Annotated in this window: 107 protein-coding genes, 1 pseudogene and 1 riboswitch (2 of these 109 cut by a window edge); of the genes and pseudogenes, 40 read left to right on the plus strand and 68 right to left on the minus strand. The window is 69.7% G+C overall.

The annotated features are described in order from the left end of the window. The 5 genes from ACGFYN_RS23355 to ACGFYN_RS23375 form a co-directional block, all read right to left on the minus strand. On the minus strand, nt 1-504 hold the 5' portion of the coding sequence (locus ACGFYN_RS23355; RefSeq protein WP_393867758.1) for an ABC transporter permease. Its footprint begins 375 nt before the window's first position; 504 of the gene's 879 nt are visible here — the first part of the coding sequence; its start codon is at nt 502-504; its stop codon lies beyond the left edge, outside the window. Beyond that, complete coding sequence (locus ACGFYN_RS23360) at nt 491-1,465, minus strand: ABC transporter ATP-binding protein (RefSeq protein WP_393867759.1); 975 nt, start codon at nt 1,463-1,465, stop codon at nt 491-493. Before ACGFYN_RS23360 ends, ACGFYN_RS23355 begins: the two co-directional genes overlap by 14 nt. Nucleotides 1,466-1,511: 46 nt before the next feature. Then, entirely contained in the window at nt 1,512-2,750 is a 1,239-nt protein-coding gene (locus ACGFYN_RS23365; RefSeq protein WP_393867760.1) for an outer membrane lipoprotein carrier protein LolA, read from the minus strand. Between the two features lie 267 nt (nt 2,751-3,017). Next, nucleotides 3,018-4,031, minus strand: coding sequence for a CHRD domain-containing protein (locus tag ACGFYN_RS23370; protein ID WP_393867761.1), 1,014 nt, complete (start codon nt 4,029-4,031; stop codon nt 3,018-3,020). 155 nt (nt 4,032-4,186) lie between these two features. After that, nucleotides 4,187-5,197, minus strand: coding sequence for a polyprenyl synthetase family protein (locus ACGFYN_RS23375; protein WP_393867762.1), 1,011 nt, complete (start codon nt 5,195-5,197; stop codon nt 4,187-4,189). Nucleotides 5,198-5,904: 707 nt separating this feature from the next. Continuing rightward, nucleotides 5,905-6,110: riboswitch (cyclic di-AMP (ydaO/yuaA leader) on the plus strand. A 4-nt stretch (nt 6,111-6,114) separates the two neighbouring features. Here ACGFYN_RS23375 and ACGFYN_RS23380 point away from each other — a divergent pair. Continuing rightward, nucleotides 6,115-6,597, plus strand: a complete 483-nt coding sequence (locus tag ACGFYN_RS23380) for a transglycosylase SLT domain-containing protein (RefSeq protein WP_393867763.1) — start codon at nt 6,115-6,117, stop codon at nt 6,595-6,597. 17 nt (nt 6,598-6,614) lie between these two features. Here ACGFYN_RS23380 and ACGFYN_RS23385 read toward each other — a convergent pair whose 3' ends face one another. From ACGFYN_RS23385 to ACGFYN_RS23395, 3 genes are all read right to left on the minus strand, one after another. Then, on the minus strand, nt 6,615-7,454 hold the full coding sequence (locus ACGFYN_RS23385; protein ID WP_393867764.1) for an HAD family hydrolase: 840 nt from the start codon (nt 7,452-7,454) through the stop codon (nt 6,615-6,617). Nucleotides 7,455-7,586: 132 nt separating this feature from the next. After that, entirely contained in the window at nt 7,587-8,789 is a 1,203-nt protein-coding gene (locus ACGFYN_RS23390; protein WP_393867765.1) for an NAD(P)-binding domain-containing protein, read from the minus strand. A gap of 71 nt (nt 8,790-8,860) precedes the next feature. Continuing rightward, nucleotides 8,861-10,108: an ATP-grasp domain-containing protein gene (locus ACGFYN_RS23395; protein ID WP_393867766.1), complete on the minus strand. Its 1,248-nt coding sequence runs from the start codon at nt 10,106-10,108 to the stop codon at nt 8,861-8,863. Nucleotides 10,109-10,346: 238 nt separating this feature from the next. On the opposite strand from ACGFYN_RS23395, the gene fahA reads away from it, so the two are divergent. The 8 genes from fahA to ACGFYN_RS23435 all read left to right on the plus strand — a co-directional run bounded on the left by fahA (nt 10,347) and on the right by ACGFYN_RS23435 (nt 20,191). Further along, entirely contained in the window at nt 10,347-11,582 is a 1,236-nt protein-coding gene (gene fahA, locus ACGFYN_RS23400; protein ID WP_393867767.1) for a fumarylacetoacetase, read from the plus strand. A gap of 590 nt (nt 11,583-12,172) precedes the next feature. After that, a complete protein-coding gene (locus ACGFYN_RS23405) occupies nt 12,173-13,114 on the plus strand; it encodes a M56 family metallopeptidase (RefSeq protein WP_393867768.1) in 942 nt (313 codons plus the stop codon). A 148-nt stretch (nt 13,115-13,262) separates the two neighbouring features. Beyond that, entirely contained in the window at nt 13,263-14,051 is a 789-nt protein-coding gene (locus ACGFYN_RS23410) for a GntR family transcriptional regulator (protein WP_393867769.1), read from the plus strand. A gap of 41 nt (nt 14,052-14,092) precedes the next feature. Continuing rightward, nucleotides 14,093-14,320, plus strand: coding sequence for a ferredoxin family protein (locus ACGFYN_RS23415; RefSeq protein WP_393867770.1), 228 nt, complete (start codon nt 14,093-14,095; stop codon nt 14,318-14,320). A 16-nt stretch (nt 14,321-14,336) separates the two neighbouring features. Continuing rightward, the gene (locus ACGFYN_RS23420) at nt 14,337-15,680 is read left to right on the plus strand and encodes an ABC transporter substrate-binding protein (protein WP_393867771.1); all 1,344 of its coding nucleotides are present in this window, start codon (nt 14,337-14,339) and stop codon (nt 15,678-15,680) included. Continuing rightward, complete coding sequence (locus ACGFYN_RS23425) at nt 15,677-16,555, plus strand: ABC transporter permease (protein WP_393867772.1); 879 nt, start codon at nt 15,677-15,679, stop codon at nt 16,553-16,555. The genes ACGFYN_RS23420 and ACGFYN_RS23425 overlap by 4 nt, the downstream gene beginning before the upstream one ends. Beyond that, on the plus strand, nt 16,539-17,306 hold the full coding sequence (locus ACGFYN_RS23430) for an ABC transporter ATP-binding protein (RefSeq protein WP_393867773.1): 768 nt from the start codon (nt 16,539-16,541) through the stop codon (nt 17,304-17,306). Before ACGFYN_RS23425 ends, ACGFYN_RS23430 begins: the two co-directional genes overlap by 17 nt. An 11-nt stretch (nt 17,307-17,317) precedes the next feature. After that, on the plus strand, nt 17,318-20,191 hold the full coding sequence (locus tag ACGFYN_RS23435; protein ID WP_393867774.1) for a fumarate reductase/succinate dehydrogenase flavoprotein subunit: 2,874 nt from the start codon (nt 17,318-17,320) through the stop codon (nt 20,189-20,191). Between the two features lie 49 nt (nt 20,192-20,240). On the opposite strand, the gene recQ is transcribed toward ACGFYN_RS23435, so the two are convergent. The 15 genes from recQ to ACGFYN_RS23510 all read right to left on the minus strand — a co-directional run bounded on the left by recQ (nt 20,241) and on the right by ACGFYN_RS23510 (nt 38,445). Then, complete coding sequence (gene recQ, locus ACGFYN_RS23440) at nt 20,241-22,250, minus strand: DNA helicase RecQ (protein WP_393867930.1); 2,010 nt, start codon at nt 22,248-22,250, stop codon at nt 20,241-20,243. Between the two features lie 201 nt (nt 22,251-22,451). After that, nucleotides 22,452-24,110 carry an NADH-quinone oxidoreductase subunit NuoN gene (gene nuoN / locus ACGFYN_RS23445; protein WP_393867775.1) on the minus strand — a complete coding sequence of 553 codons (1,659 nt, stop codon included), beginning with the start codon at nt 24,108-24,110 and terminating at the stop codon, nt 22,452-22,454. Continuing rightward, entirely contained in the window at nt 24,107-25,678 is a 1,572-nt protein-coding gene (locus ACGFYN_RS23450) for an NADH-quinone oxidoreductase subunit M (protein ID WP_393867776.1), read from the minus strand. The genes nuoN and ACGFYN_RS23450 overlap by 4 nt, the downstream gene beginning before the upstream one ends. Nucleotides 25,679-25,683: 5 nt before the next feature. Next, a complete protein-coding gene (gene nuoL / locus ACGFYN_RS23455; protein ID WP_393867777.1) occupies nt 25,684-27,630 on the minus strand; it encodes an NADH-quinone oxidoreductase subunit L in 1,947 nt (648 codons plus the stop codon). Between the two features lie 14 nt (nt 27,631-27,644). Beyond that, nucleotides 27,645-27,944, minus strand: a complete 300-nt coding sequence (nuoK, locus tag ACGFYN_RS23460; protein ID WP_242779136.1) for an NADH-quinone oxidoreductase subunit NuoK — start codon at nt 27,942-27,944, stop codon at nt 27,645-27,647. Then, a complete protein-coding gene (locus tag ACGFYN_RS23465; protein WP_393867778.1) occupies nt 27,941-28,777 on the minus strand; it encodes an NADH-quinone oxidoreductase subunit J in 837 nt (278 codons plus the stop codon). Before ACGFYN_RS23465 ends, nuoK begins: the two co-directional genes overlap by 4 nt. Then, the gene (gene nuoI / locus ACGFYN_RS23470) at nt 28,774-29,385 is read right to left on the minus strand and encodes an NADH-quinone oxidoreductase subunit NuoI (RefSeq protein ID WP_393867779.1); all 612 of its coding nucleotides are present in this window, start codon (nt 29,383-29,385) and stop codon (nt 28,774-28,776) included. Before nuoI ends, ACGFYN_RS23465 begins: the two co-directional genes overlap by 4 nt. Continuing rightward, on the minus strand, nt 29,378-30,742 hold the full coding sequence (gene nuoH / locus ACGFYN_RS23475; protein WP_393867780.1) for an NADH-quinone oxidoreductase subunit NuoH: 1,365 nt from the start codon (nt 30,740-30,742) through the stop codon (nt 29,378-29,380). Before nuoH ends, nuoI begins: the two co-directional genes overlap by 8 nt. Beyond that, nucleotides 30,739-33,243, minus strand: coding sequence for an NADH-quinone oxidoreductase subunit G (locus ACGFYN_RS23480; RefSeq protein ID WP_393867781.1), 2,505 nt, complete (start codon nt 33,241-33,243; stop codon nt 30,739-30,741). The genes nuoH and ACGFYN_RS23480 overlap by 4 nt, the downstream gene beginning before the upstream one ends. Continuing rightward, nucleotides 33,240-34,586 carry an NADH-quinone oxidoreductase subunit NuoF gene (gene nuoF, locus ACGFYN_RS23485; protein ID WP_393867782.1) on the minus strand — a complete coding sequence of 449 codons (1,347 nt, stop codon included), beginning with the start codon at nt 34,584-34,586 and terminating at the stop codon, nt 33,240-33,242. The genes ACGFYN_RS23480 and nuoF overlap by 4 nt, the downstream gene beginning before the upstream one ends. Further along, complete coding sequence (gene nuoE / locus ACGFYN_RS23490; RefSeq protein ID WP_393867783.1) at nt 34,586-35,455, minus strand: NADH-quinone oxidoreductase subunit NuoE; 870 nt, start codon at nt 35,453-35,455, stop codon at nt 34,586-34,588. The genes nuoF and nuoE overlap by 1 nt, the downstream gene beginning before the upstream one ends. Next, on the minus strand, nt 35,452-36,774 hold the full coding sequence (locus ACGFYN_RS23495) for an NADH-quinone oxidoreductase subunit D (protein ID WP_393867784.1): 1,323 nt from the start codon (nt 36,772-36,774) through the stop codon (nt 35,452-35,454). The genes nuoE and ACGFYN_RS23495 overlap by 4 nt, the downstream gene beginning before the upstream one ends. Next, nucleotides 36,771-37,520 carry an NADH-quinone oxidoreductase subunit C gene (locus tag ACGFYN_RS23500; RefSeq protein ID WP_393867785.1) on the minus strand — a complete coding sequence of 250 codons (750 nt, stop codon included), beginning with the start codon at nt 37,518-37,520 and terminating at the stop codon, nt 36,771-36,773. Before ACGFYN_RS23500 ends, ACGFYN_RS23495 begins: the two co-directional genes overlap by 4 nt. Then, on the minus strand, nt 37,517-38,071 hold the full coding sequence (locus tag ACGFYN_RS23505; protein ID WP_007383964.1) for an NADH-quinone oxidoreductase subunit B family protein: 555 nt from the start codon (nt 38,069-38,071) through the stop codon (nt 37,517-37,519). Before ACGFYN_RS23505 ends, ACGFYN_RS23500 begins: the two co-directional genes overlap by 4 nt. Nucleotides 38,072-38,085: 14 nt before the next feature. Continuing rightward, nucleotides 38,086-38,445, minus strand: a complete 360-nt coding sequence (locus tag ACGFYN_RS23510; protein ID WP_003992243.1) for an NADH-quinone oxidoreductase subunit A — start codon at nt 38,443-38,445, stop codon at nt 38,086-38,088. Nucleotides 38,446-39,210: 765 nt separating this feature from the next. Here ACGFYN_RS23510 and ACGFYN_RS23515 point away from each other — a divergent pair. After that, entirely contained in the window at nt 39,211-40,020 is an 810-nt protein-coding gene (locus ACGFYN_RS23515) for a C40 family peptidase (RefSeq protein ID WP_393867786.1), read from the plus strand. Nucleotides 40,021-40,137: 117 nt separating this feature from the next. Here the strand turns inward: ACGFYN_RS23515 and ACGFYN_RS23520 are convergent, their stop codons facing one another. Continuing rightward, a complete protein-coding gene (locus ACGFYN_RS23520) occupies nt 40,138-41,952 on the minus strand; it encodes an FAD-dependent oxidoreductase (RefSeq protein WP_393867787.1) in 1,815 nt (604 codons plus the stop codon). 88 nt (nt 41,953-42,040) lie between these two features. Here ACGFYN_RS23520 and def point away from each other — a divergent pair, with 88 nt between their 5' ends. After that, nucleotides 42,041-42,667 carry a peptide deformylase gene (def, locus tag ACGFYN_RS23525; protein ID WP_393867788.1) on the plus strand — a complete coding sequence of 209 codons (627 nt, stop codon included), beginning with the start codon at nt 42,041-42,043 and terminating at the stop codon, nt 42,665-42,667. A 1-nt stretch (nt 42,668) separates the two neighbouring features. Here the strand turns inward: def and ACGFYN_RS23530 are convergent, their stop codons facing one another. Next, nucleotides 42,669-43,961, minus strand: a complete 1,293-nt coding sequence (locus ACGFYN_RS23530; protein WP_393867789.1) for a geranylgeranyl reductase family protein — start codon at nt 43,959-43,961, stop codon at nt 42,669-42,671. A gap of 98 nt (nt 43,962-44,059) precedes the next feature. Here ACGFYN_RS23530 and ACGFYN_RS23535 point away from each other — a divergent pair, with 98 nt between their 5' ends. Together ACGFYN_RS23535 and ACGFYN_RS23540 are read left to right on the plus strand one after the other, a co-directional pair. Then, nucleotides 44,060-44,584 carry a GNAT family N-acetyltransferase gene (locus tag ACGFYN_RS23535; RefSeq protein WP_393867790.1) on the plus strand — a complete coding sequence of 175 codons (525 nt, stop codon included), beginning with the start codon at nt 44,060-44,062 and terminating at the stop codon, nt 44,582-44,584. 110 nt (nt 44,585-44,694) lie between these two features. Next, nucleotides 44,695-45,003: a PASTA domain-containing protein gene (locus tag ACGFYN_RS23540; RefSeq protein ID WP_115913339.1), complete on the plus strand. Its 309-nt coding sequence runs from the start codon at nt 44,695-44,697 to the stop codon at nt 45,001-45,003. Here ACGFYN_RS23540 and ACGFYN_RS23545 read toward each other — a convergent pair. Genes ACGFYN_RS23545 through ACGFYN_RS23560 form a run of 4 tightly spaced genes read right to left on the minus strand, consistent with a single transcriptional unit; the run spans nt 44,990 to nt 49,442 of the window. Further along, on the minus strand, nt 44,990-45,685 hold the full coding sequence (locus ACGFYN_RS23545) for a demethylmenaquinone methyltransferase (RefSeq protein WP_393867791.1): 696 nt from the start codon (nt 45,683-45,685) through the stop codon (nt 44,990-44,992). The two genes, ACGFYN_RS23540 and ACGFYN_RS23545, sit on opposite strands and share 14 nt — an antisense overlap. Nucleotides 45,686-45,708: 23 nt before the next feature. Further along, the gene (locus ACGFYN_RS23550) at nt 45,709-46,827 is read right to left on the minus strand and encodes an acyltransferase (RefSeq protein WP_393867792.1); all 1,119 of its coding nucleotides are present in this window, start codon (nt 46,825-46,827) and stop codon (nt 45,709-45,711) included. A 1-nt stretch (nt 46,828) separates the two neighbouring features. Continuing rightward, nucleotides 46,829-49,126: a bifunctional polysaccharide deacetylase/glycosyltransferase family 2 protein gene (locus tag ACGFYN_RS23555; protein WP_393867793.1), complete on the minus strand. Its 2,298-nt coding sequence runs from the start codon at nt 49,124-49,126 to the stop codon at nt 46,829-46,831. 19 nt (nt 49,127-49,145) lie between these two features. After that, a complete protein-coding gene (locus tag ACGFYN_RS23560; protein ID WP_393867794.1) occupies nt 49,146-49,442 on the minus strand; it encodes a hypothetical protein in 297 nt (98 codons plus the stop codon). 388 nt (nt 49,443-49,830) lie between these two features. Between ACGFYN_RS23560 and ACGFYN_RS23565 the strand changes: the two genes are divergently transcribed. Continuing rightward, complete coding sequence (locus ACGFYN_RS23565; protein ID WP_393867795.1) at nt 49,831-50,853, plus strand: chitinase; 1,023 nt, start codon at nt 49,831-49,833, stop codon at nt 50,851-50,853. 3 nt (nt 50,854-50,856) lie between these two features. On the opposite strand, the gene ACGFYN_RS23570 is transcribed toward ACGFYN_RS23565, so the two are convergent. The 4 genes from ACGFYN_RS23570 to ACGFYN_RS23585 form a co-directional block, all read right to left on the minus strand. Further along, a complete protein-coding gene (locus ACGFYN_RS23570; protein ID WP_393867796.1) occupies nt 50,857-51,306 on the minus strand; it encodes a hypothetical protein in 450 nt (149 codons plus the stop codon). A gap of 22 nt (nt 51,307-51,328) precedes the next feature. Next, nucleotides 51,329-52,528 carry a cyclic dehypoxanthinyl futalosine synthase gene (gene mqnC / locus ACGFYN_RS23575; protein WP_393867797.1) on the minus strand — a complete coding sequence of 400 codons (1,200 nt, stop codon included), beginning with the start codon at nt 52,526-52,528 and terminating at the stop codon, nt 51,329-51,331. A gap of 201 nt (nt 52,529-52,729) precedes the next feature. Further along, nucleotides 52,730-53,473, minus strand: a complete 744-nt coding sequence (locus ACGFYN_RS23580) for a prepilin peptidase (protein WP_393867798.1) — start codon at nt 53,471-53,473, stop codon at nt 52,730-52,732. Next, complete coding sequence (locus ACGFYN_RS23585) at nt 53,470-56,457, minus strand: BTAD domain-containing putative transcriptional regulator (protein WP_393867799.1); 2,988 nt, start codon at nt 56,455-56,457, stop codon at nt 53,470-53,472. The genes ACGFYN_RS23580 and ACGFYN_RS23585 overlap by 4 nt, the downstream gene beginning before the upstream one ends. Nucleotides 56,458-56,811: 354 nt before the next feature. Between ACGFYN_RS23585 and ACGFYN_RS23590 the strand changes: the two genes are divergently transcribed. Together ACGFYN_RS23590 and ACGFYN_RS23595 are read left to right on the plus strand one after the other, a co-directional pair. Next, a complete protein-coding gene (locus ACGFYN_RS23590; RefSeq protein WP_393867800.1) occupies nt 56,812-57,447 on the plus strand; it encodes a hypothetical protein in 636 nt (211 codons plus the stop codon). A gap of 38 nt (nt 57,448-57,485) precedes the next feature. After that, nucleotides 57,486-58,523, plus strand: coding sequence for a hypothetical protein (locus ACGFYN_RS23595; protein ID WP_393867801.1), 1,038 nt, complete (start codon nt 57,486-57,488; stop codon nt 58,521-58,523). A 123-nt stretch (nt 58,524-58,646) separates the two neighbouring features. Here the strand turns inward: ACGFYN_RS23595 and ACGFYN_RS23600 are convergent, their stop codons facing one another. Continuing rightward, nucleotides 58,647-59,054: an ATP-binding protein gene (locus ACGFYN_RS23600; protein ID WP_393867802.1), complete on the minus strand. Its 408-nt coding sequence runs from the start codon at nt 59,052-59,054 to the stop codon at nt 58,647-58,649. A 237-nt stretch (nt 59,055-59,291) separates the two neighbouring features. Between ACGFYN_RS23600 and ACGFYN_RS23605 the strand changes: the two genes are divergently transcribed. Next, nucleotides 59,292-60,143: a helix-turn-helix transcriptional regulator gene (locus ACGFYN_RS23605; RefSeq protein WP_393867803.1), complete on the plus strand. Its 852-nt coding sequence runs from the start codon at nt 59,292-59,294 to the stop codon at nt 60,141-60,143. A gap of 8 nt (nt 60,144-60,151) precedes the next feature. Beyond that, nucleotides 60,152-60,355: a DUF397 domain-containing protein gene (locus ACGFYN_RS23610; protein WP_393867804.1), complete on the plus strand. Its 204-nt coding sequence runs from the start codon at nt 60,152-60,154 to the stop codon at nt 60,353-60,355. A gap of 62 nt (nt 60,356-60,417) precedes the next feature. On the opposite strand, the gene ACGFYN_RS23615 is transcribed toward ACGFYN_RS23610, so the two are convergent. The 5 genes from ACGFYN_RS23615 to ACGFYN_RS23635 all read right to left on the minus strand — a co-directional run bounded on the left by ACGFYN_RS23615 (nt 60,418) and on the right by ACGFYN_RS23635 (nt 67,331). Beyond that, nucleotides 60,418-60,861, minus strand: a complete 444-nt coding sequence (locus ACGFYN_RS23615) for a hypothetical protein (protein WP_393867805.1) — start codon at nt 60,859-60,861, stop codon at nt 60,418-60,420. An 85-nt stretch (nt 60,862-60,946) separates the two neighbouring features. After that, nucleotides 60,947-61,453 carry a hypothetical protein gene (locus tag ACGFYN_RS23620; RefSeq protein ID WP_393867806.1) on the minus strand — a complete coding sequence of 169 codons (507 nt, stop codon included), beginning with the start codon at nt 61,451-61,453 and terminating at the stop codon, nt 60,947-60,949. Between the two features lie 41 nt (nt 61,454-61,494). Further along, nucleotides 61,495-62,004 carry a hypothetical protein gene (locus ACGFYN_RS23625; RefSeq protein WP_393867807.1) on the minus strand — a complete coding sequence of 170 codons (510 nt, stop codon included), beginning with the start codon at nt 62,002-62,004 and terminating at the stop codon, nt 61,495-61,497. A gap of 51 nt (nt 62,005-62,055) precedes the next feature. Beyond that, nucleotides 62,056-66,579 carry a DUF6531 domain-containing protein gene (locus ACGFYN_RS23630; protein ID WP_393867808.1) on the minus strand — a complete coding sequence of 1,508 codons (4,524 nt, stop codon included), beginning with the start codon at nt 66,577-66,579 and terminating at the stop codon, nt 62,056-62,058. A 104-nt stretch (nt 66,580-66,683) separates the two neighbouring features. Then, a complete protein-coding gene (locus ACGFYN_RS23635; protein ID WP_393867809.1) occupies nt 66,684-67,331 on the minus strand; it encodes a hypothetical protein in 648 nt (215 codons plus the stop codon). A 99-nt stretch (nt 67,332-67,430) separates the two neighbouring features. Here ACGFYN_RS23635 and ACGFYN_RS23640 point away from each other — a divergent pair, with 99 nt between their 5' ends. Then, on the plus strand, nt 67,431-67,757 hold the full coding sequence (locus ACGFYN_RS23640; RefSeq protein ID WP_393867810.1) for a hypothetical protein: 327 nt from the start codon (nt 67,431-67,433) through the stop codon (nt 67,755-67,757). A gap of 15 nt (nt 67,758-67,772) precedes the next feature. Here the strand turns inward: ACGFYN_RS23640 and ACGFYN_RS23645 are convergent, their stop codons facing one another. From ACGFYN_RS23645 to ACGFYN_RS23690, 10 genes are all read right to left on the minus strand, one after another. Beyond that, nucleotides 67,773-68,186, minus strand: coding sequence for an SsgA family sporulation/cell division regulator (locus ACGFYN_RS23645; protein ID WP_393867811.1), 414 nt, complete (start codon nt 68,184-68,186; stop codon nt 67,773-67,775). 271 nt (nt 68,187-68,457) lie between these two features. Next, nucleotides 68,458-68,937 (minus strand): TadE/TadG family type IV pilus assembly protein, encoded by a 480-nt coding sequence (locus ACGFYN_RS23650; protein WP_393867812.1) that lies wholly within the window; start codon nt 68,935-68,937, stop codon nt 68,458-68,460. Then, nucleotides 68,934-69,386 (minus strand): TadE/TadG family type IV pilus assembly protein, encoded by a 453-nt coding sequence (locus tag ACGFYN_RS23655; RefSeq protein ID WP_393867813.1) that lies wholly within the window; start codon nt 69,384-69,386, stop codon nt 68,934-68,936. Before ACGFYN_RS23655 ends, ACGFYN_RS23650 begins: the two co-directional genes overlap by 4 nt. Then, nucleotides 69,386-69,832, minus strand: coding sequence for a TadE family protein (locus tag ACGFYN_RS23660; protein ID WP_393867814.1), 447 nt, complete (start codon nt 69,830-69,832; stop codon nt 69,386-69,388). Before ACGFYN_RS23660 ends, ACGFYN_RS23655 begins: the two co-directional genes overlap by 1 nt. Before the next feature lie 41 nt (nt 69,833-69,873). After that, nucleotides 69,874-70,125, minus strand: coding sequence for a hypothetical protein (locus tag ACGFYN_RS23665; RefSeq protein ID WP_393867815.1), 252 nt, complete (start codon nt 70,123-70,125; stop codon nt 69,874-69,876). A gap of 98 nt (nt 70,126-70,223) precedes the next feature. Beyond that, nucleotides 70,224-71,147, minus strand: coding sequence for a type II secretion system F family protein (locus tag ACGFYN_RS23670; RefSeq protein ID WP_393867816.1), 924 nt, complete (start codon nt 71,145-71,147; stop codon nt 70,224-70,226). Continuing rightward, entirely contained in the window at nt 71,144-72,121 is a 978-nt protein-coding gene (locus ACGFYN_RS23675) for a type II secretion system F family protein (protein WP_393867817.1), read from the minus strand. The genes ACGFYN_RS23670 and ACGFYN_RS23675 overlap by 4 nt, the downstream gene beginning before the upstream one ends. Nucleotides 72,122-72,123: 2 nt before the next feature. Continuing rightward, complete coding sequence (locus tag ACGFYN_RS23680) at nt 72,124-73,431, minus strand: CpaF family protein (RefSeq protein WP_393867818.1); 1,308 nt, start codon at nt 73,429-73,431, stop codon at nt 72,124-72,126. Next, nucleotides 73,428-74,276 (minus strand): hypothetical protein, encoded by an 849-nt coding sequence (locus ACGFYN_RS23685; RefSeq protein WP_393867819.1) that lies wholly within the window; start codon nt 74,274-74,276, stop codon nt 73,428-73,430. Before ACGFYN_RS23685 ends, ACGFYN_RS23680 begins: the two co-directional genes overlap by 4 nt. Nucleotides 74,277-74,294: 18 nt before the next feature. Then, on the minus strand, nt 74,295-75,014 hold the full coding sequence (locus ACGFYN_RS23690) for a hypothetical protein (RefSeq protein WP_393867820.1): 720 nt from the start codon (nt 75,012-75,014) through the stop codon (nt 74,295-74,297). Between the two features lie 473 nt (nt 75,015-75,487). Between ACGFYN_RS23690 and ACGFYN_RS23695 the strand changes: the two genes are divergently transcribed. After that, entirely contained in the window at nt 75,488-75,661 is a 174-nt protein-coding gene (locus tag ACGFYN_RS23695; RefSeq protein ID WP_393867821.1) for a hypothetical protein, read from the plus strand. Here the strand turns inward: ACGFYN_RS23695 and ACGFYN_RS23700 are convergent. The 7 genes from ACGFYN_RS23700 to ACGFYN_RS23730 all read right to left on the minus strand — a co-directional run bounded on the left by ACGFYN_RS23700 (nt 75,642) and on the right by ACGFYN_RS23730 (nt 81,037). Further along, a complete protein-coding gene (locus tag ACGFYN_RS23700; protein WP_393867822.1) occupies nt 75,642-76,250 on the minus strand; it encodes a hypothetical protein in 609 nt (202 codons plus the stop codon). The two genes, ACGFYN_RS23695 and ACGFYN_RS23700, sit on opposite strands and share 20 nt — an antisense overlap. After that, the gene (locus ACGFYN_RS23705; protein WP_393867823.1) at nt 76,250-77,020 is read right to left on the minus strand and encodes a hypothetical protein; all 771 of its coding nucleotides are present in this window, start codon (nt 77,018-77,020) and stop codon (nt 76,250-76,252) included. Before ACGFYN_RS23705 ends, ACGFYN_RS23700 begins: the two co-directional genes overlap by 1 nt. Further along, nucleotides 77,017-77,820 (minus strand): hypothetical protein, encoded by an 804-nt coding sequence (locus ACGFYN_RS23710; RefSeq protein WP_393867824.1) that lies wholly within the window; start codon nt 77,818-77,820, stop codon nt 77,017-77,019. The genes ACGFYN_RS23705 and ACGFYN_RS23710 overlap by 4 nt, the downstream gene beginning before the upstream one ends. A 13-nt stretch (nt 77,821-77,833) precedes the next feature. Next, on the minus strand, nt 77,834-78,616 hold the full coding sequence (locus tag ACGFYN_RS23715; protein ID WP_393867825.1) for a hypothetical protein: 783 nt from the start codon (nt 78,614-78,616) through the stop codon (nt 77,834-77,836). Nucleotides 78,617-78,633: 17 nt separating this feature from the next. Further along, the gene (locus ACGFYN_RS23720; protein WP_393867826.1) at nt 78,634-80,043 is read right to left on the minus strand and encodes a hypothetical protein; all 1,410 of its coding nucleotides are present in this window, start codon (nt 80,041-80,043) and stop codon (nt 78,634-78,636) included. Beyond that, on the minus strand, nt 80,040-80,345 hold the full coding sequence (locus tag ACGFYN_RS23725; RefSeq protein WP_393867827.1) for a WXG100 family type VII secretion target: 306 nt from the start codon (nt 80,343-80,345) through the stop codon (nt 80,040-80,042). The genes ACGFYN_RS23720 and ACGFYN_RS23725 overlap by 4 nt, the downstream gene beginning before the upstream one ends. 221 nt (nt 80,346-80,566) lie before the next feature. Then, nucleotides 80,567-81,037, minus strand: a complete 471-nt coding sequence (locus ACGFYN_RS23730; protein ID WP_393867828.1) for a hypothetical protein — start codon at nt 81,035-81,037, stop codon at nt 80,567-80,569. A 133-nt stretch (nt 81,038-81,170) separates the two neighbouring features. Here ACGFYN_RS23730 and ACGFYN_RS23735 point away from each other — a divergent pair, with 133 nt between their 5' ends. From ACGFYN_RS23735 to ACGFYN_RS23795, 13 genes are all read left to right on the plus strand, one after another. Next, nucleotides 81,171-81,941, plus strand: a complete 771-nt coding sequence (locus tag ACGFYN_RS23735; protein ID WP_393867829.1) for a hypothetical protein — start codon at nt 81,171-81,173, stop codon at nt 81,939-81,941. Nucleotides 81,942-82,043: 102 nt separating this feature from the next. Next, entirely contained in the window at nt 82,044-82,697 is a 654-nt protein-coding gene (locus ACGFYN_RS23740; protein ID WP_393867830.1) for a hypothetical protein, read from the plus strand. Next, nucleotides 82,685-83,401: a hypothetical protein gene (locus ACGFYN_RS23745; RefSeq protein WP_393867831.1), complete on the plus strand. Its 717-nt coding sequence runs from the start codon at nt 82,685-82,687 to the stop codon at nt 83,399-83,401. Before ACGFYN_RS23740 ends, ACGFYN_RS23745 begins: the two co-directional genes overlap by 13 nt. Next, nucleotides 83,398-84,114 carry a hypothetical protein gene (locus ACGFYN_RS23750; protein ID WP_393867832.1) on the plus strand — a complete coding sequence of 239 codons (717 nt, stop codon included), beginning with the start codon at nt 83,398-83,400 and terminating at the stop codon, nt 84,112-84,114. Before ACGFYN_RS23745 ends, ACGFYN_RS23750 begins: the two co-directional genes overlap by 4 nt. 263 nt (nt 84,115-84,377) lie before the next feature. Continuing rightward, nucleotides 84,378-85,031 (plus strand): hypothetical protein, encoded by a 654-nt coding sequence (locus ACGFYN_RS23755; RefSeq protein ID WP_393867833.1) that lies wholly within the window; start codon nt 84,378-84,380, stop codon nt 85,029-85,031. After that, entirely contained in the window at nt 85,019-86,071 is a 1,053-nt protein-coding gene (locus ACGFYN_RS23760; protein WP_393867834.1) for a hypothetical protein, read from the plus strand. Before ACGFYN_RS23755 ends, ACGFYN_RS23760 begins: the two co-directional genes overlap by 13 nt. Nucleotides 86,072-86,227: 156 nt before the next feature. Next, nucleotides 86,228-86,791, plus strand: coding sequence for a hypothetical protein (locus tag ACGFYN_RS23765; protein WP_393867835.1), 564 nt, complete (start codon nt 86,228-86,230; stop codon nt 86,789-86,791). Nucleotides 86,792-86,810: 19 nt separating this feature from the next. Further along, nucleotides 86,811-87,392: a hypothetical protein gene (locus tag ACGFYN_RS23770; protein ID WP_393867836.1), complete on the plus strand. Its 582-nt coding sequence runs from the start codon at nt 86,811-86,813 to the stop codon at nt 87,390-87,392. 37 nt (nt 87,393-87,429) lie between these two features. Then, on the plus strand, nt 87,430-88,083 hold the full coding sequence (locus tag ACGFYN_RS23775; RefSeq protein WP_393867837.1) for a hypothetical protein: 654 nt from the start codon (nt 87,430-87,432) through the stop codon (nt 88,081-88,083). 422 nt (nt 88,084-88,505) lie between these two features. After that, on the plus strand, nt 88,506-88,808 hold the full coding sequence (locus ACGFYN_RS23780; protein WP_393867838.1) for a hypothetical protein: 303 nt from the start codon (nt 88,506-88,508) through the stop codon (nt 88,806-88,808). Nucleotide 88,809: 1 nt separating this feature from the next. Continuing rightward, complete coding sequence (locus ACGFYN_RS23785) at nt 88,810-90,015, plus strand: enoyl-CoA hydratase/isomerase family protein (protein ID WP_393867839.1); 1,206 nt, start codon at nt 88,810-88,812, stop codon at nt 90,013-90,015. Nucleotides 90,016-90,024: 9 nt separating this feature from the next. Beyond that, nucleotides 90,025-90,723, plus strand: a complete 699-nt coding sequence (locus ACGFYN_RS23790) for a hypothetical protein (protein ID WP_393867840.1) — start codon at nt 90,025-90,027, stop codon at nt 90,721-90,723. Nucleotides 90,724-90,730: 7 nt separating this feature from the next. Next, nucleotides 90,731-91,627, plus strand: a complete 897-nt coding sequence (locus ACGFYN_RS23795; protein ID WP_393867841.1) for a hypothetical protein — start codon at nt 90,731-90,733, stop codon at nt 91,625-91,627. Nucleotides 91,628-91,642: 15 nt separating this feature from the next. Here ACGFYN_RS23795 and ACGFYN_RS23800 read toward each other — a convergent pair whose 3' ends face one another. The 7 genes from ACGFYN_RS23800 to ACGFYN_RS23830 all read right to left on the minus strand — a co-directional run bounded on the left by ACGFYN_RS23800 (nt 91,643) and on the right by ACGFYN_RS23830 (nt 96,314). After that, nucleotides 91,643-92,203, minus strand: coding sequence for a hypothetical protein (locus ACGFYN_RS23800; protein WP_393867842.1), 561 nt, complete (start codon nt 92,201-92,203; stop codon nt 91,643-91,645). A gap of 69 nt (nt 92,204-92,272) precedes the next feature. Then, nucleotides 92,273-92,896, minus strand: a complete 624-nt coding sequence (locus ACGFYN_RS23805; RefSeq protein ID WP_393867843.1) for a hypothetical protein — start codon at nt 92,894-92,896, stop codon at nt 92,273-92,275. After that, nucleotides 92,887-93,498, minus strand: a complete 612-nt coding sequence (locus tag ACGFYN_RS23810) for a hypothetical protein (RefSeq protein ID WP_384264384.1) — start codon at nt 93,496-93,498, stop codon at nt 92,887-92,889. The genes ACGFYN_RS23805 and ACGFYN_RS23810 overlap by 10 nt, the downstream gene beginning before the upstream one ends. Beyond that, nucleotides 93,495-94,157 (minus strand): hypothetical protein, encoded by a 663-nt coding sequence (locus ACGFYN_RS23815; RefSeq protein ID WP_393867844.1) that lies wholly within the window; start codon nt 94,155-94,157, stop codon nt 93,495-93,497. The genes ACGFYN_RS23810 and ACGFYN_RS23815 overlap by 4 nt, the downstream gene beginning before the upstream one ends. A gap of 32 nt (nt 94,158-94,189) precedes the next feature. Next, nucleotides 94,190-95,575 (minus strand): hypothetical protein, encoded by a 1,386-nt coding sequence (locus ACGFYN_RS23820; protein ID WP_393867845.1) that lies wholly within the window; start codon nt 95,573-95,575, stop codon nt 94,190-94,192. Nucleotides 95,576-95,578: 3 nt separating this feature from the next. Further along, nucleotides 95,579-95,896, minus strand: a complete 318-nt coding sequence (locus tag ACGFYN_RS23825) for a hypothetical protein (protein WP_384264378.1) — start codon at nt 95,894-95,896, stop codon at nt 95,579-95,581. A gap of 118 nt (nt 95,897-96,014) precedes the next feature. Continuing rightward, entirely contained in the window at nt 96,015-96,314 is a 300-nt protein-coding gene (locus ACGFYN_RS23830; protein ID WP_384264376.1) for a WXG100 family type VII secretion target, read from the minus strand. A gap of 281 nt (nt 96,315-96,595) precedes the next feature. Between ACGFYN_RS23830 and ACGFYN_RS23835 the strand changes: the two genes are divergently transcribed. Beyond that, a complete protein-coding gene (locus ACGFYN_RS23835; RefSeq protein ID WP_393867846.1) occupies nt 96,596-101,197 on the plus strand; it encodes an FtsK/SpoIIIE domain-containing protein in 4,602 nt (1,533 codons plus the stop codon). 15 nt (nt 101,198-101,212) lie between these two features. Here the strand turns inward: ACGFYN_RS23835 and ACGFYN_RS23840 are convergent, their stop codons facing one another. Continuing rightward, the gene (locus ACGFYN_RS23840) at nt 101,213-102,931 is read right to left on the minus strand and encodes a serine/threonine-protein kinase (protein WP_393867847.1); all 1,719 of its coding nucleotides are present in this window, start codon (nt 102,929-102,931) and stop codon (nt 101,213-101,215) included. Nucleotides 102,932-102,987: 56 nt separating this feature from the next. Further along, nucleotides 102,988-103,836, minus strand: a complete 849-nt coding sequence (locus tag ACGFYN_RS23845) for a menaquinone biosynthetic enzyme MqnA/MqnD family protein (protein WP_393867848.1) — start codon at nt 103,834-103,836, stop codon at nt 102,988-102,990. Between the two features lie 305 nt (nt 103,837-104,141). Between ACGFYN_RS23845 and ACGFYN_RS23850 the strand changes: the two genes are divergently transcribed. Next, on the plus strand, nt 104,142-104,345 hold the full coding sequence (locus ACGFYN_RS23850; RefSeq protein ID WP_003992177.1) for a cold-shock protein: 204 nt from the start codon (nt 104,142-104,144) through the stop codon (nt 104,343-104,345). A 145-nt stretch (nt 104,346-104,490) separates the two neighbouring features. Here ACGFYN_RS23850 and ACGFYN_RS23855 read toward each other — a convergent pair whose 3' ends face one another. Then, nucleotides 104,491-105,066 (minus strand): helix-turn-helix domain-containing protein, encoded by a 576-nt coding sequence (locus tag ACGFYN_RS23855; RefSeq protein ID WP_393867849.1) that lies wholly within the window; start codon nt 105,064-105,066, stop codon nt 104,491-104,493. A 68-nt stretch (nt 105,067-105,134) separates the two neighbouring features. Between ACGFYN_RS23855 and ACGFYN_RS23860 the strand changes: the two genes are divergently transcribed. Genes ACGFYN_RS23860 through ACGFYN_RS23875 form a run of 4 tightly spaced genes read left to right on the plus strand, consistent with a single transcriptional unit; the run spans nt 105,135 to nt 107,630 of the window. Continuing rightward, nucleotides 105,135-105,833 (plus strand): AzlC family ABC transporter permease, encoded by a 699-nt coding sequence (locus ACGFYN_RS23860; RefSeq protein ID WP_393867850.1) that lies wholly within the window; start codon nt 105,135-105,137, stop codon nt 105,831-105,833. After that, entirely contained in the window at nt 105,830-106,144 is a 315-nt protein-coding gene (locus ACGFYN_RS23865) for an AzlD domain-containing protein (RefSeq protein ID WP_393867851.1), read from the plus strand. The genes ACGFYN_RS23860 and ACGFYN_RS23865 overlap by 4 nt, the downstream gene beginning before the upstream one ends. A 47-nt stretch (nt 106,145-106,191) precedes the next feature. Next, complete coding sequence (locus ACGFYN_RS23870) at nt 106,192-106,845, plus strand: class I SAM-dependent DNA methyltransferase (protein ID WP_393867852.1); 654 nt, start codon at nt 106,192-106,194, stop codon at nt 106,843-106,845. A gap of 29 nt (nt 106,846-106,874) precedes the next feature. Beyond that, nucleotides 106,875-107,630, plus strand: a complete 756-nt coding sequence (locus tag ACGFYN_RS23875; RefSeq protein ID WP_393867853.1) for a PIG-L deacetylase family protein — start codon at nt 106,875-106,877, stop codon at nt 107,628-107,630. A gap of 21 nt (nt 107,631-107,651) precedes the next feature. Here the strand turns inward: ACGFYN_RS23875 and ACGFYN_RS23880 are convergent, their stop codons facing one another. Together ACGFYN_RS23880 and ACGFYN_RS23885 are read right to left on the minus strand one after the other, a co-directional pair. Further along, a complete protein-coding gene (locus tag ACGFYN_RS23880) occupies nt 107,652-109,574 on the minus strand; it encodes an AMP-dependent synthetase/ligase (protein ID WP_393867854.1) in 1,923 nt (640 codons plus the stop codon). 201 nt (nt 109,575-109,775) lie between these two features. Further along, on the minus strand, nt 109,776-111,716 hold the full coding sequence (locus tag ACGFYN_RS23885) for an AMP-dependent synthetase/ligase (RefSeq protein WP_393867931.1): 1,941 nt from the start codon (nt 111,714-111,716) through the stop codon (nt 109,776-109,778). Between the two features lie 297 nt (nt 111,717-112,013). On the opposite strand from ACGFYN_RS23885, the pseudogene ACGFYN_RS23890 reads away from it, so the two are divergent. Further along, nucleotides 112,014-112,982 (plus strand): annotated as a pseudogene (locus ACGFYN_RS23890) (3-oxoacyl-ACP reductase); it runs 331 nt beyond the window's last position.

Genomic DNA, 112,982 nt, shown 5'->3' on the forward strand with positions numbered 1-112,982 from the left:
CGTGAGATCGCCGAGCGGGAACAGGACGGCTCCGACCGTCAGCGCGGAGACCGCGACGACGAGGGTGGCCACCAGGCAGAAGGCCATCACCGTCGCGTACTTGGTGAGCAGCAGGCGGGTGCGGCCGGCGGGGGCGACCAGCAGATAGCGCAGGGTGCCGGAGTTCGCCTCGCCCGCGATCGCGTCGCCCGCCACGACACCGATCGCCATCGGCAGGAAGAACGGCAGCGTCGCGGCCAGCGCGGTGAAGACCAGGAACAGGCCGTTGTTGGTGATCTGCGAGATGAACGCCGGGCCTCCGCCGCCGTCGCCCGGGCCGCCACCGGCCGTCGAGCCGTCGCTGGTCTCGATCTTGACCGCGATGCCGACCAGGATCGGCACGGCCGCCAGCACGGCCAGCAGCGCGAGCGTGCGCCAGCGCCGGAAGGTGATGAGCAGCTCGCTGCGCAGGAGCCCGAAGGTCCACAGCGGCCGCGGTGCGCGCAGCGCCTCAGCCTGCGACATCGAAACCCTCCCCCGTGAGTGCCACGAACGCGTCCTCCAGGGAGGCCCGCTCCACGCCGAAGCCCCGGACGCGGACGCCTGCCTTCACCAGCGCGGCGTTCACCTCCGCGAGATCGCGGTCGGGCGGTTCGGCGGTCACCCGGTCCTCGGCCGCCACGACGTCGGCGGCGCCCTGCTCCTTCAGCACCCGGGCCGCCTCCCCGGGGTCGGGTGTGGTGACGACCAGCCGGCCGCGCACCCCCGCCGACAGGTCGGCCACGGGGCCCTGGGTGATCAACCGGCCCTGCGTCATCACCGCGGCATGGGTGCAGACCTGCTCGATCTCGTCGAGCAGATGCGAGGAGAGGAAGACGGTCGTGCCGTCGGAGGCCAACTCCCTGACCAGGGAGCGGATTTCACGCATGCCCTGCGGGTCGAGGCCGTTGGTCGGCTCGTCCAGCACGAGCAGCCTGCGCGGCTGGAGCAGCGCGGCCGCGAGACCGAGGCGCTGCTTCATGCCCAGCGAGTACGCCTTCGTCTTCTTGCCGGACGCCGCCGTCAGGCCCACCCGGTCCAGCGCCGCCGCCACCCGGGCGCGCCGGGTGCGGGGATCGGCGGTCGGGTCGGCGGCGTCGTAGCGCAGGAGGTTGTCGCGGCCGGAGAGGAAGCCGTAGAGGGCCGGGCCCTCGATCAGCGCGCCGACGTGCGGGAGCACGGCACGCGAGGCGCGCGGCATGGGCCGCCCGAGTACGCGCGCCGTGCCCGACGTGGGCTCGATGAGCCCCATCAGCATGCGGATGGTGGTGGTCTTGCCCGAGCCGTTCGGACCGAGGAAGCCGAAGACGCTGCCCGCCGGGACGGTCAGGTCCAGGCCGTCGACGGCGAGCTGCCCGCCGCGGTAGCGCTTGGTGAGCCCATGGGTGGCGATGACGCCGTCACCCGGCTCCCCCTTCTCCGGCTCCGTGGCGGACGCATCGCCCATCGGCTCCCTCGATTCGTCGTACGTGTACGGCGGTTGCCCGCGCCGTCTACTTCGCCGCGTCGGCGGCCTTCACCAGGGCGGCCTTGTCGACCGCACCGACGTAGACCTTGCCGTCGTCGGTGATCAGGGCGTTGATCAGGCGGGTCTTGAAGACCGTGCCCGAGCCGAACTTGCCGGAGACCTTGTCGCCGAGCGAGTCCAGGAAGCCGCCGAACTGGCCGCCGGCCTCGGAGCCGGACGGCACGCCCTTGCCGCCGGTGTCGAAGGTGGCGATGGAGTTCCAGCCCTTGCCGAGGACCTTCATCCCGTCGGCGCCCTTGGCGAGGTCCTTACCGGACCCGGGGGCCTGGTCGGTGCCCTTGAGCTCGTGCCCGGCCCTGCCGTGCCCGGCCCTGCCGTGCCCGGCCTTGTCGTCCTCGGTGACCTTCGCGCCCTTCGGCGGGGTGAAGTCGAAGGTCGAGGAGCTCGGCCTGGCGAAGCTGACCTGGGTGAAGCCGGCGTCGATCACGGCGGAGCCGCCGCTCGACGGCGTCAGCGTGAACTTCAGCGGCATCCCGGTCTTGGCGTCGACGGCGACCGTGATCTGGCCGACGGTCGAACCGGACTGCTTCGGCTTCACGACCAGCCGGTAGGCGTCACGCCCCGCGACCTGGGCGGTGCCCTGGACGGTCACGGAGGTGGTGTCGTCGACCGACTTCAGTGCCTCCTCGGTGAAGTCCTTGGGCGTGGCCGGGACGTCCCGCTTCTGCTGCGCCTTCGCGCTGCCGGAGGCGGTGGAGTGGTAGACCTCGTTCGACTGGCTGTCGTAGCCCCAGACGTCCTTGCCGTTGTGGATGAGGCTGTACTCCGCCGCGTTCTCCAGCAGCGACACCTTCTGCCGGTCCGGGCCGTCGGACGCGACGCGCAGGGTGTGCGTGCCGGTGGCGAGCTCGGTGATCTTGGAGCTCGGGTCGGCGGACGAGCCGTCGCCCGACTTGGTGGCGCCGGACACCGGGCTGTTCTCGAGACCGCCGAGGTCCGGCAGGCCCAGGTCCGTGCTGATCTTCACCGTGCCGGACATCTGCTGCACGTCCGACTTGGCGATCTTGTCGATGAGTTGCTGCGCGCTGATCTTCGGCAGGTCGGGGTCACCGGAGTCGGCGAGGGCCGGGACGAGCCCGATGGTCGCCGCCGCCACCCCCACCACCGCGACCGGGACCACGTACCGCGCGGCCTTGCGCCGGCCCGCGCGGAGGTCGTCGGCCTCCTCGGCGATCGTGCTCTCGTCGGATTCGTTCGGTGCCATGTGTGCGCTACCTCCGTCGTCGGCGGCGGCCTGTCCAACTCACGTGCTGCTGTTGTCCACCCCGTGCCGCCATTCTCACCCGAATCGGTGAGGAGTGGTGATTTCCGTGGTTTCCATCTGACCAAATTCGCCAGGAGGAAGCGTCAGACCGGGGATTCAACTCCGTGTACGCCTGGGGTATGACGCGAGAGGGCGGCGCCTCCCCCGACCCGTAGGGGTCGTGCGGGGCAGGCGCCGCCCGGGACGGGTCTCCGTCAGCGGTTCGCGTCAGTTCCGCAGGAAGACGTAGTCCGCCTGGTAGGGGACGCCGGTGACGGTGCCGGGCGTGCAGGAGCCGGACGGGGCGGTTCCGCCGACGGTGTTGAGCCGCAGGATCTCCGCGGTGTCCGCCAGCAGACCGTGGTGCCTGCCCGACGGCGCGGCCTTGAGGTCGAGTTCGGGAATGTTGCCGTCGCCGTTCGGCGTCTTGGAGAGGACGGCCCCGGTCACCGCGCTGCCGTCCGGCGCGATCCACTGCGGCGTACCAAAGTTGGGCGCGACGAAGCTGTGCCGGATGCCGCCGCCGAGCAGGGCGTCGACGTCCCGCTGGGCGAAGGCGTAACCGCCGCCGTCGACCGGCTTGCACTCGTAGATCTGCTTGCCCTTGACCACCGACGCCTGGAAGTTGTGCAGGGCGCTGCGGAAGTCGAAGCCGGCGACCGTGACCTTGTGGAGCTGGCCGCGGACGGCTCCACCGGGGAACTCGGCGGTGTGCAGGTTGGCGTAGAAGGAGCCGGGGTCGGACGTGAGGGCCGCGAGCAGGCCGGGGTCGCCGACCTTCACGGTCCCGACGACGCTGTGCCGCCTGCCGTCCTTCAGCAGGCCGGTGAAGTCGACCTTGACGCCGCCGTTGCTGCCCTTGGCGCCCTGGTGGATGTGGAGCATGGTCGGCCTGCCGGTGCCGCGCCAGGTCACGGCGACGGACACCCTGTCCCCCTTCACCTTGATGAACTCCAGTGCGGCGCCGTCCTTGTCCCCGACGGCCGGTCCGCCCGCCACGGGAACCTCGTCGGCTCCCCGGAGGCTGGTGGCGAGAAGGGTACCCCCGGTGCCACCGGACACGGTTCCGCTCTGGCTCACGATGCTCTGCCCGCCCATGCCGCCGGCGTGCCCCGCGTGGTCGGCGCGGGTGCCTCCGGCGGCGAAGGCGGGAATCACCGCGGGGGCGACACCGCCGGCGGCGGCCACCGCGACAGCGGTGACGATCAGGCTCCTACGGCGCTTCGAGAACGTCGCATTCATGCCCATGATGATGTTTTCTCCCCGTAGACCGGCCGACACCCCCTGCGTCGGCCTTCTGTGTATGACTACGGAATGGATCTCAGATTGGACTCAGTCCAGAGTTGTGACCTGTCTCACGGTGCGGACGGACATCGCCTCGCGCTGCCAGGGCCGGCTCAGCCCGCCCGGTGCACCACCGCGTCGCACATCTCCATCAGCGCCAGCTTCGCGTCGCACTCCCTCAGCGGGGCCAGCGCCGCACGCGCGTCCTCGGCGTAGCGCACGGTGTCGCGGCGGGCCTGCTCCAGCGCGGGGTGCTCCCGCAGGCCGGCCAGCGCCTCCTCGAGCCGCGCGTCGTCGCTCAGATCGGAGTCCAGCAGCTCGCTCAGGGCGATGTCCTCGGCCAGCCCCAGCCGCGCCGCCCGCTCCCGCAGCCGCAGCACCGGAAGGGTGGGGATGCCCTCGCGGAGGTCGGTCCCCGGCGTCTTGCCGGACTCGCGCGACTCGGACGCGATGTCCAGCACGTCGTCCGCCAGCTGGAAGGCGACCCCGAGCCGCTCGCCGTACTGCGTCAGCACGTCCACGACCGTCTCGTCGGCGCCCGACATCATCGCCCCGAAGCGGCACGACACGGCCACCAGCGAGCCCGTCTTGCCGCCCAGCACGTCCAGGTAGTGGTCGACCGGGTCCCGCCCGTCCTGCGGCCCCGCGGTCTCCAGGATCTGCCCGGTGACCAACCGCTCGAACGCCTCGGCCTGCACCCGGACCGCCTCGGGCCCGAGGTCGGCCAGGATGTGCGAGGCGCGCGCGAACAGGAAGTCGCCGGTGAGGACCGCGACCGAGTTGCCCCAGCGGGCGTTGGCGCTGTCCACGCCGCGCCGCACCGCGGCCTCGTCCATCACGTCGTCGTGGTACAGCGTCGCCAGGTGGGTCAGCTCCACCACCACGGCCGAGGGCACGACACCCGGCGCGTACGGGTCGCCGAACTGCGCGGCGAGCATCACCAGCAGGGGACGGAACCGCTTGCCACCCGCCCGCACCAGATGCTGGGCGGCCTCCGTGATGAAGGGGACCTCACTCTTGGTGGCTTCGAGCAAACCCTCCTCGACAGCCGCCAATCCGGCTTGGACATCGGCTTCCAGAGCCTGGTCCCGCACGCTCAGCCCGAACGGCCCGACGACGGTCACGAGGGGTCTCCTGTCTGCTGGTGTCTACCTGCGGTTCACGCGGTTTGTCGATAGGTCGCTGACATCACTCAAGTCAGCGTATCCGGTCACCTTTCGATCACCCATGCCGCCCACCCGTCCACCACGGGCGGTATCGGATCACGACCAGTATGTTTTTGATCGCCTCATATGAGCGGATATCTATCGACTTGTCTACCGGCGCATCGGCCGGCCCGGCGGGAGGCGGCGGCCCGTGTCCCGAGGGCTCTCGTGACATCACTCCTCCAGAGGACGACCGCCCTGAGAACGATCTGCACCACATGAGAGGTTCCGTCCCGGCCGACATATGGCCGAGCGGCTTGGGATCGACGGCCATATTTCGTCCCTTTTCACATTCAATGAGGCGATCTGCGCCGAGGTCGAAGACGCCGAAACGATGGCCCGCCACCCGACTTGAGGACGCCGGGATCCCACGGGCGGCTGGTTGAACATGAGTTGGGCTCATTGCCCGATTTGCCTCCCTTATGGACGCCAGTGAGTTGGGTCACGTCGGCCCCTGATCCGACGGTCATTCAGCTACCCCCGTTCTTCCGTCGCCCACACACCAGTTGAGGATTGGCGGCAGCAAAGGATCAAGCGCCCCATAAGCCTCAGACCAAGGTCAATAGGCATGGTCTGTGAATCCGGCACTTGTTCCGGACATGTGCTCTCGCATACGTTCCCGGCCAGTCGGGCAGACGCCGAATCCTGCCGCAGCCCGGCCGACCCATCGACGAACTCACTCGCACGGCAGGAGCGGGGGACCCAGGTAAGTCGCCGGACCGGGCACCGTCCCGGACCGGCTCGGGGTGAAGCCGCGCCGCCGCAAGGCCGCGCGGCCGGGCAGCTCCCGCCCGAACCCGACAGCTCACCTCGCAGGCGCCGGAGAGGAACCCCCCATGTCTGCTGCCGCTCAGCATCGCCGTCCCAAGAACTCCCGCCTCGCCCGCAAGCTCGCCGTGGTCGGCACCGGTGCCGCCGTTCTCGCCCTGCCGGTCCTCGGCGCGACCAGCGCCTCGGCTGCCACGCCGACGACGCTCACCGCGACCTCCATGGGCTACACCGACAACCTCGACGGCTGGATCCGGGCCTCGCTGCAGGTCATGTCGCAGCAGGGCATCCCCGGCTCGTACGACGGCATCTACCGCAACATCATGCGCGAGTCCTCGGGCAACCCCGCCGCCATCAACAACTGGGACTCGAACGCGATCGCCGGCACGCCCTCCAAGGGTCTGCTCCAGGTCATCGACCCGACCTTCCTCGCCTACCACGTGCCCGGCACGCAGCTGAACCCGTACGACCCGGTCGCCAACATCACCGCCGCCTGCAAGTACGCGGCCGCGCGCTACGGGTCGATCGACAACGTCTACGGCGCCTACTAGGACCTGCCGAAAAGGCCCTAGAGCTCACCCGTCCCGCTGAGCTCCTCCACCCTGAAGAACAGTCGCTCGAGGACGACGGCGATGCCGTCGTCCTCGTTCGACAAGGTGATCTCGTCGGCCACGGCCTTGAGTTCGGGATGGGCGTTGGCCATGGCGACGCCGTGCGCCGCCCAGTCGAACATGGGGATGTCGTTGGGCATGTCGCCGAAGGCGATGGTCTCCCGCGGCCCGAGCCCCAGGTGCGCGGCGGCCAGGGCGAGGCCCGTCGCCTTGGTGATGCCGCATGGCTGGAGTTCGACGGTTCCGGGTCCCGACATGGTGACGGTGGCCAGCGAACCCACCACCGAGCGCGCCGTCGACGCCAACTCGTCGTCGGACAGGTCGGGATGGCGCAGCAGCACCTTGCTGATGGGCGCGCACCACAGGTCGTCGCGCCGGTCGACCCGTACGGCCGGCAGCGTGGGGTGCGGCATCAGATAGCCGGGCTCGATGAGCGTGAGTCCCTCCACTCCGTCCTGGTCGACGGCCGCGTACACCTGGCCCACCTCGGCCTCGATCTTGCCGAGGGCGGTCTCGGCCAGTTCCCGGTCCAAGGTGACGGACCACAGCAGACGGTCCGCGCCGGCGTCGTACACCTGCGCGCCCTGTCCGCACACCGCGAGCCCCGTGCTGCCCAGGTCGTCGAGGAGCGGCCGCACTCTGGGGGCCGGCCGGCCCGTCACGACCAGGTGCCGGGCGCCGGCCCCGGCCACCCGCGCGAGTGCGGCGAGGGACCGGTCGGACAGCGTGTCGTCGCCTCTGAGCAGCGTGCCGTCCAGGTCGGTGGCGATGAGTGAATATGCGGTGGGTGCGGCCATGATCAGAGAATACGGACCGGACGCGCCGCCGACTCATCGCGAACCGGACGACCACGGTGCCCACCGCGCCCTCCGCCCAACTCCCTTGCCTCCGCCGGTCCTTCACTCCTGCCCGGTACTCCGGGCCCCGGTCTAACCATGAGCTGCCGCCAGGTGCGCGGCCAGCCTCGGCGAGGCGAACTCCGTGCCGCACACGAAACGCATCACCGGTCCGTACGACGCCGCCGCCGGCAGGCCCGTGAAGTACAGACCCGGGACCGAGGAGACGTATCCCGCGCCCAGTCTGGGCGTGCCCCGGCTCACCGCCAGCCGGGTGCGCAGCTCGTGGCCGAGGAAGTCCATCGCCGCGATGTCCACCCGGTAGCCGGTGGCCGCGATCACGTGGTCCGCGGCCAGCTCCTGGGTGCGGCCCGCGTGCGTGCGGGCCGTCAGCCTCGGGCTGCCGTCGGACGCGTCCGCCCGCACGATCCGGTCGACCTCGCTGACCTGCACCTTCCCCTCGAAACGGTCGCGCAGCCAGCATGCGCCGAGCGGACCGAGGACGCGGCGCACCAGGTAGTGGCGGGCCCCGGCCGGGAGGTAGCGGTAGGGGTGCGGGTAGTAGCTGAGGGCCCACAGGGACCAGGCGCGGCCGAAGGGCGACTCGGGGCGCAGCTTCGGCTGCTGCCACGGCGGCGATCCGAAGGCGACCTTGCCGCGGCCGCGCGAGACCACCCGCACCTGGGCGCCAGCCTCCGCCGCCAGCGCCGCCGTCTCCAGCGCGGACTGCCCGGCGCCGACGACGATCAGGTCCTGGCCGGCGTAGCGCGAAAGGTCGTGCTCCTGGGAGCTGTGGGAGACCGGGCCCGTGGGCGCCGGTCCCTCCGGCACTGCCGCGGCGAGCTCCGGCGGCACATGCGCCAGGCCGGACAGGCCGGTCGCCACGACGACCGCGCGGGCGGTGAACAACTCCCCCGAGTCCAGCTTCAGTTCGAAGCCGCCGCCCCGGTGGCGGTCCACCGAGACCACCCGCACCTGCTCCAGTTCGGGCACGAGCCGGTCCCGGAACCACTCGCCGTAGCCGATGAAGCTCTCGATCGGGATGATGTCCTCGTCCGTGACCAGCCGCCTGATGCCGGCGGCCGCGCAGTAGTCGACGAGGTTGTGGCCCTGCTGGGGGGCGTCGATGCTGGAGGCGACCGGAGTCGACTTCAGGAGCATGCCCGCGGGCATGTGGTCGCGCCAGCTGACCATGGGGTCGCCGAAGACGCGCACCGGGATGCCGCGGGCCTTGAGATGGGCGGCGGTCGACAGGCCGAACGGCCCGGCGCCGATGACTGCAACCGGTTGCATCACGAAGTCCCTCCCCAGGACGTCACTTCGCCACTTCGTGTCCGGGCTCTCGCAGCTGGTCGGGGTCTGGTCGGCTAGCTGCTCGAACCGGTGCTGCTGCCACGGCGGTTGGTCCGCCACAGCTGAAACAGATGCTTCGCGCCCGGCCGCACGAAGCGCGCGAGCATCGTGAGGAACGGCAGCGGGTCGTCACCCGCGAGCCAGGCCAGCTCCGTCCCGCTCGCGCGCGCCGGTGCGTGCGGCGTGGTGTAGCCGCTTCGGCGGTAGGCGAGCAGGGCGGGCAGGTCGATGTTCTCCACGATGTACCGGTGGCCGGCCCGCTGTTCCCCCTCCGGAACAGGGCGTCCGGTCAGATTCAGGTGCATGGCGCGGACCACGTCCACCCCCGACTCGTTCTCGAAGAGTCGGAACTGGGCGCCCATACGCGGGTTGAAGTCGAGGAGCTTGTACTGGCCGTCGCGCCGGTCGAAGCGCAGGTCGAGGTCGATGATGCCGGTGAAGCCGATCTGCTTGATGAAACGACCGGCGAGGTCGGCGAGTTCCGGATTGTCGACGACGTACGCGTTCGCCGTCATGCCCGCGTGCGGCGGCCAGGAGCGCACCTTCACTCCGGTGAACATGGCGAGCGGGGTGGAGTCCTGGTCGAAGTAGGCGTGCACGATCCAGTCCTCGGCCTCCTCCCTCGGCAGGTACTCCTGGAGGATCACACCGGGGTGCTCACCCCAGTCGCGGGCGAGGCGCAGCAGGCCGTCGCGGGTGGCGATCCGCGTCGTGCCGTTCACCGCCGGCTGCCTGCGCCGCAGGAACGCCTCGCGGTTCTTGGCCACCACCGGGAAGCGGGCCTTCTCGGCGAAGGTCACGATGTCGTCGTACGACTGCGGGAACGCGGCCGTCGGGCTCGGGATGCCGTGCTCCGCGCACAGTTCGTGCAGGCCCTGCTTGCTCGCGAGGCGGCGGGGCAGGGCGGGGTCGACGGGCGGGAAGAGGAAGCTGCCGGCCAGCGCGTCCTGGTGCTCGGCGATCAGGACGGCCGCCTCCTCGTCGGTCGGGACGAGGACCGTGGGACGGCCGATGCGGCGGCCGATCCGGATCAGCCCCTCCACCAGGTGGTCCGGGTCCTCCGTGCCGGTGGTCGGCCAGACGAAGGCCTTCTTGAGGTAGCGGGAGGAGGCTGCGGGTGTGTAGCGGTCCTCGGTGATCGCGTACATGGGCACGCCGAGGCGGCCCAGGCTGCGGATCGCGCCGACGCCGCCGTGGTGCAGCGGGTAGTCACCGATCTTGACGATCAGACCGGGCACATCACGGTCGGCGTCAAATGGCACACTGCCGCTGCTCCTGGCCACGGGTCCCCCCACGCGTCCCCCCTACGGACCGGACCCACCCCGTCCGTGTCCCCCAAAGGACGCTAAGCCGGAATTAGGGCCTCCCACAAGGCCAATTCGGACATTGCAAACTCTTTAGACACTGCCCAAGCGGGCAACTCAGCCGTAACGTGTGGCCCGGCCACATGACGGCCCGTGACAGAACGCTCGCGACCTGGTGAGAGTGAGGCAGCACCCCATGCCCCCCTTCGATGTCCCCGAGGGCGACCCCTTCGGACCCCACAACCTTCCGTACGGCGTCTTCTCGCTCGGCGATCCGGCGCAGCGGACGGTCGGCGTCCGGCTCGGCGACCACGTCCTCGACGCGGGCGCGGCGGCGCTGGCGCTCGGCTCGCCGTACTCCTCCCTGCTCGCGCGGCCCTCGCTCGGCACGCTCCTCGCCGCGGGCCGCACCGCCTGGTCGGACGTACGGCGCGCGCTGACGGCGTGGGTGACGGTGCCGGCGCACCAGGAGGCCGTCGCCCCCTTCCTGCACCCGCTGTCCTCGGTGACGCTGCACCTTCCGTTCGAGGTCGCGGACTACGTCGACTTCTACGCGTCCGAGAACCACGCCCGCAACGTCGGCCAGATCTTCCGCCCCGACGCGGCGGACTCGCTGACCCCGAACTGGAAGCACCTGCCGATCGGCTACCACGGGCGGTCCGGCACGGTCGTGGTCTCGGGCACGGACGTCGTGCGGCCGTCCGGGCAGCGCAAGGCTCCGGCCGACGCGGTGCCCGTCTTCGGGCCGTCCGTCCGCCTGGACATCGAGGCCGAGGTCGGCTTCGTGGTGGGCGCGCCCTCGCCGCATGGGACGCCGGTGGCGCTCGGCGGCTTCCGGGAGCACGTCTTCGGGTTGTGCCTGCTCAACGACTGGTCCGCGCGCGACATCCAGGCCTGGGAGTACGTCCCCCTCGGCCCGTTCCTCGGCAAGTCCTTCGCGACCTCGGTGTCGGCCTGGATCACACCGCTGGACGCGCTGGAGGACGCCCGCGTGGCGCCACCGGAGCGCACGCACCCGCTGCTGCCCTACCTGGACGACAGCGAGGACGCAGGCGACGAGCCCGGCGGCTACGACCTGCGCATCTCCGTCGCGCTGAACGGCCATGTCGTCTCCGAGCCGCCCTTCTCCACCATGTACTGGACGGCCGCGCAGCAGCTCGCTCACATGACGGTGAACGGCGCCTCCCTGCGCACCGGCGACCTGTACGGCTCGGGCACGGTGAGCGGTACCGAGCCGGCCCAGCGCGGGTCCCTGCTGGAGCTGACCTGGAACGGCCGGGACCCGCTTGAACTCCCCGACGGCAAGCGGACGTTCCTGGAGGACGGCGACGTCGTGACGCTCTCGGCGTGGGCACCGGGGCCGGGCGGGATCCGGGTGGGACTGGGTGAGGTGAGCGGACGGATCGTGGCGGGTCCGCGTCCGCGGGAGTGAGGGGGGCCACGTCCGCGGGCGCGAGGGCGCCACGTCCGCGGGAGCGAGGGGACGGAGCGTGACCGGGGCCCCGGGAGTGAGCGAACGGAGCGTGACCGGGCCACGGTAGTGAGCGGGCGGGTCGGGGTGCGTGTGCGGTCCGGAGTGAGTGTCCGGACTGGGGTGAGCATGCGGGCGTGAGCGGGTAGTTCGCGACACGCACGCGGGCGTGAGGGTGGTGGGACGAGCGGGGGGCGCGGCGGATGCGCCGGGTCGGGCCGTGGGGCGGGGTGCGTGTGCCGGGCGGGGTGCGTGGGGCGGGCGCGTCGTGGGGCGGGGCGCATGCGCCCGGCCGGGCCTTGGGGCTCGACGTATGGTGCCTGGTCGGGGCGGCCGGTCGGGGCAAGGGCGTTGAGGTGGGCCGGAGTTGCAGGGTGTGACCGCTGCCGCACGGGACGTACGGGGTCCTCTTCGTCTCCTGACTCCCGCGCCGTTCGCCGTCATACTGGCGGCGGGCGTCACCGGCGCCGAGCCGCAACGCCCCGCCGCAGCACCCCGCCGTAGCACCCACCGCACCGCCCCTCCTCCGACCAGGATCCGGAGACCGTGGCATGACCGTCTGCCTGCTCCTGCTGAGCGTCGTCGCCCTGATGGCCGCCGTGCCGGTTCCGCGCGCGCTGGTACGGGCCGCGTGGCCCGAGCGGGAACCCGTGGTCGCGCTGTGGGTGTGGCAGTGCCTGGTCGCCACCGTCCTGCTGTGCTGTCTGACGGCGCTGGTGCTCGGCGCGGCCGCCGTCTTCCACACCTTCCGCGACCACGTCTTCGCACCGGCACCCCCGGCCGTGACCGCGGCGTACGACCTGACCGCCGCCCCGGCCTGGGCCGCCGCCCTCACCGTGCTGCTGGCCTGCGGCGCCGCCTGGACGACGGCGATGCTCGCCCGCGAGCTCGTCGAGGCCCGCCGGCACCGCGGCCAGACCCGGGCGCACCTGCGCGAACGCGCCCCCGAACTGCCCGCGGGACTGGAGGAGGCGGCGCGCGGTCCGCTGCTGGTGCTGGAGGACGAGTACCCCGACGCCTGGTGGATGCCGGGCCACCCGCCCCAGCTCGTCGTCACGACGGGCGCGCTGCACCGTCTCACCGACCACCAGCTCGACGCCGTCCTCACCCACGAGCGCGACCACGCCCGCGCCCACCACGACTGGCTGCTGCACCTGTCGAGCGCGCTGGCCACAGGCTTTCCACGAGTGCCGCTGTTCGCCCACTTCTGCGAGCAGACGCACCGGCTGGTGGAACTCGCGGCGGACGACACGGCGTCGCGGCGGTGCGGCCATCTGACCACCGCGCTGGCCCTGATCGAGCTGAACCAGCACCGCGGGGTCCTGTCCTGCGCCTCCAGCCGCCGGCTCCTCGGCGAACGGGTCGACCGTCTCCTGCAGCCCCCGCCCCGGCTCGGCCGCCGGAACCGCGCCCTGACCACGACGGTCGCCGCACTGGTGCCCCTGCTGCCGCTGCTGATCATGTTCGCGCCGGGACTGACGGCACTGGGCTGAGAGACCCGGCCGCCGTACCGTCGAGGTTGTGGCAGATCTTACATTCCCACCGCCGTTTTCCCTGGTCAGAGCCCCATCTGACACCCCGGCAGGTGGCGCAACACCGCTGCAACACTCCTTTCCCTACCGACTCGGTATGGTTCGAAACATGCCACCCAGCGACCGCATCCGAGACCACGCCGGCCAGGGCGCGACCACCGTCGCCGCCCACCGCGCGCGGCGCCGGCTGCGCGCCGACCAGGCCAGGCAGCTCGCCGATCTGCTCCGCCACCAGCTCCTGGCCGGCGGCTTCCCCGACGGCACCCTCCCCCACGAGACGGCCCTCGCCACGGACTACCGCGCGACCCGCAACACCGTCCGTCAGGCCCTGGACCTGCTGAGGACGGAAGGTCTCGTGGACCGGCTCCCCGGAGTCGGCACGGTGGTCGTCGGCCAGAAGTACCCGCACGGCCTCGACCGCCTGATGGGCCTCGCGGAAACCCTGCGCGAACACGGCCGGGTCACCAACGAGGTCCGCACCGTGGGCCCCGCCTCCGCACCGGCCCCGGTCGCCGAACGCCTCAAGGTCCGCCCCGGCACCGACGTCCTCTACATCGAGCGCCTGCGCCGCCTGAACGGCCTTCCCCTCTCCCTCGACCTCACCTACATCCCGCTCGACATCGGCACCGCCCTGCTCGGCGCCGACCTGGAGAACACCGACGTCTTCCGCCTGCTGGAGACGATCACCGACCAGCCGCTGGGCCATGCCGAGATCACCCTGGAGGCGGTCAGCGCGGACACCCACTCCGCCGCCGTACTGGAAGCCCCGCACGGCGCGGCCGTCCTGATGCTGGAACGGCTCACCCACCTCGCCGACGGCCGCCCCGTCGACCTGGAGTTCATCCGCTTCCGCGGCGACCGCATCACCATGAGCGGCCTGCTGCACCGCTCCCTCTGACTCCCCGCCTCCCATCAAGCTCGACCTTCCTGGAGACAGCCATGCCTTTGGTGCCCCAGCGGGCCGACGTGCCCGTGACCATCGACGAGTCGAAGTGCATCGACGGCTGCACCCTCTGCGTGGACATGTGCCCGCTGGACTCCCTCGCCATCGACGACAGCACCGGCAAGGCCTACATGCACGTCGACGAGTGCTGGTACTGCGGCCCGTGCGCGGCCCGCTGTCCCACCGGAGCCGTGACGGTCAACATGCCCTACCTGCTCCGGTGAGAGGTCCCGAACTCCCATGAAACGCACAGCAATCGCCGCGTCCACCGCCCTTCTCCTGCTGCCCCTGTCCGCCTGCGGCGGCAGCGCCGAGGCCGGCGACGGCGGGACGGTCACCATCACGGTCGGCTACCAGTCCAAGACCATCAACACGGTCACCGCGGGCACCCTCCTGCGCTCGCTCGGCTACCTCGAGCGGGACCTTGACGCCCTGCACGACGGCCACACCTACAAGGTCGACTGGCAGGACTACGCCACCGGCGCCCCCATCACCGCCCAGATGACCGCCGGGAAGATCGACATCGGTTCCATGGGCGACTTCCCACTGCTCATCAACGCGGCCCGGGGCAAGCAGCTCGGCAAGCCGACCCATCTGGTCTCCGTCACCGGCTACAACCCGCGCGGCGGTCTCAACACGATCGTCACCTCCCCCGGCTCCAAGCTGTCCTCCCTCACCGGCCTGAAGGGCAAGAAGGTCTCCACGAGCGTCGGCTCCGCGGCCGACGGCACCCTCGTACGGGCCCTGCAGCGCGCCGGCATCGACCCCGACAAGGGCATCGAGAAGCTCAACCAGCAGCCCGCGGTGGGCGCTTCGGCCCTGTCGGCCGGCAGCGCGGACGCGCTGTCGCAGTTCGTCGCCTGGCCGGGCCTGCTCGCCTACCAGGGCAAGGCGAAGGCGCTGTACGACGGCGCCCAGCTGAACCTCCCCACCTTCCACGGCGTCACCGCCCGCGAGGACTTCGCCAAGCAGCGGCCGGCGGTCCTGGAAGCCTTCCTCAAGGCCCAGGCAGAGGCCACCGAGTACCTCGACGCCCACCCGGTCGCCGCCGCCGAGAAGGTCGCGAAGGCCACCGGCCTGCCCGCCGAGGTCGTCTACCTCTACAACGGCGCCCACGGCATCTCCACCTTCGACCCGGCGATCAAGCCGCAGCTCGTCTCCGCCCTGAAGCAGGACGTCTCGGTCCTGAAGGCGGAGAAGCTGACCGGCGACATCGACGTGGACTCCTTCGTCGACGACCGGTACGTCAGGAAGGCCCTCGGCGCCGGGTACGCCGAGCGCCTCGCCTCGACGCCGCCGACGGCCGCGAGCGAGGTCTGGCCCAAGGGCTCGGAGCAGACGATCGGCTTCAAGTCCCCCGCCGACCTGCTGGGTTACGTCGCCGGGCACAAGAACGGCATCCGTGCCGCCTACGTCCCCGACGCCACCACCGGCACCCTCTGGTTCGCCGACCGGGCGGTCTGGGTGGCCGACGGCAAGCAGCTCCTCCCCTTCGTCGCACCGGCCACCGCGAAGGCGTACGCCGCCGCGCACGGGGGCGCCCGCGTCATCACGTACGCCGATGCTCTGGGGCGGGCGTCATGAGCCACCGGCCCCTGGCACGGTATGCGCTCCGGGCGGTGTCCCTGGCCGCCGCCCTGAGCCTGTGGCAGCTGCTGACCAGCCTGAACGTCGACCTGTGGCTGCGCTTCTCGCAGTTCCCCACGGTCGCCGACGTGGCCCGCGCCTTCGCCGACCGGCTGTCCGGGCCCGACTACTGGACGGACCTCACCGACAGCCTCACCCGCATCGTCACCGGCTTCCTCCTCGCCGCCGTCCTGGGTGTGGCGGCGGGCGTGCTCGTGGCGCGCTCCCGCCTCGCCGAGGACCTGCTCGGCCCGCTTCTCGAAGTCGTCCGCCCGATCCCGGCGATCGCCCTGGTCCCGGTCGCGATCCTGCTCTTCCCCTCCAACGAACAGGGCATCGTCTTCATCACCTTCACCGCCGCCTTCTTTCCGGTGCTGGTCTCCACCCGGCACGCGGTCCGCGCCCTGACCCCGGTGTGGGAGGAGGCGGTGCGCACCATGGGCGGCGGCCGGTGGCGGATCCTCGGCTCGGTCGTCCTGCCGGGCGCGCTGCCCGGCATCTTCGGCGGTCTGTCGGTCGGCATCGGCGTCTCGTGGATCTGTGTGATCTCCGCCGAGATGATCTCCGGCCAGTACGGCGTCGGCTACCGCACCTGGCAGGACTACACCGTCGTCAACTACGCGGGCGTCCTCGTCGGCATGGTCACGATCGGCGTGCTCGGCTGGGTCACGTCCACGGCCGTGGAACTGCTCGGCCGCCGGCTGACCCGCTGGCTGCCGCGCACCTCCTTCGTCCCCGCCGGCCGGACTCCGCGGCGGGCACGCGGCACCGAAGCCGCCGTACCGCTGAGCCCCACGACCAAGGAGGACGTGCCCCATGACCAGCTCGTCTGACCTCCGCCCGGCTTCCCGCACCGGAGCGGGGCTGGCGCTGCGCGGCGCGGTCCTCGGCCGTCCCGGCGCGCCCGTGCTCGACGGCGTGGACCTGGATGTCACCCCCGGCGAGATCCTCACCGTCGTCGGTCCCTCCGGCTGCGGCAAGTCGACCCTGCTGCGCACGCTGGCCGGACTGCTGACCCCGCTGGCCGGGTCCCTGGAACAGGACGGACGCCCGCTGACGGGCCCCGCCGCCGACCGCGCCCTGATCTTCCAGGAGGACGCCCTCCTGCCCTGGCGCACCCTGCGCGCCAACGTCGAACTCCCCCTCGCCATCAGGGGCTTGCCGCGCGCCGAGCGCCGCGTCCAGGCCGACTCCTGGCTCGGCCGGGTCGGACTCGCGGACCACGCACGGCACCTGCCGCACCGCGTGTCCGGCGGACAGCGCCAGCGCGCCCAGCTGGCCAGGGCCCTCGCGGGCGCGCCCCGCGCGGTCCTGATGGACGAGCCCTTCGGCGCCCTCGACGCCCAGACCCGCGCCGGCATGCAGGACCTGCTGGTGGAGGTGCTCCAGGGCACGGGCGCGACCGTCGTCTTCGTCACCCACGACGTGGACGAGGCACTGTTCCTCGGCGACCGCGTGGCGCTCCTCGGCAACGGCCGGCTGACCGCCGTACGCGACGTGCCGCGCCCGCGCGACCGCACGGCGCACGACGACCCCGCGCGCGTGGCGCTGCGGCGCGACGTCCTCTCCTCGCTCGGTACCTGAAAGGCCCCCCGGTGACCACCTCCGTGAACACGCCCCTGGAGATCCCCGCGCTCGGTGACGCCGAGGAGATCAGCTGCGACGTCCTCGTCATCGGCGGCGGCACCGCCGGCACCATGGCGGCGCTCACCGCCGCCGAGCACGGCGCGGACGTGCTCCTGCTGGAGAAGGCCCACGTCCGGCACTCCGGCGCACTCGCCATGGGCATGGACGGCGTCAACAACGCCGTCGTGCCGGGCCGCGCCGAGCCCGACGACTACGTCGCCGAGATCACCCGCGCCAACGACGGCATCGTCGACCAGAGCACCGTCCGCCAGACCGCCACCCGCGGCTTCGCCATGGTCCAGCGGCTGGAGTCGTACGGGGTCAAGTTCGAGAAGGACGAGCACGGCGACTACGCGGTCCGCCAGGTCCACCGCTCCGGCTCCTACGTGCTGCCGATGCCGGAGGGCAAGGACGTCAAGAAGGTTCTCTACCGGCAGCTGCGGCGACGCGAGATGCGCGAACGCATCCGCATCGAGAACCGCGTGATGCCGGTGCGCGTACTCACCGCGCAGGGGCGGGCCGTGGGCGCGGTCGGCCTCAACACCCGCACGGGCGGCTTCGTCACCGTCCGCGCGGGCTCCGTGATCCTCGCCACCGGCGCCTGCGGCCGCCTCGGCCTGCCCGCCTCCGGCTACCTCTACGGCACGTACGAGAACCCGACCAACGCGGGCGACGGCTACGCGATGGCCTACCACGCGGGCGCCGAGCTCACCGGCATCGAGTGCTTCCAGATCAACCCGCTGATCAAGGACTACAACGGCCCGGCCTGCGCCTACGTCGCGAACCCCTTCGGCGGCTACCAGGTCAACCGGCACGGCGAGCGCTTCGTCGACTCCGACTACTGGTCGGGCCAGATGATGGCCGAGTTCGCGGCGGAGGTCGCGAGCGACCGCGGACCGGTGTACCTGAAGCTCAGCCACCTGCCCGAGGAGTCGGTCTCCGCCCTGGAGTCGATCCTGCACTCGACCGAACGCCCCACCCGGGGCACCTTCCACTCGGGCCGCGGCCACGACTACCGCACCCACGACGTCGAGATGCACATCTCGGAAATCGGCCTGTGCGGCGGCCATTCGGCCTCGGGCGTACGGGTCGACGACCACGCCCGTACGACCGTCCCCCGCCTGTACGCCGCAGGTGACCTGGCCTGCGTGCCGCACAACTACATGATCGGCGCGTTCGTCTTCGGCGACCTGGCGGGGGCGGACGCGGCCCAGTACACCCCGTACGAGGGCGAGTTGCCGGCCGATCAGCTCCGGGACGCGCACGAGCTGATCTACCGCCCGCTGCGCAATCCGGACGGCCCGCCGCAGCCCCAGGTCGAGTACAAGCTGCGCCGCTTCGTGAACGACTACGTCGCCCCGCCGAAGTCCGGCGCCCGCCTCTCCCTGGCGCTGGAGTCCTTCGAGCGGATGCACGAGGACATCGCTGACATGGGCGCGCGCACCCCGCACGAGCTGATGCGCTGCGCCGAGGTCTCCTTCATCCGCGACTGCGCGGAGATGGCCGCGCGCGCCTCCCTGGCCCGCACGGAGTCCCGCTGGGGCCTCTACCACGACCGTCTCGACCATCCCGAGCGCGACGACGCCTCCTGGTTCCACCACCTCGACCTGCACAAGTCCCCCTCCGGATCAATGGAGTTCACGGCCCGCCCCGTGGCTCCCTATCTCGTCCCCGTCGACGAGTTCAGCCCCGTCGGCGGCCCGTCCCGTCACCTCGGCGAGGTCCACCCCGAGGACGTCGCCACGGCCGGTTCACGGGACGTGGCGCCCGTGGCCTCCGGCCCGCAGGCCACGGCACCGGTCACGACCGGGACCGCGGGCTCCGAGTCCCCGCTCCTGGACCCCGGCCAGGCCTCTGCCCGCCTCCTGGAGCTCGTCGCCCTCGCCGAGGAGGAACCCGAACTCGACGCCCTACGGCCCTACTTGACCGACCCCGCTCCTGCCGTCCGCCGCGAGGCCGTCGCCGTCCTCACCGAGACTGTGCCGCCGGGAACCGGTCCCGCCCTCGCCGCGGCCCTTCGTGACGCCGCCGCCCAGGTACGGGCCACGGCCGCCGCGTCCCTGCGCGAGCTCGTGGAGACGCTGCCCGCGGAACCGGCCCTCCATGACGGTCTCGCCGCCGCGCTGGCCGAGCCCGACCCCGTCGTCCGCGCCGCCTCCCTCGACGTCCTGCGCGCCCTGCGTCTGGGCGACGCCGGCCTGTTCACCGGGGCCCTGACCGACTCCGACATCCCCGTCCGGGTCGAAGCCGTCCGCGCACTCGTCTCGGTGGACGCCGCCACGGAACTGTCCCGGGCCGCCACCACCGACCCCTCCCGCGAAGTCCGCGTCACCATCGCCAAGGGCCTGGCGACCGTATGGGCGAGCCGAGTTGGGCATACGGCGAGCTTGAACGCGGAGGCGGAGGAGGATCGACGGAGCGGGGAGGCGGAAAGCCGGGTCGGGGATGGGGACGATGCGGAGGCGACCGGCGACCTCGCCGCCGTCCGCACCGCCCTGACCGACCTCACCGGCGATCCCGACGCCCTGGTCCAGGGCGCCGCCTACGCGGCGCTGGGCACCACCGGCTGCCCGGCACCGCTCGCCGTGCGCGCCGTCACCGCGCTGTCCGACGCGGCCTGGCAGGTCCGGTCGGGTGCCGCGACCGCGCTGTCCGCCGCCGAGCCGGACGTCGCGGTCCCCGCCCTCGCCAAGGCCCTCGCCGACCCGAACGCCGACGTGCGCAAGGCGGCCGTGCTCGCGCTGACCCGGCACGGCGACACCGAGGACGCCCGCGCCGCCCTTGCCACGGCCACCTCGGACTCGGACGCGGACGTCAGGGCGTACGCGGCCCGGGCGCTGTGACGGTGCCACCGCCCCTCGGGCCGGCGTCGGATCGGCGTCGGCCCGCCCCTTATATCCAGTCGTCCGGTTCCGGCTCCGCGTCCATCTCGGGCCAGTAGTCCTCGTCCCCCGCACCGCGATCCGCACCGGCATCCGCTGCGGGAGCAGCCGAGGGAGCCGCGGCCGGCGCCGAGCCGGATGCGCCGCCCAGCGAGGCCAGTACCTCCAGCACCCCCTCGCCGTACGTCGCCAGCTTCTTCTCGCCGACGCCGCCGATGCCGCCGAGCTGCCGCACCGACGTCGGCCAGACGGTGGCGATCTCGCGGAGCGTGGCGTCGTGGAAGATGACGTAGGCCGGGACGCCCTGCTCGCGGGCCTGCTCGGCGCGCCAGGCTCGCAGGGCCTCGAACGCGGGCTGCAGTTCCTCGGGCAGTTCGGCCGCGGCAGCCTTGGCCTTGCGCTCGCCCTTGCCGGAGGACGACGACCGCGAGGTCGCCGGCTTCTTCGGCTCCTTGCGCAGCGGCACCTCCCGCTCGCGCCGCAGCACCGATCCGCTGTCCTCCGTCAGCACCAGCGTGCCGTACTCGCCCTCGACCGCGAGGAGCCCCTGAGCCAGCAACTGCCGTACGACTCCCCGCCATTCGCCCTCGGTGAGCTCCTCGCCGATGCCGAACACCGACAGCTGGTCGTGGTCGAACTGGATCACCTTGGCCGTGCGCCGCCCGAGCAGGATGTCGACGATCTGCACCGCGCCGAACTTCTGCCCGCGCACCCGCTGCAACCGCACCACCGTCGACAGCGCCTTCTGGGCGGCGACCGTGCCGTCCCAGGTCTCCGGCGGCACGAGGCAGGTGTCGCAGTTGCCGCAGCCCGTCGGCTCGGGGTCCTGGCCGAAGTAGGCGAGCAGCTGCCCGCGGCGGCACCGGACCGTCTCGCACAGTGCCAGCATCGAGTCCAGGTGGGCGGCGGCCCGGCGCCGGAACGCCTCGTCGCCCTCTCCGGTCTGGATCAGCTTGCGCTGCTGTATGACGTCGTTGAGGCCGTACGCCATCCATGCTGTGGAGGGCAGTCCGTCCCGCCCCGCACGGCCCGTCTCCTGGTAGTAGCCCTCGACCGACTTCGGCAGGTCGAGGTGGGCGACGAAGCGGACGTCCGGCTTGTCGATGCCCATGCCGAAGGCGATGGTCGCGACGACGACCAGGCCCTCCTCGCGCAGGAACCGGGACTGGTGCGCCGCGCGTGTGCCCGCGTCCAGGCCGGCGTGGTACGGCACCGCCTCGATGCCGTTGCGCGAGAGGAACTCCGCCGTCGCCTCGACCGACTTGCGCGAGAGGCAGTACACGATGCCCGCGTCGCCCGCGTGCTCCTCGCGCAGGAAGGTCAGCAGCTGCTTCTTGGGGTCGGCCTTGGGCACGATCCGGTACTGGACGTTGGGCCGGTCGAAGCTCGCCTCGAAATGCCGGGCCGTCGGCATGTGCAGCCGCTGGGTGATCTCCTGGTGCGTGGCACGCGTGGCCGTGGCCGTGAGCGCGATCCGGGGGACGTCCGGCCAGCGCTCACCGAGCAGGGAGAGGGCGAGGTAGTCGGGGCGGAAGTCGTGGCCCCACTGGGACACGCAGTGCGCCTCGTCGATCGCGAAGAGCGCGATCTTGCCGCGGGAGAGCAGGTCGAGCGTGGACTCCAGGCGCAGCCGCTCCGGCGCGAGATACAGCAGGTCCAGCTCGCCGGCCAGGAACTCGGCCTCGACCACCCGGCGCTCGTCGAAGTCCTGCGTGGAGTTCATGAACCCGGCGCGCACGCCGAGCGCCCGCAGCGCGTCCACCTGGTCCTGCATCAGCGCGATGAGCGGGGAGACCACGATGCCCGTACCTGGTCTGACCAGGGCCGGGATCTGGTAGCACAGCGACTTGCCGCCGCCGGTCGGCATGAGGACCACGGCGTCGCCACCGGCCACCACATGCTCGATGACCGCTTCCTGCTCGCCGCGGAAGGTCTCGTACCCGAAGACCCGGTGGAGCGTGGCCAGCGCCTCGCTGTCGGTCACCCCTGGCATCTCGATGATCCCGCCCGTCCCGCGCATTGTCGTGTCCCCCGTACGTCGTCCCTCGACCACTGCCTCCACGATAGGTGCCCGCACCGACAGCCTCGGAGTTATCCACAGACCCGTATCGGTGACTCTGCGTGATCCACTGTCCGGCCGGTGTCCGGCCGAGGCCTGACCGTGCACGACGAAGGGCCCCGGTTCCGTCGGGAACCGGGGCCCTCGCACACGTGCCGCGGGTCAGCGCACGAACACTCCCGCCTGGTTCGCCAGGTCGAGGAAGTACTGCGGCGCCACACCGAGCACCAGCGTGACCGCGACACCGAAACCGATCGCCGCCATGGTCAGCGGCGACGGCACGGCGACCGTCGGGCCCTCGGGCCGCGGCTCGCTGAAGAACATCAGCACGATCACGCGGATGTAGAAGAAGGCCGCGACCGCGGACGAGATCACACCGATCACGACCAGCGGGGCCGCCCCGCCCTCCGCCGCCGCCTTGAACACGGCGAACTTCCCGGCGAACCCGGAGGTCAGCGGGATACCGGCGAAGGCCAGCAGGAACACCGCGAACACGGCCGCCACCAGGGGTGAACGGCGGCCGAGTCCGGCCCACTTGGACAGGTGCGTCGCCTCGCCGCCCGCGTCGCGCACCAGCGTGACCACGGCGAACGCGCCGAGCGTCACGAAGGAGTACGCGGCCAGGTAGAAGAGGACGGAGGACACACCGTCCTTCGAGGTCGCGATGACACCCGCGAGGATGAATCCCGCGTGCGCGATGGACGAGTACGCCAGCAGCCGCTTGATGTCGGTCTGGGTGATCGCGACGATCGCGCCGCCCAGCATGGTGACGACCGCGACGGCCCACATCACCGGCCGCCAGTCCCAGCGCAGTCCGGGCAGGACGACGTAGAGCAGGCGGAGCAGCGCACCGAACGCCGCCACCTTCGTCGCCGACGCCATGAACCCGGTCACCGGGGTGGGAGCGCCCTGGTAGACGTCCGGCGTCCACATGTGGAACGGGACGGCGCCCACCTTGAACAGCAGCCCCATGACGATCATCGCGCCGCCGATCAGCAGCAGCGCGTCGTTGCCCATGGTGCCGGCGAGCGCCGGGTCGACGTTCTTGGCGGTGCCGTCGACGACCTGCGCGATCCGCGCGTACGTCACCGAGCCCGCGTAGCCGTACATCATCGCGATGCCGAACAGCGTGAACGCGGAGGCGAAGGCGCCGAGCAGGAAGTACTTGACCGCGGCCTCCTGCGACATGAGCCGCTTGCGGCGGGCCACCGCGCAGAGCAGGTAGAGCGGCAGCGAGAAGACCTCGAGGGCCACGAACAGCGTCAGCAGGTCGTTGGCCGACGGGAAGACCAGCATGCCCGCGACCGCGAAGAGCAGCAGCGGGAACACCTCGGTGGTGGTGAACCCGGCCTTCACCGCGGCCTTTTCGCTCTCGCTGCCCGGCACGGACGCGGCCTGCGCGGCGAAGGAGTCGACGCGGTTGCCGTGCGCCTCCGGGTCCAGGCGCCGCTCGGCGAAGGTGAACAGGCCCACCAGACCGGCCAGCAGGATCGTGCCCTGCAGGAACAGGGACGGCCCGTCGACCGCGATCGCGCCCATGGCCGCGATGTGCGCCTTGGTGGTGCCGTATCCGTCGGCCGCGAGCGCCACGACCGCCGCGAAGGCGGCGCAGAGTGCGACCGCGGAGACGAACACCTGGGCGTAGTAACGGGACTTGCGCGGCACGAACGCCTCGACCAGCACCCCGACGATCGCCGCGCCCACGACGATCAAGGTGGGCGACAACTGCCCGTACTCGATCTTCGGCGCGGGGATCTTCGAGATCGGATCGGCCGCGGTTGCCGCGGTTGTCCACAGGCTGTGGACGGCTGTTGCGCTCACTTGGCCGCCTCCACCGAGGGCTTGGGATCCTTCTTGTGTACGTCGGACAGGGTCGACTTCACGGCCGGGTTGACGATGTCCGTCACCGGCTTCGGATAGACGCCCAGGAAGATCAGCAGCACGATCAGCGGGGCGACGACCACCAGCTCACGCGCCCTGAGGTCCGGCATCGCGGAGACCTCCTGCTTCACCGGGCCCGTCATCGTCCGCTGGTAGAGGACGAGGGTGTAGAGCGCGGCGAGCACGATGCCGAAGGTCGCGATGATGCCGATCGCCGGGTAGCGCGTGAACGTGCCGACCAGGACCAGGAACTCACTCACGAACGGCGCGAGGCCCGGGAGCGACAGGGTCGCCAGGCTGCCGATCAGGAAGGTGCCGGCGAGCACCGGGGCGACCTTCTGCACACCGCCGTAGTCCGCGATGAGCCGCGAGCCGCGGCGGGAGATCAGGAAGCCCGCCACCAGCATCAACGCGGCTGTGGAAATACCGTGGTTGACCATGTAGAGCGTCGCGCCGGACTGGCCCTGGCTGGTCATCGCGAAGATGCCCATGATGATGAACCCGAAGTGCGAGATCGACGCGTAGGCCACCAGCCGCTTGATGTCCCGCTGGCCGACGGCCAGCAGCGCCCCGTAGACGATGCTGATCAGGGCGAGGACGAGGATGGCTGGCGTCGCCCACTTCGACGCCTCCGGGAAGAGCTGGAGGCAGAAGCGGAGCATCGCGAAGGTGCCCACCTTGTCGACGACCGCCGTGATCAGGACGGCGACCGGCGCGGTGGACTCCTGCATGGCGTTGGGCAGCCAGGTGTGCAGCGGCCACAGCGGCGCCTTCACCGCGAAGGCGAAGAAGAAGCCGAGGAACAGCCAGCGTTCGGTGTTCGTCGCCATGTGGAGCGAGCCGTTGGCACGGGCCTGCGCGATCTCCTGCAGGCTGAAGTTCCCGGCGACCACGTACAGACCGATCACCGCGGCCAGCATGATCAGGCCGCCGACCAGGTTGTAGAGGAGGAACTTCACCGCCGCGTACGACCGCTGGGTCGACGCCGCCTCCTCGCGGTGCTCGTGGGCACGGTCCCCGAAGCCGCCGATGAGGAAGTACATCGGGATGAGCATGGCTTCGAAGAAGATGTAGAAGAGGAAGACGTCGGTGGCCTCGAAGGAGATGATCACCATCGCCTCGACGGCCAGGATCAGGGCGAAGAAGCCCTGTGTCGGCCGCCACCGCTTGCTTCCGGTCTCCAGCGGGTCGGCGTCGTGCCAGCCCGCGAGGATGATGAACGGGATCAGCAGGGCGGTCAGCGCGAGCAGCGCCACGCCGATGCCGTCCACGCCCAGTTCGTATCTGACCCCGAAGGCCTTGATCCACGAGTGGGACTCGGTGAGCTGGTAGCGGTCGCCGTCCGGGTCGAAGCGGACCAGGACGATGATCGCGAGGGCGAGGGTGGCCAGCGAGACCAGCAGCGCCAGCCACTTCGCGGCGGTGCGCCGCGCGGCCGGTACCGCGGCCGTGGCGACCGCCCCGATCGCGGGGAGCACCGCCGTCGCTGTCAGCAGGGGAAAGGACATCGGTATCAGACCGCCCTCATCAGCAGGGTCGCGGCGATGAGGACCGCCGCACCGCCGAACATCGAGACCGCGTAGGAGCGCGCGAAGCCGTTCTGCAGCCTGCGCATGCGTCCGGACAGGCCCCCGACCGAGGCCGCCGTGCCGTTGACGACGCCGTCGACCAGGGTGTGGTCGACGTACACCAGGGAGCGCGTGAGGTGCTCGCCGCCACGGACCAGGACGACGTGGTTGAAGTCGTCCTGCAGCAGGTCGCGCCGGGCGGCCCGGGTGAGCAGCGATCCCCGCGGGGCGACGGACGGGACCGGGCGGCGGCCGTACATGGCGTAGGCGAGGCCGACGCCGATGACCAGGCAGACCATGGTCGCGCCGGTGACCGTCATGGCGCTGACCGGCGAGTCGCCCTCGCTGTGACCGGTGACCGGTTCGAGCCAGTGCAGGAAGCGGTCGCCGATGCTGAAGAACGCACCGCCGAAGACCGACCCGACGGCCAGCACGATCATGGGGATCGTCATGACCTTGGGCGACTCGTGCGGGTGCGGCTCCGCGTGCTCGCCGCGGTGTTCGGCGACCGGCTCCGCGCTCGGCGCCTCCGGGGAGCGGGTGGGCTGGTTGCGCCACCGCTCCTCGCCGAAGAACGTCATCAGCATCACGCGCGTCATGTAGAACGCGGTGATGGCGGCGCCCAGCAGGGCGCAGGCGCCGAGGATCCAGCCCTCGGTGCCGCCCTTCGCGAAGGCAGCCTCGATGATCTTGTCCTTGGAGAAGAAGCCGGACAGCCCGGGGAAGCCGATGATCGCGAGGTAGCCGAGGCCGAAGGTGATGAAGGTGACCGGCATGTACTTGCGCAGGCCGCCGTACCTCCTCATGTCGACCTCGTCGTTCATGCCGTGCATGACCGATCCGGCGCCGAGGAAGAGCCCGGCCTTGAAGAAGCCGTGCGTCACCAGGTGCATGATCGCGAAGACGTAGCCGATGGGGCCGAGGCCCGCGGCGAGCACCATGTAGCCGATCTGCGACATCGTCGAGCCGGCCAGCGCCTTCTTGATGTCGTCCTTCGCGCAACCGACGATCGCACCGAACAGGAGCGTGACGGCACCGACCACGGTGACCACCAGCTGTGCGTCCGGCGCGGCGTTGAAGATCGCTCCGGAGCGGACGATGAGGTAGACGCCCGCGGTCACCATCGTCGCGGCGTGGATGAGGGCCGAGACCGGGGTCGGGCCCTCCATCGCGTCCCCGAGCCAGGACTGCAGCGGCACCTGGGCGGACTTGCCGCAGGCGGCGAGCAGCAGCATCAGCGCGATGGCGGTGAGCTTGCCCTCGGAGGTGTCACCGACGTGGCTGAAGACCGGCCCGAAGGCGAAGGTCCCGAAAGTCGCGAACATCAGCATGATCGCGATGGACAGGCCCATGTCGCCGACGCGGTTGACCAGGAAGGCCTTCTTCGCCGCCGTCGCCGCGCTGGGCTTGTGCTGCCAGAAGCCGATGAGCAGGTAGGACGCGAGGCCCACGCCTTCCCAGCCGACGTACAGCAGCAGGTAGTTGTCGGCGAGGACCAGCAGGAGCATCGCCGCGAGGAACAGGTTCAGATAGCCGAAGAAGCGGCGGCGGCGCTCGTCGTGCTCCATGTACCCGACCGAGTACAGGTGGATCAGCGAGCCGACACCGGTGATCAGCAGCACGAACGTCATCGACAGCTGGTCGAGCTGGAAGCCGACGTCCGCCTGGAAGCTCTCGACCGGGATCCACGTCCACAGGTGCTGTGTCAGGGTCCGGTGTTCGGCGTCCTTGCCGAGCAGGTCGGCGAAGAGGATCACACCGAGCACGAAGGACGCGGTCGACATCAGTACGCCGATCCAGTGGCCGACGGCGTCGAGACGCCGGCCGCCGCACAGCAGTACGGCCGCTCCGAGCAGTGGCGCCGCCACCAGCAGCGCAATCAGGTTCTCCACGATTCAGCGACCCCTCAGAGCTTCATCAGGCTGGCGTCGTCGACCGAGGCCGAGTGGCGGGAACGGAACAGGGACACGATGATCGCGAGCCCGACCACGACCTCCGCCGCGGCGACGACCATCGTGAAGAAGGCGATGATCTGGCCGTCGAGATTGCCGTGCATCCGGGAGAAGGTGACGAACGCGAGGTTGCAGGCGTTCAACATCAGCTCGATGCACATGAACACGACGATCGCGTTGCGCCGGATCAGCACGCCGGTGGCGCCGATCGTGAACAACAGGGCCGAGAGATACAGGTAGTTGACCGGGTTCACTGCGACGCCTCCTCCCTCTTGAAGGTGGCCGGTTCGATCTCGGTGCGCTCCAGGCGCTCCTCCGCGCGCTGCTCCAGCGCCTTGAGGTCGGCCAGTGCCTCGGCCGACACGTCCCGGACCTGACCGCGGTCGCGCAGCGTCTTGCTGACGGTGAGGTCGGACGGGGTGCCGTCGGGCAGCAGGCCCGCGATGTCCACCGCGTTGTGCCGCGCGTACACGCCCGGCGCCGGCAGCGGTGGTACGTGCTTGCCCTCGCGGACGCGCTGCTCGGACAGCTCGCGCTGCGTCTTGGCGCGCTCGGTGCGCTCACGGTGGGTGAGCACCATGGCCCCGACGGCGGCTGTGATCAGCAGGGCGCCGGTGATTTCGAAGGCGAAGACGTACTTGGTGAAGATGAGGGCGGCGAGGCCCTCCACATTGCCGTTCGCGTTCGCCCCGGCGAGGCCGTTGAAGTCCTTCAGCGACGCGTTGCCGATCCCGGCGAACAGCAGGACGCCGAAGCCGAGGCCGCAGAGAAGGGCCAGCCAGCGCTGGCCCTTGATGGTCTCCTTCAGGGAGTCCGCCGCCGTCACGCCGACAAGCATCACCACGAACAGGAACAGCATCATGATCGCGCCGGTGTAGACGACGATCTGCACGATCCCGAGGAAATAGGCGCCGTTGGCGAGGTAGAACACCGCAAGGACGATCATGGTCCCGGCGAGCGACAGGGCGCTGTGGACGGCCTTCTTCATGAAGACCGTGGACAGTGCGCCGATCACGGCGACGGTGCCGAGGACCCAGAACTGGAAGGCCTCTCCGGTGGAGGTGGAGTAGGCGGCGAGATCACTCATGCCTCGACCCCCTGCTCTTCGGGCTTCTCGCCCTCGGAGAGGGCCGCCTGGCGCTCCGTGCCGGGTGCGGCCTCGGTGACGAGTCCCCGGTAGTAGTCCTGCTCGTCCATCCCCGGGTAGATGGCGTGCGGGCTGTCGACCATGCCCTCTTCGAGGCCGGCGAGCAGCTGCTCCTTGGTGTAGATGAGGTTGGCGCGGCTCGAGTCCGCCAGCTCGAAATCGTTGGTCATCGTCAGCGCGCGCGTGGGGCACGCCTCGATGCACAGGCCGCACAGGATGCAGCGGGCGTAGTTGATCTGGTAGACGCGGCCGTACCGCTCGCCCGGCGAGTAGCGCTCCTCGTCCGTGTTGTCCGCGCCCTCCACGTAGATCGCGTCGGCGGGGCAGGCCCAGGCGCACAGCTCGCAGCCGACGCACTTCTCCAGGCCGTCCGGATGGCGGTTGAGCTGGTGCCGTCCGTGGAACCGTGGGGCGGTGGTCTTCTGCTGCTCCGGGTACTGCTCGGTCAGCCGCTTCTTGAACATCGCCTTGAAGGTCACGCCGAAGCCGGCGACGGGGTTCATGAAGCCAGGCTTCAACTGCTCGGTCTCCTTGGGCTCCTCAGCCATCGGACGCCTCCTTTCCATCCGAAGATCCGTCACTGGCAGTATCCGGCCCACCACTGACAATCAACTCCCGCTCGCGGCGCGGGCTGCGCCTCGGCACCGGCGGGAGCTCCTGTCCGGGGAGCGGGGGCACGGGGAATCCACCGGCCATGGCGTCGAAGCCGGCCGGTTCGGCGACCGGCTGCTCGGCCGTCCGGTTCTTCTCGCGGAACATGTCGGCGACGAAGGACAGGAGCAGCAGGGCGAGGACGCCGCCGCCGATGTAGAGGGCGATGTCGGCGAAGTCGTAGTTCTCGTTCCTGAGGGCCCGGACGGTCGCGACCAGCATCAGCCAGACGACGGAGACCGGGATGAGGACCTTCCAGCCGAGCTTCATCAGCTGGTCGTAGCGGACCCGCGGGAGGGTGCCGCGCAGCCAGATGAAGCCGAACAGCAGCAGCTGGACCTTGATCACGAACCAGAGCATCGGCCACCAGCCGTGGTTCGCGCCTTCCCAGAAGGTGCTGATCGGCCAGGGAGCGCGCCAGCCGCCGAGGAACAGCGTGGTCGACACGGCCGAGACCGTCACCATGTTCACGTACTCGGCGAGCATGAACAGCGCGAACTTGATCGACGAGTACTCGGTGTTGAAGCCGCCGACCAGGTCACCCTCGGACTCCGGCATGTCGAAGGGGGCGCGGTTGGTCTCGCCGACCATCGTCACGATGTAGAGGATGAAGGAGACCGGCAGCAGGACGATGTACCAGCGGTCGTGCTGCTGCTCGACGATCGTCGACGTCGACATCGATCCCGAGTAGAGGAACACGGAGGCGAAGGCGGCGCCCATGGCGATCTCGTACGAGATCATCTGCGCGCAGGAGCGCAGGCCACCGAGCAGCGGGTAGGTGGATCCAGAACTCCAGCCCGCCAGCACGATGCCGTAGATGCCGACCGAGGCGACCGCGAGGATGAACAGCATCGCGATCGGCAGGTCGGTCAGCTGCATCGTGGTGCGGGTGCCGAAGATCGAGATCTCGTTGTCGGCCGGGCCGAAGGGGATCACCGCGATCGCCATGAAGGCAGGGATGGCCGCGACGATCGGGGCGAGGACATAGACGACCTTGTCCGCGCGTTTGACGATGACGTCTTCCTTGAGCATCAGCTTCACGCCGTCGGCGAGCGACTGGAGCATGCCCCAGGGGCCGTGCCGGTTGGGGCCGATGCGCAGCTGCATCCAGGCGACGACCTTGCGCTCCCAGACGATGGAGAACAGCACGGTCACCATCAGGAAGGCGAAGCAGAAGACGGCCTTGACGACGACCAGCCACCAGGGGTCGCGGCCGAACATCGAGAGGTCTTCAGCGGCGAAGTACGGGCTCATGCCTCCACCTCCTTCGGGGCCTCGCCGACGAGCGTCGCCGGGCCGATGCGGACGAGTGCGCCGGGCAGCGCCCCGGTGTCGGAGGCGACGCCCGTGCCGACGGAGTTCAACGGGAGCCAGACCACGCGGTCGGGCATCTCCGTGATCCGCAGCGGGAGTTCGACCGCTCCGGCGGGGCCGGTCACGGCGAGGAGGTCGCCGTCCTTGACGCCCGCCTCGGCGGCGGTCGCGGCCGACACGCGCGCGTGGGCGGCGTGCCGGGTTCCGGCGAGCGCCTCGTCGCCCTCCTGGAGGGCGCCCTGGTCGAGCAGGAGACGGTGGCCCGAGAGGACGGCCTCCCCCACGGCGGGCCGGGGCAGTGCGCCCCCGCGCTCCATGGGTTCGGTGGCCCGCGGTCCGTCCCAGGGGCCGAGCCGGTCGATCTCCGCACGCACCGTGCGCAGATCGGGCAGCCCCAGGTGTACGTCCATGGCGTCGGCCAGCATCTGCAGCACGCGCGCGTCGGTGGGCGCGAGGCGGCGGGTCATCTGCTCCGGCTTGAGCGCGGCGTCGAAGAAGCGCACCCGGCCTTCCCAGTTGAGGAAGGTGCCGGCCTTCTCGGTGACCGCGGCGACCGGCAGCACCACGTCCGCCAGCTCGCTCACCTCGCTGGGCCGCAGCTCCAGCGACACCACGAAACCGGCCTCGCGAAGTGCTTCACGCGCGCGTGCCGGGTCGGGCAGATCGGCGACCTCGACGCCCGCGACGACCAGTGCCTGCAGCTCGCCGCTCACGGCGGCCTCGACGATCTGGCCGGTGTCGCGGCCGTAGCGGTGCGGGAGGTCCGCCAGGCCCCAGGCCGTGGCGACCTCCTCACGCGCGCGGGGGTCGGTCGCCGGGCGCCCGCCCGGCAGCAGCGACGGCAGTGCGCCGACCTCGAGGGCGCCGCGCTCTCCGGCCCGCCGCGGGATCCACGCCAGCTGGGCGCCGGTCGCGGAGGCGGCCCGTACGGCGGCGGTGAGCCCGCCCGCGACGGCGGCCAGCCGTTCGCCGACGACGATGACCGCGCCCTCGGCGCGCAGCGCCTCGGCGGCCTTCGAACCGTCGCCCTCCAGGCCGACCCCGCCCGCGAGCGCGTCCAGCCATTCGGTCTCGGTGCCGGGAGCGGCCGGAAGCAGCGTGCCACCGGCCTTCCCCAGGCCGCGCGTGGCGTACGTGGCGAGCGAGAAGACCTTCTGCCCGTGGTTGCGCCAGGCCTTGCGCAGCCTCAGGAAGACGCCGGGCGCCTCCTCCTCGGCCTCGAATCCGACCAGCAGGACGGCGGGTGCCTTCTCCAGGGAGGTGTACGTGGCGCCCGTACCGTCGAGGTCACGTCCGCTTCCGGCGATCCGCGCCGCCAGGAAGTCGGCCTCCTCGCTGGTGTGCACCCGCGCGCGGAAGTCGATGTCGTTCGTGTCGAGCGCCACGCGCGCGAACTTGCTGTACGCGTAAGCGTCTTCGACGGTGAGGCGGCCGCCGGTGAGGACGCCGGTCCGGCCGCGCGAGGCGAGCAGTCCCTGCGCGGCGATCTGCAGCGCCTCCGGCCAGGAGGCGGGCTCCAGTTCGCCCTCCGCGTTGCGCACCAGAGGCTGCTCCAGCCGGTCGCGCTGCTGCGCGTACCGGAAGGCGAACCGCCCCTTGTCGCAGATCCACTCCTCGTTGACCTCGGGGTCGTTGGCCGCGAGCCGCCGCATGACCTTGCCGCGCCGGTGGTCGGTGCGGGTGGCACAGCCGCCGGAGCAGTGCTCGCACACGCTCGGCGAGGACACCAGGTCGAACGGGCGTGAGCGGAATCGGTACGCCGCCGAGGTCAGCGCGCCGACCGGGCAGATCTGGATGGTGTTGCCGGAGAAGTACGACTCGAAGGGGTCGCCCTCGCCGGTGCCGACCTGCTGGAGGGCGCCCCGCTCGATCAGCTCGATCATCGGGTCGCCCGCGACCTGGTTGGAGAACCGGGTGCAGCGGGCGCACAGCACGCACCGCTCGCGGTCCAGCAGCACCTGCGTGGAGATCGCCACGGGCTTCTCGTACGTCCGCTTCTTGCCCTCGAAGCGGGACTCGGCCTGGCCGTGCGACATGGCCTGGTTCTGCAGCGGGCACTCGCCGCCCTTGTCGCAGACGGGGCAGTCCAGCGGGTGGTTGATGAGCAGCAGCTCCATCACACCGTGCTGGGCCTTCTCGGCGACCGGCGAGGTGAGGTGCGTTTTTACGACCATGCCGTCCGTGCACGTGATCGTGCAGGACGCCATCGGCTTGCGCTGGCCCTCGACCTCGACGATGCACTGGCGGCAGGCGCCGACCGGGTCGAGGAGGGGATGGTCGCAGAACCGGGGGATCTCGATGCCGAGTTGCTCGGCGGCCCGGATGACCAGGGTGCCCTTGGGCACGCTGATCTCGGCGCCGTCGATCGTCAGCGAGACGAGATCTTCCGGCGGGACCGCCGCCTCTCCCCCTCCGGAGGGAGCGCTGGTGGTCACAGTCATGCGTTCACCTCCGTGCGGTCGGCCCAGGCCGTCGATTTGGCGGGGTCGAAGGGGCAGCCGCGGCCCGTGATGTGCTGCTCGTACTCCTCGCGGAAGTACTTCAGCGAGGAAAAGATCGGCGAGGCGGCGCCGTCGCCGAGGGCGCAGAACGACTTGCCGTTGATGTTGTCGGCGATGTCGTTCAGCTTGTCGAGGTCGGACATGACGCCCTTGCCCGCCTCGATGTCGCGCAGCAACTGCACGAGCCAGTACGTCCCTTCGCGGCACGGTGTGCACTTGCCGCAGGACTCGTGGGCGTAGAACTCGGTCCAGCGGGTGACGGCGCGTACGACGCAGGTCGTCTCGTCGAAGCACTGCAGGGCCTTGGTGCCGAGCATGGAACCGGCGGCGCCGACGCCCTCGTAGTCAAGGGGTACGTCGAGGTGCTCGTCGGTGAACATCGGCGTCGAAGAGCCGCCCGGAGTCCAGAACTTGAGGCGGTGGCCCGGCCGCATGCCGCCGCTCATCTCGAGCAGCTGGCGGAGCGTGATGCCGAGCGGGGCCTCGTACTGGCCGGGACTCGCGACATGCCCGCTGAGCGAGTAGAGCGTGAAGCCCGGGGACTTCTCGCTGCCCATCGAGCGGAACCATTCTTTGCCCCGATTGAGAATTGCGGGAACCGACGCGATCGACTCGACGTTGTTCACAACAGTCGGGCACGCATAGAGGCCCGCCACGGCGGGGAAAGGGGGACGCAGCCGCGGTTGACCCCGGCGGCCTTCGAGCGAGTCGAGCAGTGCGGTCTCCTCACCGCAGATGTACGCGCCGGCGCCGGCGTGCACGGTGAGTTGCAGGTTCAGGCCGCTGCCCAGGATGTTCTCGCCGAGGTAGCCGGCCTCGTAGGCCTCGCGCACGGCCTCGTGCAACCGCCGCAGAACGGGGACGACTTCACCACGCAGATAGATGAAGGCATGCGACGACCTGATGGCATAACACGCGATGACAATGCCCTCGATGAGGCTGTGCGGGTTCGCGAAGAGGAGCGGGATGTCCTTGCACGTCCCGGGCTCCGACTCGTCGGCGTTGACAACTAGATAGTGCGGTTTTCCATCTCCCTGCGGAATGAACTGCCATTTCATTCCCGTCGGGAATCCTGCGCCGCCGCGGCCGCGCAGCCCGGAGTCCTTGACGTACGCGATGAGGTCGTCCGGCGACATCGCGAGCGCCTTGCGGAGCCCCTCGTATCCCTCGTGCCTTTTGTAGACGTCCAGCGACCAGGACTTGTCCTCGTCCCAGAAGGCCGACAGCACGGGTGCGAGCAGCTTCTCGGGGCTGGTGTCTTTGAGCTCGGGTGCCAAGGTCATCACTCCCCCTCCTCGGCGGTGGGCCCGGCCGGGTGGGCCGGGTCGGAGGCCGACGTCTCCTGCGGCGCGTCGTGTGCGCTCAGGCGCTCGGTCGGCGACGGGTCGTGCACGGCCCTGTCCTGCTCGTCGTGCGGGCCGCCATCCCGCGGATGGACCACGCGCGCGGGTGCGGCCTCTCCCTTGGCCAGGCGGAGGCCCACCAGCGACGCCGGTCCCGCACTGCCGCCCGCCTCGACGGCCCCGGGCCGCTCGTCGGGGAAGCCGGCCAGAATCCGCGCGGTCTCCTTGAAGGTGCACAGGCGCGCCCCGCGCGTGGGCTCGACGTCCCGTCCCGCGCGCAGGTCGTCGACGAGGCGCTTGGCGCTGGCCGGGGTCTGGTCGTCGAAGAACTCCCAGTTGACCATCACCACCGGCGCGAAGTCGCAGGCCGCGTTGCACTCGATGTGCTCCAGGGTGACCTTGCCGTCGCCGGTGGTCTCGCCGTTGCCGACGCCGAGGTGCTCCTGGAGCTCCTCGAAGATCGCGTCGCCGCCCATCACCGCGCACAGCGTGTTGGTGCAGACGCCCACCTGGTAGTCCCCGGACGGCTTGCGCCGGTACATGGAGTAGAAGGTGGCGACGGCGGTGACCTCGGCCGTGGTCAGGTCGAGCATGTCCGCGCAGAACTGCATCCCGGTGCGCGTGACGTGGCCCTCCTCCGACTGCACCAGGTGCAGCAGCGGAAGGAGCGCGGACCGGGAGTCGGGGTAGCGGGCGATCACCTCGCGCGCATCCGTCTCGAGCCGGGCCCGGACGTCGTCCGGGTAGGCGGGCGCGGGCACTTCGGGCATGCCCAGGCTGACGCCTCGCTCCGAAGAACTGGTGGTCACCGGTCGACGCCTCCCATCACGGGGTCGATGGACGCGACGGCGACGATGACGTCGGCGACCTGGCCGCCTTCGCACATCGCCGCCATGGCCTGCAGGTTGGTGAAGGACGGGTCGCGGAAGTGGACCCGGAAGGGGCGGGTGCCGCCGTCGGACACCGCGTGCACCCCGAGTTCGCCCTTGGGCGACTCGACGGCCGCGTACGCCTGTCCCGGCGGTACGCGGAAGCCCTCGGTGACCAGCTTGAAGTGGTGGATCAGGGCCTCCATGGAGGTGCCCATGATCTTCTTGATGTGGTCGAGGGAGTTGCCGAGCCCGTCCGGTCCCAGGGCGAGCTGGGCGGGCCAGGCGATCTTCTTGTCGGCGACCATGACCGGGCCGGGCTGGAGCCGGTCCAGGCACTGCTCGACGATCCCGAGGGACTGGCGCATCTCCTCCAGGCGGATCAGGAAGCGTCCGTAGGAGTCGCAGGTGTCGGCGGTCGGGACCTCGAAGTCGTACGTCTCGTAGTCGCAGTACGGCTGCGTCTTGCGCAGGTCGTGCGGCAGGCCGGTGGAGCGCAGGATCGGGCCGGTGGCGCCGAGGGCCATGCAGCCGGCCAGGTCGAGATAGCCGACGTCCTGCATACGGGCCTTGAAGATGGGGTTCCCGGTGGCGAGCTTGTCGTACTCCGGGAGGTTCTTCCTCATCTTCTTCACGAACTCGCGGATGTGGTCCACCGCACCGGGCGGCAGGTCCTGCGCGAGTCCGCCGGGGCGGATGTACGCGTGGTTCATCCGAAGGCCCGTGATGAGCTCGTAGATGTCGAGAATCATTTCACGATCACGGAATCCGTAGATCATGATCGTGGTGGCGCCGAGCTCCATGCCGCCGGTGGCGATGCACACCAAATGGGAGGAGAGCCGGTTCAGCTCCATCAGGAGCACCCGGATGATCTTGGCGCGCTCGGTGATCTCGTCCTCGATGCCGAGGAGCTTCTCGACGGCGAGACAGTAGGCGGTCTCGTTGAAGAAGGACGTCAGGTAGTCCATGCGCGTCACGAACGTGGTGCCCTGCGTCCACGTGCGGAACTCGAGGTTCTTCTCGATGCCCGTGTGGAGGTAGCCGATGCCGCAGCGGGCCTCGGTGACCGTCTCGCCGTCGATCTCCAGGATCAGGCGGAGCACTCCGTGGGTGGACGGGTGCTGGGGACCCATGTTGACGACGATGCGCTCGTCGTCGGCGCGCGCCGCGGACTGGACGACCTCGTCCCAGTCGCCACCGGTGACCGTATATACGGTGCCCTCGGTGGTCTCGCGGGCCGATGCTGACTGCGTGCTCACGAGTACGACCTCCGCTGGTCCGGAGCCGGGATCTGGGCGCCCTTGTACTCGACGGGGATGCCGCCGAGGGGGTAGTCCTTGCGCTGCGGGTGGCCCTGCCAGTCGTCCGGCATCATGATCCGGGTCAGGGCCGGGTGACCTTCGAAGACGATGCCGAAGAAGTCGTAGGTCTCGCGCTCGTGCCAGTCGTTGGTGGGATACACGGAGACCAGCGACGGGATCCTCGGGTCGCTGTCGGGGGCGCTGACCTCGACGCGGATCAGCCGGTTGTGGGTGATCGAGCGCAGGTGGTAGACGGCGTGCAGCTCGCGGCCCTTGTCGTGCAGGTAGTGCACGCCGCTGACGCCGGTGCACAGTTCGAAGCGCAGGGCCGGGTCGTCGCGGAGGGTCTGCGCGACGCGGAGCAGGTGCTCGCGCTCGATGTGGAAGGTGAGCTCCCCGCGGTCGACGACCGTCTTCTCGATCGCGTTGTCGGGGAGCAGCCCTTGTTCCTCCAGGGCGCCCTCGAGTTCGTCGGCGACCTCGTCGAACCAGCCGCCGTAGGGGCGCGCCGCCGGTCCCGGGAGGCGGACCGAGCGGACCAGGCCGCCGTAGCCGGAGGTGTCCCCGCCGTTCGCGGCGCCGAACATGCCGCGCTGGACGCGGATCTCCTCGCCGCCGTCGCCGCGCTGGCCGGGGAGGTTGGAGGCGCCGAGGTCCTTCTCGGGATTGACCCCGCCTGCGCCGGTGCCGTTCGCGTCGCTCACCGCAGCAGCCCCTTCATCTCGATCGTGGGCAGGGCCTTGAGCGCTGCTTCCTCCGCCTCGCGGGCCGCCTCCTCGGCGTTCACGCCGAGCTTGGAGGACTGGATCTTCTGGTGCAGCTTGAGAATGGCGTCCATCAGCATCTCGGGCCGCGGCGGGCAGCCGGGCAGATAGATGTCGACGGGGACGATGTGGTCGACGCCCTGGACGATCGCGTAGTTGTTGAACATGCCGCCCGAGGAGGCGCAGACCCCCATGGAGATCACCCACTTGGGGTTCGGCATCTGGTCATAGACCTGGCGCAGCACCGGTGCCATCTTCTGGCTCACCCGGCCGGCCACGATCATGAGGTCCGCCTGGCGGGGCGAACCTCGGAAGACCTCCATGCCGAAGCGCGCCAGGTCGTAACGCCCGGCGCCGGTGGTCATCATCTCGATGGCACAGCAGGCGAGGCCGAACGTGGCCGGGAAGACGGACGCCTTGCGCACCCAGCCCGCGGCCTGCTCGACGGTGGTCAGCAGGAATCCGCTCGGCAGTTTTTCTTCGAGTCCCATGTTCTAAAGGCCCCTCAGTCCCATTCCAGGCCGCCGCGCCGCCATACGTACGCGTACGCGACGAAGACGGTGAGCACGAAGAGCAGCATCTCCACGAGCCCGAAGATCCCCAGGGCGTCGAAGGTGACGGCCCAGGGGTAGAGGAAGACGATCTCGATGTCGAAGACGATGAAGAGCATCGCCGTCAGGTAGTACTTGATGGGGAAACGCCCGCCGCCGGCCGGCGTGGGGGTCGGCTCGATGCCGCACTCGTAGGCCTCGAGCTTGGCCCGGTTGTAACGCTTCGGACCGATCAGCGTGGCCATGACCACGGAGAAGATCGCAAAGCCTGCCCCGAGGGCTCCCAGTACGAGGATGGGCGCATACGCGTTCACCGCTCCTCGCTCCTCTCAGTCGGCACTGACTGCTGGCGATGACGTCGGGCTCACCCGCCTCATACGCCCATCTCACCCCGTCCGTCCCGGCGAAGATCGAGAACATGTGAAGCAGGTCACAAGCCCAACTGCCTCGCATCTTATGCCCGACGCTCTGTGATCTGCGACACGGGGTATTGCACAAGCTTTGTGATCTCCACCACCTGACGAAGGATCATGAAGTCGGATGAGCAGTGATCTTCGTACGTGAAGCGTCCGACTGATCACCAGAGGTGACATTTCCGCTTGTCGACGCAGTTCGGAGGGGGCGTCTCCATATCAAGAGACTTCCCTTGCATGCAAATTGGTGATGGACGGGGCGTGCTGATAGAGGACCCCGTTCACACATCAGAGGGAAGGGTGAGGTGCGGTGTGGACGCGTGCACGCGTTCACGAGCGGAGCCCGGTCGTGATCCGGGCGCAATCTCGTCGTGATCTACGCGCGGGACGCGCACACCGGCGTGACCGTTGCGTGACCTCCGCCACACTCATGAGAGGCGCATGAGAACGGGGCTTGGCCAACTGCCTCAACCGGTGGTAGGTGCGGGGCAATTCGGGCGTAACGATGAAAGACCGTGATCACGAGGGCGATGGGTCGCGCCCGCAATGTCCGTTACGGCGTCAATAAGGGTCGCTGGAACCAGGTTTCGGGGCGTCAGTTGAACAACTGTGGCGCAGCACACGTTTCTTGAAGGTATGGAGGAGCCCCTGATACCGGTTGTTCTCATGTCCCACACCGCTCACATACGCAGCCACCGGAAACCCCGCCGCACCGCGACGACCTCGCTCGCGATGCGCGTCGGTGTGACCGGTGGCGTCCTCAGCTTGGCAGCCGCGGGCGCGTCGGCCTCGGCGAGCGCCGCCGAGCCGGTGACGCAGACCCTCGAACTGCCCACCCTGACGGCCGATCTGGCCACTCAGGTCGCCCAGTCCGCGGACGCCACGCAGCAGGCGGCCGCGAACTACCAGCTGCAGGCCGAGCGTGACGCGGCCGCCGCAAAGGCCGCCAAGCAGGCCAAGACGGACCTCGCGGAGGCCAAGCACAAGGCCGCCGCCAAGAAGAAGGCGGCCGAGGAGGCCGCTCGCAAGGCCGCTGCCGAGCGCGCCTCGCGCAGCACGGAGCGGACGACCCTGGCCGCCTCCGCGAGCTCCACGACCACCACCAGCTCCTCCACGGCCACCGGTTCGGCCGCGGCGGTCATCGCCTTCGTGAAGGCTCAGGTTGGCGACGCGTACGTCTCCGGCGGCACCGGACCCAACTCGTGGGACTGCTCCGGTCTGGTGCAGGCGGCCTTCAAGCAGGTCGGCGTCGACCTGCCGCGCGTCTCGCAGGACCAGTCGACGGCCGGCACCCAGGTCTCGCTGAGCAACCTGCAGGCGGGCGACATCCTGTACTGGGGTGGCGCGGGCAGCGCGTACCACGTGGCGGTGTACGTCGGCGACGGCATGTTCGTCGGTGCGCAGAACCCGTCGACCGGCGTCGTCGAGAAGCCACTCTCCTACGACCCGCCGACCGGCGCGGTACGGGTGCTCTGACACAGGGCGCAGCACGCGACGCAACAGACGCGCGGAAGGACCGCAGCCGCTCGGGGGCAGTGGTCCTTCCGTCCGTTTCGCCGGACTTGACCCGCAATCAGGCCGGTTCGGCCGGGCTCAGCCCAGGTCGAAGGTGTTGGGCAGGCCAAGCTTGTAGCGGACCTCGTCGACCCGCTTGAGGGGCTCCATCTCCGGCGGGCGGTACAGCTCCCGGATCTCGCACGGCTCGGCGTCCGAATTGTCCGCACTCAGCAGGGCGTTGACGGCCTGCCGCGCGGACTCGTTGGCCCCCTCCATCGTCGCCAGGTCGACGTCGGTGCGGACGTAGTCGCCGGCGAGGAAGAAGTTCGGGATCCTCGTGCGGGCCGAAGGGCGGTTGTAGAGCGTGCCCGTGGGGTGGATGAGGAGCTGTTCGCGGTTCTGCGGGTCCGGGCCGCCGAGTCCCGTCACCGCCGGGTCCATGAACCAGCCGAGGCGGTCCCCGTCGGTCAGGGTCGTCTTGCCGGAGTCGTTCAGGGCGTCCTTCAGCTGTGCCCAGAGCTCGGCGACGATTTCGTCCTTGGTGCACTCCTTGGCCGTTTTGCCGTACAGGATGCCGGGCTTGTCCCACTCCGAGATGATCGTGGAGAGGCAGTCATGGGCCTGTCCGTCGCCGTAGTCGCGCGAGAAGTCCCGTACGTCCCAGAACTGCGCCTGCCCGATGCCCGTCACCGACCAGGGCGAGTCGAGGCAGTTGATGTGGCCGTGCACGACGGGTGTGGGCGTGCGCAGGTAGAACATCACGCCGGTCATCCAGTCCGTCCGCAGCGCGTCGCACTTCGCGAGCTGCGGGTCGGCCGCCCGCAGCGCCGCGCCCCACGTCGCACGCGCGTGCTCGACGGGCAGCGCGGAGACGTAGTGGTCGGCGGTGATCGTGCGCTCCTGGCCGCCGTCGCGGGCGCGGACGCGTACGCCCGTGACCCGGCCGCCGGCGTAGGAGACCTCGCGGACCTGGGTGCCGAGGACGAACTCGACGCCGAGGGAGCGGAGGTGGGCCTCCCAGGGGTCGATCCACGCCTCGCTCGTGGGGGCGTTGAGGACGCGGTCGACGTCGGCGTCGCCGTCCATGCCCCGGCCGAGCAGTCCCCACAGGATCAGGGCCTCGATGATGACGCGGCCGACGGTGCGCGTGGACGCCACCTCCGCGCGCGTGGCGACGAGGTTGCGGGTCTGGCCGATGCCGAGGAGGGTCCGGTACTCCTCGCTCATCTCCTCGGCGCGGATGAAGTCCCACCACGCGACCTTCTCCCACTGGCCCTCGCGGCGGGCGTCGCAGCTCGTGAGGTGGACGAGGAGACGGTCGGCGAAGTAGGCGGCCTCGTGGGCGGGCAGGCGGGTGCCGAGGTCCAGGACGGAGAGGATCTGGTCGCGGAGCCAGGACGGGGTGATGTCGCCGGGGGCGGGCGGCGTGGTGACGCGGCGCAGGGGGAAGTGCAGGTCGGGCCGGCCGGCGCTGCGGGCGAACAGTTCCTCGGTGGCGCCCCGGAGGTTGCCGTGGACGCCGTTGGCGCTGCCGGGGAAGGGGATGCGGCGCATCGTGTCCGGCAGGTTCCGGTAGAAGCCGGGGAAGAAGCGGAAGCCGTGCTCGCCCGGGAGGGGCCGCCGGCCGCCGCCCGCGGTGCCGGGCACGTCCATCGAGCGGGCCTTGCCGCCGAGGATGTCGTAGTACTCGTAGACGGTGACGGCGTAGCCGCGTTCGGCGAGTTCCTGGGCCGCGCTGAGGCCGGAGACCCCACCGCCGAGGACGGCGACGCGCTTGCCGTCGGGTGCCGCGCTCACGCGCCCGGCCGGCCATAAGGCGAGGGCGCCGGCCGCTCCCCCGGCTCCGGCCAGAAAGCGTCTGCGGGTGTGGCCGGAGGTCTCCTGCGCCTGCTCTGTGGGTTCTGTTGTCATGAGTACCGGAGGTTAGGGAGGGGCTCCGCAGGCCGGAACCCGCTTTCCCCGCCACCCACAGCATCCTCACAACCACAGGGAGACACACATGCCCAGCGTGTTCGTGCAAGGCAGGCCCGTCGAGTCGTACCCGCCGCTGGCGCCAGAGGCCCGGCGCGGCTCGGTGCGGCGCGTCATCGAGGTCGGCGAGGAGGTGCTGCACAAGCCGTGCCGGGACGTCACCGAGTTCGGGCCCGATCTCGCCGCGCTCATCGACGACATGTTCCTGACGATGTACGTCGCCGAGGGCGCCGGGCTCGCGGCGAACCAAGTCGGCGTCGGCCTCCGGCTGTTCGTCTACGACTGCCCGGACGACGACGGGGCCCGGCATGTCGGGCACGTGGTGAACCCGGTCCTCGACGCCCTCGCTCCCGCCGGGCGCCGGCTGCTCGACGAGGGCGAGGGGTGCCTGTCGGTGCCGGGTGCCGTGATGGACGTGCCGCGTCCGGACCGGGCCGTGGTGCGCGGCCTCGACAAGAACGGCGAGCCGGTCACCGTCGAGGGCACCGGCTACTTCGCCCGCTGCCTGGAGCACGAGACCGACCACTGCAACGGCCGGGTCTACCTGGACCGGCTCTCCGGGCGTGCGCGCAAGGACGCGCTGCGGCAGGTGGCGGAGCGGCGCGACGAGGTGTTCGCCCGCCGGGCCGCCAACGTCGAGGCGCTAAGCCGCTGACTCACGCCTTCGGCGCCACCTTGCTCAGGCCGTTGATGATGCGGTCCATCGCGTCGCCGCCGGTCGGGTCGGTCAGGTTCGCCAGCATTTTCAGGGTGAACTTCATCAGCATCGGGTGCGTCAGGCCGCGCTGGGTCGCGATCTTCATGACCTTCGGGTTGCCGATGAGCTTCACGAAGGCGCGGCCCAGCGTGTAGTAGCCGCCGTAGGTGTCCTTCAGGACGCGCGGGTAGCGCTGCAGGGCCAGTTCGCGGCTCGCGGGCGTCGGGCGGGCGTGGGCCTGGACGATGACGTCGGCGGCGATCTGTCCGGACTCCATGGCGTAGGCGATGCCCTCGCCGTTGAAGGGGTTCACCAGGCCGCCGGCGTCGCCGACCAGGAGCAGGCCCTTGGTGTAGTGGGGCTGGCGGTTGAAGGCCATCGGCAGGGCGGCGCCGCGGATCGGGCCGGTCATGTTCTCCGGGGTGTAGCCCCAGTCCTCGGGCATGGAGGCGCACCAGGCCTTCAGGACCTCGCGCCAGTCCAGATCCTTGAAGGACGCCGAGGTGTTGAGCACGCCGAGGCCGACGTTCGACGTGCCGTCGCCCATGCCGAAGATCCAGCCGTAGCCGGGCAGCAGCCGGTCCTGCGCGCCGCGGCGGTCCCACAGCTCCAGCCAGGACTCCAGGTAGTCGTCGTCGTGGCGGGGCGAGGTGAAGTACGTCCGCACAGCCACGCCCATCGGGCGGTCCTCGCGGCGGTGCAGGCCCATCGCCAGCGACAGGCGCGTGGAGTTGCCGTCGGCGGCGACGACCAGCGGAGCGTGGAAGGTGACCTCGCGCTTCTCGTCGCCGAGCCTGGCGTGCACGCCGGTGATGCGGCCGGTGCGGTCGTCGACGATCGGGGCGCCGACGTTGCAGCGCTCGTAGAGCCGCGCGCCCGCCTTCTGGGCCTGGTGGGCGAGCTGCTCGTCGAAGTCGTCGCGCTTGCGGACGAGGCCGTAGTCGGGGAAGGAGGCGAGATCCGGCCAGTCGAGCTGGAGGCGGCTGCCGCCGCCGATGATGCGCAGGCCCTTGTTTCGCAGCCAGCCGGCCTCCTCGGAGATGTCGATGCCCATCGCCACGAGCTGTTTGACCGCGCGCGGGGTGAGGCCGTCGCCGCAGACCTTCTCGCGCGGGAACTCGGTCTTCTCCAGCAGCAGGACGTCCAGGCCCGACTTGGCGAGGTGGTAGGCGGTGGTGGAGCCGGCCGGCCCCGCGCCCACGACGATCACATCGGCGGTGTTCCCGGAGAGCGGCTCGGTCGCGACGGTCACGGCGGGATCTCCCCAAGTTCGAAATCTCGGTGCCGAACGGCACTGGACAGGGGCAGTCTATTCAGCAGCATTGATCACCCGGCTGAAGGGCTGCCCTCGTGAACCGAGCTCTCCCCGTCATACGGCTGCGCGTCCCCACCGACGAGGACGCCGTCGCCTGGCACCGGATCTTCGACGACCCGGACGTCATGGAGTTCCACGGCGGCACGTCCGCGGAGCTGTCCGTCTACGAGGAGCTCACCGCCCGCCAGCGCCGGCACGACGCCGAGCGGGGCTTCTGCCTGTGGACCATGGTCGACGAGTCCGGCCGGGTCGCCGGCTTCACCGGCGCGCAGCCGTGGCCGCGGGACTGGGGGCCGACGGGCGAGATAGAGATCGGGTGGCGGCTCGGGCGGGAGTTCTGGGGCAAGGGGTACGCCACCGCGGCCGCGCAGATGACGCTGGAGCGGCTGAGGGCGGCCGAGGTCGCGGACGTCGTGGCGATGGTCAGACCCGGAAACGAACGGTCCATCGCGGTCACGAAGCGTCTCGGCATGGAGCTGAGGGAGACATACCAGCACCCGCGGTTCCAGGAGGAGGCACTCTGCTTCGGACTCGACCTCCAGGCCGGTCACACAGGGTAACCGACTGCTACAGAAAGACACTTGGCGCTTCCGGACGGCACCCCCTTGCGGTTACTCTGCCAGTACCGCTGGGGGTGACATCTGTGCGCATAACGCCCAAAACGCCCGAAGTGCGCGTACCACGGCTTGTCGGACTCATGGCCATGGACGCGCGCAGGACGGCAGAGGCCACGGGCCTCTTCCTCAACGCACCGGATCGGCCCGACTTCCACCAGACCGTCGTCGAGTACGTCGTACGGCAGTACCCGCAGCCCAATGCCGAGGTGCCCCGGGACTCCGTGATCTACGTATGGTTCGACTTCGGCGAGGGAGAGGGCGGCGGCGGTGTGCGCGAGCCGCGCATCCCCAGGCCGCCGACCGGCGGGCTCCAGCGCGAACTCGACGAGCCGGGCGACCCCTACGTCGTCAGCTCTGCTTGAACCCGCGGTGCAGGGCCACCACCCCGCCCGTGAGGTTGCGCCACGCCACCTTCGACCAGCCGGCCTTCTGCAGCCGCTCGGCCAGCGCGGGCTGGTCGGGCCAGGCGCGGATGGATTCGGCGAGGTAGACATAGGCGTCGGGGTTGGAGGAGACCGTGCGGGCGACCGGCGGGAGGGCGCGCATCAGGTACTCGGTGTAGACCGTGCGGAAGGGCGCCCAGGTCGGGTGCGAGAACTCGCAGATCACCACCCGGCCACCGGGCTTGGTCACCCGGTACATCTCACGCAGCGCGCCGTCGAAGTCCTGCACGTTGCGCAGCCCGAAGGAGATCGTGACGGCGTCGAAGACGTCGTCGCGGAACGGCAGCCTGGTCGCGTCGCCCGCGGTCAGCGGCAGCCACGGGTGCTTCTGCTTGCCGACCTGGAGCATGCCGAGCGAGAAGTCGCAGGGGACGACGTACGCGCCGGTGCGCGCGAACGGCAGCGAGGACGTCGCCGTGCCGGCCGCGAGGTCCAGGACCTTCTGCGCGGGCCGCGCGTCGACCGCCTTCGCCACCTCCTTGCGCCACACCCGGTCCTGGCCGAGCGACAGCACGTCGTTGGTCAGGTCGTACCGTTCCGCCACGTCGTCGAACATCGAGGCGACTTCGTGCGGCTGCTTGTTCAGGGAGGCGCGGGTCACCTCGCCATTGTTGCAGCCCGCCCTCACGGAACGAGTCTCGGCTTCTTCTTCGCGGCCACGTCCTCCACCCAGCCGCACAGCAGGACGAACACCGCGATCAGCAGCCAGCCGATGCCGAACATGAACCACTGGCTGTCGAGCGGAAGGTACTTCTCGAACGCGGGCACGTTCCAGAACTGGTCGATCAGCGGGACCGCCAGGATCAGCGCGATCTCGTGCCACAGGTAGATCGTCACGGCACGCGCGTTGAAGATCGTGACCGTCCGGTCCAGCCGCCGGAAGCCGGTGAGCCGGGCGAAGTCGATCCCGAGGTACGCCTTCGCCCACATCAGCAGCAGCACGAAGCCGGCCGACCAGAAGGCCTGGGCGAGCGGGTTCTCGTCGAGGTCGTACGTCCCGAAGTCGGCCTGGTGGGCGAAGGCGTACCAGCCGCCGTAGGCCATCACGGCGAGCGCGAGCACGACGACGAGGACCGGCTTCATCCGCTGGAGGACGCCGTCGCGGTGGGCGAAGCCGAGGATCCAGCAGAAGAGGTACGTCGCCAGGTCCCACAGGGCGCTGCCGAAGCGGTTGTCCGGGCCGGACCAGACGAAGTTCAGGACCAGGACCGGGGCCAGGGACAGCAGCAGGACGGGGACCGGGGCGAGCCGGAAGATCCGCAGGAGCAGCGGGGACAGCAGGACGAACCAGAGGTACGTCCGCAGGTACCAGAGGATCTCCCACGCCTGCTCGCCCCACGCGTTGCCCGGGGGGTCGCCGAGCGGCACGATCCAGTAGACGATCTGCCACCCCGGCAGCCAGCCGTGGATCAGCATCGCGAGCACCACGAAGACGCCCCAGAACCAGAACGGGGGGAGCAGGCGTCTGAGGCGGCTCTTCAGCACCTTCCGCGCGGGGCGTTCCAGGGACTTCGCCATCAGGGTGCCGGCCAGGCCGAACATGACGCCCATGGAGGGGAAGACCAGGCCCGCCCAGGCCCAGCCGAAGGTGTGGTACGTGACGACCCTGATCAGGGCGAGGGCCCTGAGGGTGTCGAAGTAGCGGTCCCGTGCGGGAGGTCGAGGAAGCGGGGCGGTGCTCTCGACGTCGGTCTCGGCCGTGCCCGGCGCGGCGACAGCGGCGCCCCTTCTGTGCGAGCCCATCTCAGCTCACCCCCGCCGGTGTTCCGACCTCGCCGGTCCGCTTCAGCTTCTGCCAGCGCAGGCGGCCGCCGGTGAGGGCGGTGATGCAGGAGTGGATGAGAACGAGGTACATCATCTGGCGGTAGGCCAGTTGCTGCAGCGGCATCATCAGCAGATACCGGTACTTCTCCCGGTCGAGGCGGAACGCGTAGGCCGCGCAGACGAGTTGGACCGCGAGCACCGCGAGCCAGGCGAGCAGCGCCGCCGTGAAGTCGACGAAGATCATCGAGTAGGCGGTGAACACGTCGATCAGCGGGGCGCAGACGGGCGTGACGATCTGGAAGATCACCACCAGCGGCATGCCGACCCGGCCGAAGCGGCCCGAAGGCCCCTTGTCCGTAAGGGACTTGCGGTGCTTCCACAGCGCCTGCATGGTGCCGTAGGACCAGCGGTAGCGCTGCGACCACAGCTGCCCCAGCGAAGCCGGCGCCTCCGTCCAGGCCTTGGCGTGCTCCTGGTAGACGACCCGCCAGCCCGCGCGGTGCATGGCGATGGTGATGTCGGTGTCCTCGGCGAGGGTGTCCTCGCTCATGCCGCCGACCTGGAGCACCGCCTCACGGCGGAACGCGCCGATCGCGCCCGGGATGGTGGGCATGCAGCGCAGCAGGTCGTACATGCGGCGGTCGAGGTTGAAGCCCATCACGTACTCGATGTGCTGCCAGGCGCCGATGACCGTGTCGCGGTTGCCGACCTTGGCGTTGCCCGCGACCGCGCCGACCTCGGGGTCGGCGAAGGGCTGCACGAGCCGGCGTACGGTCTCCGGCTCGAAGACGGTGTCACCGTCCATCATCACGACGATGTCGCAACTGGCGCTGCGCACACCGTTGTTGAGGGCGGCGGGTTTGCCCGCGTTCTCCTGGCGGATCACCCGGACGTTGGTCATGCCGAGCGCGTACGCCGCCTCGCGGGCGATCGCGGATGTGCCGTCCGTGGAGCCGTCGTCGACGACGATGACCTCGATCGGATGGGTGCTCCTCGACAGCGACTCGAGGGTGTTGGCGATGCACTCCTTCTCGTTGTACGCCGGGACGATCACGCTGACCGGCCGGGTGACCGGCGGCCCCCAGCTGAACCGGCGTCTGTTGCGCAGTCTGTAGTGGCGCCGGGCGAGGATCACCATCATCCCGAAGCGGCCCATGACGGCCACGCCCACGACGATCAGCCCGACGGAGAGCACCGGCAGCGCGTACTCGGCCACGGCGACGGCCACGATGAGGGCCTTGCCCTCGTAGAGGGTCGCGCCGGTGGCCTTGCGGTGCGCGGCCTGGAGCCGTTCGGTGACCGGACCTCCCTCTGCCGCCCGCCCGTCGAGACCACGGCCCGTCCGGGCACCCGCGGCGGCGGCACCCGTGGGAGCGCCGGTCCGCCGGCTGCCCGCGTTCTGCTTCTCGATGACGCCGCTGACGGTGGTGAAGGTGTAGCCCTTCGCCTTCATCTTCTTGATGTACGTGGGCAGCGCCTTGATCGTCTGCTCACGGTCGCCGCCCGCGTCGTGCATGAGGACCGCGGCGCCCGAAGTCCCCTTGGGCGTGGCCCAGTCGACGATCTTCGAGACGCCCGGCTTCTTCCAGTCGTCGCTGTCTGTGTCGACGAAGACGCTGGTGTACCCCTCCTGGCCGAGCCTCTTGTAGACGGGCCAGCTGTAGTTGTCGATGGCGTCCGTCTCCGAGGAGTACGGCGCCCGGAACAACGTGGTCGTGATGCCGGCCGCGCCCGCGAGCGCGAGCTGGGTCTGCTCCATCTCCCGGTCGACGCGGGAGTCGCTCTGGTACGAGAGGTCGACGTGGGTGAAGGTGTGGATGCCCACCTCACTGCCCTGCTGGACCATGTCCCGCACGATCCCGGGGTAGCGCGAGACCATCGAGCCGACCAGGAAGAACGTGGCCGGGACGTCGTTCTCCTTCAGGATCTTCAGCACCTGGGGCGTGTACGTGGGGTTCGGGCCGTCGTCGAAGGTGAGGGCGATGGTCTTCTTCGGCACCGAGACCGTCGCGGCCCGCCCGCCCCCGAAGGTGAGGATCGGCCCCCCGTCGATGATCCTGTCGGGGACCTTGCTGGAACTGGCCCCGGTGCGCACGCGTTCGTCGCCGCCGACCTCGGCACGCAGATAGCCGTCGAGCAGCATGACGCTGGTCAGGCCGAGCAGGAGCAGCAGCGCGAGGATGACACGCGGCTTCTGCAGGGCGGCGGCCCTGCCCGCGGCCCGCTGCATACGGCCCGGGGCCCTGCGACGGCCGCGAGGGGTGGATGTCGTCGTCATGAGTGTGGCCGCGTCCCGGTCATCCGGCCGTGATGGCGGAGGCGGACGCGGACGGGGCGGAGCTCGGCGGCCCGCCGCGGGCGGTGCCCGCGGGCGGCGTACCGCTGGGCCTCGCGCGCGGGGTGCCGATGCCGCCCCGCGGCTCGGCGCCGCCGGGGCCGCCGCCCGCGAAGGGCAGCAGCGAGGACGGGGTCCCGGTGCCGATCCCCATGAAGGCCAGGCCCAGCACCACGGCGTACCCGAGGCAGAGGACACCGGCGAGGAGGCCGATCCGGCGCAGCAGCTTGGAACGGCGCCCGGAGTTGTCAACGAACACAGGCCCCTCGGCGGGCCCGTTACCGCGTTTGCGGCGGCGACCATGCCCGGTCGCATGGTTTTCGATGGCAGGCTCGGAATGCATTCCCCAGACGTTAGGGAGTCTTTATGTGACCGGGTCGCGCCTTCTTGTGAGGCAGATATGAGAAACGCCTCAGACTGTCTCCCGCCTGTGGAATATCGTGAATGCCTGCGCAACTCCACACGAGGGGGAAGGAGTTGAATGTCCGGTTCCGCCTGCCTGAATCACCCCATCCACCCCCTTCCTCCCTTGTGCTTCCTGTGCATGAGCCGGTTTCATGAACACCGGCTCGGTGTGAGACGTTTCCCTTTTGAATGAGCCCTTGTTTCGGGCTTGAGACAGAAATCACGAGAGCGGGTGCATACGAATGCCGAGTTTCCGGAAGCCGGTGGCCGGGCTCACTTGTCTGTTCGCCCTGGCCACGGCGGGCTGTTCCGCGGGCTCGGGCGGGAGCACCGACGCGGCACCGAAACCGGGGAAGTCCGCCGCCGCGTCGGCTCCCGGTTCGTCCGGCACGTCGTACGCCCCCTACGTGAGCGCCACGGACGCCGCCGACACCGACTCCAGCGGCTCCCCGTCGACGTACAACCTCGCCTTCGTGATCTCCGACGGCAGCGGCTGCACACCGACGTGGGACGGCAGGAGCACCCTGACCGACTCGGCGGTGAAGTCCCGGATGGCGAAGCTGAAGCAGGACGGCGGCTCGGTCCGCGTCTCCTTCGGCGGCGCCTCGGGCAAGGAGCTGGCATCGACCTGCGACAGCGCGTCGGCGCTCGCGGCGGCGTACGGCAAGGCGCTGGACACGGCCGGCGCCACCCGCGCCGACTTCGACATCGAGGGCGACGAGCTGACCGACTCCGCCTCGGTCGCCCGGCGCTCCGAGGCGATCGCCCTGCTCCAGAAGGAGCGCGGCGACCTGGAGGTCTCCTTCACGCTGCCGGTCATGCCGTCCGGGCTGGACGCCGGCAGCCTGGCGCTGCTGGAGTCCGCGAACAAGTACGACGTCCAGGTCGCCACGGTCGACCTCATGACCATGAACTACGGGGAGTCGTACACCGGCGACATGGGTGACTACGCCCTCACCTCGGCGAAGGTGGCCCACGCACAGCTGAAGAAGGTGTTCGGCCTGTCCGACGCCGGTGCCTGGCAGGGGATGGCGCTCACCTCGATGATCGGCGTGAACGACATCGCCGGGGAGACGTTCACGCTCTCCGACGCGGCGCAGGTACGGACGTTCGCGGAGCAGAAGGGCATCGCGTGGGTGTCGATGTGGGCGACGTTCCGGGATCAGCAGTGTGCGAGCGGCGACTCCTCGTCCGACGACGCGGCGACCAACTGCAGTGGGGTGAAGCAGAGTTCGGGGGCGTTCGGGAAGGCGCTCGCGGGCTGACCGCTACCGCCTTCTGTGCACGAGGCGACCGGCGCACACCGTGGCGAGGCAGGCGCCGGTCCCGTCGAACACGGCGAGGTCGGCGCGGCCGGTCGGGATGATCGCCGTGGGCCGGGTGCGCTCAAGGACGACGACGTCGTTCCGCTCGGCCGCGGCCCGCAGTTCGGGCGAGTCGACGTACTGCTCCAGGACCGCGACCGCGCCCAGCTTCAGCACGGCGTGGATGCGCTCGCGCGGCGACGGGGCGTCCGGGAGCGGCCCTTCGTGGATGCGCGCCGGCCCCAGGATGCCGGGCCAGCTGCGCACGCGCGCGTCCGGGAACTCCTCCCGTACCTCGGCGAGCGGGCCCACCGCGGCGATGCGCATCCCCACTACCGCGACGGCACCATCCTTGACGGGCTCCGTACCGTCCCGGGTGTACCGGACCTCGTCGGCGGCGTGAATTGTCAGCACAGGTAGGCCGGTTGGAGGCGAGTCAGTTGGACGCCAGGAGCTTCAGCTCCGGGTGGGCCGTGCCGCCCGCGATCGCCGTGGAGGAGATGTGGGACATGACTCGCTCGTCCACGGGGTCGTTCGCCGGGTCGTCGTGCACGACGATGTGCTCGTACGTCGTCGTCCGCTGGGCCGGGACGCGCCCCGCCTTGCGGATCAGGTCGATGATCTCGAGCCGGTTGGAGCGGTGCTTGGCGCCGGCCGAGGAGACGACGTTCTCCTCCAGCATGATCGAGCCGAGGTCGTCGGCGCCGTAGTGCAGCGACAGCTGGCCGACCTCCTTGCCCGTGGTCAGCCAGGAGCCCTGGATGTGCTGGATGTTGTCCATGAACAGCCGCGCGATGGCGATCATCCGCAGGTACTCGAAGAGCGTGGCCTGCGTGCGGCCCTTCAGGTGGTTGTTCTCGGGCTGGTAGGTGTACGGGATGAAGGCGCGGAAGCCGCCCGTCCGGTCCTGCACGTCACGGATCATCCGCAGGTGCTCGATGCGCTCGGCGTTGGTCTCGCCGGTGCCCATGAGCATGGTGGACGTGGACTCCACGCCCAGCCGGTGCGCGGTCTCCATGATCTCCAGCCAGCGTTCGCCGGACTCCTTCAGCGGCGCGATCGCCTTGCGCGGCCGCTCGGGGAGCAGCTCGGCGCCGGCGCCCGCGAAGGAGTCGAGGCCCGCGGCGTGGATGCGCTGGATCGCCTCCTCGACGGAGACCTTCGAGATCCGCGCCATGTGCTCGACCTCGCTCGCCCCCAGGCTGTGGATGACGAGCTGCGGGAAGTCCTTCTTGATGGCCGCGAAGTGCTGCTCGTAGTACTCGACGCCGTAGTCCGGGTGGTGCCCGCCCTGGAACATGATCTGCGTGCCGCCCAGCTCGACGGTCTCGGCGCAGCGCCGCAGGATGTCGTCGAGGTCGCGCGTCCAGCCCTTCGCCGTGTCCTTGGGCGCGGCGTAGAAGGCGCAGAACTTGCACGCCGTGACGCAGACGTTCGTGTAGTTGATGTTGCGCTCGATGATGTACGTCGCGATGTGCTCGGTGCCCGCGTACCTGCGGCGGCGCACGGCGTCGGCGGCCGCGCCGAGCGCGTGCAGCGGGGCGTCGCGGTAGAGGTCGAGCGCCTCCTCGGGAGTGATCCGCCCACCTGCGGCGGCACGGTCGAGGACGGACTGAAGGTCGGCCTTCTCGGTCACCGGGGCGTCCCTTTCGTCAAGGGTTGTGGACAGACCAGACCAGCGTACGCCAGGCGTTTTGCTCGTCCGACGTCAGGCCGCGCGCGCCCTGGATGTCGTCGGGCGGCGTGCGCCCCGGACGCGTCGGGCCGCGTGGACCCCGGATGCCGTCGGGCCCCGTAGGCGCCGGATGCCGTCAGGCCGCGTAGGCGCCGGATGCCGTCAGGCCGCGTAGGCGCCGATGAGGAGTCCGGCGAGCGTCCCGGCGATCAGGAAGGGCCCGAACGCGATGGCCGTCTTGCGCCCGGCCCGCCGCACGGCGATGAGCGCGCCCCCGTACAGCGCCCCGAGCAGGAACGCGGCGAAGGTGCCCAGCATGAGGGTCGGCCAGCCGTACCACCCGAGGGCGGCGCCCAGCCCGAGCGCCAGCTTCACGTCGCCGAAGCCCATGCCGCCGGGGTTGATCAGGAACAGCACGAAGAAGGCGCCGCCGAGCGCCAGGGCCCCGTACAGGGAGGTGAACCAGTCGCCCGCGTGCTCGGGCAGCAGGGCGGCCACGCCGAGCAGGACGAGCGCACCGCCCGCGAGCGGAAGCGTGAGCACGTCCGGCAGCCGCTTCACCCGGAGGTCGACGGCCGCGAGCAGCACGCCGACTGGCCCGAGCAGCAGCCAGACGCCCAGCTCCGGCCGGGTGCCGGTGGCGGCGGCGAGGGCGGCGCAGACGAGGGCGGTGGCGACGCCCGGGGGCGCCGCGGACCCGTAGGCCGCTTCCGCGGACGCGCACTGCCCGCAGTGCGCCCGGCCGAGCCAGCCGGCCACGGGATGCCCGCCGGGGCACCGGTCGCGCCACTCCTCCCCGGACGGCGCGGAGAACCGGTACGCGGCCCGCGGCAGCAGCGCTCCCGCCGCCGCGCCCCACAGGGCGGCGACGGCGATCAGCAGGGCCGTGCTCACACCGCCGTTCATCCCACGGCGGCGACGCCGCTGCGCCAGGACGGCAGCAGCTCGTCGAGCAACGCCTCGGTGCGCGGCGGCAGTCCGCGCGGGCCGCTGCGGTTCACGAGGTCGGCGGCGAGGGTCTGGAGGCGCTCCGCGTCACCGGTGGCGTGGGTGGCGCGCAGCAGTTCGTTCCACAGCCGCTCGTCGGCGGGGGCGGAGTTGAGGGCCGCGCCGAGCGCCTCGATCGCCTTCTCCGCGCGGTCCTTCTCCAGGTGGAAGGCGGACAGCGCGAGCCCGATGTCCGCGACGAGCAGCGGGAGTTGGGCGTCGACGATCTCGTGGGTGAGCCAGCGGTAGCGGCCCTCGGGCCGGTCGGCGAGCAGTGGGCCGCGCACCAGCACCAGCGCGTCGGTGAGCAGCCGCCCGCGCACGGCACGGCTGTCGACGCCCTTGCCCTGCGTGGCCTCGTGGTAGAGCGAGCGCAGCACGTCCAGGTCGGACACCACCGACTTGGCGAGCACCAGCCGCCCGGTCGCGTCGGCGGACAGCCGCGGGCTGCCGTCCGGGTCGGCGCCGAGCCAGTCCGCGAGGCGCTCCAGCAGCGCGTCCCGTACGTCCTCGGTGACGCCCCGCGGCCACAGCGCGGAGGACAGCACCCGCGGGTGCACGCCCTCACGGTGCAGAAGCAGCAGCGCGAGCGCCTCGTGCAGCAGCGCGCTCCGGTCGCCGTCCGGGGTGCCGAGGCCGATGATCTCGTACGGGCCGACGAGGCGCGCGTACACCGCGGGCCGCCCCTGCTCGCTGATGTCGACGAGGAACGGCGGGGTGGGCACGGGCCCCTCCGGCTCCCGCTCGGGGTCGGCCTCGACGAACAGCTCGACGACGGCGCGCTGGGTCGCCAGCGGCAGCATCTGGGCGTCGAGTTCGAGCCCGAGCAGCGGGGCGAGCAGCTTGCCCTCGCTGGTGACCTCCATCTCCCAGGCTGCGCCCGGCAGATCGCCGGTCTCGGTGCCGACGAGGTAGCCGATGCCGAGCCGGCTCGCGTCGGAGGCGAGTTCGGCGAGCTTGACGGCGTCCTCGGCCGACGGCTGCGCGGCGAGGAGGACGAGGTGCGGGGCCCAACGGGTGTGCTGGGCAGGCCCCGTACGCCCGGTGAGGACCGAGTCGTGCCCGGCGGCCCCGAGCGCTCCCCTGCGCTGCCGCGTCTCGGCCTCCATGGTCTCGACGAGGTCGTCGATGCCGTCGAGGTGGCGCAGCCGGTTGGGCGCGAGCGGGGTGAGGTCCTCGCCGAAGCCGACGAGGGTGATGGTCATGCGGTCCGACCACCCGTTGGTGGCCAGCTCCGCGGCGACGGAGGCGAAGACGGCGGCCCGGTCGGCCTCGCGGCCGCTCAGGGAGACGATGCCGGGCACGGACTCCAGGTTGAGCAGGAGCCGCGAGTCGTCCATGGTCCCGAGGCTGACGAGGCCGGGGTAGGGGGCAGCCGTGTCGACGTCCTCGTACCGCTCGGCATCGCTGCGGGCGAGCATCCAGAACGTCTGGTCCTGCCCGAGCTGCCAGGGCGCGGGCGGCTTCCCGGCGGGCTGGGCGAGTTGCAGATGCAGATCGCCGTTGCTGAGCCAGGCGGCGTAGACGGTGGGCAGGGCACGCGACTCACCGGCGAGCTGAGCGGCGAGGCCCCGCAGCGACCGGTCCAGCAGGCGTACGCCGTCGGGGTCGGCGCCGACGAGCAGGGCGTCCTGCGCGTCCGCGGCGTCACCGGTCGGCATCGGCGGCTCCATGCCGCGCCGCCCGCCGACGGCACCGAGCGCCGACTGCCACAGCGCCTGCCGGCGCCGCCGCCCGAGGGCACCGAGGAGGCCGGCGGCGAGGAGGGGGGCGCCGATGAGGGCCTGCGGCAGCCCGAACGCGCTGGCGAAAACGCCGGAGCTGGATGCGGCGGGGGCGGTGTGCTGCTGACCGCCGTCCGGGGCGGGCCGCTGATGGGGCACGGAGACCTGGTTGCCGCCGTGGCCGCCGCCCTGGGCCTGATCGCCGCCTTGGGCGTGATCACCCTGCGCGTGGCCGCCCTGCGCGTGGCCGCCGGACTTGGCGTAGTCGTGGATCTGCTGCTGGACGCCGGGCGCGGCATGGGCGTCGGGCGTCTCGACCAGCTCTCCGCCGTGCGCGTCGCCGGGCATCTCCATGATCCACCCGGGCCGGATGAGGCTGGCCTCGGACAGCCGCGAACCGTCCGGCTGGACACGGTCCTTGTTGAGCTCGTAGATCTCCTTGTACCGGCGCCCGTCACCGAGGTGCCGCTGGGCGATCTCCCAGAGGGAGTCGTGGTGGCGGCCCTCGGGCGGCTGGATCCGGTAGTACTTCGTGTCTCCGTGCTGCTTGGCGGTGCTGCCGGCGTCGGCCTGCGCGTGCGAGGCCTGCTCGGCGAGGGCGGCGGCGGTGCTCGCCGCCTGCTCCTGCTGCTGGGCGAAGATCCCGGGCGTCGCCTGCGCCGCGGCCACGGTGGGCTTCTGGTTCCCCTCCAGGCTGTGCCCGAGCTGCGACAGCCCCGGCGTGAGGCTGGCGGCGGTGGCGCCGACGAGCAGCAGGGCGGCGACGAGCTGGCGCGCGAGCAGCTGGCTGGGCCCGCCCCCGGGAATCCGTCCGGGAACCCCGACCCCGGACAGGGCGGCCTTCACCTCGACCAGCACGCACGCCGTGAACTGGGCCCAGGCGAGCCACACGATGACGGTCAGGATGTGCAGGAAGGTCGTGACGGTGATCTCACGCTGCAACCAGTCCAGACTCGGCACCCCGTGCGGCAGCGGCCACCCGATCAGCACGGCGAGCGCGCCCGGGACCCCGACCACGAGGACGAGCAACGCCACGAACGCGAAGAACGCCTTGACGAAGTCCCCGAACGAACGCCGCCGGATACGGACGGCCTGCGGCGTCCGGTTCCTCGGCCCCGTAGAGGCCGTCGAGTTGCCCGTCGAGCGTCCCGTCGAGCTTGAGGTGCTGCGTCGCGGCATGGCGGTGTCCTGGGTTGTGTGGTGTGTGAGGTGCGGTGGCCGTGGGGCATGTGGCTGTAGGGCGTACTGAGCCTACAGAGATCTTATGGACTCTGATCTGGCACGTCGAAGGCCGGATGCGACGACAACTGCCCACCCGCCAACCGGTAAGTCACCCCGTGCCCCCTAAGCCCGTTTTACCCCCGGAGACTCCGTCACCACGGGTTCACTTGCCTACGATCCACGCCCCCGCGCCGGTCACGCCACACTCCTCACATCCCCCACACAATCCCCCACCGGCCCGCCAGCCCCTCTTACCCGCCCCTGATAGCTTCGTTCCCCGTTGCACACAGCCGACAACGGGGGAGATCAACCGTGGCCCGCCGCGCACTGCCTTCAACTGCCGCCGCGTTCACCACCGCGGCGGTGCTCTTGCTCACCGGGTGCGGCGGAGGCGACAAGTCGTCCTCGGGGGACATCAAGGGGGCGGACACGGGGTCTGGCAGCCCTTCGGCGTCCGCGTCGACGGTTTCCGGGGTCAAGCGTCCCGACATCAAGCTTCCCGGCAGCTTCAAGGCGAACTTCGCCGACTGGACGAACAGCGACCCCGCCCTGCAGACCGCGATGAACGACGGCAAGGAACGACTCAGGGCGTCATACGCGGCAATCATCGCCGGCGACCCCGAGTACAGCGCGCTCTCCTTCTACAGCGGGACGTCCGCAATGAGTACGGGCGCCAAGTGGATCAAGGGTTACAAGGGCTTGACGATCGTCGGTCAGGTCAAGGCTTACAACCCCGAGATCTCTTACATCGGCGATGCCAAGAAGCGCGCCACGCTGGCCTATTGCGTGGACGAGGGCAAGGGCTACAGCAAGGATCTCAAGACAGGCGAGAAGTCAGGCACCCCCAAGGGCGAATCCCCTCTGGTCGAATACCGGACGAGCCTCGGCAAGCAGGCCGACGGCGTCTGGAAGACCATGACAGTGGAGACCCAGCCGGGGGGCTGCTGACCATGGGCGTCACGCGCAGGACAAAGGTCGGAGTGCTCATGTCCCTGGCGTTGGGAGCCGCCCTGCTCCCAACGTCCGCGTCGGCACTCGGCAAACCGGGCCACGAAGGACAGTCGAAGTCACCCTCTGGGGGCAGGCACGGCAAGAACGTCTACGCCTCCGCCGCCTACTCCACGATCAAGGTCCGCCAAGTGAGCGGCCCCACCGGCGGCAAGCGCGGCAGCCTCTCCTCCGTGGACGTCAACTGGAAGCCCCCGGCCTGCTGGTACGAACCCGTCTTCACCGGCCAGGAGCTGAAGGACTTCGTCGACCGCAACGACGGCGACGGTGACGTGGGCCTCCACGAGTCCTGGTTCGGCAAGGGCCTGTGGACGGACCACTACCAAGACGGCAAGCCAGAGCACAACTTCGACGACGCGTACACCGTCGCCGAGGGCTACAAGAACTGGAACATCGGCAAGGACGGCTACTTCTGGCGCAGCGTCGCACCGGACGAGAGCGACCCCGGGTCCTGGGACTGCGGCAAGATCATGTTCTGGCAGGACGCCGACGTGGTCCCCAAGGTCGCCCACGCCCCCACGCCGAAGATGCTCGCCGAGTACGCCTACAACAAGGTTCAGGTCCCGGACACCGAGATCGAGGTCAAGCCCACCGCCAAGTCCACCGTGAACCTGCCCACTTGGGTCTGGCTGGACAAGGGCAAGTTCAAGGAGATCAAGGTCCGCGCCGAACTCCCGCGCACCAACCTCTGGGCCGAGACGACCGCCAAGCCGGTCGCCCTGCACCTGGACCCGGGCACACAGGACGCGACGACCTTCCCTGACTCCGGCGACTGCAAGATCAACGAGGACGGCTCGATCGGCACGCCGTACAAGAGCGGCGACGCCAAGCAGACCCCGCCCTGCGGCATCACCTACCTCCACGCCTCGAACGGCACCCCGTACCACCTGAAGGCCTCCATCACCTGGCAGGTCTCCTGGGAGGGCACGGGCGGAGCCAAGGGCGACCTCCCCGACGGCACCTTCGACACGACCCAGGACATGAACGTCCAGGAGATCCAGTCGGTCAACCGCTGAGCCACTGGGCCTGAACAGCCCGCTGTGGCGTGCGCGCCACGCCACAGCGGGGCCCCTCCTCACCGCATGCGGTGGTGACGACTCGCCAGCTAGCTACTCGGTCGGGGCACCTTGACGGACTCCCTACACGGCAACGAGGTCACACCACACGTACTTGCCCCGATTCCCGCCCCTGGCCAACGGCTGCCACCCCCACAGATCCGAGCAGGCCCGAACCAGCGCCAGCCCCCGCCCCTCCTCCAACTCGGTGACTTGCTCCAACGAGCCCGGCGGTTCAGGCGGTTCAGGACTCGCGTCCCACGCCCCGACCCGCAGCACGCCGGCCGCCCACCGCACCCGCAGCGCCGCGGGTCCCTTGGTATGCCGTACGGCATTGGAGACCAGCTCCGTCGCGAGCAGCTCCGCGGTGTCGACCAGCCCGATCAAGCCATGCATGGTCAGGATCAGGCGGAGGGTGCGCCGGCAGATGGTGACAGCACGGGGGTCGTTCGGGATGTAGAGGGAGTACTCCCAGGGATCGTTTTCCAGCATGGCTGAACTCCTTTGAGAGAAGGGGAGTTGGCAAATCACACCGCGATCGCGGTCGGTGGCAGTGCCGCAGCCGTCACGGCATGACGGAGTGGTGCGCTTCCGGGACCACTCGGTTCCGCAATGTGAGCGTCGCGTCACCGACAGTAGGGCCACATTTTGGGACCGTGCAAGTCGTTGCCGTAATGTGCCACCCGAACGAAGCGCTGCTGCACAGCTGTTGGGGCCAGGAAGGAAGCCATGGCGCGCAGGAAAGAACCCACCGCACGCCAGCAACGTCTAGGTACCGAGCTGCGAAAACTCCGTGAGGCTGCCGGACTCAAGGGACGCGAGGCCGCCGCACTGCTCGGTACCGACTCGGCCCAGGTGAGCCAGATCGAGTTCGGCACGGCGGGCGTGAGCGAAGAACGCGTACGGCGGCTTGCCGCCCACTACGCGTGCGCGGACGCCGAGTTGACCGAGGCACTGGTGGCCATGGCCGTCGATCGGACACGCGGCTGGTGGGAGGAGTACCGAGGCCATCTGCCTACGTCATTCCTGGACCTGTCCGAACTGGAGCACCACGCAAGTTACCGCTGGGACGTGGACTTCCTGCACGTCCCTGGCCTTCTGCAGACAGAGACTTATGCCCGTTCGCTCTTCGCCTACATGAATCCGGACTTCCCGGAGAACGAGTTGGAGCGCTGGGTGGAGCACCGCATGAGACGGAAGGTCATCATCGGCCCCACGAGCGCCACCCCGTACGAGACGGTGATCCACGAAGCGGCGCTACGTATCAGGATCGGCGCCCGCAATGGGCAACGGGTTCAGCTCGCCCGCATCCTGGAGTTGTCCGAAGCGGACCACATCACCGTCCGCGTCATCCCCTTCGACCTCGACGGCTTCGCCGGAGCCGGCAGCGCCATGGTGTACGCGGGCGGCCCGGTCCCCGGACTGGACACCGTCGTACGCGACGGACCTCACGGAACCGTATTCGTCGATGCCGAAGCTCAACTAGGTCGCTTTCGAACGCTCTTCCGTAAAGTGGAGGCAGCGTCACTGGAGCCCGGGCGCTCACGTGACTTCATCAAGCAGCTGGCGAAGGAGTTGTGAGACACACCATGCCTACCCCCGACACCTGGCGCAAGTCGTCCTACTCCGGCGGCGGTGAGGGCAACGCTTGCGTCGAGATAGCGAACCGCCTCACCCACGTGGCCATACGCGACTCGAAGGCCCCGGACAAAGGCATCCTGTCTCTCCCCACCACGTCCTTCACCGCGTTCATCGACGCCCTCAAGGCGACCACGTCACCCGAACCCGCCTGATCCAGCGGCCGTGAGCACGTCGTAGCCAAGCTCCGTCTCGGACACCAGGGTGTAGCGCTCCGTCATTCCGGCTTCCCAGATCTCCGAAGTCGACGCTCGCGCAGGGTCCGCCAGGCGTCAGCAACCGCATCTGCGAACCGCAGCCACCACCCTTCCGTGGCATTCCGCACCGCGCTCACGCCCCATCGCCACTTGAACCAAGGCGGCAACTTCCGGAACGGCACGAACGTCAGCGTGTCGCCGATGGCGTACACGGCAAGGCCGTTGGGGCCTTCCGCACGGAGCGCGGCATACAATTCAGCCGTCAACTCCCCATGGCGCCGGGCCACGACCCCCGCAGCGGTGAACGCGAATCCCCGCTGGTCGGCGTCAGCCAGCCCCATCGCCCTGACAATGCGAGGCGACGCCTCCTCCAGCGAACAGTTGAAGGCCAATCCAACGACCGCCGAGCCAAGATCCGGCTCCCCTCGATCGAATGCGGCATCCAGCGCGGCGGGGTCATTCATGTGCGGTCTGCTTCGTCTGCGCCGCGCTGTCAGCGCATGAGCCGAACGGCATCGAACCTCTCCAGATGCAGCCCTTGGTATTCACTCAGGCTGGGCAGGAGCCGGTACGCCCAAAGACACGTGCCGGCTTGTCGTCCACTGCGTCACCGTCTGAATTCGCGTGCGCGCGGTAGCGGGTGATTGCCTCGTCGAGCGTCTCTCCCCCGGAGAACTCGCAGGCGTACGCGGGATACATCAGGCGCACATGCTCCGTCAGTTCAGGCTTCTCCGCGCGATAGAAGCGGTGCACCTCCGGTGCGATACCCACGACTGCGTCGAAACTGCGCCCGGTCGGCGGCTCGAAGCCCTCAAGGGAGCCGAGGAAGGCGTTGCGGGCGAAGATCTCGTCCTCGTGCTCCCGCGCGAATCCGAGCGTGCGGGTCGCGAGAGCCGGATCGAACGAGTCACGGCTACTCAGCTGGAGCAGCCGCTTCCCGTCGGCGGACAGCGCCCTGGCAAAGTCGATCCCCGGCGCCGGCGACCATTGCCAACTGTCCGACAGAGCGGGAAGAGGCTCTCCACCGAATTCCGCCACTACAGCACGAATGTCCACGTTGCCTCCGTGCCCTATCGAGGTCCATGCCGAGACGTAGCTCAACCGGATCGACCTGCCCGCGGGCCGAGTGGACCGAAGGAGCTCACAAAGTCGTCCACCACCCCCTCGGAGAACGGATCGGCAGCAGGATCCTCGGGCGTCACCAGGCTCACGGCGTAGTACTCGGACAAGAGCAATGATGTTCCCTCGACTGCCTCGATGGCCTCGGGAGATTCGGCCTCGACCCCGGACACCGTTTCGGCTTGCAACGTATGGGCGTGGAGTCGGTAGAAGACGGAGTACGGTCCTTGCCCTGATGCATCGAGCGCGTAGCCGTTCTCTTCCCAGAACGTCTCCATCTCATGGCCGGAAGAGAAAGTGACGATGCCCGAATAGTCGTCGTCTTCGGCCTCAGGGAGGCTCCAGTCCACCAGAGCCTCCGTGGCGACCGGTTCGCCGTACAGGAACAACCCAGCCCATCGCTGGTGCCCGCGTCGGACGAAATGCCTCATGGCCTCCGGGAACGACATGTCCACGATGTAATCGGTCGAGTAGCCAGTGATGTCCATGAGAAGTTCCTCGCAATGTGACGGTGCATACCGATGATGACGTGCGCGTCGTCAGCCCTTCCAACCCGATGTCGGACCGTGGTACCTGATCGCGTCGCGCGGGATGGCCACATCGGAGTTGGAGAACCAGATGTGGTCACGACCTCCCCGCAAACGGCCCGAGAACAGCTTCTTCTCGGCCTCGAACTCGATCATGTACTCACTCTTCTCCTTCGTGAGACCAAGGTAGGACTTGAACCCACCTGGCTTCTTGGCGATTTCAGCCGGGCTCATGGGACTGACATACACTGCAGCCGCATTCTTGCTCTTGGTGTTCCTCGGGACCTTGAGGGTGATCCCGTCCTTTCCACCACCACCCATGATTTTGTTGTAGCCATTCTTGTCCGTGTAATGACGAATGATGGCTTTACAAGAGGGCGCCAATCCCAGGGGGTCGATCCAGACGAGCGGATTGACGACATAGCTGTGATGGTTCGGAGCGGGCTCCAGGCCGAGCGGGTCTGGGCTGTGGTAACGCGCCGTACCTGGGTCGTAGTACCGATGAAGGTTGTAGTGGAGTCCCGTTTCCGTGTCGAAGTACTGACCGGGAAAACGCAGCGGGCAATCCTCGATCGCTGGGGACCGACTCGCCAGGGGGAAACCCCACAGGGTGAACCGAGAGCGCCAGACCGTCCTGCCTGTCTCGTCGACGAGTTCCGTGGGCGTGCCCACGAGGTCGGTGACGATGGAGTAGAACTGCTCATCCACCCAGGCGTGGTCGTCTTCCCTTCCGCCGGAACGGACTCGCTGAGTGAGAGGGCGGTCGGTCCCCGGTTCCCAGTCCCATGTGGTGACACGGTTCTCGCCCTCATCAGGTGTGCTCCACCGACGCTGCTCCGCCAGTCGAGTGCCGTCCCACACGAAATCGGTGCGCTCGATCACCGTCGCGTCATCCCCGGACAGACGTTCCTTCGCGATCCTCCTGCCCAACGGGTCGTAGCGATAGCGCCATCGACTCCCGTCGGGAGTGGTGACGACGCGCAGTCGGTCCTCCGCGTCCCAGGTGAAGAGCCAGGTACGTGATCCGCCCGACAGGAGAGAACGCGTGTGCCGCACCACCCGGCCCTGAGCATCGTGTTCGTAACGCGAGCGTCCGGCGGTCTGCACCAGCGTGCCGTTGTATGCCATCCGCCCGTTGACGCCGCCTTCTCCTATGGCAGTGGGCAGTTCCGAACGTGTGAGGTTTCCCGACGCGTCGTAGGCGTACGTCTCCTGTCGGTCCTCGGCCGTTACGCCCGTGACCCGCCCGGCCACGTCGAGTTGATACGCCACCGGGCCCGTGACCGAGTCGCTGATGGTGTGGGGCAGACCGTCAGCGCGGTACGAGTAGCGTCGATCGAAACTGCCCGCTGCGACTCCCGGCCCGCGTACGGCCTGAGACACGAGGCGATGACCCGAAGACCACTCGTGGCGCAATGAAGCACCGGACGGCAGGGAGCGAAGGACCTCGTGTCCAGCGGCGTCGTACACGAACCCCACGCTTCGCCCCGAACCGCGCAGTTCGACCGGCTGATGTGCTGCGTCGTAGCTCCAAACGCTGACCACCCCGCTCGGGGTCTGCCGTCGTACCCGTCGGCCGATGAGGTCGTACGCATTGGTCAGCACTCGGCCATTGCATGTCTCCGTCAGGACCCGGCCGTGTGCGTCATACGTGAATCGCAGCTCGGCATCCTGGTTGGCCGCTCGGACGAGGCCGCCGCCCTGGTCGTACTCGAAGTGGGTGACGTGTCCGACTGAGTCTGTCTGTTCGATCACCCGGCCGAGGAGGTCGTGACGATAGCGAACCGTCTGCCCCGCCCCGTTGGTCCGCTCCGAGATCCGGTTCGCGGCGTCGTAGATGTAGGTGACAGTGCGTCCGTTGAAGTCCGTCTCCCGCACGACATTGCCCAGACAGTCGTACTCGTAGGTCCAGGTGTGACCCAGAGCGTTACGGACCCTTACTGGACGGAGTTCGGTGTCGTGGACGAATTCGATCCGTGTGCCGTCCACGGCAGTTCGGGCAGCGGTCCGGTCGAACGGAGCAGGTTCAAAGAGGGTGTTGCCGTTGACGGCGTCTATGTGGGCAAGAAGGTTTCCCTCGGCGTCATAGGCCCAGCTTTCCTCGGAGCCGTCGGGGTAAGTCCTTCGTGCCGGCAGACCTTCGACGGTCCAGCCCACCACCGTGGTGCCACCATCGGCCTCGACGACCTCGCGGACCCGCCCGAACGCGTCGTACGCGAACCGCGTGCATGCGCCCAGTGGCGAGATGACCGTAGTGGGGAGACCCGCCGCGTTGTTGCGCACCCGGCTCTCGTTGCCGAGTTCGTCGGTGACGGTGGCGACGGCGCCGTGCTCGTCGTATGTGTGGGCGGTGACGGCGCCAACAGGGTCGGTGATCGCGGCGACATTCCCGGAGTCGTCGTACTCGTAGTGCCAGCGAGCACCGTCCTGCTCCGTAGCCGAGAGCAGTGCGCCATGGGCGTCGTATGTGTATTGGGCGAGGCTTCCATCAGGGTGAAGGACCTTGATGGTGTTGCCCACTTGGTCGTATTCGTAGGCGGTGGTCCGGGAGAGCGGGTCGGTGAGAGAGACGAGGTTGTCGTAGCGATCCCAGACACGCGTCGTGGTGTGGCCGAGCGGATCGATTTCTGCGACAAGCTGGTATGCGTCGTTGAAGCGGTAAGTGGTGCTGTGCCCGAGAGAGTTCGTTGCCACGGACGTGTGGTTCTCCGTGTCGTAGGCATACGTGTAGTCGAGGATGCCATCGGTCCCGCACGTGCGAACGCAGCGGCTCTCGGCGTCGTACATGTAGCGATACCAGCTCCCGTTGCGGTCCTCCCACCCAGTGATTCGGCGCTGATCGTCGTACGTGAGGCTGAGGGGCAGCCCGGAGGAGTTACGGATCTCCGTGAGGTTGCCGTGGGTGTCGTACTTGTATCGCAGGAGGGTCGGCTGCTCAGGGTCGCTGAGCAGGGTGAAGGCGCTGACTCGGCCCCCTTCGGTGGCCACGCCGATCCGGTAGCCGCCGGTGTGCGCTACCTCTTCCGGAGCGCCGTCGGCCCCGTACGAGACGTCGATCGCATTGCCGTTACGGTCGCTGAGGGCAGCCAGGGGAAGTTCTGCGAGCGACCTGCCGGGCAACGGCCGAAAGCGCAGCACCAAGCCGGAGTCAGGTTGTCGCACGCTCAGGGTGGCGGAGTCTGGTCCGTCCCACTCCAGCGGCCACCGTGGACCCTCGACCGGATACACAGGGACACCCTGCTCCGGCACGGGATAGGTGAGGATCATGCCGTCTGCCGTGGTGAACCGGGCACCGTCCGCATCCAGGATGAGGCGCTGGTCCAGCGTCGATGCCCAAGCGGGTCCGAACCAGCGTCCAGACCGGAGGCCGGAGCGGTGATGCCGCTCCATTTCCAGGGGCAGAATGCCGTCCAGCACGAAGTCGGTTTCCGACATGACCATCTGCCCGGTGGCCATGTCGATCGGGTCACCGCAGGTGAAGAGCTTCTTCATCTGCCGGCCCAGGAGACGAGTGCTCTTCCCCAGCCCCTTCACACCGAGCGACATGCCCTTGAGACCGGTCTTGCCGAGGGCTCTGGCCCCCTTGGCCAGCTTGCCCAGCGACGTCAAACCCTTGCCGCCAGGTATGCAGTCCAGCGCCGCGAACGCCACGTCCCACAGGGACGCTTGGCCTTTGGAGTATTTGTAGAGCGTGTCCGCCAGGACCACGAGTGCCGCCACCAGGACGATCGCGCCCAGAATCGGGCCGCCAATGATCATCGCGACGATGCCGACGACCGCCACGACGACCTTGCAGACCGTGACGATCGTGTCCCAGTTGTCCTCGAACCAGTCGCCTACGTCCTCCCACCAGGAGCGGTTCTGGATGCCGGCGTCGGAGGCCTCGTCGATCTTGTGTTTGGCCTCGCGGGCCGCGTCCTCGCGCATCTTGCGGGCGTCCTCGGCCATCTTCTTCGCGGCGGAGAGGGCGTCCTGGGCACCGGTGACGTCGGACTGGGCCTTGGTGTGGGCGGACTTGGCGTGCTGGACGTCGCGGGTGGCGGCGCGGACCTTTGACTCGTCCGGCTTGTCGGCGCCGGACTTGCTGCCGGTGGGGTCGTCCTTGTACTTGTCGGCCTCCCGGCCGGCCCGGGTGACCCAGGAATCCGCCGACGACAGGCGGGACTTGGCCGACGACAGGTCGTGCTGCGCGTCGCGGCCCTTCGCCAGCGCCTTGTCCGCGAGGGCCTGCGCGCGCTCCAGCTTCGGCCAGTAGGCCGCGAGGGCGTCGCCGCACATCTCGTACGACTTCTTCAGCTTCTTGAGGTTCTTCGGGACGCCGGAGAACTCGTCCTTGAAGACGGCCGCGGACTTGCCGGCCCACTTCAGGGCCGCGTCCTCCTCCGCCATGCCCTTGACGATCTTCAGGGCGTCGGAGACTTCGTCCGCGAAGTCGTGCAGGGTCTTGGCCAGGGTCCGAACGCGGTCGGGGTCGCCCGGTGTGGGGTCCTTGTCCAGGTCCAGGACATGCCAGTCCCTCGGCCGGTTCCCCGCCATTCCGCAACCCCCGTCACGCGCACATCAACTGCAACAACCGTATGCACACGCGAACTTACCCGGTTCTCACGTTCGCGGTGAAGAAGATCAGCCTGTGACGAAGTTCAGCCCGTGAAGCGGAACGTCGACGTGATCGCGTCGAAGATGTCGAAGAACGAGTCGGCCAGGTCCAGGACTTGGCTGCTGCCCGCCACCAGGGCCACCTTGCCCTCCTGGCCCGGGACCGGGACGAAGGTCTGCATCAGTACGGCCCGGATCGTGCGGCCCAGGTTGTCGTCGGGTACGGCGATGTCCTCGATGCCGTAGGTGCGGGCGGCCGGGCCCACGCCGGGGATGTCGACCGTCGTGACCTTCCGCCAGGAATCCCCTTCCTTGTTCGCCTCCTTGGGCGCGAGGCCGGAGGCGATCGCGGACGGGTCGGTGGAGAGGGGGGCGCCGTCGCGGGTGCGGCCGCCGATGAGCGACACCGTCACCGAGCCGGTGATCGGGGTGTCCCCGCCGAAGCTCTCCGCCATGCAACCGCAGTACAGCGCGCCCGACTTCCACGCGTTCGCCGCCGCTTTCTGGAGGAAGGAGACGTAGGTGTCGCGGTACTGGGCCAACTCCGGGTGCTGCTGCACCCGTTCGTGCACCATCCGGCGGATCGAGTCGTCGCGCGACTCGGGGCGTACGTCGAACTCCCACCACGACTCCGGCACCTTGATCCGGAAACCACCGCGCTCGATCGTGAGCGCCTCCATGTAGCGGGCCATGATGTGTCCGACTCTCCCCGTTGTCGCCGTTCGTACGACCGTCGTTCCGTTGTACGGTTCGGCCCAGACTACGAGATCACCGACGACGGGGGGACGGGCATGGGCCAGGGCAAAAGTGACCTCGCGTTGCCGCTCAGTGAGCTTGAGGAGTACGGGAAGCGGCTGCGTTCCCTCAAGACCCGTCTGAACCACACCAAGAAGCTCTTCGAGTCCTACAAGGACGACATCGGCGACGGCGGCGTCAATGACGCTCTCGGCGACTTCGAGTCCAACTGGGAGGACGGGCGCGAGGACATCAGTCAGTCGTTCGACGCGCTGGCCGACATGTCCGACGCCGTCGTCCGCGAGTTCAAGAAGCTCGACGTCGACCTCGCGAAGAAGGCCCAGGACGCGGTCAAGCCGGAGGACAAGAGCGGCGGCAAGTGACCGCCGGCGCCGCCCTCACGCCGCCCCGAACAGCGACGCCACCCCCCGGTCCAGCGCCGGTTGCACCGGTTCGCCGCCCGGCTCCGTGACCTCGTAGGAGCGGGTCAGGAAGCGGTGGAGGGCCGTTGTCTCGAAGCGGACCGCCGCCGTGCCGTCCGGGGTGTGGAGTTCCACGACGGTGTGGGACGGGCCGTGCGGGCGCAGGCGTACGGTGCCGAGGCCCGCCGGACCGGCGAGGCCCTCCTCCAGGAGGCTGCGGGCGAAGGTCCACGTCACCTCCTCGTCGTCCAGCGAGATCCACGCCGGGAAGACCAGGTGCACCGCCAGCGGGTCGTCGGAGGTGTACCGGAGGGTCACCGGCACCGCCACCTCGGCGTCGTCGGGCGTCAGCAGATGGGCGCCGGTGGGCTGCTCCAGGGCTATGTACACGGCGGGATCTCTTTTCGGGCAAGTCGGGGCGAGCGGTGACCGGTTGGGCCTCGGCCGGTTGAGGCCTGTGTCATGTAGAGCAGGAAGAGCGGCCGGCATTACGCCGTAGCGGAGGTCAATTTTCGTGGCGTGCGTCACATGGCACGTCGGGCTGTCGTCGCGGTTTCGGCTGGAACTCGCTTATGCCCGCTCGCTCGTCAGGAACGCCCGAGCAGGCACCCGCGTCCGCTCTGCGTCAACACCCCTTGCAGAACGTCGCCTTCGCGACGGCTCAGCCGACCTCGTTCTCCGCCACCGCCTGGCCGTGGACGACCACGTCGCCGCCGTAGAACATCCCGGTGAAGACGGGCGCATACGTCAACTGGACCTCGACCTGCACCTGCTGGGCGTCGGCCGACACGCAGTGGGTCGCGGCGATGTCCGCGCCGGACATGTCCATCTCGCGGGCGAAGGTCTTCACGCGGGCGTCGCAGTCCTGGTAGTTGATCGGCGCGGCGCCGGCGTTCTCGTAGAGGGCGTCGCGGTCGATGTCCTGGGCGGCGTAACGGGCCGCCTGCTCGGCGATGTCCGCGGCGCGCTCGCGCTTCGAGATGGACATGCCGCCGTCGATGACGAAGGCCGACAGCGACAGGAAGACGATCGCGAAGATGATGACCGCGCCCGCGCCCGAACCACGGTCGTCCAGGTGTGCGCGGCGGGACGACATCCACGTCCGCAGGTCCGGGAGACGCCCCGTCGCAAAGTCCCTCATGTCGTCCTCCGGAACGGGTCCAGAGGCGAACTGAAGCTCGCCTTCAGCGTCGTGGGCACGTCCAGGCCCAGCATGGCCAGACCCCGGACCTGGCAGCTGACCTCGACCGAGAAGATGGTGTCGGGGGCGAAGCCCGCACTCGTCTGCACGACGGACACCGGCCCTGAGCAGACGTCGGAGAGGTCCGCCTGCGCCGCCTTCTTCGCCTCGGACATCGCGGTCGCGTGGTCCTTCTGGATCGAGCCCGCGCGGGCGGCGTCCCGCGCCGCGCCGTCGAGCGCGCCACGGCCGTCCACCAGCTGCCCGAACGCGACCAGCACCAGGATGAACAGGATCATCACCGGCGCCAGGATCACCACCTCGATGGTCGACAGCCCCCGGTCGCCCCAGGCACCCCCGTCACCCGCCGCGCGTCTGCGCAGACGGTCCCGCCAGGCAGAGAGCCCCATCAGTTCCCCCCGTTGTCCTGGACGAACCGCTCCACCGGTCCCGACGACTGCGCGTGCACGGTCAGGTCCAGCCCCGGGAACACCGTGGGCACCCGTGCCGAGATCTCCACGCCCACCGTGTTCTGCTCCGGCTGCAGCATCGTCACGTCCGGCGACAGCACGAGCTGCGGGCCGAGCTGACTGATGTAGCTGTCCACCACGTCCCGCGCCTCGCCCCGCCAGCCACCCGGCTGGTCGTGCGCCGTGGCACGCGCCTTGCGGGCCCCCGCCTGCGCCGCGGCCTGCGCCACGTGGTCGGCGAAGAAGTACAGCGCGAACTGCACCGTCGCGAAGATCATGAAGAACAGGACGGGCGTGAGCAGCACGAACTCGATCGCGGTCATGCCGGAGTCGCCGCGGGCGGAGGCGACCTCCACCCGGCGGCGCAGCCAGCGGCGTACGCGCATCGACAACCCCGTAGAACCGGATCCGGATCCTGTACGAACGCTCAGCAGGTCTTGCCCGCGTCCGCGCCCTTGATGCAGTTGCCGACCTTGTTGGCGCCGTCGCTCAGCGCGGCGTTGATGATCGCGGCGACCACGCCCACGATCGCCACGACGACGGCCGAGATGATGACCCACTCGACCGCGGACGCACCGCGGTCCAGCTCGCCGGAGCGGGCGCGCTGCACGCGGCCCTGCAGGAAGGTGACCAGGAAGTCCATGGCCGGAATACCGGTCTGGAAGTTCCGTGTGTTCATGGTGAGTTGTCCTCTCAGAAGCGGTTCGCCGGCACTTTGTCGCTGGTGGCGCTGGATCGCTGGAAGTCGCTGGTACGTGCGGGTCGTTCAGGAGCGCGTCATGACACCTGGAACACCCGCATGGCCGCCGGGAAGATCAGGAACACCAGGAAGCCGGCGCACAGCAGCAGCTGGGCCACGAGCATCGACTGGGACTTCTCGCCCGCGCTGCCCTCGATCTCGGAGAGTTCGCGGTGGCGCATGGTCTCGGCCCGGGACGCGAGCGACTCCCGGACCTTCGCGCCGTCGTCGGCCACCAGGGCGAGGGAGGCGGAGAGGTCCTTGAGTTCCTCCACGCCGAGTTCCTCGCCGAGTTGGCCCAGCGCCTGCCACTGGCTGATGCCGGTGATACGGGCGTCGGCCAGGGCGTTGCGGATGCGCTGCGTCGCCCAGCCGTCCGAGACCTCGGCCGCGGCCATGAGCGCCTCGGGCAGGCCCCGGCCGCCCGCGAGGCTCATCGACACCAGGTCCAGGTACGCGCCGATCACCCGCCGCAGGTCGCGCCGCTTCTCGCTCGCGTCCCGCCGTACCTCCAGGTCGGGCAGCAGGAAGAACACCGCCGCGAACATCAGCGCCAGCCAGACCGGGATGATCGGGCTGCTGCCGAAGCCCAGCGTCCAGACGACCGCGAACAGGAACGGACCGAAGAACATTCCCGCCACCGCCAGCAGCACCTTCGTCGCCAGGAACTTCTCCCAGCTGCGGTCCAGGACGGCGAGGTCCGCGCGCAGCGAGCGCTGTTCCCAGCCCTGCTGGAGGTAGAACTCGGCCACGCGCTCGCCGACTTCGGCCCGCAGCGAGCCCAGCCGGCCCTTGTCCCGCGTGGTGCGGGCCGACTCGTACGCCGCGCCCCGCGCCCGCATCGCGTCGATCCGCGCGACCTGCGAGACGGCGCTGCGCTTGGACGGCATCAGAGCGCGTACGAGGGCGTAGATGCCGAGACCCAGAACCGCGCCGACCACGACCGGCATCGTCAGGTTCATCGTCGTGCCCCCTCTTCGTGCTGCGACGGCTGGGCCTGTGCCGGGGTGCGCGGCCGCACGAACTGAACGGACGAGTCGTCCCGGACCAGGAAGCGTTCGGGCGTCTCGATGGTCGACAGCTTGCGCAGCCACCAGAAGCCGAGCGCGAACAGCCCGCAGACGCAGGCGAGTACGAGCTGGCCGACGGGCGTCCCGTACGGTGCCACGAAGTCACGGTTGAAGATGGACAGGCCGAGGACGAACGCGACCGAGACGCCGACGACGATCTGCACCGAGCGGCGCGTCGACGAGCGCTGGGCCATCACGCGCTGGCGCATGTCCACCTCTTCACGCGCCGACTTGGCGAGTGCGCCCAGGACCTGACGCAGACCCGGGCCGCGCAGCCGCGCGTTGAGGATCAGTGCCGCCACGATGATGTCGGCGGACGCGTCGTCGATCTCGTCGGCGAGGTGCTGCAGCGCTTCGGGAAGCGGGGTGCGGCTCCGGAGCCGGTCCACGAGCGCGTCCAGGTGCGGGCGCAGGACCGGGGCCGAGGCGCGTGCCGACGCCGGGATGGCCTGCTCCAGGCCGACCGCGCCAGCGATCGTGTCGCGCAGCGACTCCGTCCAGGAGGCGAGGGCCTCGACCCGGCGCATGGCGGCCCGCTCCTCCCCCGCGCCGCCGAACAGCCGGTCCCAGAAGAAGACGAGGACGCCCGCCGCGATGCCGGCGACCGCCCAACGGGTCAGCAGCAGGACGACGATGCCGATGATGGCCGCGAGCGACCCGCGCTGACCGGCGAACCGGATCAGCTCGGAGGCCCGCTCGGCCGCCTTCTGCCTCTCGTGGTCGGGCTTCGCCGGCAGACCGCGCAGGGCGATCATGAACAGCGCGAGCCCGCCGCCGACAGCGACACCGCAGCCGATGGAGTACAGGACGGTCGTAGAAAACAGGCCGCCCATGGAGCCGAGCGAGTTGAGTGCAACAGGCATCATGTTCACCCCCACGTTCCCGTGGGCCGGTAGCCGTACGCGATCAGTTCCTCCAGGCACGCGATGGGCGCGTGCGGCACCACCCGCCCGTCCGGGGTCTCGGCGAACACCTCGCTGGACAGCACGCGGCCGTCCACGCCGTTGACCTCGCGGACCGAGGTGACCATGCGCTGGAGGCGGCCGCCGCTCTGGAAGTTGTTGCGCCGCTGGATGAAGACGACGAAGTTCACCGCGCCCGCGATGAGCATCTGGCTGGCCTCGATGGGCAGCCGCTCGGACGCCTGCAGCGCGTAGGTGGAAATACGGTTGAAGACCTCGCTGGAGCTGTTCGCGTGGATCGTCGACAGCGAGCCGTCGTTGCCCTGCGACATCGCGTTCAGCATCGTCACGATCTCGTCGCCGAGCACCTCGCCGACGATGACGCGGGAGGGGTTCATACGCAGCGAGCGGCGGACCAGCTCGGCCATCGAAATCATGCCCTGGCCCTCGGAGTTGGGCAGCCGCTCCTCGAACGCGACGACGTTCGGGTGGAGTTCGGGGAAGGTGTCGAGGCCGAGTTCGAGCGCCCGCTCGACGGTGATCAGGCGCTCGTGCGGCGGGATCTCGTTCGCCAGGGCCCTCAGCAGCGTCGTCTTACCGGCGTTGGTGGCGCCCGCGATCATGATGTTCTTACGGGCGCGCACGGCGCAGGCGAGGAAGTGCGCGACCTCGGGGGCCAGCGTCCCGTTGCCGACGAGGTCGGAGATGAAGACCTTGCCCATGCGGGCACGGCGAATGGAGAGCGCGGGGCGCCGCGTCACGTCCATGACGGCCGACAGACGCGAACCGTCCGGCAGCCGGAGGTCGAGCTGCGGGTTGGCGGAGTCGAAGGGCCGGGAGGAGAGACCGGAGTAGGCGCCGAGCACCTGGATCAGCTCGATGAGCTCCTCGTCGGTCTCGGCGACGGGATCGCCGGTCACCTCGCGGCCGTCGGCGTATCCGACGAACACCTGGTCGGAGCCGTTGATGTCGATGTTCTCGACATCGGGGTTGTCGAGCAGCGGCTGGAGCCGGCCGACGCCGAAGAGAGCCGCGTGCACGGCGGCCGCGTACTGCTCCTCGGTCTCGGCGTCGAGAGGGGTGCGGCCCGCGTTGATCTCGGTGCGGGCGTAATCCTCCAGGATCTGGGCTATGACCGCGCGGGCGTACTGCCGCTCGTCCTCGGTGGACATCGGCGTGACGTTGTTCGCCTGGTCGAGGCGGCGCTGCTCGGCGATGCGGTCACCGGCGTCCTGCCGGAACCGCTTGACCAACTGGTGGTCGACAGCGGTCATGTTCCGGCCCCCGCATGGCCGTTGACCTGGCCATGGGTGGGCACGGCCCAGGTGGCGCCGTACTGCTGGTAGAGGTCGGTGGTGACCTTGCGGGCCGAGCGGATCAGCAGCGACTTGTCGAGGCGTCCACGCCTGCGGCCGGCCAACTGCTCGGCGCCGGCCGGGTCGTCGGCGATGGTGCCCACGACGCGGGCGCCGGTCTGGGCGTGCACCAGCATGTCGTTGACCTGGCCGGCGATCTTGGCCGCGTTGTTGGTGTCGGCGATCAGCACGACGCCGATCAGCGGGGTCCCGAGGCTCGCGGCTCCGCGCGGCCCGCCGTGCAGCTTGTTGCCGAGCGCGGCGGCGCGGTCCCGGACGCGCGCGATCGACTCGGGCTCCGTACGGGAGATGAGCAGGACCAGCGCGGCGTGCGGGAACAGGTCGACCGCCGGGGTGTCCCCGCTGATCCGGCCGCAGTCGGCGATGACGTCGGCGGGCGCGTTCGGCGAGTCGGCGAGCGAGGAGAAGGCGTGGCCGAGGGTCGGCCAGAGCCCGGCGAGACCGGCGGCGTGCTCGGCGTTCCCGAGTCCGACGAGGACTTCGAGTCCGCCGCTCAACGGCTGGACGTGGTCCCAGAGTTGGTCGGGTACGAGGCCGCGGCGCGCGGTCGCGGCGATCGACAGCATGCCGGTGTTGGGGTTGAGCGGTCCGCCGTGCGCCGCGGCGCTGCGGTAGACCAGGTCGCCGCCCGCCGGGTCGGTCTCGGCGAGCAGGACGCGGCGCGGCCAGACCGCCGAGAGGGCGACGGCCGCGGTGGTGACGCCGGGGGAACCCTTGTCGGCGGCGAGGGCGATGAGGGCCATGGTGTGCGCAGCCGCCTTCTACTTGCTGGAGACGAGCACGAGAGCCACTTCGCCACTGGAAGCGGCCTGGGTGAGAGACGCGGCCTTGTCGGTGTCGACGGTCAGCGTGACAGACAGGTTGGTGCTGCTGACGAGGTCGTCACCCTGCTTGTCCTGTACGTAGCTGACCCGCCCCTTGTCCACGATCAGGTTGTTGCTGCTCGACGACGAAGAGGGGCTGCTGCTCGAATTCGAGCCCGAGCCGGTGTCGCTGACGCGGTACGCGGCGACGGTGTCTCCGGCCTTGATCCCGTTCGGGTACTGACCGGCCTTGAGGGAGAGGCCGACGGTCGCCTTGCCCGCTTCGACACCGGCCTCATCGCCGAACATCTCCCCGACGGCGACGACGCCTTGGGGAATGGGGTTGACGGCCTTCAGCTTCTTCAGTGTGCCCAGCTGCGACCACTCGATGTAGTGGATGCCGCTGTCCTTGGCGACCATCACCGACGTGACGTTGCTGCTGGTGACCGACTCACCCGCGGGAATGGCCTGGGTCACCTTGACGACCTCGATGCGGTCGCCGGCGCGCAGCACGAGCATCGTCGCTCCGAGCGCGCCCACGAGAATCAACAGCACCGCCAGCGCGGCGAGCGCGGGTTTGCGCTCGCGAGGCGGAGTGGGAAGCCGGTCACCGACCGACGGCTGAACCGGAGCCGCGGAACGCCCCGCGCCCGCCCCCGTACGCTCCTGGATCTTCACGCAACCGCTCCCCGTACACCCAAGAAATTGTCTGACACGTCTGCCAAATTCTATGCAATTACGGACACTTCACCCGGGTCCGCCCGCACGCGGATGTCCGGGACGCGCCCGGACCTACCACACGACCTGGGCGATTAGCCATCGCTGGGGTGAGTGTCAAGCCATGGCACCGTATCAGCCGCACATAAGCCCCTCAAGGCGCGTCCTGACCCACGGGCCGCACTACGTCTGCCGTTACTCATCTGCAACTTGAAGTGCACGTTTCCCAGTTGGCGACCCGGCGGCGGAAGCCCGTCGCCTGTGCGCGAGCGAATCCGCCGCCGCACCGACATGTTGCCCGAAGCGGGGCGTTCCTCACGGTCCGGCCATCATGCCTGCACGATTCACTCACGAAGTGCCTTGTCCGGTGCACGAGCAAAGCGGTCGGTAGAGTGCCGGTCACAGCAGCCGAGGCGGTACGGGGTAGTGCATCAGTGCCCCGCACAGAGGAGTCCGGCTCCCAGGCCGCCTATCTCGCCGCCCGGCTACGCGCCGTCCCCTCCTTCGAGATCCCGGCGGAGCGCCGTGTGGGCGGCGACGGGGTACGGCTCGTACGGCTCCGTGACGGACCGCTCAACCGCGGCGACTTCACCCGCTCGTTCGGCTGACGGCGACGGTCAGCGCCAGCTCGTCCGTCAGCTCGCACAAGGCGTCGCCGTAGACCTGCTGCTGCCATGAAGTCAGCAGCACCAGACCCCACTTGTCGTCGGCGACGATGCCGTAGGCGCAGGTCTCCAGGACCGTGCCGGTCCCGTCCCGGCCGGGATCCTGGACGAACGCGTGTCGGACCCGGACCGCCGGTCCGACGGGCAGGGTGCGCGGCTCGGCCTCGGGCGGCCGGAACGAGTCGGCGGTGGGCGCGGCGAGATACCGCTCCAGCAGCTCGACGGTCATGGTCGGGTACGTGTCGTCCGCGACCAGCGCCGACAGCTCGACGCGGGCGAGTTCGCCGAGGCGCGGCTCGGGGACGTACGACAGCGCGGTGACCGGGCCCCGGGTGCGCGCGTCCTCGGCGGCCAGTCGCAGTTCCTGTGCCAGTGCCTCGGCCAGCCGCCCGTCGTCCTCCGCGCCCGCGGCCACACGCCGCATGGCCGCGTCCTTGGCCCAGGTGGCCAGGTCGACCGTTGCGCGCACGGGCAGGGAGATCGCGTCGTCGGGCGCCTTCATGTGCACGGTCGACGAGGAGAAGGCGGGCATCAGGCCATCCATTGCAGAGTGCGGGCGATCGAGTCGAAGAGGCCGACCAGGGCCTTTGCCAGCGGCTCCATGGGCGTGGAGAAGGAGAGCAGCAGACGCTGGTCGGCGTGCGGAACGCCCAGGTAGACGTCCATATGCGTGACCAGCAGCTTGTTGCCGTCCGGGTCGTCGGGCGCGGGGCGCCGCCGGTAGAGGTGCCGTACGGCCGGGCCGGCGGGCAGCTCGATCGTGGTCACCTCGTCGTCGGAGGGGCTGCGCGCGGCGAGGGACAGGGCGATGTCGCCGAGGTCTCCGGCGGCGGTGCCGGCCGGGGGCCGCAGCAGGGTCACCACCAGGCCGGCGGAGACCGGGACCTGACCGAGCACCTGGTTGACGACGTACATCTCGACACCGCCGTTGGCGTGCGCGGCCTCGGCCTGCTCCACCATCCGCCCGGCAAGCGCGGCCTTCAGCTGCGGGCTCGCCTTCGTGCGGCGCAGGCTGCGGTTGACCAGCTTGTCGATGCGGTGGGACCAGCGGTCGGGGTCCAGGACGACGCGTTCCCAGCCTTCCGGGACGGCCAGGCGGTAGTCGGAGGGGGGTGGGGAGGGTGCTGGGAGGTCGGGGGTGTCGGTCGTCCTGGTCATGTCGGTCTCTTCGGTGTGCGCTGTCTCGTCGGTGAGCGGTGTCTCGGCGGCGTGCGGTGTCCCGGCGGCGTGCGGTGTCTCGTAGGTATGTGGTGACTCGTAGGTATGTGGTGTCTCGTAGGTATGTGGTGTCTCGTCGCTCATCCCGCGGCTCCGTCCTTCCTGGCGATTCGCCGGGGTCGCCGCAGTACGACGGCGGTCGCCGGAGCCAGGAGCAGTACGGCGGCCGAGGCCAGGGACACGGTGGTGGGGAGGGTGCTGTCGATGTCGGCCTTCGCGCCGAGGAAGGGGCCGTAGTAGCCGGACGGGTCGACCACGGCCGTGGCAATGTCCCCTGTCCGGCTCGTGTCGGCACAGTTCTCGCGGTTGCCGAGCACCCGGTGGGCCGAGCCGTCCGGCGTGCGGACCCTGCAGTAGGTCTGACGGAACCCGCGGGACATCGTGTGGTCGGGCGCGGCGATGGTGACCGGCCGTTCCGCGCCGCGCAGTTGGAGGTACCACTGGTGGGTGGTGAAGGCGGCCACCACGATCAGGACGTGGTACGCCAGCACGGTGAGCCGCCGTAGGCCCACGTCGCGAGGCGAGTCGTCGATCCCGAACCCGGCCACCCGGACGCCCACGCCGAAGACGAGCCCGACGAAGAGCGAGAGGTCACCCATCACCGGGTTCAGCAACTCGCACACGGCGAACCCGGCGACGCCGACGAGGAGCATTCGCAGCCACGGCCACACGTCGAGCCACTGGAGCGGCCCTTCGCCGTCGAAGCGGCGCGTACGGGAGCTGACGGAGAACTCGGACAGGATGCCGGACACCCGCCGCGCACCGCCCTCTTCTGCGGCCCTGCGGCGCAGTTCCGGTAGCCCCAGACCGGCCTGCTCCAGCGCCCGCCGAGAGCTCTCCGGCAGCTCCGCGAACTGTTCGTCGACGGTCCGCTCGTGGGTCACGCGATCGCTCCGGTCACGCGGGCGCACCCGTCATGCGGTCGGACCGGGTGCGGCGGCCCATGGCGACGGCCGCGGCCGGAGCCAGGAGGAGCACCACGGCGGCGCCGAGGCAGAGATAGTCGTAGACACCGCCGCCGATGTCCGACCTGTTCCCGAGGAACGGCCGGTAGTGCCCCGCCGGATCGACCACCGCCCGGGTCTTCGTGCCCACCACGGACTCGTCGGTGCACGAGTCGTCGTTACGGAACACCTGGTGGACCGACCCGTCGGGCAGCTTGACGCGGCAGTACAGGGTGGTCACACCGTGCGAGCCCCGGTCCACGGCCTTGGCATAGGTGACCGTGGTCTCCTGTCCGCGCACCTGGAGGTACCACTTGTCGGCCTGCTGGGACCCCAGCCAGATCAGCACGACGTAGGCGACGCCGACCAGGCACCGCACGACGAGACCGCCGCGCCGCGCGGGCGCTTTGATCGCCGCCCAGATCACGGCCAGACCCCACACCAGACCTACGAACACGGCGTACCGGTCGAGCAGATACGTGGACGCCAGGCAGACGACCACGCCGGCCACGGCGATCAGGGGCAGCCGGATCCAGGGCCACACGCCCGTGGTGTCGTCCGGGCGATGCGGTTCGTCGAAGGCCAGGATGAGCCGCACACGCCGCAGATCGCCGTCCTCCGCGGCGATCTGCCGCAGCTTCGGCAGGTCCAGCCCGTTCTCCTCGAGCGCGCGTTGCTTGCCCGCCGGAAGCCGGGCGAACAGTTCGTCGACGCTCCGACCGTCTTCAGTGGCCACGTTATCCGTACGCTCCTTCAGCCTCCGGCAACCTTCAGGTGCCCGTTGTAGAAGGGGATGCCGTTCGCTCCCCAACCGGTCGTGTGCTTCAGGCCGTCGAAGACGTTGAGCTCGAGCGAGCTCGGCTCCCAGCTGTGCAGGGGGGACAGGTTCAGGACGCCCGCGGCCGTCGGCCCGAACTGGCTCGCCTGGTAGAGCAGCGACCGCGAGCGGGCCATGGTCTTGAAGGCGGAGTCGGAAAGGTCGCCCAGCTTGGGCAGTTTGCCCCCGGCGAGGATTCCGTCGTCCTCGGCGGTCTTCGTGACGGCGACACGGATGTCGTTGTAGTACGCCTTGAAGTCGAGGGAGTCCTTGACGATCGACCGCATCTTCGGCAGGACGCTGTTCGGCCCCTTCGCCAGGGCCTCGCCGATCTTGCCGGCCTTGACGCCGGTGAGCAGTTCGGAGCTCTCACCGGCCAGTTTCGCGCCCACGCCCAGCTCCCGCAGCGCGAGGAACTGCTTCAGGGCCGCCGATCCCCGCGCGGCGACCGCCGCCTCCTTCGCGGCGGTCCCGAGGATCCGCCCGGCGCCGAACGACAGCACGCCGACCACGTCGATGGCGACGTCCAGCCAGGTGCCCTTGCCGTCGAGTGCGGAGACCGTGTCGCACGCGAGCGCCACCACGGAAGCCACCAGGGCCAGGGCCACGATGATCTCGCCGAGGATCGGGACGGCGCCCAGCACGAGCGCCAGGATGCAGAGCACGCCGGCCGCCACCCCCGCCCAGTGCCCGACCTCCGCGACCCAGTCCTTCCAGTTGTCCCACCAGTGGTGCTTGGGATCCTTCAGGCCGTCGTTGTCGATGGCGTCACGGATCGCCTTGGCGGCATATCCGGCCTGGGTGTCCCGGTAGTCCAGCGCATGCCGCAGGTCCCGCTTCGCGGCCTCCAGATCCCCGTCCGCGGCGTCCTTCTGCCGCTTCAGCTTCTGCTTGTCGGGGTGCTCGTCGGGCCCGGGATGCTGATCGATCTGCTTCTGGTAGCGACTGCCGTCCCCGTCGGCGTTCTTGGCCTTCGTGAGCGCCGTACGCACCAGCCCCTGGGCGTGGTTGAGCGCGACGGCCCAGTTCTCCCGCATCTGGTCGACGACGGGCCCGTACGGGACGGAGGACCCGAGGGCGGAGGCGGCGGCCGCGTAGCGCTGATGCGTCTTAGTAAGCAGCCCGACCGTGTCATGGGTCTTGTCCTGGAACACCCGCCCGGCGTCGGAGTCCCACCCGTTGCCGTCGACGAGGTTGTTCAGCTTGCCGGCCTGCTCCTCGATCAGCTTGGCGGTGTCGGAGATGCGCTTGCCGAGCTTGGCCACCTCGTACGGGTCGCCCGGCGTGAAGTCCTTGTCGTCGTACCGCGCCGTCTGCCAGTCGACGCCGGAGAAGTCGTCGCTCACTTGTCCCCCGGCTGAGCCTTCAGCAGCGCGTCTGCCAGGTGCTGATCCAGTCCGTCGTACGCCTTCGCCGCGGACCCGGCGGTCTTGCCGAGGAACTCCAGCCCGTCACAGAGCTGCTTCCGCTTCTTCTTCCAGTCGTCCGCGAAGTCGTCGAGCGCGGAGGCGACGTCACCGGAGCCCATCTCGGCGTCGTAGGAGTCGACGAGGTCCTTGGACCCCTCGAACTGCGACTTCAGCTTGCCCACGGCCCGGCTGATCTCCTTCAGCTCGGACGTGGACACCTTGACGTGTTCCGCCACCACGACCCCCGTACACCTACGCCCACCTATGCCACGCCCGCCCCCAAGACATGGGACGCGCAGGGTCACTCTCCACCGGGGGATTTCGCGGGTGCAATCAATGGGGTGCAAAGGGAGGGTCTAGGAAACTCCGCGTCGTGCGGTGACCCCGGGAATGCACCGAAAGATCGACGATCGGCTCTCATCACGCCCTTGACCTGCAACGCCCTCAATTGCGGCTTATCTCACGACGCCTTGGGTGCGATGAACTCAAGGACGCTGCCGCCGAGTCGGCCTCCGCACACGGGGCACGCCGTTCGATAGGAGTGGGCGCTCGTGCGCTCGGTGCCGTCGGCAAAGAGCGGGAGAACGACGTCGAGAGCGACCACGCGGAGATCGGAGCCGCAGACCGGATGCGTGATGTCCAGCGGCTCCCCGACGACGACCCCGGCGAAGTCCGCTTCGGTGGCCGCCCCCGAAGCCACGCGCCTGTCGAGGGCCACCAGATCGGTGCCGTCGCTCCAATGCAGGTAGTAGCGGTGCAACGGCCATCCAGGGCGCCCGCGCACCAGGATGCGGCGCATCCGCGGGTGGTCGGCGAGCAGCCGATCCTCCGGCTCGTCGAATCGGGCAATCGGCTCGGCGGCCTGCACGGGCTCCCCGGCGGGAAAGTATCGGGTCTCCCATGTACGGAAGTTCATGATCAGCCCGCCCATGGCTCCACCTTAGTCATGTGGGGGACGAGGACCTCGCTCTGAGGGCGGAGTCCCACCACCCCCATTGGCCCCACTCCTCCGCCGCCTCATACTCTCTGGCGATCGGTTCGGACAGGCGCGGTACGGGGGCACGATGGGCATCCGAGAGATGGAGGCGCGGGCTCGCGAGGACCTCCTGGGAGAGAGGAACAGCGGTCCGCAGAGGTGGCTTCGGTGGCGTGCACCGGTCTGGGTCCGGCTGATCGTCGTGGTCGTGGCGGCGGCCGGGGTCGTCGCGGGCGCTCGCTGGACGGCGGAGACGTACCGGGAGACGGCCGCCTACCGACAGGCGGCCGATTGCCGTGCCGAAGCGGGCAGCTGCGTCGGCCTCGAAGAGGCGAGAGTGATCGACAAGGCGAAGGTCGAGGGCTGTACCGGCAGCGGCAGCAGCCGTAACTGCACGAGCAGATACAGACTGCGCACCGATGAGGGCCGACGCATCGAGTGGCTGGACGTTTCGAGCGAGACGTACGACGCCGCCTTCCGCGGCAGCCGCGCGGAGCTGCAGACCTGGCAGGGCGCCGTCGTGGGAATCACCGTCCGCGGCCACACCCAGACTTTCCCACCGCCGTCGGAGAACTCGATGTGGTTGGGGACGGCCGCCGTCTGGCTCCTGCTGGGGCTGGCCCTGTGGGCCGGACTGAGTGGCTTGCCGGGCTCCCTCGTGCAACCCGCGAGCGTGGGCTGGGCGTTGCTCACCCTTCCTCTGGTGTTCCTCGTCGACAACGCCCTGTTCGGGGCGGGCGTGGGGAAGTGGCTGATCACGGCCGCGCTGGCGGTCGGTGTCGTCGGGGGCACGGTCGGAGCACAGCGCCACGAACGCTCGAAGCAACGCCGACAGGCATCGGCAACGGCCGCCGAGTGAGCCGGCGGCGGCACACCCCAGCGAAGTTCGCGTTGGCGAAACGAGGTACCCCGCCGATAGCGTTCATGCTCTTGCCGATCTTCAGTGCCACGGGGGCCCACCATGAAGCGCCGCATCACACCTACTGCCGCCGTGCTGGCCACGACCGCGGCCCTGCTGCTGACGGCGTGCGGTAGCGGGGACGACAAGTCCAGCGACAGCGACAAGATCGCGGCCGCGGACACAGGGACCCCGACGTCGTCTTCGCCGAGCACGTCGGCGTCGGGCACACCTGACCGTCCGAAGATCGAGTTGCCGTCGGATCTGTCGTACACCTTCAACTGGCCCTCGACAGGCAACGCGGCCAAGGACGCGGTCCTGGCGGACAGTGAACAGTCCATCAAGGCAGTCGACCTGGCCATCGCGAACCAGGATCCCCTCAACAAGGCGTACCTGTTCTATTACCAGGGTGAAGCGGCGGCACAGACACAGCAGTTCATCGAGGCCTATGTGAAGGCGAAGGCTCGTACGACCGGCAGCTACCGCTACTACGACGCGGCGGTCGATGTCCGCGGCGCCGACAACGCGTCACTGGTCTACTGCGAGGACCAGAGCAAGGCCTACGACCTCTATCTGAAGACGAAGAAGGTCGACAAGACCCAGGCCACCAAGAACAGTTACGTCCTCTACAGCACCCAAATGCACAGGAACGCGCAGGGCGTCTGGGTCATCGCGAAGCTGCTCTCGCAGAGGGGCAGCTCCAAGTGCCGGCCCTGAGCGCCGATTGCGGTCGAGCCCACCATGCCCCCCAATGGAAAGACGCCACCATGAAGCTCCGCACGGCGCCCGCTGCCACCGCGCTCGCCGCGACCGCAACCCTCCTGCTGACGGCATGCGGAGGCGGGGACACCACATCCAGCAGCAACGACAAGATCGCAGGAGCAGCCGCGGACAGCGCGACGGCGGCGTCCCCGAGCGCTTCGGCCTCACGCGCGGCCGACCGGCCGAAGATCGCGCTGTCGGCCGACAACACGATCACGTTCACGCCTGAGCATGCCGACGACCCGCGACAGGACACGATCCTCAAGGACAATGCGGAGTTCATCCGTGCGCTGAATGCGGCCATCACCGCGCAGAATCCCCGGCTCCCCGCCCTGGAGTTCTACACGGAGGGCGAGGGGGCCGTGGCGGCCCAGAAGTGGGTTCAGTCGTTCAAGGACGCGGGACTCACCGTGACCGGGAGTGTCCGCTACTTCGACCGACAGGTCTCCGTGGAATCCGAGGACTCGGCCTCGCTGACGTACTGCGGAGACGAGAGCAAGGGATACACCAAGGTCGTCAAGACCAATGAGGTCAAGAAGACCAAGGCCGACAAGAACAGCTACGTCTCCTACGGCGTGAAGGTCGAAAAGAACGCGAAGGGCGTCTGGGAAACGGTGAAGATCGCTTCCGTTCGAGGGGCCGCGAAGTGCCGGCCGTGAGCCGATTCCGCCGCATTGATGCTCTTGACGAACTTCAGCCTCACGGGGAGTCCACCATTGTGAAGCGCCGCACTTTGCCAGCTGCCACCGCGCTCGCTGCGACCGCAACCCTCCTGCTGACCGCCTGCGGGAGCGGAGACGACACGTCCAGCAACAACGACAAGAGCGTCGGCGCCGACGCGGAGAGCCCGACGGCGGCATCGCCGACCGCTGCGGCTTCCACTGCAACGGACCGCCCGAAGATCGAGTCGGTGAAGGATCTGTCGTACACCTTCGACTGGCCCTCGACGGGCAATGCGGCCAAGGACGCGGTACTGTCCGACAGCGAGCAGTCGATCAAGGCTGTGGACCTCGCGATCGTCCACCAGGACGCCCTCGACAAGCCGTACCTCTACTACTACGAGGGTGAAGCGGCAGCCGGCACGCAGAAGTTCATCCAGAACTACGTGGATCACAAGGCCGGCATCACCGGCACCTACCACTTCTACGACCCCCAGGTGGCCGTGGCCAAGGACGGTACGGCTTCCCTCAGTTACTGCGAGGACCAAGGCAAGGCGTACGTCAAATACCTCGCAACGAACAAGATCGAGAAGACTAAGGTCACCGCCAAGAGCTACGTCGGTTACCACACGTCACTCAGGAGGAACGGCAAAGGCGTCTGGGCGATCGAGAAGATCATTTCCCGGAGCGGGAGTGCCGAGTGCCAACCCTGACCCGCGGCTTGAAGCCCTGCTGTCGTCCGCTGCCAGAGTGCGCCTGTCGCACTTCCCCTGCAAACCTGGTCCCCACCGAGCGGATTTCAGGGCGTCGCGACAGCGAAACCATGCTCAGGCCTTGATGACTCTGCACACCCTCAAGCCCCGTTACGCCCCTGAATGCCCCGGTTCGCAGGGAAGTTCGCTCTGGCGAAACCAAGAACGCCACCGATAGCGTGGATGCTCTTGACGAACATCAGTCTCACGGGGAGTCCACCACTGTGAAGCGCCGCACTTTGCCCGCTGCCACCGCGCTCGCCGCGGCCGCAGCCCTACTCCTGACGGCCTGCGGGGGCGGGGACGACAACAGCAAGGGCAACGACAAGATCGCGGGAGCCAACGCGGGGAGCGAGAAGTCGGCTTCGCCCAGCGCTTCGACTGCCGGCAACACCGGCCGACCGCACATCGCGCTGCCGTCCGACGTCACGGACAAGTACGAGAGCTGGAAGACGGGCGATGCGACCAAGGACGCGGTGCTGGCGGACGTAGCCGGACGCATCGACGCGACGAACGACGCGATCCTGCGGGGCGACGCCGGTTCGAAGGGCCTCTCGTTCTACTACCGGGACAAGGCCTTGTCCGACGCGGTGGCCTGGGTACAGGCGTATGTGAAGGCCAACCTCTCCTTCACGGGCACCACGCGTTACTACGACCCCAAGGTGACTCTCAGCGGCAGCGACACAGCATCCGTCGTCTACTGCTCCGACGAGAGCAAGGGCTTCAACAAGAACCGCAAGACCGACAAGGTCGACCGGACCCCCTCGAAGGACAGCCCGTACGTCCTCTACAACACCCGCCTCGAGAAGACCGAGCAGGGTGTGTGGCAGACCAGCAACCTGATTTCGAAGCGGGGGGACAAGTCATGCGCCGGGTGACCGGTCGGGGGCGCGTCCTGACAGTCGGCGTGTTCGTGGTCGCTTGTGGCCTGGCACTGCCGGGCACGGCATCGGCCTACGGACCGGGCGAGGGACAGGGATCCCAGAAGCCGGCCCCATCCGGCAACTCCGACGGCAAGGGTGAAATCTCGGCAACCGCGGGAGCGGTTGTCTACGACACCTCGAACAACGGCTCCGGCCAGTCGGCCGGCCCCGTCACCTCGACGACCACCTGGACTCCGCCCGCCTGCTATTACGCGCCCAAGTACAGCCCTGCGGCACTCAAGGCGTACCTGGAGCCGATCTGGGAGGCCGAGTCGACGGGCTCGCAGTGGGATCTGGAGCAGCGCAACAAGTACGAGGACGGCGGCAAGGATCCCGGCACGTACAAGGACTTCAACAAGGAGAAGACCGGCAAGGGGTACTGGTGGGACTCGTACGTCACCAAGGGACGTGAGGGCGACCCGGGCGCACTCGACTGCGACAAGCCCATCTTCTGGGTGGACAACGGCGATCCGCCACCGGCCGACATCGGCAACGCGGTGACCCCGAAGATCCTGGCCGAACTCGCCTACAACGAGATCCGCGTACCCGGCACCAAGGTCACTCTCGCCCCGGCCGGCACCACCAAGGTCAACCTGCCCACCTGGGCCTGGCTGGACGGCGCCGCGTTCAAGCCGGTTTCCGTCACCGCCTCGGTCCCGGCCCTCGGCATCTCCGCGACCACCACCGCCAAACCGGTCTCCCTGAAGATCGAACCCGGCACCGCGGACGCCCAGACCTACCCCGCCTCCGGCGTCTGCCAGATCAACAATGGCCGCATCGGCGAGCCGTACGCCAAGGGCAAGGCGCACCAGACCCCACCCTGCGGCGTGAAGTACCTGCGCTCCTCGGGCGACGGCACCTACCCCCTCAAGGCCACCATCACCTGGAAGATCCACTGGACCGGCTCCGACGGCACGGGCGACAACCTGCCCGACGGCACCTTCGGCGCCACCCAGAACGTCACCGTCCAGGAAATCCAGGCCGTCAACCGCTGACGCAAGGTGGACGGCCCTCAGCGTCTCGGGCCGTCCACCACTCGGCCGAAAAGCAGAGCGTCCTCCAGAAGGTCCGATTGTCAACGGACAGTGGCTACCGGGAATCAGGGCATGGGAAGCTCCGCCAAACCACGCCGCCGTAGAGCAGCGGCGCCAATGCTGCAGTACGAGCGGCACCGCGGCAGGCCGGACTCGGCCAGAACCAAGGAGAAGAAGAGCGGGGAGTACAGCTCTGGATGCCTGATCGCCCTGCTCGTCGTGACGGCACTCCTCCTCACAGCCACCCTTGACTGGTTCTGGGGCGACGCCACTTGGCACTGGGCCGCCGAGGCCTGGCCAGGCGGTGCGTACGCCTTCGCGGTCTGCGTCGGAGTCGCCGGCCCCTGCCTGGTCACCCTTTCGGTGCTCTCCCTGGGCAACCTGAAGGGGAAGTCCTGGAAGCAGCACGGGGTCCGCACCCTTACCAAGGCCGGCCTCGGTATCGCCTCGGCAGCCTCACTCGTGCCCTACGTAGCTCTCGTCTTCAATACTCAGGACACGGGCAAGTGGGGGCGCGGCCGCTCAACTCCGCCGAGCTGGTCCTTCAGTCACTACCCCTGGCTCTGGGCCGTCGGACTGCTCTCCACTGTCGCGACGATCGGCCTTCTCGTCTGGTTCTTCGTCGCCCGCAGTCGACGACGCGGCGCTACGGAAGAACGTCGCGGCGTGACCAGGGAATGAAGGCGACAAAGGACTGCAAGTGAGCCAAGACCACAGCACGCCTTCGTCGTTGGACCGGCTCACAGCACTCGCCCCTCCCCCGTCCCCTGCCGAGCCTCCCGACTGGAAGGAACCCGAGCGGGCGGCAGCCGCGGACTGGGCACCGGTAGAAGCCGCCCTTCACCGCGAACTCCCGCCGGATTACAAGGAACTGGTCGACACGTACGGTTCCGGCGCCTTCTGCGGCTACATCGAACTGCTGGTCCCCGCCGACGTCCGGAAGCGGTACGACATCGTCGAGTTCAACGACGGACGCAGCGACTTCGCGGCGGAGATCTGGGAGGAGGACGAGAAACCGCACGAGTTCAGCGCCGACCTCGGCTACGAACTCATCGCCTGGGCGAAGACCATCGACGGCGACACCCTCAACTGGCTCGCCCACGCCGACCAGAAACCCGGAACCTGGCGCACCCTGCTCGCCTCCCGGGACCTTGCCGAGGCATGGGAACACCACGACGCCCCGACGACGACCGTCCTCCTCGGCCTGCTCACCGGCGAGTTCACCTCGGACATCGTGACACCCGGTCTGTCGACCGTGACGTTCCAGCAGTACACGACGTAGTTCCGACCATCTCCAGACTCACGGGGAGTCCAGCACTGTGAAGCACCGCACTTCGCCCGCCGCCGTCGCATTGGCCGCGACCGCAGCCGTACTACTGACGGCCTGCGGAGGGGGAAGCGACAACAGCAAGAACGACGCCAAGACCGCGGTGTCCAAACCGAAGAGCGAAACCTCGGCTTCGCCGCGCGCCAAGACCTCCAGCTCCACCGACCGACCGGCGATCACCTTCCCGTCCGACGCCAAGAACGTCTTCGACGACCGGAAGACGGACGACAAGACCAAGGCCGCGATCCTGGCCGACAGCGCTCTGAGCATCAACGCCGTTGATGAGGCGATCTTCAAGGGCAGCACGGGTACGAAGGCACTCGGCTTCTACAACACCGGCAAGGCCCTGAATTCATCGATCACCTACGTACAGGGATACATCGATGACGCCGACACCTGGATCGGTGAGACCCGGTACTTCGACCGCCGGGTGACTCTTTCCGGCGCTGACAAGGCCTATGTCACCTATTGCTCCGACGAGAGCAAGTCCTTCATCAAGAACAAGAAGACCCACAAGGTGGACAGAACGCCGACAACCGCGAACTCCTACGTGCTCTATCACACGGTGCTCAACAGGAGCGCCGAAGGCACCTGGCAGACCACCGACATCGTGTCGAACAGAGGGGACAAGGCCTGCCAGCCTTAGGGGCAGCCTTAGGAGATCGCTGACGAACCGAGCGGGAGGGCGATCGTGACGACCGCTCTCCCGTGCCTTCTGGGCGTGGTGAGCACCGGGACCGACTTGCCGCCGGGTGCCGCGGCACGCTCGAGCGGGATCGGCACACATTCCACACACTCAAGGGGTCCGCTACGCCCTGAATTGCGCCGGTTCGCAGCGCGATCCGCGCTGGCGACATCAGGAACCTCGTGGATAGCGTCTGTGTTCTTGACGCACTTCAGTCTCACGGGGAGTCCATTGTGAAGCGCCGCACGCACTCCGCTGCCGTCTTGCTCGCCACGACCGCCGGCTCGTGATCGTGCACGGAACCCCAGCCGTCAACCGCTGATCAGAATTGGGCGGTCCGCGCAGTGGCGGATCGCGCACTTCCCGTAGACACCGGATCTGCCATGAGTGATCTCCGACTCGAAGACACGATCTTCCAAGACCTGAAGAAGACGTTCTCCTCCATCAGCGACCGTATGGACACGGCCCGCCGCACCCTGAAGAGCACCGACGCCTCGGCCGTAGGTGACGGCAAACTCATCGACGACGTCCACGACTTCGCCGACGACTGGGCCTACGGCATCAAGCAGCTCGGCAAACACACCGAGGGTGCCGTGAAAATGATCAACACCATCGGCGAGAGCTTCGGCAAGCTCGACTACGACCTGGCCCACTCCCTCAAGGCCCCGCAGCGGAAGGGCAAGTGACGTGGCTGGTCAGCGGCCCGCGTTCCCGCACATAGGCTGGGACCCGACCCCGGGGAACGTCGACGACACCCGGGAACTCGCCAAACAGATCGGCAAGTTGGCGGGAGACCTCGGCACCGCCGTCAAGGAGCTGGACGAGGTCGGGGCGGGTGCCTGGAAGGGCAAGACCGCGATCGCCTTCGTCGAGTACGTCGGCCAGGACGTCACCCCCCTCATCCGCAAGAGCTACGACTCGTTCGACAAGGCCTCGCGAGCCCTGCACCGCTGGGCCAACGAACTCCAGCACTTCCAGGAGCGGGCGGACCGGCTGGAGAAGTCCGCCGGCGAGAAACTCGACGCCAGGTCGAAGGCCGAGGGGAAGGCCGACGGCAAGGGCAGCGACGACCTGGCCAAGGCCTCCAGCGCGGTGGACGGCGTCATCCAGAAGGTCCACGAGCTGGAGGAGGACTACCGGCACGCCGCCCGGCAGATCAGCAAGGAACTGGACAAGGCCGGAGACATCGCCCCGGACGAGCCCGGATTCTGGGACAAGCTGGGCAACGCCGTCTCGGACGCCTGGGACGCCACCGGGGACTGGATCAAGGACCACGCCGATGTCTTCAAGGCGATCGGTGACCTGCTCAGCCTGGCGAGCGGCATCCTCGGCCTACTGGCCATCATCACGGCGCCCTTCGAGCCGTTGGGCGCCATCTTCGCCGCAGGCGCGATGATCACGAGCGGGGCGGCGCTGCTGACCCACATGGTCGCCAAAGCGGCGGGGGCGGACGTCAGCTGGACCGACATCGGATTCGACGCCCTCGGAATCCTGCCCGGTGTGAAGGGCTTGACGGGTAGTGCCGAACTCGCCAAGGGAGCCAGCGCGGTCGCGCGTGCAGCCGAACTCGGCGAGGGCTACCGCGGAGTGACGGGTATCGGGAAGACCTTCCTGCTCTTCGGTCCCCTGAAGGCCGCGCCCGTGGTGAAGCTGGGCGAGGGCGGCAGCCGGCTGACCTTGGCCGTCGAGAGCGGGCTGCAGAACTTCCGCAAGGGGCAGTGGCTGGGCAGCCAGGGGATCAACCTCGCGAGCAAGCTGCCCTTCGTCAAGAGCGCCGAGATCGTCGCCCCCATGGGCAGGGCGGGCCGGACGATCGACGCCACGATCAAGGGCGGTCTCGACGTGTTCAAGGGGTACAACATCGCCAAGAACGACTTCGGCTTCGGGAGCTGAGCGGACACCGTGAACAGCACCCGAGCGCCCGAGAGCCTGATCATCGACGGCGCCGCCCTGCCCCCCATGGCATTCCGGCTGCCGCACGGAATGCACGCCATCGAGGTGTCGCTCGCCGCGGACGAGCGCGCCGAGGCGGCGAGGCGGCTCGTACGGGACATCTATCCGCAGGGCCAGGAATCGCTGTGGGAGTCCATGGGGTCGCTGTACAGCGCCATGGCGGACGAGATGCTCGCCAGCGGGGTCGGCTTCTTCGGAATCGGTCTCTACGAGATCGAGGACGGCGGCGGAGTGGCGCACTGTTCGCTCACCGTCGCGGTCTTCGAGTCGGGCGAGACGGACCAGGACGTCGTCGCCCAGGGAATCCAGGCGCTGATGCTCGGCGACCCGCTGCGCGAGGTGACCTGGCTGGACCTTCCGTGTGGCCCGGCGGTGTGCGGCGTCACCTTCCAGAAGCTGCTCGTGGACGGTGCGTACACCAAGTCGTCCCAGGACGAAGAACTCGTCATGGGGCAGATCCAGGTGCATGTCCCGTTCTCGACCGGCCCCTACACGGCGGTGTTCACGCTCGACACCGCTTCCGTGGAACAGTCGGACGAGTTCTCGCACGCTGTCGCGGGAATCGTCGGCTCGGTGGAGTTCCCGTCACCGGCCGGCGCCGAGGGGGCAGCCCAACCGATCGCATCGAATTCCTCCGTGGAGAAGTGACGTAGAGATGGACTGGTACCCCAACGCCGACGAAGACCTGCTGCTGCGCACTTCGGTCAAGTTCGCCACCGGCATCTCGCCCGCCGTCGCGGGTTCCCGGTGGTTCCGGGACGCTGAGCGCAACGACATCCACGGCGAGCTTCCGGGCTGGCCCGAAGGCCCTTCCTACTCCCTCCACTCGACCGGGGACCGCGTCGCGCAGCGCACCGGCCGGGCCTTCCTGGTCGGGATTCCGCTGATCGCCAACATCATCGCGAACATCGGTGGGGCCTCCGGATCGCCCTTCGGCGACGTCGCCGTGCGGGGCAAGCCGGAGGAGCCGGAGAACGAGGTCCAGGACTTCCCGGTCATGTGGGCCGCGCCCGGCACCCTGGCACGCACCGTCCCCTGGCAGCTCGACCCGGCCCGCCGCCCGAAGGGCTACGCCACCGACCTCGTCCTCACCGACCGCCGCCTGCTCTTCCTGGGCACCCGGACCGGCACGCTCGACAAGGCCGACGTCCTCGCCGAGTTCCCTCGTGAGTCCGTCGCCGGCGCCCGGCGCATGACGTACAGCGAGATCGAGGCGGACGTCCGGCTGACCTTCGCCGACCAGTCCTGGATCCGCCTCTTCGCGGGCAACCCCGACAGCGCCGAGCGCCTGGCCCAACTGCTCGCGGGGACGGTCCGAACCGTTCCCCAGCACGAACTGACCACCGGCCAGCGCGAGCGCCTGACGCGCTTCCTGGCCGAACTCCCGGCCAACACCCAGGCCCCACTCCTCACCCGCCTGCCGAGCGGAATCGTCATGGTCGAGGTGAACGTGCCCTCGAAGGCGTCCAAGGACGTCCATGAGACCCACTCGATCTTGATGGGGGCTTCGGGAGAGGCAGCAAAGCCGCAGCCGGGCGATCTTCAGCAGTGAACGCGGGTCGACCTCCTACCGCCTAAGTCGCCCCGGCAGCGCGTTCTCCGGGATCTCCGCCTCCCTGGCCTTGTCCCCCGCCTCCAGCTGATCGGCGTATCCCGCCTCGGTCCACACCAGCTTCTTGAACTGTTCCGGGGTGAGGGAGCCCTGCCACGGTGAACCGGCCGGGCAGAAGACGCCGGCGCAGGCGTAGCAGTAGTGCGCCGGCTGCCACAGTCGCTCCGCCCGTGGGGCGCCGGCCTCGGCGGCGGCCTTCTCCCGTGCGTCACCCCGGACGACGGCGATGGTTCCGGCGAAGCAGACCAGGGCGAACAGGACACCGCCGGCCAGGTACAGGGTCTTGTGCTGCTGGACGCCTGTGTACGCGAGGGCGACACCGATGCCGGTCAGCACCATGCCCTCCGCGAAGTGCATCAAGCCGTCACCGGACTTGTCCGGCCCGGGTGCCAGCCGGCCGTAGAGGCCCTCGCGCATCGCGCCCTTGCCCGAGCGTGCCTGCTCGACCGTCCGCACCTCGTCGCCACCGCAGTTCGGACACGTCTCAACTGGCCTTCCGGCCGACTCGGTTGCCATGTCGATCAGCCTATCGACCGCCTGTGCCAGGGCGTTCGGGCGCTGTTCGGTGGTGGCTCCGGCGGTGCCTCAACTGCGGTGTGCCGCCCGGCTCTTGCATCCGCCCCGCTTGCGGAGCCTCCGCAGGCGTTCGCGTTCCTCGGCGCGTCTGGCCTCGGCGCGGGTGGTGTGGCGGCGGCGGAGGAGCGCGGCCAGGGCGACGGCACTGATCACGTACGCGGCGAGCGCGCTCCACGTTCCGTCGATGTGCTCACACCCTTGCCGGTACGCAGGGCAGTTCCGCCCGGGGAGGGCGGCGAGCACGTACATCAGGGGCCCGAAGGCCGCCACGGCGGACGCGGCGGCTGCGATTCCTACGACGGGCTTCGACGGCGTCGCGCCCGAGTCCGAGGTCGAGGGCGACGCCGGGGCCGACGTCGGGGCCGTGAAGCGCAGGAGGTACGTGGCGCCGATGACCGTCAGCAGCCCGAGCGCCGCCCCCACCACCCATGGCGCACCCGGCCAACCCAGCAGGGCCGGAGCGGTCGTACGGACGAATCGGCGCCACGTGCCGAGGGCCAGGAAGACCACCGCCGCGGCGGCCACCACCGCGACGCCGGCCGCCGCGACACCGAAACCCGTGCGGGTCCGGGACGCTCCCGAGCGGGGCTCTCCGGTCCGGGACGCCCCACTCCCCCGGTCCGTCAGTCCCAATGCAGCGTCCCCGCCACCGTGTCGAACAGCTCCACCATCTGGTCCGCGAGCGGGTCGACGGGCGTGGAGAAGTTCAGCAGCAGCCAGCGCATGCTGGCCGGGATCGGCACGTAGTAGGTGAGGGTCGTGGTCGGCAGGGTGTTGCCCAACTGCTTCTCGGGATCCGGCGCTTCGCGCTGGCGGTGGCGCACGGCCCGGCCTGCCACCGCCAGCTCCACGACGCCCAACTCGCCCTTTTCGCCCAGGTCCTGTCCTGCCAGATGTTCGGCCAGCGCGTCGGCGTCCGACGTCTGCGGCCATTCGTCCGGCCCGGGGATACTGATGAGCAGCGAGGACGCGAGCGGCACCGGGCCGATGGTCATCGTGGAGAGGTAGAGCTCGGTACCCCCGACCTTGTAGGCGTCCTTCGCCTTCCGCTGGAGGTCCAGCATGAACTGCTTCTTGATGTGGGGGGCGTTGTCCACGCCGCGGAACGTCAGGTCGGCCAGGGCGATGATGCCCCTGTCCCGGTCGTCCGGGTCGAGCGGGATCTGGAACCACCCGTCCGGGACGACGACGTTGTAGTCCTTGGGCGGCGAGGTGAACTGGTCGGCGGTCTTCACGTGGTGCCTCCGTCGGCGGGCGTTGCAGTGCCTTCCGTCGGAAGCCGTGTGATGCGCAGGGTCCGTACCGCCTCGTCGGCCAGCTCCGTGATCTCCTCGGTGAGAGCGATCTTCTCCCAGGTCACGGTGACGACGATGAGGCTCTGCATGCCGGGCGGGAAGACGGCGTACTTGACGAACTCCGTCAGCTTCCTGCCGAGGCCGAGCATCCGCTTCACCTGGAGCATGGACTGCACGCGGACGGCGGGCCCGGCGGCCAGCTCGAGGTGGGTGATCTGGGGCTCGCCGGTGACCTGGGCATTTCCCCATTCCAGGAGCAGCGGGACGATCTCGTCCGCGCCGGGGCGGGGCGCGCCCTCGTCGCCGTAGGAGTCGACCATGAGGTTGGCCAGGGCCTCCCCCGCCTCGGAGTAGTACGCCGCCGCGAGGGTGGGCACGTCCTCGTTGAGGTCGACGGCCCGCTCGACCATGTCGTCGAAGACCGCGCTCTTCTCGATCTCCAGGGCGAGCGGGTTGAGCCGGTTGACGACCTCCGTGGCCAGTCCCTTGGCCTCGGCCTTCGTGCCCTCGCGCAGCGTCAGGTCGATCCAGCCCGGCCGGAACTCGAAGGTGCACTCGAAGGTTTCGTCCAGGGGTGCGCCCTCGTCGGGTGCCGTCATGCTCGTTCCTTTCGCGGGGCGTGGTCGTCGGCTCAGCCGAGGAGCGGGTCGAGGTTGCCGTCCAGGCCCAGCCCGCCCAGGGTAATCCCGGCTCCGGCGAGGGACATACGGCCGGCCGTCTTGGAGATGGTGTTGAGCGCGGCTCCGTCGAATTGACTGGCCAGGGCCGCTGTGCCCAGTTTTACGGATTTCAGGTCGGACGCGACCCCCGGGTCGGCCATGGAGAACGACTTGGGGATTCCCTTGAACAGGCTCCCCCCGCCACGGAGTTGCAGCTCGTTCTTGGCCAGGGACCAATTCCCGCCGCCGGGCTTGAGGGCCTTGAGGTTGTCGCTCCACGCGGACTTGGAGAAAGGCTCCGTGAACGGTTCCTTGATGGATTTCCAGACGTCGCCCTTGCCGAGTTTGAACTCCTTCCCGGACAGCCGGCGCAGGTTCTTGTTGGCACGGCTGAGCTGCCGGGCGGTCCGGGCGACACCGGCTTTGCCGAGCTTGCCCAGCGCTCCCTTGGCGAACTTTCCCGCGATCTTGGAGAATCCCTTGCCGACGCCCATCAGCACGAATCCGAGGGCCGCGATCCCCAGGTCCAGCCAGTCGGCGTTGCCTTGCAGGACCTGGACGAACGTGGCGATGAAGTTGATCAGTGTCGCGATCATCGCGATGGCGCCCAGCACCCCGGCCAGGGCCTGGCCGATCACCGGGATCCAGCCCACGACCAGGGACAGGATGCCGCAGACGGTGGCGATCCAGGACGTGACCGTCGCGATGTCGTCGACGAGGGTCTCCCAGAAGCCGTCCTTCAGTGAGTCGTGGTTGATCACCGCGTCCAGGGAATCCCGTGCGTGCTTGGCGGCATCGTCGCGAATCTTCTTCGCTTCGTTGATCTTCTCCCGCGCGGCGTTGATCTCGCCGCCGGCGGTGTCCCGCTTCGTCTCCAAGTCCTTGCGGTCCTTGTCGACGTCCTCTTTCTTCCGGTCCTTGCCCGACAGACCGTCAATGCTCTTCTGCGCGGCGCCTTTTCGCTCGTCCGCGTCCTGGGCGTCCTTCAGCGCGGCGTCGGCTATCTCCTGGGCGCGATTGAGATCGGACGCGTAGTTGCGCGGACTCGCGTGCAGCTTGTCCTGGTATCCGCCGCCCACTTCGTCGACCCGGCTGCCGATCGCCGTGGCGGCGGTGTCGTACCGCTTGAATGCGGCCTCGAGCTTCTTGACGTTGCCCTTGGCCTTCTCGCGGAACTCCTCGCCGGACTTGTTGTCCCAGGCGTCCACCTCGACAACGGCCTTCAGATTGCGGATCTGACGCTCGAGTTCGTCCGCGGTCTTGCGCATTTGCTTGCCCAGCGCCGCCATACGATCCGGATCACCCGGAATGGGGTCGCTGTCCGCGACCGGATGCCAGTCACGCGGCCTTCCCGCCATCGGTCACTTCCCCTTCTTCGGATCCTGGGCGCCGCGGATCGCCTCGGCCAGCTGGTGATCGATGTCCTCGTACGCCTCCGCAGCCGCCTTGGCGATCTGCGACAGGGCGTCGATCTCGTCGGTCAGCCGCTTGCGGCTGAGCTTCCAGTTGTCGGCGAAATCACCGAACTTGTCCGCCAGGTCCCCGTTGCCGAAGTCGTCCTCGTACTTGCCGCCCAGATCCTCCAGGCCGTCGAACGCCTTCTTGATGCTGCCGAGCCCTCGCCCCATGCCCTTGATCACGTCAAGGTCGAGCCGCGTGTGATCGTTCTCGCCGCCCATGGCACCCCCGTGCAAAGTTGCAGACTTGCTTGAATGACTGAATGTTGCGCAGAACGCAACTGTGCGACGGGGCGCCTCGCGCTCCGTCGCACAGGAGTGACTGCTCTTGCCGGGCAGGCTAGCCCTTGGCGCTCTTCGCCAGCTGGTCGTCCAGGTCCTCGTACGCCTTCTTGGCGTTGGTCAGGAACTTGGACAGGCCTTCCAGGCCCTTGATGGTCTTCGCCGCGCCCTTGGTGAAGTCCTTGATGGACTCGTCGTAGGCGCCGGAGGCCTTCTGGGTGGTGAACCCGTTCTGCACCAGGTGCTCGACACGCTTCTCGATGCTCTTCAGCATGTCTTCCATGTCGCCCATGGCTTTGATGAGTTCGCCGGCCTCCTTCTCCATCTCGGAGTAAGTGAGGTCTGTGTCTTTGGCCATGACGGCTCTCCCTCCCGTTGGTCGCCGCAGGGCCTTCCCCCGTGGCTTGCCTGATGCGGTCTGCGCGGTCGCACACCCGCCGTCCGCATGAGCAAAGATCTTACGGGTGGGGCTGGTGGGATGACAGGGATGCCCGGCAACGGAACCGTGAACCACTGCACATCACCGGACTGTGAAAGCAGTGTGTATCCCGTTGCGCAGGGGAAAGACGTGGCGGCTAAGGTCACTCAGACTGTGTTCAGCGTTCCGGGGGCGGCCTCAGCCCAGCGAGGAGGACGAACGTGCGCCTGAGTCTGACCGTTGTCGACCCCATGGTCGGCGCCAGCGCCGATGTGGTGCTCGACGCCGATCCCGAGTCGTCGGTCGGCGACATCACTCGGGAGCTGGCGCGGCACGTCGGTCTCGACGGTGGTGCGCAGATCATCCCCATCGGCGGGCACGCCGGCCCCGGCGGCGCACCTCAGGCCTTCGTCGACGGGTACGCCCTGGACGCCGACGCGAACATCGTCGGCTCGCCCCTGCGCGACGGCGTCGTCGTCAGCCTGCACGACCCGGCCGGCTGTCTCCTCGGTGAACCGACCGGTGTCGTCGAATTCCGGGTGGCCGGCGGCCCCGCCGCGGGGGCCGTGCACCGTTTGGGTGTCGGCCGGTACGACATCGGCAGCGGCCCGGCCGCGCACATCCGTATCGACGATCCCGAACTCGCCCAGCGCGCCGCCACCTTGTCCATCGCCATCGACGGCGCCTGCACCGTCGCCCTTCACGGCATCGAGAAGAAGGACACCGCGGACAAGGACGACAACCGGGAGAAGCACGAGGGCGGCAGCGACCACCCCCGCCTCGACGGCGAGGACTTCGACGGCGGCTCCTGGCCCCTCGGCTCCCAACTCGCCCTGTGCAACACGCTCTTGGAGATCGACAGGTACAGCCCGCCGAACGCCGCCCTGAAGTGGTCGGACGACGGCTCCGGACTCGACTACAACCGGCCCCCGCGGCTGCGCCCGGCCGAGCGCACGACGCACTTCCGGCTGCCCACGCCGCCCAAGGAGTTCGAGGCACGGCCGCTGAACTGGCTGATGGCGCTGGCGCCCGTGGTCGGTGCCGTGGTCTCTGTCATGGTCTTCGGCAGGTGGTACTACCTGATCATGGCGCTGATGAGCCCCCTCATGCTCCTCGGCAACTACTTCATGGACAAGAAGCACGGACGCAAGTCCCATGCGAAGCAGGTCAAGGAGTACAAGGAGCACAAGGAGCGGATCGAGAAGGACGCCCAGGACGCCCTGCGCCTGGAGCGGGTGGACCGGCGCACCGCCGTTCCCGACCCTGCCTCGGTCCTGGCCTTCGGCACAGGGCCGCGTACCCGGTTGTGGGAGCGGCGCCGCACCGACGCCGACCATCTGCTGCTGCGGGTCGGCACCGGCCGTGTCCGGTCCGAGGTGGTGCTCGACGACCCGGAGCAGGACGAGCACAAGCGCCAGGTGACGTGGCGGATAGAGGACTCGCCCGTCGCGCTGCCGCTGAAGGATCTCGGCGTCGTCGGTATCGCAGGCCCGGGAGACTCCGCCGAGGCGCTGGGGCGGTGGGCCGTCGCCCAGACCGCCGTGCTGCACAGCCCCATGGACGTGCAGTTCTACGTGCTCACCGACAACGAGGCGCATCAGCGCTGGGACTGGGTGCGCTGGCTGCCGCACGCGCGCCCCGCGAGCGGCCAGGACGTCAACGCCCTGATCGGCACGGACTCGGAGACCGTCGGTGCGCGGGTCGGCGAGCTGACTCAGCTGCTCGACGCGCGGCAGAAGTCCCTCAAGGAGGGCGGCCGCACCGGCGACGGCCCCGCGTTCTCCGACCCCGACGTGGTCGTCGTGTGGGACGGGTCGCGTCGGCTGCGGTCGATGCCGGGTGTCGTACGGCTGCTCCGGGAGGGCCCGGCCGTCGCCATCTACGCCATCTGCCTCGACGAGGAGGAGCGGTTCCTGCCCGGCGAGTGCCAGGCCTACGTGGTCGCCGAACCGCTGCGGCGCGACGACGCCGCCACCGCATCGCCCATGAGCGCACCTCAGGCTTCCGCAGGCGGCTTCCCGTCCTTCCAGGGCTGGCACCAGAACGGCCGGCAGGCCGAGGAGGACCACGAGCAGGCTCTCGAACTGCGGCTGCGGGTCGAGCAGACCGGCGCCCGGCGCAGGACCAATGTCCGGCCGGACTTCGTCTCCAGCGCCTGGTGCGCACGGCTGTCACGGTCGCTGTCTCCTCTGCGTGACATCAGCGGCGAGACCGAGGACTCCGCACTGCCCGGTTCCAGCCGGCTTCTCGACGTGCTGCAGCTCGAGCCGCCGACGCGCGACGCGATCGCCGCGCGGTGGCGCATGGGCGGGCAGTCGACGATGGCCGTCATCGGAGAGTCGTACGACGGTGCGTTCGGCATCGATCTGCGCAGGGACGGGCCGCACGGTCTGATCGCCGGTACGACGGGTTCGGGTAAGTCGGAGCTGCTGCAGACCATCGTGGCCGCCCTCGCGGTCGCGAACACGCCCGAGAACATGACGTTCGTCCTTGTCGACTACAAGGGCGGCTCCGCGTTCAAGGACTGCGTGAAGCTGCCGCACACCGTCGGCATGGTCACCGACCTCGACGCCCACCTCGTCGAACGCGCCCTGGAGTCGCTGGGCGCCGAGCTGAAGCGGCGCGAGCACATCCTCGCCGCCGCCGACGCCAAGGACATCGAGGACTACCAGGACCTGGTGAAGCGGGACCCGTCCCATGCTCCGGTCCCCCGACTCCTCATCGTCATCGACGAGTTCGCCTCGATGGTGCGTGACCTGCCGGACTTCGTGACCGGTCTGGTGAACATCGCCCAGCGTGGCCGTTCCCTCGGCATCCACCTGCTGCTGGCGACCCAGCGGCCGTCCGGTGTCGTCTCCCCCGAGATCCGCGCCAACACCAACCTACGTATCGCACTGCGTGTGACCGACGCCGGTGAGTCGACCGACGTCATCGACGCGCCCGAGGCCGGGCACATCTCGAAGAGCACGCCGGGCCGGGCATACGTCCGCCTCGGGCACGCATCCCTCGTCCCGTTCCAGTCGGGCCGTGTCGGTGGCCGCCGTCCCGGTGCCGCCGACCCGGCCGCGCTCGCGCCGTGGGCCGGGGCACTGTCCTGGCAGGACCTGGGCCGGGCCGCGCTGACCAAGCCCAAGTCCGAGGCGCGCGAGGACGACGAGATCACCGACCTCAAGGTCCTGGTGGACGCCGTACGAGAGGCCAACTCGGCGCTGGCGATCCCGGCCCAGCACTCCCCTTGGCTGCCTGCCCTGGACGAGATGCTGCTGCTGGACGACATCCCGGCGGTGCGCGGCGCAGGAACGCTGCCGGCTGCCCCGTACGGCATCGAGGATCTGCCGGCCGACCAGGCCCGCCGGCCCGTGGTCGTCGACTTCGCCACCTTCGGGCATGTGCTCGTCGCCGGTGCGCCGCGCAGCGGACGTTCGCAGATCCTGCGCACCATCGCGGGATCTCTGGCCCGTACGCTCTCGTGCGCCGACGTCCACCTCTACGGCATCGACTGCGGCAACGGCGCCCTGAACGCGCTGACCCGGCTGCCCCACACCGGCGCCGTCGTCGGCCGTAACCAACTGGAGCGGGTGGTCCGGCTCTTCAACCGGCTCACCGGCGAACTCACCCGCCGTCAGGAGCTGTTGGCCGACAAGGGCTACGCCGACATCGGGGAGCAGCGGGCCTCAGCCGCCGAGGACGAGCGGCTGCCGCACATCGTGGTGCTGCTCGACCGGTGGGAAGGCTGGCTGCCCACGCTCGGCGAGTACAACCACGGCGACCTCACCGACCAGTTGATGGCGATGATGCGCGAGGGCGCCAGCGTCGGCCTGCACATGGTGATGACCGGCGACCGCCAGTTGCTGACCGGGCGGATCTCCTCCCTCACCGAGGACAAGTACGGACTGCGCCTCGCGGACCGCGGCGACTTCTCGATGCTGGACATCAACGCGCGCAAGATCCCCGAGGAGATCCCGCCGGGCCGCGGGTTCGCCAGCGAGACGGCCACGGAGACTCAGTTCGCGCTGCTCTCCGAGGACACCACCGGCCAGGGCCAGGCCGCCGCGCTCCTCGCGATCGGCGATGCCGCGGCGGCGCGGGACGCCGAAGTGCCGCGCTCCCGACGTCCCTTCCGCGTCGACGTCCTGCCGAGCCGGATCTCCTTCGCGGACGCCTGGGCGATGCGCGACCCGGCGACGAGCGCCTCGCCCCTGTGGGCCGTGGTGGGCGTCGGCGGCGACGAGCTCACCGCCTTCGGACCCGACCTCGCCCAGGGCATCCCGGCGTTCGTGATCGGTGGCCCCGCGAAGTCCGGACGCAGCACGGTGCTGCTGAACATCGCCCGCTCGTACCTGGCGCAGGGTGTCCGGGTGGTCCTCGCGGCGCCTCGGCCGTCCCCGCTGCGCGAACTCGAGGGGCAGGACGGCGTCTTGAAGGTCTTCACGGGCCGCGACATCGACGAGGACGAACTGGAGGCGCTCGTCGGGTCGGCCAGTCCCGAGCAGCCGATCGTCGTCCTGGTCGACGACGCGGAGGTGCACGACGACTGCGACGCCGAGGACATCTTCAAGCGCATCGTCGAGCGTGGTGCCGAGGAGGGCCTGGCCGTCGTCATCGCCGGTGACGAGGAGGAGATCTGCGACGGCTTCTCCGGCTGGCAGGTCGAGATGAAGAAGGCTCGCCGCGGCATCCTGCTGTCGCCGCAGGACAGTTCCGCGGGCGAGCTGATCGGCATCCGCACGAACCGGAGCATGGTCGGCGGCTCCGTAACCCCGGGCAAGGGCATGCTGCACCTCGGCAGCGGGGAGCACGTGACGGTGACGACGCCGATGTAGGCAGCCCGCGCACGCCTACCTGATCTTCGACATCCGAGCCGTCGGATTCCCCTCCGCCTCGCTGTCCGACACGTACTTCAGGTCGTCGCCGACGTGCGACAACCGCACCGTGTGCGGTGTTGGGTTGCAGCCGCTGTGGTTGGACCTGGCGCCGACCGAGGTGGCGACGATCTGCTTCTTGGTGACCGTCTTGACGGTCAGGATGTCGTTGCAGACACCGCCGAGCTGGTCGGTCTGGCGGAGTCGGCCCAGTTCCTCGCCGACGGACGCGGGGTGGACGGTGAGGTGGAAGGTGCCGACCGGGAGGGTGCCGTCGAGGGCGAGGGCCTGGCCCTCCCAGGTGCCGAGGTAGGTGGCGGGGACGGCGGAGGGCGCGCCGTCGCCGGGCTTCGGGCTCGCGCTCGGCTCAGCCGTGGTACTCGGTGTGGCGGCCGCGGTCGGCCCGGATGTCGTGCTCGGCGTGGCGCTCGAAGTGGGCTCGCTGCCCGCGCTGTTGTCCTTGTCGCCGCTTCCGGTGCCGGGCAGCAGGTCGAACAGGAACGCCGAGCCCACCGTCACGGCCGCGAGCGCGCCCGCTACCGCCAGCGCCACCGTGCAGCTCATCCGGCGTCCACGCCCGCCGTCGCCCGGTCCGGACGAGGCGGCCACGGAGACGGAGAGCTTGCCGGGGGGCGCGTCCCGCGGCTCGGGGATCGGAGGCGGGGCCGCCGGCATCACCGGTGCCGGCCCGAACTCCCCCACCGTCTGCCGCCCGGCACCCTCCCCGCCGGACGTCACCGGATCGGCGACCGACACGCTGCTGAATCCGACCGGTCCCGATGAAGCGTCCGCCCCCGCCACCGCCTCGAGATTCAGCAGCTGTACGGCACTCCGGCTCACCTGTTCCACCAGCGCCCCCGGCAGCCAGCCGGCCGTCACCAGCCGGGCGGCGCCCTCGGGGGCGAGCCGGCGCGCCAGTTCGGCCGGGGCCGGGCGGGCGCTCGGGTCCTTGGCCAGGCAGGCCTGCACCACCTCGCGCAACTCGCCGTCCAGTGAGCCGAGTTCGGGCTCCTCGTGGACGACCTTGTAGAGCAGCGCGGCCGAGGAGTCGCCCGGGAAGGGCGGCTCGCCCGTCGCCGCGTACTCCAGCACCGCGCCCAGCGAGAAGACGTCGGCCGCGCCCGTGGCGCCCTTGCCGAGGATCTGCTCGGGAGACATGTAGCCGGGCGAGCCGATGGAGACGCCGGTGGAGGTGAGGGACGCCGTGCCGTCCGTGGCGCGGGCGATCCCGAAGTCGATGAGGAGCGGGCCGTCCAGGGTCAGCAGGACGTTCGACGGCTTCACGTCCCTGTGCACCAGGCCCAGTTCGTGCACCGCCACCAGCGCTTCGGCCAGGCCCGCACCCAGGACCCGTACGGAATGAGCCGGCAGCGGGCCGCCGTCCGTGACCGCCGCCGCGAGGGACGGGCCCGCGGCGTAGCCCGTCGCGACCCAGGGCACCGAGGCCTCCGGGTCGGCGTCGAGGACCGGGGCCGTCCAGGCGCCGCCGACCCTCCGCGCCGCCTCGACCTCGCGGCGGAAGCGGGCGCGGAACTCCTCGTCGAGGGCGAAGTGCGGGTGCACGATCTTGACCGCGACCGTGCGGCCCCCGGCGCTGCGGCCCAGATAGACGCGGCCCATGCCGCCCGCGCCCAGCCGGCCGAGCAGCCGGTAGGGCCCCACGACCGTGGGCTCGTCGACTCCCAGTGGCTGCATGGCGTCACCCTTCCCCCGTAGCACGAGAAAAGGGTAGTGCGCCGTTCCCGTGGGGCTTACGGCTGGAGCAGATCCACCTTCACGTCCGCCGGGAAGCCGGTCGTCGGCCCGACCCGCCGGGCGAACTCGGCGACCGCGGCCAGCTGCGCGGGGCCGAAGCGGAAGTCCAGGGTGGTGAAGTACTGCTCCAGGACCCTCTCGTCGAAGGCCTCCCAGCGGGCCGCCTGCTCGGCGACCTTGCCGACCTCCTCCAGGGAGAGGTTGCGGGAGGCGAGGAACGCCTCGTGCACCTTGCGGGTGATCTCCGGCTCGCGCTCGAGGTAGTCGCGGCGGGCGGCCCAGACGGCGAAGACGAACGGCAGGCCGGTCCACTCCTTCCACAGCGCGCCGAGGTCGTGCACCTCCAGGCCGTAGCGAGGGCCGTCCAGCAGGTTCGCCCGCAGTGCCGCGTCGCCGATGAGGACGCCCGCCTCGGCCTCCTGCATCATCAGGCTCAGGTCCGGCGGGCAGGTGTAGTAGTCGGGCTGGACGCCGTAGCGCTCGGCCAGCAGTAGCTGGGCGAGGCGGACGGACGTGCGCGAGGTCGAGCCGAGGGCGACGCGGGCGCCGTCCAGCTCGGACAGGGGGACCTTCGAGACGATCACGCAGGACATCACCGGGCCGTCGCATCCCACCGCGATGTCGGGGAAGGCGACCAGTTCGTCCGCGTGCTTGAGGAACTCGACCAGGGTGATGGGCCCGATGTCGAGGTCGCCCTGCACCAGCTTCTCGTTGAGCTTGTCCGGGGTGTCCTTGGTGAGCTCGAAGTCGAGAAGCGTGCCCGTTCTCGCGAGCCCCCAGTAAAGGGGCAGGCAGTTCAGGAACTGGATGTGGCCGACGCGCGGCCGGGTGCGAGAAATGTCCACATCGCGAGACTAGACCCCATGGGATACGGTGCTGCGTTCAGGGTGGCGGGGTGCCGTCACCTGCATCCCGTCAAGCCCATCCGCCCCTTTCAAACATCCGGGTGACGTGATCTTGACCTCTATTGCTTTCGGCTGCCTGCGTGCTAGGCTCGCCGCAAGTTGCAGTTTGGTTTCCCTTGCAGTACAGAGCCTGCGGAGCATGTAACCGCGGGCTCTAGTCGTTTTCAGACGTATGCAGTTGTGCGGCACCGTTTCACACTTGCAGGTTCTGGAGCAGGGCGACCCTTTGGGCCCAAGGAGGGCTTATGGCTACCGGAACCGTGAAGTGGTTCAACGCCGAAAAGGGCTTTGGTTTCATCGCCCAAGAAGGCGGCGGCCCCGACGTCTTCGTTCACTACTCCGCGATCAACGCGAGCGGCTTCCGCTCGCTGGAGGAGAACCAGCAGGTCTCCTTCGACGTGACCCAGGGCCCGAAGGGCCCGCAGGCGGAGAACGTCACCCCCGTCTGATCATTCGGTCTCGGAGCCTGGTGCTTTGATCCGGAACTGACAGCAGTACCCAAGGAGCCCCGCGCCGCAAGGCAGCGGGGCTCCTGCCTTTTCTCGCCCCCGCCCCCGCCCCGTCCCCGCTCCCGGCGACGGCGACGGCGACGGCTCACACGTGCTGCATGATCAGCACGAACGTCGTCCCGGGCTCCAGCGCCTCGTACGTGTGCGGCACGTCCCCGCGGTAGGCCATGTAGTCCCCCGGGCCCAACTCGGTCTGCTCTCCCAGCGGTCCGGCCTTCACCCGGCCGGTGCTGACCACGATGTGCTCCACGGTTCCCGGAATGTGCGGCCGCGAGTCGCGTACGGAACCGGGCTCCAGCCAGACGCGGTAGATGTCCCGCCGCGCGCCCGGCGGGCCGGCCGCCAGCAGCGAGGCCGTGTAGCTGGACTGTTCGGAGTGCACGGTCGGGCCCTCGCCCGCCCGGATCACCTGCACGGTGGGGGTCGGCGGCTCCACCAGGCTGCCGAACGGCACGCCGAGCGCCACCGCCAGCGCCCAGATCGTCTCCATGCTCGGGTTGCCGCTCGCCGCCTCCAGCTGGGACAGCGTGGACTTCGCGATTCCGGCCCGTTTGGCCAGTTCGGAGAGGGAGAGGCCGGCCCGGCTGCGTTCGCGGCGCAGGGCCGCGGCGATCCAGCCGAGGGGGAGCCGGGAGGGCGGGGGCGGGGCTGCGTCGGACATGGCGTTCGCTCCATCGGTATGTTCGTTCGCCTTGACGAACAGGGTGACTTCTGTCCATCCTAATGAACATGCGTTCGCTGCACCGAACACCCCAGGCGCCCCGCACCCCGCGGCGGGACCTCGTCCGCGACAGTTCGCTCGTCTGGCTCGCCGGCGGGATCGTCGGCGTGTCCTTCGGCGCGGTCTCCGTGGCCGGCGGGCTGCCGGTGTGGGTGCCGGTGGTGATGTCGCTGGTGGTGTACGCGGGCTCGGCCCAGTTCAGCGCGGTCGGGGTGCTACTGGCCGGAGGCGGTCCGCTCGCCGCGGCCGCCACGGGGCTGCTCCTCAACATCCGCACGGCCGCCTTCGGCCTCGCCGTCGCCGACGTCGTCGGGCGGGGACGGGTCGCGCGGCTGCTCGGAGCGCACCTGGTGACCGACGAGACGGTGGCCTTCACGCTCGCCCAGTCCGATCCCGTACGGCGCCGGGAGGCGTTCTGGATCTCCGGGCTCGGCCTGTTCGCCGTGTGGAACGTCGGTGTCCTCGCGGGTGCGCTGGCCGGGGACGCTCTCGGCGACACGGCGCGGTACGGCCTGGACGCGGCCTTCCCCGCGGTCCTCGTGGCTCTGGTCCTGCCCGCTCTGCGCGCGGACGCCCGGGTACGGCGGTGCGCGCTGCTCGGCGCCGCGTTCGCGCTGGCGGTGACGCCGGCCGTCCCGGCAGGTGTGCCGGTGCTGCTCGCGCCGGCGGGACTGTTCCTGTACGGCCGCCAGGAGGCGGCCGTATGAACGGGACGGTCGTGCTGATCCTGGCCCTGGCGGTGGGGACGTACGCCTTCCGCCTGGTGGGGCCGCTGCTGCACGGGCGGGTGCAAGTTCCGGCACGGGTGCAGGAGTTGTCGTCGGCGGGAGCGGTCGTCCTCCTCGTCGCGCTGCTGGCGACGGGGGCGCTGACCGAGGGGGGCGGGTTCGCCGGGTGGGCGCGGCCGGGTGGGGTGCTGGTGGCGGGGGTGCTGGCGTGGCGGCGGGCTCCGTTCGTGGTGGTGGTGCTGGGGGCGGCGGTGACCGCCGCGGCGTTGCGGGCGGCCGGGGTGGCGTGACCGGTCCGGCGGGGCGTTGTCAGTGGCCGCCGGTACCGTGCCCGTCCATGACCGACGCCGACTTCCTCACCGCCACCCGCGCCTTCTACGACGCCGTCGCCGAGGACTACGCCGACCACTTCCCCGGCGACGGGCTCGCCGGACGGCCGCTGGACCGGGCCCTGCTCGGGGTCTACGCCGAACTCGTGGGCGGGGGCGGGACAGTGGCCGACCTGGGATGCGGGCCGGGCCGGATCACCGGGTACCTCGCCTCCCTCGGGCTGCCGGTGTTCGGGCTCGACCTGTCGGAGGGGATGCTCGCGATCGCCCGCCGCGAGCATCCGGGCCTGCGGTTCGAGCGGGGCTCGATGCTGGAGCTCGACCTGGCGGACGGCAGCCTCGGCGGTGTCGTGTCCTGGTACTCCTCCATCCACACCCCTGTGGACCGACTCCCGTCCCTCTTCGCGGAGTTCCACCGCGTCCTGGCCCCCGGCGGCCACCTGCTGCTCGCCTTCCAGGCCGGCGACGTACCGCGTCGCCACGACAATCCGTGGGGCCACCCGGTCTCGCTGGACTTCCTGCGCCGACGCCCCGAACACATGGCGGACCTGCTCACGGAGGCAGGCTTCACGGTCGTCTCCAGGACCGTCCGCGAGGCGAACGAGTCACTCGCCGAACCCGTCCCGCAGGCAATCCTGATCGCCCGCAAACCGACACCGTGACCGAACCCGCCTACGGAAGGCGCCCCACCGTGCCCCTCCCCAGCATCCTGGCCGTCTTCGCCCATCCCGACGACGAGTCCCTGTCCGCGGGCGGCGTCCTCGCCCGGCACGCCGCCTCCGGCGCGCGGACCGGTGTCGTCACGGCGACCTGGGCCGAAGGCAGCTCACGCGCCGCGGAGTTGGCGGACGCACTGCGCATTCTCGGGGCCGGTGAGCCACGGATGCTCGGGTACGCCGACGCTCGGGTGCCGGACTCGGCGCCCGGCGCGGCCCGCTTCTGCGAGGCGCCGCTGGACGAGGCGGTGGGGCGGCTGGTGGCGCAGATCCGCGAGTTCCGGCCGGACATCGTCGTCACGCACGACGCGTACGGCGCGACCGGCCACCCGGACCACGTCCACACTCACCGCGTCACCGTGCTCGCGGTCGAGGCGGCGGGCTGGGGCCGCCTCTGTCCGGAGGCCGGCGCCCCCTGGCGACCGGGCGCCCTTCATCTGGCCACCCTTCCCGACTCCGCGGCCCGCGTGCTGAGTGATGTCCTGCTCCCGGGGCGGGAGTTGTACAGCGTGCCGGACGAGTGGATCACCGCTGCCGTGGATGTCGGGCCGTGGGCCGGGCAGAAGCTGGCCGCCGTCATGGCTCATCGCAGCGAGGTGGCGCGCGAAGCCCTGCCGGGGCGGCTCGCCGCGATGTCCCCGCGCGACCGGGAAAGGGCGTTGTCCACCGAGTGGTACGTCCGGTACGGCGCCGGGCCCAGGAGCGCGCCCCTCGCGGAGCTCACCGTGTGACAGGACGGCCGTCCCGCCCCCTCACCGCTCGTACAACCCCTCCACCTCCGCCGCGAAGTCCCGCAGGACCGCGTCGCGGCGGAGCTTCATCGACGGGGTCAGGTGGCCTGCTTCCTCGGTGAAGTCCTGGGGGACGATGGTGAAGCGGCGGATCGACTCCGGACGGGAGACGAGTTTGTTCGCCTCGTCCACGGCGCGTTGCAGGACCGCCCTCAACTCCGGGTCGTCGACCAGGAGTTCCGCGGGCACGGGATGTTTGCCGTGCATGCGGCGCCAGTGGCCGATGCCCTCCATGTCGAGGGTGACGAGCGCGGCGATGTAGGGGCGGCGGTCGCCGACGATCATGCACTGGGAGATCAGGGGGTGCGAGCGGAGCCAGTTCTCCAGGGGGGCCGGGGCCGTGTTCTTGCCGCCCGCGGTGATGATGATCTCCTTCTTGCGGCCGGTGATCGTGAGGTAGCCCTCGTCGTCGAGGTGCCCGATGTCGCCGGTCGGGAACCAGCCGTCCGCCGACGCGGGGATCACCCCGCCGCCTTGCGGATCCCAGTAGCCGCGGAAGACCTGGCCGCCGCTGAGCAGGATCTCCCCGTCCGCAGCGATGCGCACCTTCGTGCCGGGCAGGGGCCAACCCACCGTCCCCAGACGGGGTTTCAAGGGGGGCGTCACCGTCGCCGCGCCTGTTGTCTCCGTCAGGCCGTAGCCCTCGTAGATCTCCATGCCCGCCCCGGCGTAGAACGCGGCGAGACGGCGGCCGAGCGGGGAGCCGCCGGAGATGATGTGGCGGATCCTGCCGCCCATCGCGTTGCGGATACGGCGGTAGACGAGCGGGTCGTAGAAAGCCCGGGCCGCCTTCAGGGCGGCGCCCGGACCCGAGCCGGTGCCCGCGTGACGGGCCTCCATCGCCTCGCCGTAGCGGACCGCGGTGTTCGCCGCGCGGTCGAAGGTGCCGGCCCGGCCGCCGCTCTCCGCCTTGGCGCGCGCGTTGTTGTAGACCTTCTCCAGCATGTACGGGATGCAGAGCAGGAAGGTCGGGCGGAAGGCGGCCAGGTCCGCGAGGAGGCTCTCCCCGTCCAGGCTCGCGGCGTGGCCGAGGCGGACCCGGGCCCGGATGCAGGCGATTCCCACCATGCGCCCGAAGACGTGCGACATGGGCAGGAAGAGGAGCGTGGAGGGGTCGTCCGCCTTCGACTTGAAGATCGGGTAGAGGAGCTCGATCGCGTTGTCGACCTCGGAGAGGAAGTTGCCGTGCGTGAGCACGCAGCCCTTGGGGCGGCCGGTCGTGCCGGAGGTGTAGATGACGGTGGAGAGCGTGTCGGGGACCAGCATCCCGCGCCGTACGGCGACTTCCTGGTCGGGGACGGGCTGCCCGAGTTCGGCGAGACGGTCGAGGTGGTCCTTCTCGACGATCCACAGGTGCCGCAGGTCGGGCAGCCGGCTCAGTTCGGGGCCGAGGGCCGAGGCCTGCGCCGCGGTCTCCGTCACCAGGGCCACCGCGCCGGAGTCCTGGAGGATCCACCGGGTCTGGAAGACGGACGACGTGGGATAGATCGGGACGGTGACCAGGCCTGCGGCCCACGCGGCGAAGTCCAGCAGCGTCCACTCGTAGATCGTCCGCGCCATGACCGCGATCCGGTCGCCGGGCACCAGGCCCTCCGAGATCAGGCCCTTCGCCAGGTCCTGGACCTGCTGCGCGAACTCCGCCGCGGTCACGTCCACCCAATCCCCGCCCGCCGTACGGCGGCTGAGGACGCGCGCCTCGGGCGCCGCGTCCGCGTTGTCGAACGGCAGATCGGCGAGCGAGCCGTGGGTGCGCGGCGGGACGAGCAGCGGCACCGACGCCTCCCGCACCTGGCCGCCCATCCTCCGGACCTCGGGCTCCACCAGCTGGGGTGTGCCGTCGTAGTCGGACGCGGAGGGGTAGGGCACGGGCGCGGGGACGGACATGGCAGCTCCTGGGACGTGCAGCTCGGTTCCGCTCTGCTGTGAGGTACGTGCAGGGCGAGCCGAGTGGTTCACCGGCAGTGCGCGGCGGAGGGGTTACCGGGGGTTAGAACGGCGATCGTACGGTGCTCGCGTGGGGAGTTCGTGCGGGTTCGGGGATGGAACGGGGCCGGGCCTGTGCGTATCGCTCCGCGGGTTGTGCCGCTATGTGCCGTCTTCCGCCTGCGGCGGCGTTGCACCGGAGCGGTCGTACATCTCCTCGATCTGCGCCGCGAACTCCTCGGCGATCACGTCCCGCTTCAGCTTCATCGACGGGGTCAGGTGCCCGTCCTCCTCCGTGAAGTCGACCGGGAGGATCGTGAAGCGGCGGATCGACTCGGGGCGGGAGACCAGCTTGTTCGCCTCCTCCACGGCGCGCTGCAGGACCTGCCTCAACTCCTCGTCGTCGAGCAGGAGTCCGGCCGGGACCGCGTGCTTGCCGTGCATCCGGCGCCAGTGGCCGACGCCGTCGACGTCCAGGGTGATGAGCGCGCCGACGTAGGGGCGCTGGTCGCCGACGACCATGACCTGGGAGATCAGGGGGTGGGCGCGGAGCCAGTTCTCCAGCGGGGCCGGGGCGACGCTCTTGCCGCCCGCCGTGATCAGCATCTCCTTCTTGCGGCCGGTGATGTAGAGGTAGCCCTCGTCGTCGAGGCGGCCGATGTCGCCGGTGGCGAGCCAGCCGTCGACGGTGGCCGGGACGACGCCGCCGGCGTTCGGGTCCCAGTAGCCGCGCAGGACGTGACCGCCGCCGAGCAGGATCTCGCCGTCTGCGGCGATACGGACCTTCGAGCCGGGCAGGGGCCAACCCACCGTGCCGAGACGGGGTTTGAGGGGTGGCGAGACGGTGGACGCGCCCGTCGTCTCGGTCAGGCCGTAGCCCTCGTAGATCTCGATGCCCGCGCCGGCGTAGAAGGCGGCGAGACGGCGGCCGAGCGGGGAGCCTCCCGAGATCATGTAGCGGACCCTGCCGCCCATCGCGTTGCGGATACGGCGGTAGACGAGCGGGTCGTAGAGGGCCCGGGCCGCCTTCAGGGCGGCGCCCGGACCCGAGCCGGTGCCCGCGTGACGGGCCTCCATCGCCTCGCCGTAGCGGACCGCGGTGTTCGCCGCGCGGTCGAAGGTGCCGGCCCGGCCGCCCGTCTCGGCCTTCGCACGGGCCCCGTTGAAGACCTTCTCCAGCATGTACGGGATGGCGATGAGACAGGTCGGCCGGAAGCTCGCGAGGTCGGGCAGCAGCTCCTCCGGCTTCAGGCTCGGCGCGTGGCCGAGGCGCACCCGTGCGCGGATGCAGGCGACCGCGACCATCCGGCCGAAGATGTGCGACATCGGCAGGAAGTGCAGGACCGCCGCCTCCTCACTGGTCCGCGCCCGGAACACCGGGTAGAGCAGCTCGATCGCGTTGTCGACCCCGGCGAAGAAGTTTCCGTGGGTGATCGCGCAGCCCTTGGGGCGGCCGGTCGTGCCGGAGGTGTAGACGATGGTGGCGAGGGTGTCGGGGCTCAGCATGCCGCGCCGTACGGCCACTTCGGCGTCCGGCACGTCTTCGCCGAGCTCGGCCAGGCGCTCCACATGGCCCTTCTCGATGACCCACAGATGCCGCAGGTCGGGCAGCCGGTCGAGCTCCGGGCCCAGGGTCGCCGCCTGCCCGGCGGTCTCCGCGACGAGCGCGACGGCGCCGGAGTCCTGGAGGATCCACCGGGTCTGGAAGACGGAGGAGGTGGGGTAGATCGGGACGGTGACCAGGCCGCAGGACCAGGCGGCGAAGTCGAGCAGCGTCCACTCGTAGACGGTCCGTGCCATGACGGCGATCCGGTCGCCCGCTGCCAGCCCCTCGGCGATCAGCCCCTTGGCCAGCGCCAGCACCTCGTCGGCGAACCGGGCCGCGGTCACGTCCGTCCACCGGCCCCCGTCCGTGCGGCGGCTGAGGACGGTGTCGTCGGGGGCGAGGCGCGCGTTGTCGAAGGGCAGGTCGGCGAGCGAGCCGTGCCGCACGGGCGGGACGAAGGGCGGCACGGAGACCTCGCGCACCTCCCCGTCCAGCCGCTGGATCACGGGCTCCACGAGGACCGGCGTGCCGTCGTACGCCGTGGCGTGCACCACCATGGCGGCGGACGAGTGCGAACTGGACACGGGCGACTCCAGAGGCTCAACGGAGTTGCCCTGCGGGGAAGTTGCCGCAGGTCAGGGAGGAGGCGATCGTACGGTGCGCGCGTGATGAGGCGGTGAGGGTTCCAAGGTCGTACGGCGGCGGGGATGGGTCGGGGATGTGCAACCTCGTCGCATTTCTTGCCGATCTGACGGTACCAGCCGGTATGTTGAACATTTCTCACCTCCTGCTCGGCTATTACCTCGGGTAACCTGACTCCAGAGTAAGCACATTTCCGCCTGGGGAGAATGGACATGGCCGACCCCTATCTGCGCTTCGCCGGCACCGCGCCCGGCCGCTTCCACCCGCCGCCTGGGGCTGCCGCAGCCGGCGCCGCTGCACCGCTGGTCAGCCGGGCGGCCCGCACTGGACGGCGGCCTGCTCCACCTCACGGCCGGCAAGCCGGACCTCGATCTCGCGCCCGTGCTCGCCCGCACGGAACTGCCCGCGGCCACCGGCCACCCCGGCGCCGTCGTCCTCGACGCCACCGGGGTGCGGGACGTCGACGCGCTCGCCGAGGTGCACGCCGCGCTCCACCCCGTGGTGCGATCCGTCGCGAGCGGCGGCCGGATCGTCGTGCTGGGCTCGCCGCTCGACCCGGCCGACCACCACCAGGCCGCCGCGCAGCAGGCGTTGGAGGGGTTCGTGCGCTCGCTCGGCAAGGAGATCGGGCGCGGCCGCACCGTGAACCTGCTGCGCCTGACGGACGCCGTCGGCGCCGAGTCGACCCTGCGCTTCCTGCTCTCCCCCAAGTCCGCCTACGTCAGCGGGCAGGTGATCGGGACCGGTGCCGCCGCCCAGGACACCGGCGTCGACTGGGAGCGCCCCCTGGCCGGGCGCACCGCCCTGGTCACCGGGGGCGCCCGCGGCATCGGCGAGGCGGTCGCCGCGACGCTGGCACGGGACGGGGCCCGGGTCGTCGTACTCGACGTGCCGCAGGCCGAACAGGAGGCGCGGCGGGTGGCCGAACAACTCGGCGGCACGGCCCTCCTGCTCGACATCACCGCCGCGGACGCGGGCGAGCGGATCGCCGCCGCGCTCCCGGACGGGCTGGACGTGCTGGTCCACAACGCGGGCATCACCCGCGACCGCCGTCTGGTCAACATGCCCGCCGAGCGCTGGAGTCCGGTCCTGGAGGTCAACCTCGCGAGCGTGCTGCGGACGACGGACGCGCTGCTCGGGGCCGGGGCGGTCAGGCGCGGCGGGCGGATCGTCGCGACCGC

The organism is Streptomyces sp. NPDC048419 (assembly GCF_043200415.1).
In the GTDB taxonomy this organism is placed as follows: Bacteria; Actinomycetota; Actinomycetes; order Streptomycetales; family Streptomycetaceae; genus Streptomyces.

Bases quoted from the DNA above. Each gene is read 5' to 3' on its own strand.
- ACGFYN_RS23610 (WP_393867804.1), top strand. From the start codon at position 60,152: ATGCCTACCCCCGACACCTGGCGCAAGTCGTCCTACTCCGGCGGCGGT.
- fahA (WP_393867767.1), top strand. From the start codon at position 10,347: ATGCCCCCCTTCGATGTCCCCGAGGGCGACCCCTTCGGACCCCACAAC.
- nuoF (WP_393867782.1), bottom strand. From the start codon at position 34,586: ATGACCTTGGCACCCGAGCTCAAAGACACCAGCCCCGAGAAGCTGCTC.
- ACGFYN_RS23640 (WP_393867810.1), top strand. From the start codon at position 67,431: ATGGGCCAGGGCAAAAGTGACCTCGCGTTGCCGCTCAGTGAGCTTGAG.
- ACGFYN_RS23880 (WP_393867854.1), bottom strand. From the start codon at position 109,574: ATGTCCGTCCCCGCGCCCGTGCCCTACCCCTCCGCGTCCGACTACGAC.
- ACGFYN_RS23625 (WP_393867807.1), bottom strand. From the start codon at position 62,004: ATGGACATCACTGGCTACTCGACCGATTACATCGTGGACATGTCGTTC.
- ACGFYN_RS23380 (WP_393867763.1), top strand. From the start codon at position 6,115: ATGTCTGCTGCCGCTCAGCATCGCCGTCCCAAGAACTCCCGCCTCGCC.
- ACGFYN_RS23855 (WP_393867849.1), bottom strand. From the start codon at position 105,066: ATGTCCGACGCAGCCCCGCCCCCGCCCTCCCGGCTCCCCCTCGGCTGG.
- ACGFYN_RS23565 (WP_393867795.1), top strand. From the start codon at position 49,831: ATGCCGAGTTTCCGGAAGCCGGTGGCCGGGCTCACTTGTCTGTTCGCC.
- ACGFYN_RS23760 (WP_393867834.1), top strand. From the start codon at position 85,019: ATGCGCCGGGTGACCGGTCGGGGGCGCGTCCTGACAGTCGGCGTGTTC.
- ACGFYN_RS23730 (WP_393867828.1), bottom strand. From the start codon at position 81,037: ATGGGCGGGCTGATCATGAACTTCCGTACATGGGAGACCCGATACTTT.
- ACGFYN_RS23465 (WP_393867778.1), bottom strand. From the start codon at position 28,777: ATGAGTGATCTCGCCGCCTACTCCACCTCCACCGGAGAGGCCTTCCAG.
- ACGFYN_RS23850 (WP_003992177.1), top strand. From the start codon at position 104,142: ATGGCTACCGGAACCGTGAAGTGGTTCAACGCCGAAAAGGGCTTTGGT.
- ACGFYN_RS23830 (WP_384264376.1), bottom strand. From the start codon at position 96,314: ATGGCCAAAGACACAGACCTCACTTACTCCGAGATGGAGAAGGAGGCC.
- ACGFYN_RS23415 (WP_393867770.1), top strand. From the start codon at position 14,093: ATGCCTTTGGTGCCCCAGCGGGCCGACGTGCCCGTGACCATCGACGAG.
- ACGFYN_RS23865 (WP_393867851.1), top strand. From the start codon at position 105,830: ATGAACGGGACGGTCGTGCTGATCCTGGCCCTGGCGGTGGGGACGTAC.
- ACGFYN_RS23480 (WP_393867781.1), bottom strand. From the start codon at position 33,243: ATGACTGTGACCACCAGCGCTCCCTCCGGAGGGGGAGAGGCGGCGGTC.
- ACGFYN_RS23600 (WP_393867802.1), bottom strand. From the start codon at position 59,054: ATGCTGGAAAACGATCCCTGGGAGTACTCCCTCTACATCCCGAACGAC.
- ACGFYN_RS23550 (WP_393867792.1), bottom strand. From the start codon at position 46,827: ATGGGCTCGCACAGAAGGGGCGCCGCTGTCGCCGCGCCGGGCACGGCC.
- ACGFYN_RS23410 (WP_393867769.1), top strand. From the start codon at position 13,263: ATGCCACCCAGCGACCGCATCCGAGACCACGCCGGCCAGGGCGCGACC.
- ACGFYN_RS23450 (WP_393867776.1), bottom strand. From the start codon at position 25,678: ATGTCCTTTCCCCTGCTGACAGCGACGGCGGTGCTCCCCGCGATCGGG.
- ACGFYN_RS23515 (WP_393867786.1), top strand. From the start codon at position 39,211: ATGTCCCACACCGCTCACATACGCAGCCACCGGAAACCCCGCCGCACC.
- ACGFYN_RS23655 (WP_393867813.1), bottom strand. From the start codon at position 69,386: ATGGGGCTCTCTGCCTGGCGGGACCGTCTGCGCAGACGCGCGGCGGGT.
- ACGFYN_RS23685 (WP_393867819.1), bottom strand. From the start codon at position 74,276: ATGGCCCTCATCGCCCTCGCCGCCGACAAGGGTTCCCCCGGCGTCACC.
- ACGFYN_RS23825 (WP_384264378.1), bottom strand. From the start codon at position 95,896: ATGGGCGGCGAGAACGATCACACGCGGCTCGACCTTGACGTGATCAAG.
- ACGFYN_RS23735 (WP_393867829.1), top strand. From the start codon at position 81,171: ATGGGCATCCGAGAGATGGAGGCGCGGGCTCGCGAGGACCTCCTGGGA.
- ACGFYN_RS23650 (WP_393867812.1), bottom strand. From the start codon at position 68,937: ATGAGGGACTTTGCGACGGGGCGTCTCCCGGACCTGCGGACGTGGATG.
- ACGFYN_RS23885 (WP_393867931.1), bottom strand. From the start codon at position 111,716: ATGGTGGTGCACGCCACGGCGTACGACGGCACGCCGGTCCTCGTGGAG.
- ACGFYN_RS23815 (WP_393867844.1), bottom strand. From the start codon at position 94,157: ATGACGGCACCCGACGAGGGCGCACCCCTGGACGAAACCTTCGAGTGC.
- ACGFYN_RS23870 (WP_393867852.1), top strand. From the start codon at position 106,192: ATGACCGACGCCGACTTCCTCACCGCCACCCGCGCCTTCTACGACGCC.
- ACGFYN_RS23580 (WP_393867798.1), bottom strand. From the start codon at position 53,473: ATGAACGGCGGTGTGAGCACGGCCCTGCTGATCGCCGTCGCCGCCCTG.
- ACGFYN_RS23780 (WP_393867838.1), top strand. From the start codon at position 88,506: ATGAGTGATCTCCGACTCGAAGACACGATCTTCCAAGACCTGAAGAAG.
- ACGFYN_RS23840 (WP_393867847.1), bottom strand. From the start codon at position 102,931: ATGCAGCCACTGGGAGTCGACGAGCCCACGGTCGTGGGGCCCTACCGG.
- ACGFYN_RS23365 (WP_393867760.1), bottom strand. From the start codon at position 2,750: ATGGCACCGAACGAATCCGACGAGAGCACGATCGCCGAGGAGGCCGAC.
- ACGFYN_RS23585 (WP_393867799.1), bottom strand. From the start codon at position 56,457: ATGCCGCGACGCAGCACCTCAAGCTCGACGGGACGCTCGACGGGCAAC.
- ACGFYN_RS23520 (WP_393867787.1), bottom strand. From the start codon at position 41,952: ATGACAACAGAACCCACAGAGCAGGCGCAGGAGACCTCCGGCCACACC.
- ACGFYN_RS23705 (WP_393867823.1), bottom strand. From the start codon at position 77,020: ATGAGCGACGAGACACCACATACCTACGAGACACCACATACCTACGAG.
- ACGFYN_RS23795 (WP_393867841.1), top strand. From the start codon at position 90,731: ATGGACTGGTACCCCAACGCCGACGAAGACCTGCTGCTGCGCACTTCG.
- ACGFYN_RS23405 (WP_393867768.1), top strand. From the start codon at position 12,173: ATGACCGTCTGCCTGCTCCTGCTGAGCGTCGTCGCCCTGATGGCCGCC.
- ACGFYN_RS23630 (WP_393867808.1), bottom strand. From the start codon at position 66,579: ATGGCGGGGAACCGGCCGAGGGACTGGCATGTCCTGGACCTGGACAAG.
- nuoH (WP_393867780.1), bottom strand. From the start codon at position 30,742: ATGAGCCCGTACTTCGCCGCTGAAGACCTCTCGATGTTCGGCCGCGAC.
- ACGFYN_RS23860 (WP_393867850.1), top strand. From the start codon at position 105,135: ATGCGTTCGCTGCACCGAACACCCCAGGCGCCCCGCACCCCGCGGCGG.
- ACGFYN_RS23700 (WP_393867822.1), bottom strand. From the start codon at position 76,250: ATGCCCGCCTTCTCCTCGTCGACCGTGCACATGAAGGCGCCCGACGAC.
- ACGFYN_RS23660 (WP_393867814.1), bottom strand. From the start codon at position 69,832: ATGCGCGTACGCCGCTGGCTGCGCCGCCGGGTGGAGGTCGCCTCCGCC.
- nuoI (WP_393867779.1), bottom strand. From the start codon at position 29,385: ATGGCTGAGGAGCCCAAGGAGACCGAGCAGTTGAAGCCTGGCTTCATG.
- ACGFYN_RS23665 (WP_393867815.1), bottom strand. From the start codon at position 70,125: ATGAACACACGGAACTTCCAGACCGGTATTCCGGCCATGGACTTCCTG.
- ACGFYN_RS23740 (WP_393867830.1), top strand. From the start codon at position 82,044: ATGAAGCGCCGCATCACACCTACTGCCGCCGTGCTGGCCACGACCGCG.
- ACGFYN_RS23595 (WP_393867801.1), top strand. From the start codon at position 57,486: ATGTCCCTGGCGTTGGGAGCCGCCCTGCTCCCAACGTCCGCGTCGGCA.
- recQ (WP_393867930.1), bottom strand. From the start codon at position 22,250: ATGCGCGGGACGGGCGGGATCATCGAGATGCCAGGGGTGACCGACAGC.
- ACGFYN_RS23360 (WP_393867759.1), bottom strand. From the start codon at position 1,465: ATGGGCGATGCGTCCGCCACGGAGCCGGAGAAGGGGGAGCCGGGTGAC.
- ACGFYN_RS23430 (WP_393867773.1), top strand. From the start codon at position 16,539: ATGACCAGCTCGTCTGACCTCCGCCCGGCTTCCCGCACCGGAGCGGGG.
- ACGFYN_RS23680 (WP_393867818.1), bottom strand. From the start codon at position 73,431: ATGACCGCTGTCGACCACCAGTTGGTCAAGCGGTTCCGGCAGGACGCC.
- ACGFYN_RS23420 (WP_393867771.1), top strand. From the start codon at position 14,337: ATGAAACGCACAGCAATCGCCGCGTCCACCGCCCTTCTCCTGCTGCCC.
- ACGFYN_RS23765 (WP_393867835.1), top strand. From the start codon at position 86,228: ATGCTGCAGTACGAGCGGCACCGCGGCAGGCCGGACTCGGCCAGAACC.
- ACGFYN_RS23370 (WP_393867761.1), bottom strand. From the start codon at position 4,031: ATGAATGCGACGTTCTCGAAGCGCCGTAGGAGCCTGATCGTCACCGCT.
- ACGFYN_RS23385 (WP_393867764.1), bottom strand. From the start codon at position 7,454: ATGGCCGCACCCACCGCATATTCACTCATCGCCACCGACCTGGACGGC.
- ACGFYN_RS23615 (WP_393867805.1), bottom strand. From the start codon at position 60,861: ATGAATGACCCCGCCGCGCTGGATGCCGCATTCGATCGAGGGGAGCCG.
- ACGFYN_RS23800 (WP_393867842.1), bottom strand. From the start codon at position 92,203: ATGGCAACCGAGTCGGCCGGAAGGCCAGTTGAGACGTGTCCGAACTGC.
- def (WP_393867788.1), top strand. From the start codon at position 42,041: ATGCCCAGCGTGTTCGTGCAAGGCAGGCCCGTCGAGTCGTACCCGCCG.
- ACGFYN_RS23635 (WP_393867809.1), bottom strand. From the start codon at position 67,331: ATGGCCCGCTACATGGAGGCGCTCACGATCGAGCGCGGTGGTTTCCGG.
- ACGFYN_RS23555 (WP_393867793.1), bottom strand. From the start codon at position 49,126: ATGACGACGACATCCACCCCTCGCGGCCGTCGCAGGGCCCCGGGCCGT.
- ACGFYN_RS23425 (WP_393867772.1), top strand. From the start codon at position 15,677: ATGAGCCACCGGCCCCTGGCACGGTATGCGCTCCGGGCGGTGTCCCTG.
- ACGFYN_RS23505 (WP_007383964.1), bottom strand. From the start codon at position 38,071: ATGGGACTCGAAGAAAAACTGCCGAGCGGATTCCTGCTGACCACCGTC.
- ACGFYN_RS23605 (WP_393867803.1), top strand. From the start codon at position 59,292: ATGGCGCGCAGGAAAGAACCCACCGCACGCCAGCAACGTCTAGGTACC.
- ACGFYN_RS23820 (WP_393867845.1), bottom strand. From the start codon at position 95,575: ATGGCGGGAAGGCCGCGTGACTGGCATCCGGTCGCGGACAGCGACCCC.
- ACGFYN_RS23670 (WP_393867816.1), bottom strand. From the start codon at position 71,147: ATGAACCTGACGATGCCGGTCGTGGTCGGCGCGGTTCTGGGTCTCGGC.
- ACGFYN_RS23675 (WP_393867817.1), bottom strand. From the start codon at position 72,121: ATGATGCCTGTTGCACTCAACTCGCTCGGCTCCATGGGCGGCCTGTTT.